We start from the raw sequence: 115,343 nt of genomic DNA, 5'->3' as shown, positions 1-115,343 counted from the left end.
GGGTGATGCTTTGGCAGTTGCTTTGATGAAATTGAGAGCGTTTACACAAAACGATTTTGCAAAATATCATCCAGGTGGAGCATTAGGAAAACGATTATTGTGGACAGTAGAAAATATTGTTGATCCAGAAAGAAAACCTTTTGTACATCCAGATTCTTCGATTACAGAAGTCATTAATTCATTAACATCAGGTCGTCATGGAATTACAGTTGTGATTGATCATGATAAAATTGTTGGTGTGATAACAGACGGAGATTTGCGCCGAATGTTATTAAATAATGAAACTTTTGCACATTTAACAGCGAAAGATATTGCTTCAATGAATCCGAAAACAATTCAAAAAACTGAAAAAGCAAGAGAAGCTTTAGCGATTCTTCGTCACAACAGTATTGGACAATTGGTGGTGGTTGATGAAGAAAATCATTATTATGGAATTTTGGATATTCACTCAATTTTAAACGAAGGAATCGAATAAGCGTATGGCAGATAATACAAAATCGAGTATGTCATTTTTGGCTCATATTGGTGAGTTGAGAGGACATTTGGTTCGTTCTATTTTATCAATTGTGATTACATCTATTGTAGTCGCTATTTATTGGGACGAATTGGTGGAACATGTAATTATGGCTCCATTAAAATCAACTTTTCCTACGTTTGATATTTTTAATCAATTTGGTGAATTAACAGGTTTCGGAAAAATTTATACCGAATCATTTGACATTTCGAAAGAATTGACCAACCTTAATCCATCAGGACAAATTACTTCACAGTTTTTTGCAGTAATTGTGTGTGGCGTAATTATCGCAATTCCTTATATTATTTTTGAAATTTGGCGATTTGTAAAACCAGCACTGAAAGAAGCTGAACGAAAATATGCAGGATTTACCATCTTTGCTGTTTCTTTTTTCTTTGTGACAGGAGTACTATTTAGTTACTACATGTTGCTGCCATTGTGTACGCAATTCTTATTTACTTACGATCCTTTTGGTGTAGGAAATACATGGACATTGCCAAGTTATATCGATTTATTTGTTCAATTATTATTATCGATGGGAGTCATGTTTTTGATGCCAGTTTTCGTTTACTTTTTAACGAGTATTGGAATCTTAACACCAAAATTCTTGAAAGAATACCGTAAACACGCATTTATCGTTGTATTAGTGATTGCAGCTGCGATTACACCAAACGATGTGTACAGTATGATTTTAGTTACAATTCCTCTTTGGTTATTGTACGAACTAAGTGTATTGGTTTCAAATTCAGTTTATAAAAAACAATTGAAAGCGAAAAGTAACGACTTAGTAAAGAATTAACAATGTTATGCTTGCATAATAAAATAAATTAGTTATTTTTACATAAAAGAAAAAGTAAACACAAAATTATGAAGATATTAGTTTGTATTAGTAGTGTACCAGATACTACAGCAAAAATCAACTTCACAGCTGACGGAAAATCATTTGACAAAAATGGCGTTCAGTTCGTTATTAACCCGCACGACGAATTTAGTTTAAACAAAGCAGTAGAGTTACAAGAAAAACAAGGCGCTACTGTTACAATTTTAACTGTTGGAGATGCAACTGTAGATCCAGTTATGCGTAAAGCTTTAGCAATTGGTGCGAATGATGGAATTCGTATTGATGCTGATGCTCGTGATGATTTCTTTGTTGCTACACAAATCGCAAAAGCTGCTAAAGATGGTGGTTTCGATTTAGTATTGACAGGAAAAGAATCAATTGATTACAACGGAGGTTCTGTACCAGGATTAGTTGCAGCAATTTTAGATTATGGTTTTGTAAACGGATGTATCGGTCTTGATGTAGAAGGTTCTTCTGCAAAAGCTGTTCGCGAAATTGACGGAGGAAAAGAAACTGTAGAAGTTGCTTTACCAGCTGTTATCGCAGGACAAAAAGGATTGGTTGACGAAGCTGCATTAAGAATTCCTAACATGCGTGGAATTATGCAAGCGCGTACAAAACAAATCGCAGTTGTAGCACCAGAAGCGACAGAAACTAAAGTTGAAGTTGTTGGTTATGTAAAACCTGCTGAAAGAGGTAATGTAACATTAATCGACAAAGACAATGTAGCAGAATTGGTAAGATTATTACACGAAGAAGCTAAAGTAATCTAATTATTCACCTAAAAAGAAATTAAAAAATGGCAATTTTTGTATACGCAGAGTCACACGACGGAAAATATAAAAAAGCAGGATTAGAAGCAGTTTCTTATGCAAAAGCTACAGCTGATGTTGCTGGAGATACTGTTACAGCAATCGTTTTTGGAAATGCTGCTGCTGACGAATTATATAAATATGGAGCATCTAAAGTAGTTAAAGTTGAGAATGCGGCTTTAGCAAAATTTGATGCAAATTCTTACGCAAAAGCTTTGGCTGAAGTTGCTCAAGGAGATGTTGTAGTTTTACCATCAACAAACGAAGGAGCGACTATAGCACCAGTTTTAGCATACAAAACAGGAGCATCTTTAGTAACAAATGTAGAAAAAGCTCCAACAGCAGTTTCTCCATTCACAGTTGCACGTAAAGCATTCTCAGGGAAAGGAGTAGAAACTGTTGCAGTTTCAGGAAAAGTTGTAGTTACAGTTTTACAAAACGCATTCGGAGCAAAAGAAAATGTAGTTTCAGGTTCAGAAGAATCAGCTTCAGTATCAGTTTCTGATGCAGATGCTAAAGTAAAAGTTGTTTCAACAGAAATGGCTTCTTCTGATAAAATCGATTTGAAAGAAGCGGATATTGTTGTTTCTGCAGGTCGTGGAATGAAAGGTCCAGAAAACTGGGGAATGATCGAAGATTTAGCAAAAGTTTTAGGAGCTGCTACAGCGTCATCTAAACCAGTTGCTGATATCGGTTGGAGACCTCATGCTGAGCACGTAGGACAAACAGGAAAAGCAATTGCGCCAAATTTGTATATCGCAGTTGGTATTTCAGGAGCTATTCAGCACTTAGCTGGAGTTAACGGATCTAAAACAATTGTTGTCATCAACAATGATCCAGAAGCGCCTTTCTTCAAAGCAGCAGATTACGGAATCGTAGGAGATGCTTTTGAGATTGTTCCTAAATTAACTGAAGAGTTAAAAAAATATAAAGGTCAAGCTTAATCATTTTAAGATTATAAATTCAATCCGAATCATTTAGGTGGTTCGGATTTTTTTTATTCATTAAAAAAAGATTAAATATTCATCAGTTTTTCATAGATTTACACCCAAATGGACAATTTAATTAGATTAAATATTAAAGGAATTTCTTACAGTCAAACTCAGACTGGCGCATATGCGTTGATTCTTGAGGAAAATGTAGGAGGAAGAAAGTTACCTATTATTATTGGGAGCTTCGAAGCGCAATCAATCGCATTAGCTTTAGAGAAAGATATTAATCCACCTCGTCCATTAACACACGATTTGTTTATTTCATTAGGAAAAGAATTTCAATTGAATGTTGATTCTATTTATATTTATAAATTAGAAGATGGCGTTTTCTATTCGAATATTGTTTTTGTGAATGACGATGGACAACGTGCCGAAATTGATTCGAGAACTTCTGATGCAATTGCGTTGGCTGTTCGTTTCAATGCACCTATCTATGCCTATGATAATGTTGTAGAAAAAGCTGGAATTCATTTGGACGTTATTGAAGAAGAAGAAAATATACGTCGCGCAGCAAATAACTTCGAAGATGATTTGGATATCTTGGCTGGTTTGGAAAATGATTTGTCTGATATCAACGAATATGAAGGTTGGACAAAATCTGAACTTGAAACTGAGATGGAAAAAGCTGTGAAGAATGAAGATTACGAATTGGCAGCTCGCCTTCGTGATCAAATCGATAACATGGGAAACTAATAACTATTTCAAATAATTATGTCTGTAAAGCTTAGACTTACAATCATGAGTTTCCTTGAGTTTGCGGTATGGGGAGCATACCTAACCTCTATGGGAAATTACTTAGGATCAGTTGGCTTAGGTCCAAAAATTGGTCTTTTTTACGCGATGCAAGGTATTGTGTCGATTTTTATGCCCGCAATAATGGGTATTGTAGCGGATAGATGGATTCCTGTACAACGTTTGTTGGGATTGAATCATTTATTAGCTGCGATTTTTATGTTTGCAGCAGGTTATTACGGAATGACAGCTGGAAACGATGTAGATTTCACAACAATCTTCGCACTTTATTCGGTTAGTGTGGCGTTCTTTATGCCAACAATCGCCCTTTCTAACTCAACAGCCTACACAATTTTAAAACAAAATAATTTAGACACAATCAAATCCTTTCCACCAATCAGAACGTTTGGTACAGTAGGTTTTATTGTTGCTATGTTATTTGTTAATTTCTCTGGATTTAAAGATGGTGTTTTTGGATTTAACTTTTCAAGTGATCCAACATTCGTAAGTTTTCAATCCAATTATTTTCAATTTTTTGTGTCAGGAGTTTTAGGAGTTGTATTATTTTTATACAGTTTCTTATTACCTAATTGTCCAGTTAACAAAAGTTCTGAAAAACAATCTATTTCTGATGCATTTGGTTTAAAAGCTTTTGCATTATTCAAAGATAGAAAAATGGCAATTTTCTTTATCTTTTCGATGCTTTTGGGTGTTTCGTTACAAATTACAAATGGTTATGCAAATCCATTTATCACAACGTTTAAAGATATTCCAGAATATGCCAATACGTGGGGAGCAAGTAATGCAAATGCCTTAATTTCGTTGTCTCAAGTTTCAGAAACATTGTGTATTTTATTAATTCCTTTTGTGTTAAAACGATTTGGAATCAAAATCGTGATGTTGATGGCAATGGTAGGTTGGGTCTTGCGTTTCGGATTATTTGGATTAGGAGATCCAGGATCTGGCGTTTGGATGTTTATCTTATCAATGATTGTTTATGGAATCGCTTTCGATTTCTTCAACGTATCAGGTTCATTGTATGTAGACAAAGAAACAAACGAAGAAATTCGTTCTTCTGCACAAGGAGTTTTTATGATGATGACAAATGGTTTCGGAGCAACTATCGGAATGTTAATTGCGCAATACATCGTGAATCATTTAGTGTATAGTCAAACTGATTTGACATTGCAATTAGAAGGATGGAGACATTCTTGGTTCATCTTTGCAGGTTACGCATTAGTCGTTACGGTATTGTTCGCAATTGTGTTCAAATACAAACATAATCCAGACGAAGTACAAGATGTTAAGCATTAAGTTGTTAAATTAATAAAATATAAAAGCAAGAATTTTAGTTCTTGCTTTTTTTGTATATCTTTATAAAATCTAAACAAAACGTTAAAATTTAAAAATTACATTTATGAATGACCAACCAAATGAAGGATTGAAACAATTTGAAAATGGAACTCCTCCAGATAATAATTTAGTTTGGGCGATATTATCTACAGTTTTATGTTGTTTACCATTAGGGATTGTATCTATTATTAAAGCAACAAGTGTAAATACATTATGGGCTCAAGGACAATATGATGCAGCGAGACAAGCTGCCGCAGATGCGAAGAAATTTGCGATTTGGGGTGCTGCTGCTAGTGCAATAGGAATAGTACTTTATATTTTATTTGTTGTTGTATTGGGAGTTGGTAGTGCGGCTTTAGGAAATAGTGGTTACTAAAAAAAATAGAATTATAATAAAATTATGCTCCATCTTATTTTTAGGTGGAGCATTTATTTATTACTTTTTTTTCAATAATCCTTCAGATAAAGGAACTGTATTTCTACGCTGTCCTTCTAACTTTATTTTTGGTATAAATTGTCCTGGATGTGGTTCTCAGCGAGCAATACATCATTTATTACATTTTGAGATTTTAGAAGCGTTAAGATTTAATGCTTTACTTACAATTATGTTTCCGTTTATTATTTATATAACACTAATTTGGTTGTATAATTTTATATTCGAAAAACAAATTAGAATCAAATTATTTTATAATAATAAGTTTGTTTGGACATTATTTTTTCTAGTAATTGTTTATGGAATTATTCGAAATATAAATGTTTATCCTTTTACATTAATTACTCCTCAGTAATTTTTTTATACGTCACAAACGAGTAAGCATATGGATGCTTTTCATCTTTTTTGAAATCTTCTCGCTCAACTTCTTCCCATTCGTCCGAGTCAATTTCTGGAAAATAAGTGTCTCCATCAAATTCGTGATGAACTTCTGTGATGTACAAAACATCTGTAAATTCCATCGCTTGTTTATAAATATTTCCACCACCGATAATGTAAATATCATCGTCAATTTTTTTCGCAGCTTCTATTGCTTTTGGTAAAGAAGAAGCAATTTCGATACCTTCTGCATTCCAATTCTGATCTCTTGTCACAACAATATTGGTACGATTTGGTAAAGGTCTACCCAATGATTCGAACGTTTTTCGTCCCATAATAATAGGATGTCCAGAAGTTATACTTTTGAAATGCTTCAAATCATTTGGTAAATGCCAAATCAAATCGTTTTTTGCACCAATTACGTTGTTGCTTGCTTTTGCTACTACAATGTTTATCATAAGTTATAAGGTAAAAAAAGCTATCCTCTTGCAAGGATAGCTTAACAAATATAATAATTTTAACGAATTATTTCATTTTATTTATTGCATCTTGTAATTGCTCCACTTGTTTTGCAATAGATGCAGATTTAATTGTTTTTGCAGCATTCGTTTTCACTTGCAACGCTTTTTCAGCCATCATTTTTATAGCTTGGCTTGCCTGCGGATTTTGCTCTTTCAAGTATGGATAATAGCGCGAATATGTTTTAGCAATTTCTGCCGTTGCATCTGGTGTGTCATTGTTCATAATCCAATTGAAAGCTTGTTCGGCAATTTTTCCTTTTTCTGGATCTTGGAATTTTACGAATTCATACATCGCAGCAGATTCAGAAATTAAAGAAGCTTTATCCAATTGATTATTTTTAATCCAAGTCGGAACTAATGCCATTGCTAAATCTGGCGAACCTTTAATTACTTCATTATCAAGATTAGTTGTTAAATCATTAATTTTTGAAGGATTATTTTTTAAGATTCCTGTTAATGAAGCTCCTTGAACACTAAACGACGGACTTTTTGAAGCTTTCTCGAAAATTGTTGCATCATAAATATTGGCATCATTCAAAGCACTTAAAGCAGCTGCTTGTACCAATGTTTTAGGATCGTTAGAAGCCAATTGTTTTAATTTTGATGAAGCTTTATCTACAATCGTTTTTGATTTTGTATCTAATTTATGAATCGCATAAATTCTTAATCCATCAAATGAATCATCTAACGCATTAATTAACGCATCAGCCGCTTTTGGATTAGTTGCTTGCGCATTTGCCATTGCTTCAATCGCTAATAAACGCGTTGTGTAATTTCCTTTTCCAGCTTTGTATTGCGCAATAAAATCTTCAACAGGTTTTTTATCGTCGATATCTGCTAATAAAACTTGATCCGCATTTGGAATAACGACATCAGGTTTTTGGTTTGAAGCAAATTCGAAAACAGTTTCGGCTTGTTTTGGAACCCAAACTTGTTGACGTGTTGTTTTTCCGTTTTCGACAATATCAATTGCAAAAGGGAATTCAAATAATTTTGAAGCATCTTGACGAACAACAACTTTTACTTTTTTATTAGCTGAAGAATAGTCTGAAACAATGGTTAATTTTGGATGACCATTTTCGTAATACCATTGATTGAAAAACCAGTTCAAATCACGACCAGAAACTTCTTCCAAAGCCAAGCGTAATTGTGCAGATTCAGCTTTTCCGTATTCGTTATCTTTCAAATATTTGTTCAAACCTTTGAAGAAAGCATCATCTCCTAAGAAATTTCTCAACATATGTAAGATTATTCCACCTTTATTGTAAGAAACGCCATCAAACATGTCTTCACGAGAATTGTAATGAACTCGAACCAAATTTTTCGTTGGTCCATCGCCTTGTTTGTAGCCAAACATTTCGTTGTAACGATGCTCGTCCGCCTTTTCTTTTCCGTATTTATATTCGAACCATAAATATTCAGAATAATTAGCAAAAGATTCATTCACCGTTAAATTTCCCCAACTTTCTGCCGTTACTAAATCTCCAAACCAGTGGTGAAATAATTCGTGGGCAATCACATATTCAGCCGTATTTTCATCAACTAATTGACCAGCTTTCTGCTGAACACCATCATGGAATAAAGAAGCTGTTGTGTTTTCCATTGCTCCAGAAACATATTCGCGAGCTGTCATTTGTGCATATTTGTCCCAAGGATAAGGATAGTTTAATTTATCAGAAAAGAACTGAATCATTTCTGGCGTGTTACCAAAAATTTGCTTCGCAACATCTTTATATTCTGGTTCTACGTAATAATCAACATTGATGTTTTTCCATTTATCATTGATGACTGCGTAATCTCCAATCCCGAAAAAGAATAAATATGGCGCATGTTTTTTATCGAATTTCCAATAATCCGTTTTTGTTCCATCCGAATTTTTCTTCGAAGATTTCATCGTTCCATTTGATAATGAAACATATTTATCAGGATATGTTAAAGTGATTTCTTGCGATGTTTTTTGATTTGTTTTATCAATTGTCGGGAACCAACAAGAAGAAGATTCTGTTTCGCCTTGTGTCCAAATTTGAGTTGGATAATTTGGTCGATCACCTTTTGAATTGATAAAATAAACACCTTTTGCATCGTTTATCGCCGCACTTCCTTCCTGTTTTACTTCGTTAGGACGCGCTGTATACTTGATATAAAGCGTATATTCTTGATCTTTTTTGTATTCTTTATCCAAATCGATGACCAATTGTAAATCATCGTATTTATAATTTAATTTCTTTTTTGTTGCACCATTTACCAAGGCAACTTCGCTAATCAACATTGCTTTTGCGTCTAACGTAACTTTGTTTGTTGCATAGAAATGTGGTTTCAACGTAATCCAAGCTTCACCCAAAACGTGCTCTTTTGCATAATCAAATTTAAGATCTAATTTGGTATGAACAAGATTGTTGATTCGTTCTGCCTCCGCACGATAAATATCTAATTTATTCGTTTGATTTTCGTTGTAACTCGGAGGTGGCGTCATTACTTGCGCATAAGTAAGACTTGATATAATAAAGGCTGATGAAAGCCAAAGAATGCGTTTTTTCATTGTAAAATTTTATTTCTATTGGTTGATAATTTTCTCGAAAAGTTACAAAAAAAGCCTCCAATTTGGAGACTTTAAGTATATTTTATGATTAAATCGCTACAATTCCTTTTATATGCGGGTGAGCTTGATAATTTTCTAATTCGAAATCTTCGTATGTAAAATCAAAAATGTCTTTTACATTCGGATTGATTTTCATTGTTGGTAATGGAAAAGGTTCGCGCGTTAATTGTAATTCAACTTGTTCGAAATGATTTTTGTAAATGTGCGCATCTCCAAACGTATGAACAAAATCGCCAACTTCTAACTCACAAACTTGCGCAACCATCATCTGTAATAATGCGTACGACGCAATATTGAATGGAACACCTAAGAAAATATCTGCACTACGTTGGTACAATTGCAACGATAATTTTCCATCATTCACATAAAACTGAAAAAATGCGTGACAAGGCGCTAAAGCCATTTGATCTAATTCACCAACATTCCAAGCAGAAACTATTATTCTACGCGAATCGGGATTATTTTTTATTTGATCAATCGCAACTTTAATTTGGTCAACAACTTCTCCATTTGGTTTTCCCCATGAACGCCATTGATGCCCATAAACAGGACCTAAATCACCATTTTCATCGGCCCATTCGTTCCAAATTCTAACGCCGTTATCTGTTAAATATTTGATGTTGGTATCACCTTTCAAAAACCACAACAATTCGTAGATAATCGATTTTAAATGTAATTTTTTAGTCGTCACCAAAGGGAAGCCTTCCGACAAATCGAAACGCATTTGGTAACCAAAAATACTTTTCGTTCCCGTTCCTGTTCTGTCTTCTTTAAAAGCGCCTTCTGCCAAAACCTTTTTACATAAATCGTGATATTGTTGCATTTTGAGTATATTTAACCTTTCAAATTTAGTGAATTTTTTTAGAATGAAAATTAGTTTAATTCTTACAATTTTAGTGCTTTTTATGTTTTTTGCTTCATATAGCAAATCAGATTTTGGACGAAAAATTGCGCAACATTTTTATTTTCAAACCTTATTTAATGTTGTTTTGGTGGTTGTTTTTGTGTCAAAAATCATTCATCTCAAACTAAATTTAATCTCAATGATTTCGCTAATTGTCATTGGTTGCATGTTGTATATGAGCTTTCCAAATTATTTACAACAATTGAGAAGAAGGATTGGTAAATAGTTACGTATAATTTTTTTATCTTTGCATTTATGAAAAACGAAGCAGGAATTTTTGGTTTAAGACCAGTAATAGAAGCGATTGAAGCAGGGAAAACAATCGACAAAATTTTTATTCAAAAAGGTTTACAAGGAGAAATTTTTTCAGAATTGAGAAAATTAATCACTGAATATGAAATTCCTGTAAGTTATGTGCCTTTAGAAAAACTAAATCGTTTTACTGGAAAAAATCACCAAGGTGTCTACGCATTCGTTTCTCCAATCGAATTTGATTCAATCGAAAATGTATTACCTCAAATTTGGGAACAAGGAAAAACGCCTTTTATTTTGATTTTAGATCGTGTTTCTGATGTTCGTAATTTTGGAGCAATCGCTCGTACAGCAGAATGTGTTGGTGTTGACGCGATTATTATTCCAGCAAAAGGTTCGGCTTCTGTAAATGCAGATGCGATCAAAACTTCGACAGGAGCATTGTATAATATTCCGGTTTGTAAAGAAGGAAATTTAGTGAATGTTATTAAATATTTACAATCGGCAGGAATCTCAATTTTTAGTGCTTCTGAAAAATCAGCAGAATTTATTTACGATGCGGATTTCTCTGTTCCTGCAGCTATTGTGATGGGAAGTGAGGAAGATGGAGTTTCGGATTCTATTATTAAAATTTCAGATAAAATTATTAAATTGCCTATGGCTGGACAAACTGCTTCATTGAATGTTTCGGTTGCGGCTGGAGCGATTTTGTACGAAGCTGTTCGCCAAAGAATGTTACAAGATTTATTTTAAAAACATATAACGATGACCTATTCTACTTTTATTGGATTTTTGTTGATTGCGATTAGTATTGCAATGTATTATTTTACGAATTTGGATATTTCGAGATTATTTTCGGATAAAGAATTTTTGGTAGGAATTACCGGAGGTGCTGGTATCGGATTTATTTTGGGAGGATTTTTAGGCTGGCTTTATAAATACAAAGCGGTGAATAAAGCAAATGCAGAAATAGCAAACGAAGAAAAACGTAAAGTTGCAGAACAAAAAGCACAAGAAGCTGCTGCGAAAGAGCAAGCAAAATTGGATACACAAAAAGAAAAAGATGAATCAGGTTTATTGTAAAAGATAAATTAGATAAAATAAAAAAACGGTCGAAAATTAATTTTCGACCGTTTTTTTATGTTGCATTTCTTGGTAATAAAAACAAGGAACTAAAATCAATAAAAACATGGGCTGAATGAGAAATCTTCTCACATAAAAGAAAACCATTTCGCCTGATGAAAATTGTGTCGAAATCAAATAATTATAGATTGGTAAAAGAATAATTAATCCGATAATCATTATAATGATAGAGAATTTAACGTAACTTTTTTTCCAAAAAATAAACCAAACAATCAATACAGTTAATAATGTGTTGATAAGATAACGAACCATCAAACTTGCGTTTAATTTCGCTAAATCAATTTCAGGAAATTTTGAATGTCCAATTCTATGAAAATATTGTAGAAAAGGATCATAAAATAAAACATCTTCAAATTTTCGAACTAATATCAATCCAAAAACAAGTAAAATAGCAATTGCGTAACGTAAATATTTATTTGGCATTTTGCTTATTGTATTTTGTTACAAAAAATTTGATCCAAACAATCCAAAGAATCACGATTGAACCATAAATAATTGCCGGAAACAAGTAATCATGTGCCATTTTCCCATATTCTGCGTGGTATCTAAAAATATAATTTAGCAACATAATTCTCGAAATATTCATCACAAAAAGAATCGCTAAACCAGACAAAATAAACAAAAAAGTTTGCTTGAAATTTGTGTAAAAAGCAACGATAAACGAAATGAAAATGATCAGAATAGAAATTGCATTACAACCTTCATTTACAATAGATGCAACTTGTCCATCTACAACCAAACGCATCCAAGGTTGATTTTCTGCAATATTAGAAAAAGTAAAAAAACCACATTTATTCAAGCCAAAAGCTGTTATATCTGATGTTAATTTTGTAAACGGATCAGGGTTATTGTGCGGTAAATATTGATCCAAATATAATTTATAAGCTAAACTTAAAATAATGTAAGTTCCTAAAAAACGTGCAAGGAATAACAATAATGGTTTAAATTCTTTCATTAGGTTAAAAAATCTTGAACAAATATAAATGAAAAACGTCAACTTTTGATTAAGTTATGATTAATCAATAAATTTGCTTTTTTAGAAGTAACAAAATGCAAGATTTACATAAACGCGTTGATGTCATAATTGATAGCGCAATTTCTACGGAAGACAGACTACAAAAGATTTGTCAATTGTTGAGTGATGAAGTTGAATACTACAATTGGGTGGGATTTTATTTCAAGAATGGAGATAAAAACGAGTTAAAACTTGGTCCTTATGTTGGAGCGGCAACCGATCATACAATAATTCCTTATGGTAAAGGAATTTGTGGACAAGTGGCAGAATCTAACGAAACTTTTGTTGTGCCAGACGTTTATGCACAAGATAATTATTTGGCTTGTTCAATCGAAACGAAAGCTGAAATTGTTGTTCCAATTTTCAAAAATGGAGAAAATATTGGTCAAATTGATATCGATTCTCACAAAATTAATCCGTTTACAGAAGACGATACAAAGTTGTTAGATTACGTTTGTCAGCGAGTTTCAGAAATTATTTAAGCAATGATTGATTTAATTTTAAAATATTTTCCTGACTTAACGGAAAAACAAATTGAGCAATTTTCGAAAGTTGGTGATTTGTACAAAGAATGGAACGATCAAATCAATGTTGTTTCTCGAAAAGATATCGACGAAATTTATACGAATCATATTTTACATTCGTTAGCGATTGCAAAAGTAATGGAGTTTGCAGATGGTTCTTCTGTTCTGGATGTAGGAACTGGCGGAGGTTTACCAGGAATTCCGTTGGCAATTTTGTTTCCGAATGTTCAGTTTCATTTGGTAGATTCTATCGGGAAAAAAATCAAGGTTGTAAAAGGTGTGGCTGATGGTTTAGGTTTGACGAATGTAAAAGCTGAACAGAAGCGTGCCGAAGAGTTGACAGATAAATATGATTTTGTTGTTTCTCGTGCGGTAACAGCAATGCCAAGATTTGCGGAATGGATTCGCGGGAAATTCAAAAAAGAAGCGATTAATCCTTTTCCAAATGGTTTGTTATACCTAAAAGGAGGCGATTTGACAGAAGAATTAGCAGGTTTTCCAAATGCAGTTTTATTTGATATTCAAAACTTTTTTGACGAAGATTTTTTCGAAACGAAAAAAGTCGTTTACCTAGAAAAGAAAGATATTTAATTTATAGAAATTATATACTTCAAAACCGAAATCAATTTGATTTCGGTTTTTTATTTTAACAATTATTGAATTAATCCAAAAAATGATGTTTAAAACGTTATTTTATCCAATACTTTAAGTTCTTTTTAAGAGGTTTTCTCGTCAAAATTCACTATATTTGTTTGTTTTAAAAAGTTAGAGACATATTATGAGTAATAACACATATACGGCGGATAATATCCAAGCGTTAGAAGGAATGGAGCACGTACGTCTTCGTCCATCGATGTACATTGGTGACGTCGGAGTTAGAGGATTACACCACTTAGTTTACGAGGTTGTTGATAACTCTATTGATGAAGCTTTAGCAGGATACTGTGATACAATCAAGGTAACAATTTTAGAAGGAAACTCGATTCGTGTAGAAGATAACGGACGTGGTATTCCTGTCGACTTACATAAAAAAGAAGGAAAATCTGCATTAGAAGTTGTAATGACGAAAATTGGTGCAGGAGGTAAGTTTGATAAAGATACGTACAAAGTTTCTGGAGGTTTGCACGGTGTTGGAGTTTCGTGTGTTAATGCACTTTCTAACCATTTATCGGCAGAAGTTTTCAAGAACGGAAAACAATATATTCAGGAATATTCGAAAGGGAAACCTTTGTATGATGTAAAAGAAGTTGGAACGACTGATAAAAGTGGTACAACAGTTACTTTTACGCCAGATGATACAATTTTTCAAGAAGTACAAACATATAACTATTCTACTTTAGCAAATCGTTTGCGCGAGTTAGCATTCTTGAACAAAGGAATCAATATTGTATTGGTTGATGAACGCGAAAAAGATGCTGAAGGAAATCCTGTAACAGAAACTTTTCATTCTGAAGAAGGTTTGAAAGAATTTGTTGAGTTTATCGACGGTAGCCGCGAATCTATCATGGACAAAGTAATCTTCATGGAAGGTGAACGTGATGGAATTCCAGTTGAGGTTGCAATGAGATACAACACATCGTACAACGAAAATGTACATTCGTATGTAAATAACATCAATACACACGAAGGTGGAACACATTTATCTGGTTTCCGTCGTGCATTGACACGTACATTGAAAAAATATGCTGAAGAAAACTTTAATCTTGCAAAAGAAAAAGTTGAAATTGTTGGAGATGACTTCCGCGAAGGATTAACAGCAGTTATTTCGGTAAAAGTAATGGAGCCTCAATTCGAAGGTCAAACAAAAACAAAATTAGGAAACTCTGAGGTTTCTCCTGCGGTTGATAAAATTGTGGCAGAAATGTTAACGAATTTCTTAGAAGAGAATCCAACAGAAGCAAAACAAATTGTTGATAAAGTAATTTTAGCAGCAAAAGCTCGTCAGGCAGCAAAGAAAGCTCGTGAAATGGTACAACGCAAAAACCCAATGGGAGGAAGCGGATTGCCAGGGAAATTAGCGGATTGTTCTTCTCGCAAACCGGAAGAATCTGAGTTATTCTTAGTCGAGGGAGATTCTGCCGGAGGAACGGCAAAACAAGGTCGTGATCGTCATTTTCAAGCAATTTTACCATTGCGTGGTAAGATTTTGAATGTAGAGAAAGCGATGGCGCACAAAGTTTTGGACAACGAAGAGATTAAAAATATTTATACAGCTTTAGGTGTAACAATCGGAACTGAAGAAGATTCTAAAGCACTTAATATTGCAAAATTACGTTATCACAAGGTTGTAATTATGACCGATGCCGATGTCGACGGTTCTCACATTGCGACATTAATTTTGACATTCTTCTTCCGTTACATGAAAGAATTGATTGAGCAAGGACATATTTATATTGCAACGCCACCTTTATATTTGATCAAAAAAGGAGCGAAAGCAGAATATGCTTGGGACGAAAAAGATCGTGAACGTTTAACTGCAGAATTCTCTACAGATGGTTCTGGTAAAGGAGTTACAATTCAACGATACAAAGGTCTTGGGGAAATGAACGCGGAGCAATTATGGGATACAACACTTAATCCAGAACACAGAACGTTGCGTAAAGTGACGATTGACAATGCGACAGAAGCAGATCGCGTGTTCTCTATGTTGATGGGTGATGATGTACCGCCTCGTCGTGAGTTTATCGAGAAAAATGCACACTATGCAAAAATTGATGTTTAATCGATTTTGAATGATATAAAACGAAAAATCCAGCCGAAAAGCTGGATTTTTTGTTTTATTTTATGAATCTTATAAAAAATGTTACTCAGAAATAATCAAAGTTGTCGGGACATTGGAAATCCAAATGCTTTTCGTTTCGATTAAGTTTTTCCAACTTTCCATACTAATCATCATCAAATCCATTTCATCCAAAAACTCTTTATCTAGTTGTTGTTTGTACGAAAGACTAATATGATTTGGAGCAATATTTTCGATACTACGAATAATTTCTTTTACTTCTGAATGACGTTTTGTGTAACCGCTCACGTCTACAATAATAATTTGAGATTCGCTATTCGAGATTAAACGTTGTGCATATTTCAGTAAATCAGCATCTTTATTTCCGAAAAGAGGAAGAAAAACTTTCTCAGCTTTTGTGAAATTTTTGTCCAAAACAATTCCAACAGGAACGGTTGATTTGTTCAATAATTGTTTCGTTCTTTCGTTGAAAATTGAATGATCAAACATGTTTTCTTTTCCAGTAACTTGACCTATTAAAATATCTGGATCGATGATTTTTGTCGTAAATCCTAAAATATTTCCTAACAACGAACCCGAATAAATAGAATTTCTTACACCCATCAACATCAAATCGTAATCACCTTTTTGCGCAACATCGATTGTCTCAAAAACCATATCTGTAGAGACTTTGAACATGGTTGTTACATCTTGGTGTAACTCTTCGGAAACCTCAATAATCGGTTCGAAAATTTCTGCTTCTCTATCCTCAAGATTGAAATGTTGCACTTCGCTACTTTTCATCACATGAATTGCAGAAACAAGTGAATTTTCGTCTTGTTTTTTGATAAAGCTATTAGCTATTCGTAATAATTCAGCACCTTTTTCGGGTGTTTGAAAATCAATTAATATTTTATATTTCTGACTTTGACTAATTTCAGAAAGTTCATTTTCTGTTTTTTGTTTGCGGAAAATCCAATTGATTAAATCCAAAGCTGGACCTGTCATAAAAGTTGTGACCAAAGCCATTATCACCATCATAGCGAAAACTTCTGGTGTTAAAACCCCTAAATCATATCCAATGTTTAGCACAACTAATTCCATCAAACCTCGTGTATTCATCAAGGCTCCAATGGTCAAACTATCTTTCCAATTTTGTCCTACAAATTTAGCGGCGACCGCACTTCCGACAAATTTTCCTGTTACAGCAACCAAAATAATCAATCCCGCTGTTTGCCATAAATGTGGACTATCTAATAATCCAATTTGTGTTCTTAAACCTGTAAAAACAAAGAACAGCGGAAGTAATAAAACTAATGAAACATCTTCTATTTTTTCGATGAATAAATTTCTGAATTTTACATTTTCAGGCATAATTGTTCCAGCTAAAAAAGCTCCAAATAATGCATGAATTCCAATGATTTCGCTTAAGTATGAAGAAATAATTAAGACCAAGAAAAAGATTCCTATGATAGGTTTTGTAAGCGTTGTTTTACTCGAATGTACGTCTGCAATGCGTTTTAGAAAAGGGCGAACGAAACGAACCATTGCGATAACGTAAACAATTGCTAGTAAAATAACATATAATGAACTGACGAATGATCCAGCTTTTACGATGGCGATAACAGCAGCTAATAAACACCAAGCCGTGATATCGTCGGCAGCAGCGCAAGTAATTACAATAGATCCTAAACGGGTTTTGCTAATTCCGCGTTCTTGTACAATACGAGCCAAAACGGGAAAGGCTGTAATACTCATCGAAATTCCGATAAAAAGGGCAAATGATAAAAAGTTAATTCCTTCTGGTGCGAATTCCATATAAATTAATCCAGCCAAAGCTAAACCAAGTGTAAATGGAATAATGATACTTGCATGGCTAATAACTATGGCGTCTTGTGCATTTTTCTTTAGCACTTTCAGGTCTAATTCCATCCCGATAACATACATGAATAGGATCAAACCTATCTGACTGATAAATTCTAAGTTTCCTAACGATTCTTTTGGGAAAAGACCTCCGAAAAATTCTGGGAAATGCATGCCAATAAAAGAAGGGCCAAGGAAAATACCCGCAATAATTTCTCCAATTACAGTTGGTTGTCCAATTTTATTAAAAATCCATCCAAAAACTCTTGCGGTAAATATAATGGTCACAATTTGTGCCAATAAAATAGCAAGCGGGTGTCCAATATTATGTGTTATACTGTTGATAAAGTCATTGAAGTAATTGCTTCCGTTTGCAGCGTGAACAACATGTTTCCCAGCTTCCATTTCTTCTGCTCTTATCACAATAAAATACATCATGATTGAACAAAGTAAAATGGTTACGATATAAAAAATTGAATTTCTTGTCGATTTTTTCATGGCGTTAATTTTCAACAAAAGTCAGAAATTAATTTACAGAAAAATATCAATATTTTTTAAACTTGAGTAAAATGTAATGAAATGGATTTTTTTTGTAATCAAATTGAAATTTGAGCAATAAAATTAGCTTTGTAAACTTCGCTTAATACCAAATTGATTTCTTTATTCTCTTTTGATAAAACATCTAAAGTGACGTTGTCTGAGTGGAAATATTTGATATGATGTAAGCTGATTATTTCTCGTTTATTGATACGAACAAAATCTTTTTCGGGTAACATTTCTGATAATGCATCGAGTGTGATATTTTTCAAAATCAAGAATGATAAATCTTGATAATAAACCACTTTATCACGGCTGTCAACGGTAGAAGTTGTAATGTATAAAATCTGATTAAACTGCAACAAAATTTTTCCTTTATCCGAATTTAATTGCACAAAATTACTTGGTGTCGAAAAACTATTTTGCAAACGTTTTTTTACTTTGTCAACAGCTTGTTGTAAACGCTCTTTTTTGATTGGTTTTTGAATATAATCTGTCGCATCTAAATCAAAAGCATCAACAGCATATTCCTTATAAGCAGTAGAAAAAATAAACGGTTTTTCTTTTAATAAATTAGCGATTTGTAAACCATTTATTTTAGGCATTTCGATGTCTAAAATACAAAAGTCAAAATCAAGATTTTCGATTTCGTTAATGAATAATTCAGGATCAACATAAGCTTTCACAACTTCGATGTCCTCCATTTGTTCACACAACATTTTTAGGTATTTTAACCCAAGAATTTCGTCGTCAATTAGTATGCATTTTAGTGTAAAACTCATGTAGATTTATTTTTAAGTTGGCTACAAAAATATCTTGTTCAATAGTTTTAGAAAGTGAAAAATCGTCGCCGTAAACCATTTTCAAGCGATGTTCTAATGATTGACTTCCATGTCCACCAGTTTCTTTTTTCAAACTATTTTTTGGAGAGATTTTATTCATTACCTGAATTTGAAATGATTTATTATTCAGTTCAAGCAAAATTTTTATGAATGAATTGGCTTGTTGAAAATCGGTATGTTTGAAAGCATTTTCAATAAAATCAATACTTAATAAAGGTAAAATAATTTTTTCTTGATAATAAGGTGAAGTTTCATCAATTTTTGTTTTAACTTGAAAATCAAATAAAGGCGAAACTTTTACTTTATTAATTTCAATAAAGTTTTTAGTGAAATCTATTTCATCTTTTATCGTCACAAAATTGTCTTTGCTTTCGTACAGAATATAATCCAATACATTTGCCAATTTATCAATCGTATAATAGGTTTGATAAGCATTTGACTGAATAGAATTAAGTATGTTTTTGAATAAATGAGGATTAAGTTTCGCTTCGTAAGATTCTAATTTTAACTCATCAACTTTTGTTGATAAATTGTCTAAACGTTGCGTTTGTTCATGACTTATTTTTTTCTCAGATTTTAATGAATGGATTAAATAAGTAATCATAATGATTAGAAAAATAATCAATGCAATAATGAGATAAAGTAATATTGTAGGAAGTTGAATCATGTGTTAAATTCTAATTCAAAGATAGAATATTTTGTGAATAAAAAATCCAGAAAGTAGAACCTTCTGGATTTTTAGAAATATTGTGAAAGAAATGATTAAGCGTAATATTTTGCTTTTAATTCTTTTACTTTTGGATCATCTAAGAATTCATCATACGTCATATAACGATCGATGATTCCGTTTGGCGTTAACTCGATAATACGGTTACAAGTTGTTTGAATCAATTCGTGGTCATGAGAACCCATTAAAATTGTTCCTTTGAAATTAACCAAAGAGTTATTTAATGCTGTAATCGATTCTAAGTCTAAGTGACCTGTTGGTTCATCTAACAATAATACGTTAGCGCGTAATAACATCATACGAGAGAACATACAACGCATTTTTTCACCTCCTGATAAAACAGAAGATTTTTTAAGCGCTTCGTCTCCTGAGAATAACATTTTTCCTAAGAAACCACGCATAAATTCTTCGTGACGTTCATCGTCTGATTCTGTATATTGACGTAACCAATCAACCAAGTTGATATCTTCTTTGAAGAAATCTGTATTATCTAAAGGTAAATATGCTTGTGTTGTTGTAATTCCCCAAGTGAAATCTCCAGAATCTGGTTGAGCTTTTCCTGAAAGAATCTCAAAAAATTGAGAAACCGCTTTCGAGTTGCGAGAGAAAATACCAATTTTATCACCTTTTTTCAAGTTGATGTTCGCATCTTTAAATAAAACTTCTCCATCTACAGAAGCAGATAAATTGTTTACTTCTAAGATTTGATCACCAGCCTCACGAGATTGTTCCCAGATAAGTGCTGGATATCGACGAGAAGAAGGTTTGATATCTTCGATATTTAATTTCTCGATCATTTTTTTACGAGAAGTCGTTTGTTTTGCTTTAGCAACGTTAGAAGAGAAACGAGCAATGAAATCTTGTAATTCCTTTTTCTTTTCCTCTGCTTTTTTATTCTGTTGAGCACGTTGTTTTGCAGCTAACTGAGAAGATTCGTACCAGAATGTGTAGTTACCAGAATATAGGTTTAATTTAGAGAAATCTAAATCACAAATATGAGTACAAACCGCGTCTAAGAAGTGACGGTCGTGCGATACAACGATTACAGTATTCTCGAAATTACCTAAGAAATCCTCTAACCATTGAATTGTATTAACGTCCAATTCGTTGGTAGGCTCATCTAAGATTAATACGTCAGGATTTCCAAATAAAGCTTGTGCAATCAAAATACGAACTTTCGCTTTATTATCTAAATCTCCCATTAATGTATAATGCATATCCGAATCGATTCCTACATTAGATAATAATGTAGCAGCATCAGATTCTGCATTCCATCCGTTCATTTCTTCATAAACGACACCTAATTCTCCTGCTTTGATGCCATCTTCTTCAGAAAAATCAGGTTTAGCATATAAAGCATCCATACGTTCTTTAATATCGTATAATACTTTATTTCCACGTAAAACAGTATCCAATACTGTATATTCGTCATATTTGAAGTGATTCTGTTCTAAAACAGACATACGTTTTCCTTTTTCAAGACTAACTTGTCCTGAAGTTGGATCGATTTCACCTGATAATATTTTTAAGAAAGTAGATTTTCCTGCTCCATTGGCACCAATTATCCCGTAACAGTTGCCATTTGTAAATTTTATATTAACTTCGTCGAAAAGTACACGCTTGCCGAATTGAAGCGATAAATTAGAAACATTTAACATAATTTTTGGTATGATGTTTGTTTGACCTTCCGGCAAAGTTACAAATTTTAATTGGAATAAAATAAAGTGCAGAAAGAAGTTACGATTAAGAATAAACGTGCAAGGTTTGAGTATGAATTATTAGATTCTTACGAAGCCGGCATCCAATTATTTGGGACTGAAATAAAATCTATCCGAATGGGAAAAGCTTCGATTACTGAAAGTTTTTGTCAAATGAAGGATGGAGAACTCTATATTGTCAATATGTTTATTGACGAATATGATTGGGGAACATACTTTAATCATAAAACAAGACGAGACAGAAAACTTTTATTACAAAAATCTGAGTTGCGAAAATTAGAACGCAAAACGAAAGAGACAGGATTGACGATTGTAGCAACCACGCTGTTTATAAACAATAAAGGGTTGGCAAAATTGAAGATATATTTGGCAAAAGGGAAGAAACTTTTTGACAAAAGAAACACAATAAAAGGAAAAGATTTGAAAAGAGATTTGGATAGAATGATAAAGAATTCTTAAATTTGTCTTATAATTGTATGAAAATTAAGTAAAATTTAATATATTTAAAACGCTAAATATTTGATAATGAAAAAGTTTAATCTATTATTATCTGCAGTAGTATTATTCCTAGCGGGTAATTCTTTTGTAGATGCTCAGAATTCTAAGAATCCTTGGGCAATTACAGTTGGTGCTCACGCAGTTGATCACAACTCGATCACTGGACCATTCAACCAGTTTTTCAAAACAGATAATTGGGATATCGTTCCTCCTTTATCTAAATTATCTATTATCCGTAACTTAAACAGATCTTTTGATGTTGATTTAACTGCTTCTGTAGGTGAAGTTGATAACAACAGATTACGTGTTAAAGATGAATTATTCATCAATGCTGGTTTAGGTTTACGTTATAAGTTAGCTAATGGTTACATCTTAAAAGAAGATTCTTGGTTTGATCCATATATCCGTGTAGGTGCTGGTTACCACAGATACGATTACACAGGATTACAATTCCCATTAACAGCTTACTATGGTAACGAGAATGGGGGTACTTACCAATTGACAGAAGTAGAAGATTTAGAGAAAAATCATTTTGTTGCTTCTTTAGGAGGTGGTATTAACTTTTGGGTTACTAAAAACTTCGGTTTAAACATTGCTTCTGATTACAACTGGTTACCAGCTTACGGAGGAAACAACTATTTCGATTTCTTCCAACACACAGTAGGTGTTACTTTCCGTTTCGGAAAACAAGATAGAGATAACGATGGTATTCCTGATGACGAAGATGCATGTCCAGATACTCCAGGTATTGCTACAGGAGATCCTGCTACAAACGGATGTCCAGATACTGACGGAGACGGAATCTTTGATAAAGATGATGCTTGTCCAAACGAACCAGGTTTAGCTGAATTCCAAGGTTGTCCAGATACAGATGGTGATGGTGTTCCAGATAAAGATGATGCTTGTCCTACAGTAGCAGGTCCAGTAGAAAATAATGGATGTCCTTGGCCAGATACAGATGGTGATGGAATCTTAGATAAAGATGATGCTTGTCCAAACGAATATGGTTTAGCTGAATTCCAAGGTTGTCCAGATACTGACGGAGATGGTATTCCAGATAAAGATGATGCTTGTCCAACAGTAAAAGGACCAAAAGAAAATAATGGATGTCCTTGGACAGAAGTTCACGTAGCAAAACGTTTATCTAATATTTTATTCGAATACAACTCTGATAAAATTGTTCCTTCTTCTTACGAAGATGTACGTGTAGCAGCTCAAATTTTAAATTCTGATGATTTAAAAGCGAAAAACTTCTACATTGACGGACATGCTGATCAAAGAGGTAAAGATGCTTACAACAAAACATTATCTTTAAAACGTGCTCAAGCATTAGTTAATATTTTAGCTGAAAGAGGTGGAGTTGATAAAGCTCGTTTAACTGCTCGTGGTTTAGGAAAAACTCAATTGTTATGTACTGAAAACACAGAAGAGTGTTACCAAAGAAACAGACGTGTTGAAGTATTACCTAGAACAGCGGTAGTTACTGAAACTAAAGTTGTAAAACCAGCTACAAAAAAGAAAAAATAATTCTTTGAATAGCTTACAATAGAAATAGCCACCTCATTGAGGTGGCTATTTTATTTTTATGAAATAAGGATTAATTATTTTTTTCTAAAAACCAATATAATGATACAACCAGCTGTAAAAATTGATAATAGATAGCCAATCCAAGAAAGTAACGGCATGTCCAAAATCATTGGACGAACAGTAGTGTTAGCAAGCATACTTGCTCCAATTCCAAAAGCTAAAGTAAGTATTGCTAAAACTAGTTTATTAATACTGTCTTTTATTAATTTCTGAATATTATCTATTTGATCAATCTTGAAGTTTAAAGCCAATTTATCATTGTTTACTTTTTCAATTAATTTCAAGGTGTCTTCTGGCAAATCGTTGATTAAATCCTGAATATCTTTGAAATTATCAATTGCTTTTTTACTCAAATATTTTGGATGAAATTTTTGTCGAGCTAATTTTACGGCATATGGACGCATTGAACGTTGCACATTAAGATCAGCGTGTAATTGTTGTCCAATCCCTTCTATAAGCGCAATTCCGCGTAGTAAAATATAAACATATTCGGGTAATAAAACATGATTTCGCTGTAGAATATTGTTGAATTTCTTGATGATAATTTGTACTTCTATCGTATCAACTGTATTGTATTCTAAATAATCAAAAATATCTGCAATATCACGTTCTAATTGTTTTTCGTTTTCGATATAATGTTTAATCGCCATTTTTTTGAGTGAACGAACAATTCGTTTCGGATTTTTTAATCCAAAATCAATTACAACATTTTCTAAAGCTTCTTTTTCGTTGATGGCTAGAATTCCCATCGAACCAAAATCTATAAAAGCTAAACGTCCATCTTTTAAAATAAAAATATTTCCGGGATGTGGATCAGCATGGAAAAATCCATCATCAAGTAATTGTTTCAAATAAATATCAAAACCTTTCTGTACGATTTTTTTTGGATCAAGTCCCAAAGCTTCTAATTGCTCAACATCGTTTACTTTAAAACCTTCGATAAATTCCATACAAAGAAAATTATTGTTGGAATAATCTTCATATGTTTTCGGAACATAAACATCTTTACTCTTCTCAAAGTTTTTTCTGAAACGTTCGATGTTCTGAAATTCATTGGTTAATGAAAGTTCTTTCAGAATTGAATTTTCAAATGATTTTTCAATTTCAGAAATGAATAATTTTTGAAGTTTCTCATATTTTTTTTCCAAAAAATGAACAATATCCCGAATCAGGGCTAAATCGGACTCAATTATTTTCTGAATATTAGATCGTTTTACTTTGAAAACAACTTTTTCTCCATTCAATAAAGTTGCGCGATAAACTTGCGAAATACTTGCTGCTGCAAAAGGTTGTTCTTCTATAAAAAGAAAATGCTCGTCAGGCTCAATTCCAAATTCGTCTCTAATTTTTTGTTTGATGTCAATTTCTTCTGGAGGAACATTGTCTTGTAATTTTTTTAATTCTTCTACCAAAGATTCAGGAACCAAATCTTTTCGATTACTCAATAATTGTCCAAATTTTATATAAGTAGGACCAAGTTCTTCCAAAGCCATTCGGAAACGTTGATTGAATGATTGGCTGAAAAATTCGTTGTTTTGGTCAGAATGAAACAAATCATTTCCGCGAGAAAGAATTTCTTCGAAACCATATTTAGAAACGACTTTTACGATTTTAGAAAATCGTTTTATTTTCTTTAGACTATCCATAAAGTTGAGATTCGATTACAAGTTACGAATAAACAAGAGTGTAATTCGTTTATAAAATCTTAAATTTCTTTGAGTTGAATCTAAAATTATTCCAAATATTAAAATATAATTGTTTATCTTTGCACTCGCTAAAATGGTTTAGGAATCAAGCGATTAATTATTAAGTTAAACATCTCTCGGTCATTTATTTGCATTTGAAGATTCCGAAATAAAATAGATTGAGATACAAATTTTTAGAATTATGTCTAAAGAAACAAAACAAGAGGAAGTACAAGAAGTTGTATTAAACACTCCAGTATTAGATGCGTCTGCAAATGCAAACGTAGCGCCAGAATCATTTGATTGGGAATCTTTCGAATCAGGATTAAACGAAGAAGATCGTAAAGAAAAAGCTGAATTAGAGCAAATGTACGATACAACTTTAGAAGACTTACATGAGAATGAAGTATTCAAAGGACAAGTTGTACGTATTACAGATAAAGAAGCTATCGTTGACATCAACTTCAAATCAGAAGGTGTTATTTCATTAAACGAATTCCGTTACAACTCAGACTTGAAAGTTGGGGATATCGTTGAAGTAATGGTTGATCAACGTGAAGATAAAAATGGACAATTAATTTTATCTCACAAAAAAGCTCGTACATTAAATGCATGGGATGCTGTTAACAAAGCACACGATTCTCAAGAAATCGTTAACGGTTACATCAAAGCTCGTACTAAAGGTGGTATGATCGTTGACGTATTCGGAATTGAAGCTTTCTTACCAGGTTCTCAAATCGATGTTAAACCAATTCGTGATTACGAACAATTCGTAGGAAAAACTATGGAGTTCAAAGTTGTTAAAATCAACCCAGAATTCAAAAACGTAGTAGTTTCTCACAAAGCGTTAATCGAGGCTGATATCGAAGTTCAGAAAAAAGAAATTGTTGCTCAATTAGAGAAAGGACAAGTATTAGAAGGTGAAGTTAAAAACATCACATCTTACGGTGTATTCGTAGACTTAGGAGGTGTTGACGGTTTAATCCACATCACTGACTTATCTTGGTCTCGTATCAACCACCCATCTGAAATCTTAGAAGATGGACAAAAAATCAACGTTGTAATCTTAGATTTCGACGAAGATAAATCTCGTATCCAATTAGGTATTAAACAATTAGAAGCTCACCCATGGGATGCTTTAGATGCTGATATCAAAGTTGGTGATAAAGTTAAAGGAAAAGTAGTTGTTTTAGCTGACTACGGTGCATTCGTTGAGGTTGCTCCAGGTGTAGAAGGTTTAATCCACGTTTCTGAAATGTCATGGTCTACTCACTTACGTTCTGCTCAAGATTTCGTAAAAGTAGGTGATGAGGTTGAAGCAGTAGTTTTAACTTTAGATAGAGAAGAAAGAAAAATGTCTTTAGGTATCAAACAATTAACTCCAGATCCTTGGACAGATATTACAACTAAATACCCAGTAGGTTCTACTCACAAAGGTAAAGTTCGTAACTTCACTAACTTCGGTGTATTCGTAGAATTAGAAGAAGGTGTTGACGGATTGATCTACATCTCTGACTTATCTTGGACTAAGAAAATCAAACACCCATCAGAATTCTGTGCAGTTGATGATATTTTAGACGTAGTAGTGTTAGAATTAGACGTAGAAGCTCGTCGTTTATCTTTAGGTCACAAACAATTAACTGAAAACCCATGGGATCAGTACGAAGCTAAATATGCTGTAGGTACTACTCACACAGGTGTTGCAGTTGACGTTTTTGATAAAGGTGCTACAGTACAATTCGAAGATGCTGACGTTGAAGCTTTTGCTCCAGCTCGTACATTAGAGAAAGAAGACGGATCTCGTATCAAAAAAGGTGAAGAAACATCTTTCAAAGTTATCGAGTTCAACAAAGAATTCCGTCGTGTAGTAGTTTCTCACACAGCAACTTTCCGTGAGGAAGAAGTTAAAGCTGAGAGATCATCTAACAACAATAACAACAATTCATCTAACACAATCGAAACTTCTACTTTAGGAGATATCGATTCATTAGCAGAATTGAAAAAGAAAATGGAAGAAGGAGGAAACTAATTCTCTAACCGAAATTTTTTAAAATAATAGAAAGGCTACTCATTTTTGAGTAGCCTTTTCTTTTGAATAATGATGTTGTTTTATAGAATTAAAATGAATTTAATTTACAGTTTAAAATAATATCAAGAATAAGATACAATTTTTGATATATTTTTTGAATATTATTCAAAATAGTCTTAATTTTGCAGTCGAAATGGAAAAGATAGAATTTAATTTAGATGCTACTGATTTGAAAATCATGCGATTAATGCAAGATAATGCACGTATTAACAATGCAGACATCGCAAGAGAATTGGGAATGGCACCTTCTGGAATATTAGAACGTGTGAAAAAGCTTGAAAATAAGCAAGTTATTTTGGCTTATCACGCAAAAATAAATCCAGTGGCAGTTGGACAAAAATTACTTTCGTATATGTTTATCAAAACCGTAGATATTATCGGTGATGAAACAGTAGGAAGACAACTTGCCGAAATTCCAGAAGTTTTAGAGGTTCATGATATTGCTGGAGAAGATGGTTATCTAATCAAAGTGAGAACTTCTGATAACGAAGGTTTGGTAGAATTGATGCGCAAACATTTGAGTAAAATTGGCGGAATAACTTCTACGCGTACAACTATAGTTTTACAAACAATAAAAGAAGAACAAAATATCGTTATACCAACGATTTAAAAAATAGAGATTGAATGAAAGGGAATCAACCAAGTAAGTGGCTGATTATTGCAGCGTATTTCGTGGTTTATGTAGTTTGGGGATCAACTTATTTTTTTATAGATAAGGCTTTGCATGGTTTTAGTCCGTTTATTTTGGGTTCGTTTCGCTTTATTGCGGCGAGCACAATGTTGATGGGATATTGTAAACTGAAAGGTTACACGCTGTGGGATAAACAAATTGTGAAACAATGTATGTTTACAGGGTTTATGTTGTTGTTTATTGATATGGCTGGGATTATTTGGTCTGAACAATTTTTACCAAGTGGAATTGTTGCAATTATGGCAGCATCGGCAGCAATTTGGTTTATTGTGTTAGATAAACCGAAATGGAAACAAAATTTTTCAAGTATTCCTACGATTTTAGGCGTTCTGTTAGGCTTTGTTGGCGTTTTGATGTTGTTTTATGAACAAACAACCACTGTGCATGCAGATGCAGATCAACAATTCTTAAATATGATTGGGTTGATTGTTCTTATCTTTTGTTCGATTGCTTGGACGTTAGGTTCTTTGTATTCAAAATATGTAACAGAAAAGCAGAAAAAAGAAGTTACGAAACCAAAAGAGGATTTGAACATTATGGTCAAAACGGCTTGGCAAATGATTACTGCTGGAGTTTTGTTTAATACAGTTGCAATTTTCAATGGAGAATATGCTAATTTCAATTTTGCGAATGTAGCGACAGAAGATTGGTTGGCAATGGCTTATTTAACAACTTTTGGCTCTATTCTTGCTTTCGGATCATATGTTTGGTTGTTGCAATATCGTCCAGCTGTGGAAGTTTCTACATATGCGTATGTAAACCCTATTGTAGCCGTTGCATTGAGTTATTTTTTTACAGATGATGTCGTAACTCATTTGCAAATTTACGGTTTGGCAGTAATTTTGTTCAGTGTTTTATTAATGAACTGGAATCTTTATAAAAACACAAAATTAGTTCAGAAAATTCTGCATTTTGTTTCTCGTAAACATTATGCGCATTAAATATTATGATGATTATTAATAAGAAAGCTTCTCGATCCCGAGAAGCTTTTTTTTGTTTTATTTAGTTTTAAAATTTACGATTAGTTCGTTATTATCTAATTTTAAAGCATATCCGTCTTCTGATTTGAAACCATTTGAAATTACAAATTCATATTCTTTAGTTGGAATTAATTCCAAACTTAAAACGAATGTAGTATTATTGTTATAGAAATTAGCTTTTGTAATCTTAGGACTATACTCTTTTCCTTTTTTTGAGAATTGTATTGAATATTCTTTTGGATTCATTGGTTTAGAAAATGTAATTCTAAATTCTTTGATAGATGAATCTACATTTGTTGAACCATTTTCGAAAGGTTCAATTTTTACGATATAAGGTTGTTTTTTTTCGTATTCTTTTAATAATCGATTTTTATCAAAACCTTCTTCATAAAAACCAGATTTTCGAAGAAAATTTTCAACTGCTTTTTCATCTTGATAATTCAGTTCTATAATATCTTTTATCGCTTGTTTTTTATTTTTAGCTTGATTATAATATGATTTACATATTTCATATCCAATAAAATATCCCAAATCAGCAGCTTTACCCTTTTGTCCTCCATTGTATAACCAATTTGAAAAATCATCTACAAACATCTCTTCTTTAAATTGTTTTTTCAATTCATCGAAATGTTGTTTTCCATAAAAAATATATTGTTTTTCGATTGGTTCTCCTAATACAAGTTCTGTAATAAAATCGCACGAACCTTCTTTTAATGTATGATGTAATAATGAGTTGTTTTCATTTGGTTTTTGTTGCGTGTGTACATATTCATGAATATTTAGTGAAATAATATTATCAAGTGATTGCTTCGCAAAAACATTTTTTAGCCAATTATTTTCAAATTCTGAAACATCTGTTTTTGGAGTTCCTGTTGCAATTTCAGCACCAACTAAAACCATATTTTCATATAAAGTTCCACCCGAGCGTAAACCTCCAATTGTAAAATACATTTCACCTTCTTTTAGTTCTGGATATAGTTTTTTGAGTTTTTTTACAGCTTTAGTTAACTCTTTTGTTTTATTCTTTATGGTAAGTGTATTTGGTCTTACTGAATTCCAAAATTTAGGATAACTATCAATAAGTTTAACGTAAATAGTGTCACTATAATCTCTTACTTTCATAAAAGTTTTTAAACCTTTTGTTCCTTTGTCGATGTATAAAGTGTTGATAAACTTTATTTTTTGAGAATAATCATTTGTTGATTGAATACTATCATAAGCGACCCAAAAATTATCAATATCTGATATGTAGATATTTTTTGAATTCGTTTTTTGCCCAAATCCAATACTTGAAATGATAAAGAGTACAAGAACTAACGTTTTATTTCGCATATAGTGTTTATTATAAGACTACAATATAACGAAAAGGTTACAGAACGATACAAAAAAAAAGCAGCTCTTTTCAGAACTGCTTTTGTATATATTGGATAAATTATCTTTTACAATTTAGTGCATTTTACAATTTCCAAACCATATTGTGTAGTATGCGGTTCTTCTAAAGTACGTGTAATCAAATTCATTTTTTGGATGCCTAAATCTTTGATGATTTGAGAACCAATTCCGTGATCTTTTTCATCGGCTGGTAAAACACCTGATTTTGATTTTCCTTCAGAAAAACTTTTGAAAATCTCTAATTTTTGTTCAATCAACTCAGAACTTTGAATGTTATTAATAAAAATCACAACACCTCTTTCTTCTTCGTTGATGATGTTCATCGTTTTTTCTAACAATGGTGTTTCACCGTTTTGTAAAGCGCTAAACAAATCATAATAGCTATTTGTTGATTTTACACGAACTGGAACTACATCATCTTTTGTCCATTTTCCTTTTTTCAAAGCGAAGTGAACTTGATTATTTGTTGTTTGTTGATAAGCGATTAATTCATATTCTCCGAATCTTGTTTTTGCTGGAAATTGCTCGATACGTTTTACTAATGATTCGTTTTCTAATCGGTAAGCAATCAAATCTTCAATCGAAACAATTTTAAGATCAAATTTCTTTGCAATCTCTAACAATTCTGGCAAACGAGCCATTTCTCCATCTTCTTTCAAAATTTCGACAATACATCCAGCAGGATAATGTCCCGCCATGCGCGCTAAATCAACAGCAGCTTCTGTATGTCCCATACGAACCAAAACTCCACCATCTTTTGCAATTAATGGGAAAATATGACCTGGTTTTCCTAAATCATCTGGATTTGTATTTTCGTCAATTAAAGCTTGAATAGTTTTAGAACGATCCGAAGCCGAAATTCCTGTCGTACATCCGTGACCTTGTAAATCTACAGAAACAGTAAAATTAGTTTCGTAAATAGCCGTATTGTGTCCAACCATAAGGTCCAAACCTAATGCTTTACATCTTTGTTGTGTAAGTGGCGTACAAACCAATCCGCGTCCATGCGTAACCATAAAGTTGATGACTTCTGGCGTTGCAAATTCGGCAATACATAGGAAATCTCCTTCATTTTCACGATCTTCATCGTCAACTACAATGATAACTTTTCCTTGTTTTAAATCTTCTAAAGCTTCTTCAATTGTGTTTAATTGAGATGATCTATTTTCCATTGTTTTATGTTATTGATAACGAGAATGCTCCTCGTTTTTGTTTGTTTTCTTAAACTTATTAAAGTATTTTACAATTGGATCAACGTAAATACTGATGTCAAATAATCCAGAATCTTGATTGGCTTTGTAACTAAACAAAATAGAGAAAGGAAGTGCGATAATATTCGCTGCCCAAGCAGCAAAAGTTGGATCTAATTTTCCGTTTTTCGCCATATTTTCTGCCGAGAAATTAAGGATAAAATAAATAACGAAAATGATAATTGATATGACAACTGGCATTCCGATTCCTCCTTTTTTTACGATTGCACCTAATGATGACCCAATCAAAAAGAAAATAATACACGTAACTGCATACGAGAAATTTCGTTGGTAATGAATATTTACTTTTGAATATAACTTTTCTCTGTTTACAATTTCTTGTTCAGAAAATGTCATATTTTCTTGATCACGATTTACCATCTGTACAGCTTGATTAAGCACTCGATCTTGTTCTTGACGATTGCGCTTTTTCAAGTCAAAAATCATATTTGTTTTAACAGAATCTATTTCTTTCATTTTGTAGAAATAGTAATAATTCTGATTAAACATATTCGTTTTCAGATCTTTGTAATACTTCTTGTAATCTGTGTTTAATGAATCGATAAGATGTCTTAAACCTTTTCCGTCCAAGTATTTGTAAGAGTTTCCTGGGTCTTCGTCTTTACCAGAATTTAGAATATCTGAAATGTCAATATAATAGTTTAATGTATCAAATTTTGTATATTGATTTTCTTGACGTTTGCGTTGATCAAAGTTTTTATTTTTGATGTTATCAGTATAAGCAATTCCATCAAAAAGTTCCATTTTTAGATAATGATTATCGTTTTTGTCTGGTGCAAGATTTCCTCTTTTAGAAATAATTGTCATCGTATTTTCACCAAAAGGTGCATTTTGATGCACAAAAACGTCTTCTAATTTTTCTGAATTTTCGCCCGAAACTTTATTAATTTTCATTTGAAATCCGGGAACAGTTTCGATAAAAACACCTTCTTTCATACTTACCGTTGGTTTGGTCTGTAAGATATTGTAGTACATTGTTCGCGCTTTTTGTTGGGAATAAGGCATTGCTTTGTCTCCGAAAAAATACAATCCGACAGACATTAAAGCGACTAACGTAAACAATGGAGCAAGGATTCTGGTAAGTGAAATTCCAGATGCTTTCATTGCAGCTAATTCGTATCGTTCTCCAAAACCTCCCATGGTCATAATAGAACCCAAAAGGATTGTAAGCGGTAATACAAGCTGAATAACGTTAATTCCTAACCAAAAAAGTAATTCGGTAATAGTGTACCATTCTAAACCTTTTCCAACAAATTTTTCCATTTGTTGCCATGCAAATTGCACGATAAAGATGAAAAATAGAACACTAAATATGAAAAAAAATGGACCTAAAAAGGTCTTGATTATATACCAGTCAAGTTTTTTTAACATTGATTATAATTGAGTAATCATATAGCCTTGCGACTTATATTTCTTTTGGTCAAAGTTAAAGTAACTTTTGTGAATAAGTAAATTTTGAACGTAATCTTTTACAACGATTGATGTTGTGTCGCCATTTTTACCATATTCCTTGTAATCGTAGATTTCATTATTCGCAGTATTCACTCCCAAAACCGAATATTTGATTGTAGAAGTTTTAGTTGGCGTTAATTTTATATACTGAATTGTTTTTCCTCCAACGGTTTTTTTATCTGTTAAAGTGTAGCTGAAATCAGTACGATAAGTGTTCAAAACTTTAGTTGGTGTTAAGAAATCATCTGTGTTAGATGCATCAGAAATAGTGACTTCTTTGTCATCTTTTGCAATTGTATATAATTTAGTTCCTGTAAAAATTTGGTTAATATCACCTACATTCAAGTTAAATTTTTGCTTCATTGCAAAAACTTCTCCTGAACGACTTGTTGATTTTCCATTTGCATTATGGCTAAAATCAAATTTGATGTAATACGAGTTTGCGTTGGTATATTTAGCGTAAACTTTGTCTAAGATTTGTTTTGCTGATTGAGCGTTTAATGTTCCAACCCCTACTAATAAGAGTATGAAAGAATAGATTATCTTTTTCATACAATTTAATTTCTATCTGTTTTTAATAAATTTTAGTTCAAATTATTCAACAACTGTTCCAAACTCATATCATCTTGTATCAACACTTGTCTTGCTTTACTACCTTCGAAAGGACCAACAATTCCAGCAGCTTCCAATTGGTCAATCAATCGTCCAGCGCGGTTATATCCTAATTTTAATTTTCGTTGTAATAAAGACGCGGAACCTTGTTGATTCATTACAATTAGTCTTGCAGCATCTTCAAAAAGTACATCACGATCAGATAAATCAATATCTAAATTAGAACCACCTTCTTCGCCAACATATTCTGGTAAATGCATTGCATCTGGATAACCACGTTGTTCTCCAATAAATTCGGTAATTTTATCCACTTCTGGTGTATCCACAAATGCACATTGTAAACGTACTAATTCGTTTCCAGTTGTGTACAACATATCACCTTTACCAATTAATTGATCGGCTCCTTGCGAATCTAAAATCGTTCTCGAATCGATTTTTGACGTTACACGGAAAGCGACACGACCAGGGAAATTGGCTTTAATTGTTCCTGTAATCACATTTACAGACGGACGTTGAGTTGCAACAATCAAGTGAATACCAACGGCACGAGCCAACTGAGCCAAACGAGCAATAGGTAATTCAACTTCTTTACCAGCTGTCATAATCAAATCTGCAAACTCATCCACGATTAATACAATATACGGTAAGAATCTATGACCTGCTTCTGGATTTAACTTACGTTGTTTAAATTTCGCGTTATATTCTTTGATATTTCGAACGAAAGCATTTTTCAATAATTCGTAACGATCATCCATTTCAATACAAAGTGAATTTAACGTGTTAATTACTTTTGTATTATCTGTGATAATTGCTTCTTCCGAATCTGGCAATTTTGCTAAATAATGACGCTCTATTTTAGAATATAAAGTAAGTTCAACTTTCTTCGGATCGACCATCACAAATTTTAATTCAGATGGATGTTTTTTATAGATTAACGAAGCGATAATTGCATTCAAACCAACAGATTTACCTTGTCCAGTTGCACCAGCCATCAACAAGTGAGGCATTTTTGCTAAATCGGCAACAAAGGTTTCGTTCGTAATTGTTTTCCCGAAAGCAATTGGCAATTCCATATCAGCATTTTGGAACTTTTGCGAAGCAATAACCGAATGCATAGAAACCATCGAAGGATTAGAATTTGGAACCTCGATACCAATCGTTCCTTTTCCAGGAATCGGCGCAATAATACGAATACCAAGTGCAGCCAAACTTAAAGCAATATCGTCCTCAAGATTTTTGATTTTAGAAATACGAACACCAGCTTTTGGTACAATTTCGTATAACGTAACTGTAGGACCAATTGTTGCTGAAATTTCATCGATTCCGATTCCGTAGTTTCCTAAGGTTTCGACAATTCTATTTTTATTTGTTTCTAATTCTTTTTGATCAATTAACGTATTTCCGTTGTCATATTTTTTTAACAATGAAATAGGAGGGAATTGATAATTTGGTAAATCTAAACGTTGATTGTATTCACCTTGCTCTTGCACCAATCGAGCAGAAGTCGTTTCAAATTCTTCTTCTTCATCAACTTGTTGAACTTTTAATTCTAATCCATTTTCAGAATAATTTTGAGTTGGTTGAGCAGGTTGAATTTCTGTTTCGAAATTTTGTTCATCATTAATTGATAAAAAATCTACTTGATTATTTTCTTCCTCATCATCAGCCAAATCTTCAACCACTAATTCTGTAATATTAAGAGGTGTTTCTTCGATTATTTCTTCTTCTTTTGGTTGATTAATTTTAAATTCTTGATGAAATGCTTCGTTTGGATTTACTTTATGAGATTGAATTGCTTCTTTCTCTTGTTGTTCTATTAATTCTAATTCTTGCGATAAACTATCTTCTTGTTGCTTTTCGGCATCTTGATTGAATTTATTTATCTTTTCTTGTTCTTCTTTTTCTTTGCGTTTTCTTAATTCAAGCTGTTCTCTCTTGATTTTTTCTTGCTCTTTTTCTATACGCTCAATTTCTTTTTGTTTCGCACGTTCTTCCATTTTTTCTTGGATAGATTGATACGTCATTCGGAAATGAATCACACAATAAATCAACAAACTAACGAAAAGCAATAAAATTACACCCCATTTACCAATAAAGCTATTTAGGAAATCATTAATTTCAAATCCCATTACGCCAGAAAGCATGTGTTGAGTTGGTAAAATGCAACCAAAAAATACTGGCAACCAAATCATGAAGAAAATGCTTTGATAAAGCGTTGTGAAAGGTTTAATTTTTTTCCAATTTGTAGCCACTTTAATTCCCAAAAGAATAAAGAAAACTGGGACAAAAAATGAAACGATTCCGATTCCTTGCAAAATGAATGTTTCGCCTAATAATGCGCCAAACTTCCCGAAAATATTTTCGGCGGTTTGATTTTTATCTAATAAATCAGAGATTTGGCTCTGATCCATAAAACCATTAAAAAAATAAGAGATAAACGAAGCTAATAGTAATAAACCGATTACTAAAAACAGTATACCTATAATTGTTTTGACGATTTGTTTTTTAGGAGTTTTTGGTGCTTCCTGCGTGTTTTTTATAGCCATTTTAAGGTTGAGTATAATTGAGGCAAAAATAATAAATCTTTGACAGACGAATCTAACGAAAAGTATTTAAATTTACTAAAATCGTAATCAATTTTAACTCAATTTGCTATCTATTATTGATTATTATTAGAAATGATTTATAAAAAATAAAAAACTGAGTTAGATATTGTATCTAACTCAGTTTTGAATATTTGATTATTTAGTCTGTTTTTTTTGCTTAATCATTTTTGAAATGATCCATTTGACGTTTGGCTTCTGCACGAATTAGATTTAATTCTATTTCAGATTCTTTCTTAATTTTTTCAAGACTTTCTTCCATCGATTGTTTCAAGGCATCAATATCTTTTTTGAGTTCTAATGATTTTCTCTTGTTAAAACGTTCTAGATAATAACCTGCAGCAGCGATGACAACCGAAACAATAATTCCCATCACAACCAATAAATAATTCAAAGTTCGATGAAATTCCTCCATTCCTTCTTTATGAAAATTGATAATATCAGCGACATTTTGCTTGCTTAATTCTAAATTATCTTCTTTCAAATCAAGTTCTCTTAGCTTAGAATCAATTTTATTTTCATACAATTCTATCTTAGCATCTATAACCTCACTTTTCGAAATAGTTTGTTGTCCGTAATTATTTATTGATAGTAGTAAAATAAAAACTATAAAAGTAAACTTCATCTTAATCGTGTTAATTTTAAACAATGTACTAATATAGTAAAATATAACGATAATTTCTTTCTGATTAATTTTTCCAAACTAAATTTCCTTTATGCGCTAAAGCTAAAACAGGCGACATTCTCGCAACCGCTTCGGCAGAACAACTTGCATCAATCAAAACGATATCAGCTTCATCACCAACCTTTGGCCATTGTTGATTTCCTTTGTTGTCTAATGGCGTAATGTTTTTTGTGGCAAAACCTAAATTTCTCGATAAATCATATTCAGTTTCTAACCCATATAATTCTGAAATCAAATTTGCTTTTTGCAACATATTCCCCGTTCCAAACGTGCTCCAATAATCTTGTACATTATCATTACCGATTAAAACTTCAACACCATTTTTTACCAAAGCAGGAATTGGCATGGCGACTTTATTGCGGAAAGGAACAGAAGAAACAATTCCAACTTTTGCTTCGGCTAATTTCTCTGCAATTTCTTGTTCCTCACTTTTTGATAAATGTGCTAAAGCAAAGGCATGACTTACATATGTTTTTCCTTTTAATTGAGGATTTTTTATCGTTAATTCAGCTAAATATTCAATTGTACGCATTCCTTCTTTTCCTGAGTCGTGCAAATGAATATCGATTCCTTTATTATTATCCAAAGCCAATTGAACCGTAAAATCGATTGCTTTTTCGATGTTTTTATCGATACTGAAAGGATCTAATCCACCAACAAAAGCAACGCTTTTTAATTGTGCAGCTTCCTTCATCAATGGAGCAGAATCGGTATAATACAAACCGTGTTGGGGAAAAGCAACCAACTCGGCACTGAATGTTTCCTTTTTATTTTCTAAGGCTTTTTCTAAATTTTCTAAAGATTTTAGCCCAGAAGTTGTATCGACATTGAAATGAGTACGCGCGAAAGTAGTTCCGTAATGTTGTAATAAATTGATTAATTGCTCGCCACGCTCAATTGAAGTATTTAACAATTCTGGAATAATTTCTTGTTCATAAGCAATCATATCTGCAACAGTTCTGCGTTTTGGCGAAAGCGCTTGCCAAGGTAAACCGTACAATGTTTTGTCCAGATGCACATGCATATCCTTGAAAGCTGGCAACATTAGCAATCCTTTTGCATCAATAGCATCTGTTAATTGTGGATTGTTTGTACTTACTTTTGTTATTTTACCATCTTTTATTTCAACCGAAAATAAATCGGTTTTTGTTCCAATAATTCCAGATTCATCTTCAATAAAACCTGTTTCTAATCGTACATTTTTTAAAGTATAATCTCCTTTAGCTTTTGCTATATAATTTGTTTGCATGATGATTTATGATTTAATAATGGCTACAATTTCTTTATAACCTCTTTGTTGCGCATGTTGCAAAGGTGTTACTCCATCAGAATCTGGAATATCCATTTTTGCACCTGCATCTTTTAATATCTGAACAATTTGTTGATATTTTTTGCTACCGTTACCCAAAACAATGGCTTCCATTAATCCTGTCCAACCCAAACGATTCACATGATCTACAGGATAATTTTTGGTATTGGCTAATAATCGTACCGTTTCTACATGTCCGCGCTCACAAGCAGGTATCAATGCAGAACCATTGTAGCGATTAAATACATCAAAACGAGCACCATGATCTAAAAATAATTGAACCAATTCTGTTTGTCCACTTGCGCCTGCATATAAAAAAGGACTATCTTGATTATCGGCTTGCTGATTAACATCTGCGTCATGTTTTAACAATAATTTTGCGATTTCGATATTCGAATTATTAGTTGCAATTAATAATAATGAACGTTTACTATTATCAGTCGAATTAACATCTGCGCCATTTGCCAATAAGTTTTTAACAGATTGTAAATCGTTGTTTTTAACTGCTTTTACAATATCTTTTTCATTCATAATTTCTATCTTCGAATCCTCTGTTGGAGTTGAATGACATGCTGTAACCGTTGTCATCATAAGCATTAAAATTAAAACTGATTTCATAATGATTTATAGTTTGAATGAGTTGAAATGGCGAAGTTTTGAATTTAATAGACAATATTTCCTTTTACGATTAATGAACGAACTGGCGACATTCTCGAAACCGCTTCTGCAGAACAACTCGCATCAATCAAGATAATATTCGCCTCATCACCAACTTTTGGCCATTGTTGTACGCCTTTATCATTTAAAGGTATTGGTCCTGCGGTTGCTAGTTTCAACATTCTTGATAATCCAAATTCAGAACTTTGTCCGTATAATTGTGCTGCAAGATTTGCTTTCTGTAAAACACTTCCTGTTCCAAATGTATTCCAATAATCCACAATGCTGTCGTTTCCAGTTAGTACTGTTACACCGTGTTTCAATAAAGTTGGAATTGGCATAACTAAACTACCAAAAGGAATAGTAGATACAATTCCAATTTTCGCTGCGCCTAACTGTTCAGCAATAGCTTCTTGTTTTGATTTATCTAAAGTCGCTAAAGCAAAAGCGTGACTTACATATGTTTTTCCTTTTAATTGTGGATTTTCGTTTACTTTTTTGATTAAATAATCTATTGTATCGTGACCAGATTTTCCTGATTCGTGCAAGTGAATATCGATTCCTTTGTTATGATCTAACGCTAATTGAATTGTTGCATCCATTGTTTTCTCGATTGCGCCATCAACATTTGTAGGATCTAAACCTCCAATAAAATCGATGTTCATTTTAGCTGTTTCTTTCATATATGACATCGAATCGGTGTAGAATAACCCGTGTTGAGGAAAAGCAACCAATTCAGCTCCAAATGAATCTTTTTTGTTCGCCAAAGCAATTTCTAAATTTTTCAATGAATCTAATTTAGAAGTTGGTTCGATGTTCACATGACTACGCGCAAAACCTGTTCCATACGATTGTAATAATTCAATCAGTTTTTCTGCTTTGTAGGTAGATTTTTTCAACATTTCAGGCAAAACTTTTTGCTCCAATTCAATCATTCCTTTGATTCCTCCAGAGCGACGAATCGCGCGCCATCTATCTGCATACAAGGTTTTGTCTAAGTGAATGTGCATATCTTTGAAAGATGGTAACATCAACAAGCCTTTTGCATCGATAGCTTTTGCATTCGATTGATTTGGGTTGATTTTTTTGATTTTTCCGTTTGAAATTTCAATTGTAAAAAGTTCTGTTTTTGTTCCAATGATTTCATCGTTTTCATATTCGAAACCTGTTTCTAAACGAACGTTTTTTAACATGAAATTTCCTGGTTTTGTAAGATTTGTCTTATCTAATTGAAAATCTGGTGCAGCTTGTAAAAATCCTGGTAAGAAAGAAAATCCTGCTAATCCTAAAGCTGAATTTTTAAGAAAATCTTTACGTGATATATTGTTATTCATTGTGTTCAAATTTATTGTAGCTAAATTACAATGAATCAAAACAAATGGTTAGTATAATAACTTCTAAAACTTGTAAGATTTATAAATGATTACAGATTTCGAAATTCTGATGGAGTAATATTGGTTTGAGCTTTGAAAAAGTTCGAAAAATAGGCGTGATCAGTAAAACCTAAGTCAAAAGAAATTTCTTTGATGGATAAATCTCCCGATTTTAAAAGTCGTTTCGCTTCGATAATAATTCGTTGTTGAATAAGTTGTGTTGCCGAAACTTTCAGATGTTTTTTGCATAAGATATTCAGATAATTAGCCGAAATATGTAGTTTCTCTGCGTAAAAAACAACCGATTTTTCTTCCTTGTAAAATTCATCAATCAACATATTAAATTTCGCTAATCTCGGATTGGATTGATAAACTTTAAATTCTGTAAAAATTTGTTCAGCTTCTTTACTCACAATTGCCGCAATAACTGCTGCACGAGCGTTAATCAAATGAACCAATGAGTTTTCAGATTTTAATTCTTCTTTTATGGCATTGAATTCATACATCAATTTCGAGAAAGCTTCGTCCGATAATTTTATAACTGGATGATTTTGATAATTAGTAAATGAAAAGCGAAAATAAGGCGCGAATTGTTCGAAAAATGAACGTTCTGTCATCAATTGATAACCAATTGTTCCATCATTTATTTGCCATTTATGCATCTGCCCAGGAAACAAAATATGAATTTCTTTGTCATCGATTGGATAATCTTTCGAATCAATATTATGCGTTCCAGAAGCTTTATCGAAAAGAATAATCACAAAAAAATCGTGCTTGTGAGGTTTATCTATATGTCGTTCGCCATGCAATTCATTAAACAACAATTCGTCGCGACCAGCTAATTGTCCTTTTCGAAAACTTTGTATACTGATAATAGGTACTGAATCTTGGTTTTCTGAATTTTGCATAAAATAAAAATGTGTTCAACAATCAAATGAATTGTTAGAGATATTACTTTTTTTGACTTGTGTAATTTATAAATAAAAATAGAATTAATTGATGAGGTTTGAAAGAATTTTTATTAGAAACTTAAAACTATTATATTTGCATTTGTATGGAAAATTTTGTTGTTTCAGCCAGAAAATATCGCCCGCTAAATTTTGAAGATGTAGTTGGACAAGCGTCTATTACGAATACTTTGGAGCAAGCGATAAAGTCAAATCAATTGCCACAAGCTCTTTTATTTTGTGGACCAAGAGGTGTTGGAAAAACAACATGTGCTCGAATTTTAGCGCGTAAAATCAACGAAGAAAATGGAGTAGAAGGCGATCAAGATTTTGCTTTCAATATTTTTGAGTTGGATGCAGCATCTAATAATTCGGTTGATGATATCAGAAATTTAATTGATCAAGTGCGTATAGTTCCTCAAATTGGGAAATATCGTGTCTACATTATTGATGAGGTTCATATGTTGTCAACAGCGGCTTTCAATGCGTTTTTGAAAACGTTAGAAGAGCCACCAGCGCATGCAATTTTTATTTTGGCAACTACAGAAAAACATAAAATTATTCCTACGATTCTTTCTCGTTGTCAGATTTATGATTTCAAACGAATTGGAGTTGAAGATATCAAAGGACATTTGAAAAATGTTGCTGAAAAAGAGCAAGTAACTTTTGAAGATGATGCATTGCATTTGATTGCTCAAAAAGCTGATGGTGCCTTACGCGATTCATTGTCAATCTTTGATAGAATGGCAACTTTTACGAATAAAAATTTGACTTATTCTTCTGTTGCAGAAAACTTGAATGTATTAGATTACGATTACTATTTCAAGATGACAGATGCGTGTTTGGAAAATGATATTCCGCAAGCGATGTTGCAACTGAATGATATTTTGAACAAAGGTTTTGATGCTCATTTATTTATTTGTGGTTTGGGCGCTCATTTCCGAGATTTATTGATGGCGAAAACAGCTAATACAGTAAGTTTGTTGGAAGTTGGTGAGCGTATAAAAGCAAAATATCTGGAACATGCGCAAAAATGTTCGGCAACGTTTTTATTTGGTGCAATCGAAATTTGTAATGAAGCAGATTTAAACTACAAATCGAGTAAGAATCCACGTTTAACAGTTGAAATTGCTTTGATGCAATTGGCTTCTTTAACGGCAGAAGAAAACGGGCTTAAAAAAAAAAGTATAGGATAGTTCCGCCAACGTTTTATTTTTCTGAACAACAAACTTCTAAAATTGAAGTTCCTCAAGTTCAGCAAAATAATTCTATTCCACAAAATGGACAAACTCCACAGCAGGTAAATACGCAACATGCTAAAACTTCGATTTCAGAAGAAGTCAAAGAATATACGCGTGCTTCAAAACCAATTAGAACAAATGGTAATTCGTCGTTTAGTCTTAAAATGGCTTTGCCTGGGGCAAAAGTTGAAGAACATCAGGAAGAGATTTTACGAAATGATTTACCTCGAGAAAAGTTTACATTGGATCAAGTAAAAGAAGGCTGGAAAAGATTTTTGGATCGATTAAAAATCGAACATAATATTCCGTCTTATAACGCTTTGATGACAACAGAACTTGGTTTGGAAGGTGATGAAATTATTTTCGAATTTACTTCGCATTCATCAGAACAAGAGTTTGAGGAATACCGCGATCGAATTAGAAATAGTTTGAGAGCATTCCTTAAGAATCACTATTTTAGTATTCAGATTAAGTTTTCTGAGAAGGAAGCAACGAATCATATCTTATCAAACAAAGAGAAATTTGAGAAATTATCAGATAAAAACCCGATTTTGTTAAAATTAAAAGAAGAATTTGGTTTAGATTTGTATGATTAATGAAAGTTTCTTATTAAACTTGCAATAAATTTTTATAAATAATGAAAAAAGTTCTTTTAGGGATTTTTGTTGTTGCGTCGTTAGTGTCTTGTAACAAAGGAAAATCTGTAGACAAATTAGAAAGCGAAGATCAAAAAGCTTCTTATGCTTTCGGAACTGGTCTTGGTGAGCAAATCAAAGGTCTTGGAGGACGTTTAGTTGAAACTGATAGTATCAACTACGATCAATTAGAAAAAGGGATCCGCGATTACTTAAAAGCAGGTAAAGAAGGTAGAGAATCTTACGCGATTGGTCAACAAGTTGGTCAGCAAATTGAGACGGTTATTAACCAACAACAATTAGATCAAATGGACAAGGATATCATTGTTCAAGGGATTATGGATGTTGTACGTCACAAAAAATTGTTGATTACACAAGAAGCGGGAATGGGAATTTTAGATACGTATGCAAAAAATCACCAACAAAACTTGGTTAAGAAAAATGCAGACGAGTCTAAAAAATTGGTAGACGAGAAGAAAAAAGCTTCTGGTGCTAAAACAACTGCTTCTGGATTAGTTTATGTTGTAGAAAAAGAAGGAACAGGTGCTAAACCAAACATTAATAGTATTGTTAAAGTAAAATATACTGGTAAAATTTTAGCTACTGGTAAAACTTTTGATAGTACAGATAAAAACCCTGAAGCTAAAGGAGGTGTAGAATTTCCTTTAAATCAAGTTATTCCAGGATGGTCAGAAGGTTTACAATTAATGTCTAAAGGATCAAAATACAAATTCTATATTCCTGCTAACTTAGGTTACGGTGAAATGGGAGCTCCTGGAGGACAAATTGGACCAAACCAAGCATTAGAGTTCGAAGTAGAATTAGTAGACTTTAAAGAAGGTCAACCAGCTCCACAAGGACAACCAGGTGCACAAGGAGGACAAGGTTTATCTGAAGAGCAAATCAAAGAATTACAAAAACAATTCGAAGCTCAAGCACAACAAGGTAAATAATCATTGATTAGATATAACAAAAAATTCCACTCAATTGAGTGGAATTTTTTTATGGATTAATTTTTAAATTATTTCAAATATTTAAAAATTTGATTTGCTTCTACAGAACCTTTTTTGATGGTAACAAGATTTTGATCCTTGTCGAATAAATAAAATGTAGGAATAGAAGTTGGTTGAAATGTTGGACCAAATTCGTAATTAGAATCATATAATAATTCTACATTTTTATTATTTACAAAATTAGGTGCATGCTCTTTTAAGAAAGGGATAGCATCTTTCGCTTCGTATTCAGAAACTAAAATAATTTGAGTATTTTTTAAATGTTCTTCGTAATTATTGCTGTAATGATTCAAGGCTAATTGACAGTGAATACATGTTGGCGAATACAAAACGATCAACGTTTGTTTTCCTTTTTTGATGTCTTTTGAACTGAAAATTCCTTCGGATTGCATTTTAACGAAAGAAAATTCTGGAATAGATTTTAGCGTATTTTCTGTTTGTGCAAATGTAAAAATCGAACAAAAGAATATAAATAAAGCAGTAATTTTTGTTTTCATGTTTTTAAGAAAAATTTTGACGGAAGTTAGTCAATTCTATCCAAAATAAAAACGACAGTTTATAAAACTGTCGTTTTCCTATTAAATAAATGCTAAAAATATGTTTAACTCTGAGAAAATTAGAATTTAAATACTACTTGTCCAGCCATGTTAAATGGATCGATTTGGTTGATGTAACCTCCTCTGTAGTATGAGTTGTATCCAATTTCGTCTGTAATATTATTGAAGAATAAACGGAAGTCAAATTTACGAGTAGAATATCCAATTTGCGCATTAAGCGTTGTATATTCAGGCATCATAAATGGTTTTACACCAGGAGTAGTGTTATGAATAATTGTTTTCTTCGTGTATTCATTTACAGGTCTTTCTCCGACATAGTATGCTCCCACAGATAATGATATTCCGTCAACAAATGTATTTGTATTTTGGAATTTGTATTGAACCCATGCGTTTGCAGTATGTTTTGGAGCATTCATTGGAGCAGAACCATCCATGTAAGCAGGTGAGTGCTCATATTGTGCGTCTAAATATGCGTAACCTAATAAAACTTGAACATTTGGTAATGGACGACCAGAAATATCTAACTCAACTCCTTGACGTTTTAAATTACCTGCTAAACCATATAAGTTTTCTCCTGTAATAGGATCAACTGCATTAGTTTCATCTGCATTATATATTGTGTAAGAAAGATTTTTATTATTCATGTTAAAATACGTGATGTTAGCGCGTAATCTATCATTGAACCAAGATGTTTTAACACCTGTTTCGAACTGATTAGTTTTAGAAGAACCTACACGTCCACCATTTTCTAATAAGTTCATTGCAGATCGTAAACTTGTACTAGTAGTCCATGAAGCAAAAAGATTTACACTTTTTGTTGGGGAAACCATTAATCCAATCATTGGATCAACTGCATTATCATGGTTACTGATTGAATACGAATAACGTAAAGATCCGATTACTTTAATGAAATCTTTATAAGATAAATGTTGTTGAGTCATGAACCCATAATAATAGTTATATGTTGGGGTTCCAAAAGATCCTAATTCTAAATTTTTAAGTAAATCCGAAGATAGACTTACATTATTTTGAATATCTTCAAAGATATTTGCTTGAGGTAAATAATAGACTTTTTTATCTTTTCCATCTTGATCTTTTATAGTATAAAAAGTGATACCTGCAGCACTTCTTGATGTACTTCTATCATAAGAATAATCATATCCAACTTGCCATGACCATTTGAAGTCACTAAAGTTAAAATCTTTTCCCATTAAATCAGCTTGAATAGCTGTACTTCTATCATCATTATATGATCTACCTAATGTACGATCTAATAAATTTAAATTCTTTTTATCACTTTTTACTAGAGCAGTTGCTGTGTTGTCATTTGTAAAATAAGAACCAAAATAAGCTACACGAAAGTTAATTTTATCAGTAATTTGACGATTAACCCAAGCAGAATATGTTAAATTTTCCATTTTGGTTTTATCGTACTGAGTACCTAGAAATTTATGTCCCATATCAAATAGAGCTTCTGTATCATCTGCTGCTAAATTAACAGTACCACGATCAGGAACACCATTTAAATTTAAATAATCCATTTGTACCACAACTTCTGTTTTATCATCTGGTCGCCATGCAAAAGAAGGATTTATATAATGTCTTTTTGTTTCAATTACATCTCTATAGCTTTCACCATATTGATATGCTCCATTCAAACGAAAAGCAAATTTCTTATTATTATCTAATACTTGTTGCATATCAAAAGTTGCTCTAACATTGTTCCAACTTCCATAACGTAAACCTACTTCTTTTTCGTTATTGAATCGAGGAGTTTTTGTGACAATATTGATCACACCACCAGCAGAACCTAATCCTGTAGCAATACCTTGTGTAATAGAGGCTGCACCTTTTATAACTTGAATAGATTCCACTCCTTGCATATCACTTATTGCAGAAGCTGTACGGAAATCAGAGTCCATACGAACACCATTTTTTAAGACTGGAGTTCCTCTATATCCACGAATAGACATAGATTCTTTATAACCACCATAGTTTCCAAATAATGTAACACCTGGGACATTACGAGCAGCATCCGTAATAGTAAGAGCCCCTTGTTCTTCAATTAATTTTTCTGAAATTGTAGAAATTGATTGAACTTGATCTTGAGGATTCCCTGGAAAACGTGTAATCATTTCTAATCCACGTTGTTTTTTTGCTCTATCTCCAAAGATTTCTACTTCTTGTAGATTACTTACTGTATCTTTTTTTTCTTTTTCTTGTGCGAAGGCAGCAGAAAAACTTAGTATAGTAAGTGTAGCTAGTAAAAGTTTATTCCTTTTCATATGTTATATATATTTATTCTAAATAAAATTAATAGCGCAAATTTAATTAGACTTAGTATAAATAAAAAAAAGAAATCGACTGATAGATATCATCTATCAGTCGATTTTGTTAAATATTTTAAGAAAATGTATGTTTACTCGAAAAAAGAGAAGTGTACGTTTCCGTATTTTTTGTGTTGAACAAAGTTTGGATGCTCTTCAAAAGAAATGCTTGAAGGATGTTCTAAAACAAAATTTCCACCTTCTTCTAACCATTGATTGTCGATAACCAAATTTGGGATTTTTTTGTAAGTTTCTACATCCAAATCGTAAGGAGGATCAGCAAAAACAATATCAAATTTCTTGATAGGTTGTTTGTTCAAATATTTAATGACATCACTTTTTACAGTCGAGATAATATCATCTAATTTTAATTGTTTCGCTGTTTCGTCCAAAAATTTTACACAACCATAGAAATTATCAACCGAAGTTACTTTTTTTGCTCCACGCGAAGCAAACTCTAATGAAATACTTCCTATTCCAGAGAATAAATCTAAAACGGTAATTTCGTCGAAATACCATTCGTTGTTTAAGATATTAAATAAAGCTTCTTTCGCGAAGTCTGTTGTTGGGCGCACCGGCAAGTTAGTTGGTGCTGTGATTCTTTTTCCTTTTAATGTTCCTGAAATGATTCGCATTCGAATAATTTATATAATGTAAAATATTGCCCAAGTTGTTTGTCTGCTTCGTTAAACGAAATATGACGTACATATTTTTGTAAAGTTTCGTAATAATATGGCGAATTCATGATGTCACCAAAAGCATACAACGAAACGGTATTTGGGCTAATATTTAATTGATTTAATGTATACAAAATGTAAAACAAAAAGTCTTCTTTGGTTTTTGTTTCAAATAGATTATAAAAAATAAATTCTCCATTGCTTAACACACAAACTTCTAATTTTTGATGCATTAAATTGATATAAATTTCATCGTTTTTAGAATTAATCATTCCATAATCTACCAAGAATTTGCCCGAATGATACAAACGCGCATTTTGCAAATTCGGTAACGAAAGCAAAATATCTTTTAGCGGATAATGAATATTGTAGATAATTGAAGCATCTACATTTTCCAAAGGACAATCGATTGCTAATTTTACAGGACTATAGTTAGAAAGTGATAACAATTCCTCGAAAGGTTTGTGTGTAAACTGATTTGGAACAACATTTACAGTTGTCGACAAAAAACAAATATGCACATAATCATATTCTTGCAATAAAGTCAAATTAGAACGCAATTCATGTTCAATCTCAATTTCCGTTTTGTTAAGATTTGTAAAATCTACCGAATAGTCATATACATCCGAGTACGAAGTCGTTTCTCCGTCGGTTGTTTTGGTAATATAACTAAGCATATCGTGAGATAGTAAAATCGCTAACGAACGTTGAGTTGTTTTTGACATAAATTTTTCTTTATCCTTGAATTTTTAACTCGCTGATTAAGATGTATATTAATCCTAATGAAATCAAAAATAACAAAATTTTGAAAGCAATCTTCATACAGAAAATTTATTTTAGCAAAGATACTATAATTATTTTGTTGATTAAAGAAGCATTTCAGCCGAATCTATTTTAAATTTACAGAAATTTGAAATTAAAAATTGTGAAAAAAATAGCCGTAATTCCAGCTCGTTATGCAGCAACACGTTTTCCAGGTAAATTGATGCAACAATTGGGCAATAAAACTGTGATAAGAATGACTTACGAAAATGTTGTTGCAACTGATTTGTTTGACGATGTTTTTGTGGTGACAGATTCTGATTTAATTTTTGATGAAATTGTTTCGCACAATGGAAAAGCAATTATGAGTATCAAAGATCACGAAACAGGAAGTGATAGAATTGCAGAAGCTATACAAGATATAGAATGTGATATTATCTTGAATGTGCAAGGCGATGAACCATTTGTGAACGAAAAAGCTTTGGCAGATATTTTATCCTCTTTTGATGGTGAATTTGGAAAAACTGTAGATGTGGCGACTTTAAAAGAATCCATTACAAAAGAAAAAGATATTAACAATCCTAATTTTGTGAAAGTGGTCACTGATATCAATGATTTTGCGCTTTATTTTTCGCGTTCATCAATTCCATTTGCACGTGAAACTAATTTTACACCAAATTATTTTCGTCATTTAGGGATTTATGCATTTAGAAAAGAAGCCTTGTTGAAGTTTTCAACACTTGAAATGCGTCAAAATGAGCGTTCAGAAAAATTAGAACAATTACGTTATTTGGAATACGGAATGAAGATTAAAGTAATTGAAACCGAATCGATAGGAGTTGGAATTGATACACCAGAAGATTTAGAACGTGCAAAAAAGTACTTATCCACTATTGTTAAAAAATAATCTTTAAACTTTTTATGATTTATATTTGCCCTAAAATCAGCTATACTTGACGTGGAAATGAAATAATTAAGTTAATTAATACTTAAAAAATTATTTCGGTATGAATGTTGTTGTAAAATGGAGTAAATAAGTAAAATAGTGATTATGAGTGATTCATGGAAAGAATACGAAGCAGAAGGATTAATTGAAAAAAGATCCTTTTTAGTTTCAAAAGATGGTCTTGTAAAAAAATTATACACAGGACAAGATAAATACAAAATCTTAGAAGGAGCGATTAACAACGGTTATCGTGCTATTTGGGTAACAAAAGCAGACGGAAAACGTACAGCTAAATATGTACATAAAATGGTTGCCGAAACTTTTTTACCAAATAAAGACAATAAAGAATATGTAGTGCATTTGGATCATAACAAATTAAACAACGCAATGGATAATTTGAAATGGGCAACATTGGACGAATGGAAAGAGCACAACAAGGATTTATTTAGAATGATGAAAGGACGTTCTCGTTTAGACAGTATTCCAAATAGCAAGTTGACAGAAGCACAAGTTATTCGTCTAAAAAAGAAATTAATTGATCCAAATAGAAAAACAAAAATTTCTACACTAGCAAAACAATTTAATATTTCTCAAGGTCAGGTTTACCGTATCTTAAGAGGTGAAAATTGGGCTCATATAGAAGTTAAAAAAGACTAAAAGACAATATTTCTTTACAGAACTTTAAATTAGTTTTTATATCTTGTTCGACAGATTGTTAAAAATTAAAAAAGTTCTTATGTCGAAATTGACGTTTAGCGCGCTTATGATTTCATTATTTTCTGTGACTACATTTGCACAAAATGCAGAGAAAATAATTGAAACTCATATTCAAAAAACAGGAGGTGAAGCAGCTTGGAATAATTTGAACAGTATTATCCTAAAAGGAGAAGCCATTATAAATGTTGGAGATTCTTATCCAATGATTGTTTATCATCAACGCCCTTACAACAAAAAAGTAGTGTTTGTGATGAATGGAAAAGAAATCTTGAACGAAGGATATGATGGTAGAATGGGATGGACATACAGCGAAGTTGCGAAGAAAAATGTAGCTGTAAAAGATTATAAACCAGACTCTTTTGACTCTGATGTATTGAAATATAAACAAAAAGGATTTAAGGTAAAATACTTAGGTATAGATAAATACGATCAAAATAATAGTTGTTATAAAATCGAATTAACAAAAAATGCGAATTCAACAGTTTATTGTTTTGACAAAAATTCTTACGAAATTGTAATGGAGAAAAATAAAGATGAAACACTTTATTACTCTAATTTCAAAAATTACAATGGATTATCTTTCGCTACCAAAGTTGTGGGAAAACCTACAGAGGGAGGAGAATATGTCATCAAATTTAATGACATAAAAATCAACCCAGCAATAGATAAGAAAAATTTTAAATTCTAAATATATAAAAAGTGGTTCATCAAGGATCACTTTTTTATTTCTGTTGATTTATACTGCTTAGGTAGTATAAGTTTTTTACTTTTGTACTCTGAATGAAGAAATTAAAATATGGCTTTAGACTCTATATTTGATCAAAATAAAAAATACGAGAAGAGCTTTTTTCTAAGATTATTAGAGAAAGCAAGAAAAGATTATCCAGATTCAATTTCTTTTATAGATGATCTAATTTCTAAACTTCAAAATAACCCTACATATCGATTAATTTTTCGCGAAGAACTTCAAAATACATTCGGGAAAATCAATTTCGTTAGCTATTTAGTAGATAGTGGAATTCATCTGGAAGATAATTTATTATCCATTTTTCGAAAGAAAATAATGGATTCTCTTTTACCAGATATTGAAGATAATAATGAATTAACTTCTGTGGTAAATGAGATTTTTTATAATTCGAAAAACTTATCAGCAATCCGAATTATTCCAAGAGATCGTTGGCGAAAATTTTTCGAAGTATTGTATCAAGATATCGAACCAGATAATTTTAAAGGAAACGTTAATAATATTCAGAATCAGCTTTTACAAGCAATTTCTATTTTGACGGTTCGTATTACTGGTGGGTTTTCGGACAAAGAAATGATGCGTTACAGTAACGAGGTTAATTATCTTGATAATCCATTCTCTAAACTTTCGATGCAGATTAGTAACATTATCGAAAATCCGCAAGCTGGATTTGATATGTTAGAGATTAAAGAAAGTATTTCTAAATGTAAACATTTGTTAAATGATATTTTAACGCAAAAAGATTACAAAGGAATTTCATTGAAAGTTGCATCAAAAATCAATCGTTTGCAACAACAATTGGTTCGTCTACAAACAATTTTAAATAGTTATAATGAACTAAGATTACACGGAATAATTTCTTTCTATAGTCTTGCAACAAAGAAATGGGTTGAATTTTATGCACCAAAGAATTTTATGAGTAATCAGTTAGGTTCTACGGTTTATTTAATCACTTTCTTAGTGACTTATCATAATGGTAAAACGGGAGAAAAGTATATTACGCAGACAGCTAAAGAGTATAATAAGATGTTTTGGACAGCTTGTGGAGGTGGTTTTATCGTTTCATTTTTGTGTTTTATTAAAACGGGAATTGGAAATATACATGATACATCGCCACTGTTTAAAGCGTTTTTCTTTAGTATTAATTACGCTGTTGGTTTCTGTACGATTTATTTGACACATATGACACTTGCTACAAAACAGCCTTCTATGACAGCGGCTCGTTTAGCTCGTTCGCTTGTGCCAACTTCTGGATCTGAACTGAATGTGAAAGATTTTACAACTTTATTTGCGCAATTAGTAAGAAGCCAAATGATTGCTTTTTTAGGAAATGTTGTTGCTGGTTTTGTTGTTTCATTAGGAATATTTTATTTACTGAACGAAATCTTAGGATTAGAAGTTTTAAAATATTCTAAAGCTTATCATTATTGGGAAGAAGTGGTGACAATGGATTGGCATATTTTTTACTTCGGAGCAATTGCTGGAGTCTTCTTATTCCTTTCAGGATTAATTTCGGGAATTACAATTAATAATCAACGTTTTCATAATATTCCAGAACGTATTTATAATCACCCAATTTTGAAGAAATCATTTTCAGAACGTAGAAGAAGAAGAATTTCGAATTGGTTTGAGAAAAATATGGGAGGGGTTGTCGGTAATGTTGCATTCGGTTTTATGATGGGATGTGCTTTTTTGATTGGTGATTTTACTGGTCAACCTTTCGATATTCGACACATTACTTTCGTTTCAGGAAACTTCGCGATTGGTATTGGAGGAATGGGCTATCATTTTGATATTGGACCAATGATTATTGGTTTTATTGCAATTTTTATGGTAGGTTGGAGCAACTTCTTAGTTAGTTTTATCTTATCATTATTAATGGCAATGCGATCTAATAATATTCCTTTTTATAAGATTTTTACGATGATTTCACATACATTAAAAGCATTTTTCCGAAATCCATTACCATTTTTTATTCCGCCTTTATGGACAAAAAATAAAGAAGAAGCTTAGTTAGAAATGGAAACAAACTTAGAAAAACAATTACGTTACGATAAAGCTTATCTTAAAATGGCTTTTGAATGGGCGAATCTATCCTATTGCGAACGCAAAAAAGTTGGTGCAATTATTGTTAAAAATCGAATGATTATTTCTGATGGTTACAATGGTACGCCAAGTGGTTTTGAGAACAAATGCGAGGATGAAGAGGGGAATACAAAATGGCATGTTTTGCACGCTGAAGCAAATGCAATTCTAAAATGTGCAACTTCTACACAATCTGCAGAAGGAGCGACATTGTATATCACTCTTTCGCCTTGTACAGATTGTAGTAAACTTATTTTGCAAGCAGGTATAAAGCGCATCGTTTACATTCAACAATACAAAGACCTTTCTGGGTTAGAGTTTTTAGAAAAATCAGGAATTACAATTCGACAAATTACAGAAGAAGAATTATACAGTTAACATTTCAATGAGAAGTTTTTTCAAGGTTATTAATATCGTATTAGTTGTGATGATTATTTTCTTAATCGGTTTTATGGTTGGGAAAAAATACGACTTTGCGTTCGATGAAAACAAGGATATTGTAGGTTTGCAATATTCGGATAACGAACAAAAAATTCGTCGATTAGTTTCTTTGATTGACAATGAATATGTGAACGATGTTAATTCGGATAGTTTGGTTGATGATGCGATTCATTATATGGTTGCCAAGCTAGATCCACATAGTACATATATCGACAAAGCTTCTGTACAAAAGGCAGAAGAACAATTGAAAGGTGAATTTGTTGGAATTGGAATTCAATTTCGCACAATGAACGACACCATTGTTGTTGAACGTACTTTACCTGGAACGAAAAATTATGGCAAACTAGAATTTGGAGATCAATTAGTTGCTGCAGACAATCAATCTTTGGTTGCAAAAGATAATAAAACAATAGAAGGTTTATTGAAAGGGAAGAAAGGATCGGAAGTTAAACTATCTGTTATTCGCGATCAAAAACCAATTTCTGTTACGCTAAATCGTACTATTGTACCAATTCCTACGGTTACTGGAAAACATATGTTAACGAAAGATATTGGTTATCTTAAATTGACTCGTTTTTCAGAAAATTCTGCAAATGAAGTTCACGAAGGTTTGCAAAATTTATTGGATCAAGGAATGAAAACTTTGGTGTTCGATTTACGTGGAAATCCAGGTGGAATCATGCATATTGCAGAAGAAATAGCTGATGAATTCTTAACAAAAAACGAATTGATTGTTTACACACAAGACAAACAAAAACGTAAAAAATATATTTACGCTACAAATAGAGGTCTTTTCGAGCAAGGAAAAATTTACGTCTTAATGGATGAAAATTCTGCTTCCTCGAGTGAGATTGTTGCGGGTGCTTTACAAGATTATGGACGTGGAATTATTGTTGGTCGTCGTTCGTTTGGTAAAGGTTTGGTGCAACGCGAAATTAGTTTAGGAGATGGTACTAAGGTACGTTTGACTGTTGCAAATTATTACACGCCTTCTGGTCGATCTATTCAAAAACCTTTCGATAAAAAAACGGCAAAATACAGTGACGATTTATACAAACGATTAAAATCGGGTGAATTATATAGTAAAGATTCAATTAAAATTAATAAAGACTTAGAGTTTACAGCGCCTTCAGGTAAAAAAGTCTACGGTGGTGGTGGAATTATTCCTGATGAGTTTGTTGCATTAGATACAAATTCGGTTTCGAATTGGTTGTATTATAATCAAGATGCAAATTATTTTAATGATTTTTTATTCAAGAAAATTTATTCAATTCACGATTTTTTCATGTTTCATAACGAAGCAATTTATCTGAAATATTTCAGTGCTGGAATGTATAGAAATGAGTTTTTAGGTGTTTTAGGAATTCCTTCAAATGAGTTTAACCCTGTTTTTTCAACAACTGTTGATAACTACATGAAAGCCACAATTGCTGGAACTTTATATGGTTCGCGTGCATTTTATCAAGTTTGGATGCCCGAAGATGAAATGATAAAGCGTATTTTTGAACTTGAAAAAATAACGAAGTAAATGCTGTGGAAAGATGCTTTGTATGACTATCAAATGTATCTGAAATTAGAAAAAAGAGTTTCTGCTAATACAATTGAAGGTTATCTACGCGATATTCAAAAATTAATTAATTATTCTGATAAACAACCTTTAGATTATTCGCAAGATGATTTGAGGGATTTTGTACACGATTTTGCGTCGAGCGAATATAGCGTGCGTTCGCAAGCTCGTGTTATTTCTGGCTTGAAAAGCTTTTTTGGATACTTACAACTCGAAGATTTTAGAGAAGATAATCCAACTTCTTTGCTCGAAACACCAAAAATTGGAATGAAACTTCCTGATGTACTTTCTGAAAAAGAAATTGATAAAATGATTGAAGTAATTGATTTATCAAAACCAGAAGGACAGCGCAATCGTGCGATTATAGAAGTGCTTTATGGCTGTGGTTTGCGTGTTTCGGAATTGATAAATCTCAAAATTTCTGATCTTTTTTTTGATGATGGTTTTATTCGTGTCATTGGAAAAGGAAACAAACAAAGACTGGTTCCGATTAGCGATTATACGATAAAATATATTAACTTGTACAAAGAAAGTATTCGTATTCATCTTCCTATACAAGCTGGTTTCGAAGATTTTTTGTTCTTAAATAGACGAGGTAAAAATCTTACACGTGTGATGATTTTTACAATCGTAAAAGAATTATCGATAATTGCTGGAGTAAAAAAAACAATTAGTCCACATACGTTTCGCCATTCTTTTGCGACTCATTTATTGAAAAATGGAGCAGATCTTCGTGCTATTCAGTTGATGTTGGGACACGAAAGTATTACGACGACTGAAATTTATACGCATGTTGATCAAGAATTTATTCGAGATGCGATTATCAAATTTCATCCAAGAAATAAATAGAAAATTGTCATTCCGAATGAAGCGATTGTGAAATTGAAGAATCTTTTTTAGTTATAGATTTCTCGATGAAAATAGTCATTCTGAACTCGTTTCAGAATCACACTTGTTTGATGAGATGCTGAAATAAATTCAGCATGACATGACGGATACTCAAAATAAATAATAATCATTAACCTAAAAAGATGATAAAATCGTTTAAATTTTGTCCAAATTGTGGACATTCTATCGATCATTTTGATTTTAGAAAAATGTCGTGTAAAAATTGTGATTTGGTTTATTATCAAAATGTGGCAGCTGCTGTTGCGGTTATTCTAAAAAAAGAAGATAAAATTCTTTTTACAGTTCGAAATAGAGAACCAAAGAAAGGAATGTTGGATTTGGCTGGAGGTTTTACAGATCCAAATGAATCGGCAGAAAGAACGTGTCAACGAGAGATTGAGGAAGAATTAGGAATTAAAATTCCATTAGAGAATTTCAACTATTTTTTATCTCAACCCAATACATATGAGTACAAAGAAGTTCCATATAAAACGTGTGATTTAGCATTTATTGCAGATTTTCCTGATGAAGAAATTACTCTTGAAAAAGATGAAATTGAAGAAGTAAAGTGGGTTTCTATCAACGAAATTAATTTAGATGAAATAGGTTTTGATTCGTTGAGAAAAGTGGTGGAAATTTATATTAAAAATCAATAAAAATGAATTCTGATTCTTTTCCAATATTGAATTCTGAACGATTGCTTTTTCGACAAATTGTTCAAGAAGATATTCATGATATTTTTAAAGGCTTATCGCATCCAGAAGTGATAAAATATTATGGAGTAAGTTATAAAACTTTAGAAGAAACTCAGGAACAAATTGATTGGTACAAAGGATTAGAAGAAAACGAAACAGGAATTTATTGGGCGATCTGTTCTGTTGATAACTCTACTTTTTACGGAGTTGGAGGTTTGAATAATTTAGATAAAAAGAACAAAAAAGCTGAAATTGGATTCTGGTTATTGCCTGATTTTTGGAACAAAGGATTTATGAAAGAAGCATTTCCTCTTATTTGTGATTTTGCTTATAATTCGTTGAATTTGCATAGAATAGAAGGTTATGTTGATTCGAGAAATATAACTTGTAAAAAAGCAATCGAAAAAATGGGCTTCATTTTTGAAGGTTCTATGAGGGATTGTGAAATAAAAGATAATCAATTTCTTAGTGTAGATATCTATTCGAAATTGAAAACTGATTAATAAAATTTATTATGAAAAAAATACTTTTACTAAGTGCGTTATTTTTAACAATTGTTTCATGTAGCACGCAAAATATAGCTGTAGATTATGAACGAGATTTTGATTTTGAAACAAATAGAACATATTCTTTTACGCAAACAGGAAATTTAGGTTTGAATGATTTAGATTCTGCCAGATTATATTCGTCGATTGAAAAAGGAATGTTGTACAGAGGTTTTCAGAAATCGAATGATGGAATTTTAACAGTAGATGTGAAGCCGGAAGAGTTTGTTTCAAAACAACAGAATTCTAATGTTGGAATTGGAATGGGAACGGGCGGTTATGGTTTTGGAGGTGGAGTTTCGGTTGGAATTCCGATTATGTCTCAAAAATTAAATCAAAATTATACGATTTCGATGAAGGATGAGGGAAGATTAGTTTGGGAAGGAACCTTGAAAATTCAAATGCCCTTGAAAGCTTCTCCGGAAGTTCGTGCAGCGAATATTCAGAAAGGTGTAACGAAATTGTTGCAAAAATTTCCACCTAAAAAGAAATAATAGAAAAGCCTTGATAAAATAACTTAGCAAGGCTTTTTTTATTTTTTATAATTTGAAAATTAATTCGTTTTCTTCTGATTGTTGAAGTTTAGATTTTTGTAAAAGTTTCAATGTTTCAGGTTGATTTGCATTTGCTTTAGCAGCAATTTTATCTAATTTCAATTCATTTTTTGCATAATCTACAATGGCGTTTAGAACTTCTGTTCCGTAACCTTTGTTCTGAAATTTGCGTTTCAAACGAATGTTAATAACTGCGCCGTATTTCGTTTGACGCAAACCTCCCCAACCAACAAATCGTCCGCTTTTTTTCTCGTGAACACCCCAAAGACCAAAACCATGTTCTTGGTAATGTTTCTCCATATTTTCGATAAAAAACTTCGCTTCGTCTTCAGATTTATACGGTTTTTCGTTGACGATTTTCATCAATTCTTTGTCAGAATTTAATTGAAATAATTCGAATGCATCAATCTCAAAAAACTCTCGTAAGACCAAACTTTTTGTTTCGCAAATAACTTTCATTAAAACTTTTTAGTTGTTGCAAAGTTACTTCGATTTGGAGAATAAAAAAAGTCTTACATTTTGGAGAAAGACTTTTTATTGCTTATTTTTTTGTTCCAGTTTTTGCTGGAGTTGTTGTTTTAGGAGGCGTAGCTGTTGCTTCCGAAACCTTTTGATTAATCTCTTGTGTTAAGATTTGTCTTTTTAGATTGAAGATTTCTGTATCTTTTTGATCAATCTTAGCGTCCAAGTCTTTTACTTTTTGAGTCAAATCGGTAACTTGTTTTTCTTTTTCATTCAATTGAGTATAGAAAAGTTTCGATTTTTCTCCAGAACTATTCAAAGCAGAATATAATTCTTGCAAATTAGTATCGTGCTCTTTTTGAGCCATTCTAATCATAGATTGTGCATTCGACAAAGCTGTATCTTTGATGTATAATTCGCTTTTTGTTTTTGCTAAATCTTTTTCAAGATTCTCTATTTTCAAATTTGCTAATGTCAATTCTTTAGATGTATTCGATTGATCGTCTAAAGCTTTGTAATAGTTAGCTTCCAATTCTTGGTGTTGTTTCTGAGGAACGCAACTTGCAATAGCAAAAAGAGCGAAACAACAAAGTACAATTTTTTTCATTTATATAATCTTAAACGTCTAATTCTAATAAAACAGGACAATGATCTGAGTGCTTCGCATCTGGTAAAATTGTCGCACGTGTCATATTTTTTTCTAATGTATTACTCACCATATTGTAATCGATTCTCCAACCTTTGTTGTTATTGCGCGCATTTGCACGGTAAGACCACCACGAATAATGATGAGGTTCTTTTACAAAATAACGAAAAGAATCAATCATATTACATTCATCAAGAAAAGCAGTCATCCATTCTCTTTCGACAGGTAAAAAACCAGAAACTTTTGCATTACGAACAGGATCGTGAATATCAATTGCTTCGTGACAAATGTTATAATCGCCACAAATTACAATGTTTGGATGAGAGATTTTAAGTTCTTTGATATAATCTTTAAAATCTTCGCAAAATTGTAATTTAAAATCTAATCGATCAATATTTGTTCCACTTGGCAAATACAAACTAATTACAGAAACATTGTCAAAATCAAGTCTCAAAACGCGACCTTCTCTGTCAATATAATCTATTCCAGTTCCTATTTGTACATGATTTGGTTTTATTTTCGAGAAGATAGCCACTCCGCTGTATCCTTTTTTTTCTGCTGCATGCCAATAAATGTGATAACCCAATTCCTCAAAAGGCTTTGTGTCCACTTGTTCTTGCATAGCTTTTGTTTCTTGAATACATAAAACATCTGGTTGCGCAGCTTCTAACCATTCAACCAAACCTTTTGTCATCGCAGCGCGAATTCCATTTACATTGTAACTGATGATTTTCATAGTTAGCGAAATTACTAAATATTTATGACGGATTGATTTAGAATGATAAATAAAGTGAATATTTTTTGTAACTTTTTAGAAGTTAATGCGTCTATATAATAAAAGACATCTATATGAAATACATTTTTCTTCCAATTTTAATATTCAGTTCGTTAGGATTTGCGAGTTGTTCGGTTGATTTAAATTCTAAATCACCAGCTTCTAATTATTTAGATCGAGTAGAAGCGAGTAGTAATACAGTTACGGAAACACGTAAAGTTGCTTCTTTTGAAGGAATTGACGTAAGTAGCGCAATAAGTGTTACAGTTGAGGATGGTAATTATAATGGTCAAATTTCTGTTGAAGCGCCAGATAATATTATGAATAGAATCACGACTGAAGTGAAGAATGGTGTTTTGGTGATGAAAATTAATGGAACAGTAAATTTGAAAAATTCTTCTATTAAAATTAAATTCTCACATCAAAAATTACGTTCATTTAATCTTTCTGGAGCAACGAATGTAACGGTTTTACCAACGCAAAAAGTAGAAAAAATGGCGGTTGATTTATCAGGAGCAAGTAATTTGAAATTAGACGTTGTTTCTAACTCTATTTCGGTTGATAATTCTGGTGCATCAAGTATGAAAATTTCTGGAAATGTACAGGATTTAAATATTTCGGTTTCGGGAGCTTCTTCATTTGTTGGAAAAGAATTGAAAGCTGCAAATGTAGTTGTTGATTGTTCAGGAGCAAGTTCTACAACAGTTTGGGCTGTGAACAGTTTGACTGCTGATAGTTCTGGAGCGAGTTCTGTTCGTTATGTAGACGAAAATGGTTTGAAAACTAAAGTGAGCACTTCTGGAATGTCTTCTATTAAAAGAATAAACTAATAGTTTTTGTTTAAAACTATATTACGTTAATATTTAGTACTACAAAAAAAATCGGATGAAATTCATCCGATTTTTTTAATATCTATTTTTTTTTATTTATTAGAATTGCCAACCTAATGTCAATAAGAATAAATTGTTGTCTAATTTAACTTTTGGAGCATAAGTATTAGGTAAAGAAACAAATTCATTATTAGTATTAATATAATATGATCCTCCAATCAACTGTTGATATTTTTGCGTTTGATATTGATAAGCTGCATCTATATAGAATCCACCAAAATCATATCCTAAACCAAAACTTGCACGATTAATATCTCCTTGAAATGCTTTCGATAAAACAGCTGCATTTGTCACAACATTGTTTTCGTTCGCAATATCCATCGTAAAATCTTTGTAAGGAGAAGTTATATAATTATAACCCGCTCTTACTTTGAAACGATCTACACGGTATTCCGCACCAACTCTAACTTCACTTGAATTTTTTACAACATCATTGATGAAATTATTATCTCCATTAAAATATTGTGTAGGCTTTAGTTTCGTGTCATTGTTCATGTGGTACGTATAATCAGCACCAAGTGATAAATTTTTACCAACAACAAAACCTAAACTTCCTACAAGGCGACCGCCACGAGTCATATCGTAATCAGAAGAATACATATAATAAGAATCTACGGCAGTTTTATCGCTGTTAAAATTAGCTGAGTAAAAATCTTTAGAAATATTGTACCAAACTGGAGAATGATAAGCCGCACCTAAACGTACATTGTGATTCACTTTATAAATAGCACCTAAAGAGAAAGAAAATCCTTGCCCAATTTCATTATATGGAGCTCCATCTGCATTGTATACGTAAGTTTTTCCATTGTTGTCATCACGTTCTGCGTATTGTTCGTAACCTGAATAGTTTGTTTCGTGGAAGTTTAATCCAAATCCTAAATAAACTTTGTCGTCATAGCTTGTTCCTAAATTAACAGAAAATTTAGATTTGTATCCATCTATATCTTTGATGTAGCCATTGAAAGTTCCGTCTGGATCAGCAAATTTAATTCCTTCATTTGTTCCAATTGATGAATAATTGTCTAAACGCTGATTAAGATAAGCGACACCAACTGTGAAACGATTCCATTTTGAAGCTTCATTTGCAAAAACAAAAGTTCCTCCAAATTGTTGGAAATCAAAATTACTTTCAGATTCTTTGATATTAGTTCCGAAATTAGTTTTGTTACTAAAAGTAGAAACACCAGCTGTTACTTGTACGTCAGAGTTAATTGCTACTCCTAATCCAGCAGGATTTTGCTCGACAGAAGTAATATCACTTCCTAATGCACCAACAGCTCCACCAACACCAATATATTTAGCATTTCCGCTGTTAATATCTTGCGAATATAAATTTATAGCATTTGTAGAATACTGAGTTTCGTACCCTTTGTTCTGTTGTGCAAAAGCCAATGTACCAGCTAAGGTACAAAGGCTTAATAATATTTTTTTCATTTATATATGATCTAAATCTAGTTATCTTCTTCCTCCACCACGAGAACCTCCGCCTCCTGTGCTACTTCCGCGAGAACCACCTCCCATGCTTCCGCTACTCATACTGCTACCTCTACTTGGAGAAGGTGTTGAATATGATGAGCGAGAATTGTTCATGCTATTTGTTCTGTCATAGCTTCTTGTTGGTTGTTGATATTGTTGCGCTTCGCGAGTCGGTCTTGTGTTGTAAGTAGGCTGTTGTGTTTGTGCTGGTCTTACTTCACGAGTTGGACGTGTGTTATTCATTTGTCCTTGATCAACAGAAGGTCTTACTTCTCTTGTAGGACGAGTTCCGTTAATTTGACTTTGGTCTACACTTGGTCTTACTTCACGAGTTGGACGTGTATTATTCATTTGTCCTTGATCAACAGTAGGTCTAACTTCTCTTGTAGGACGAGTTCCGTTAATTTGACTTTGATCTGTACCTGGTCTTACTTCGCGAGTTGGACGTGTTGTATTGTTAATTGTATTATCACGAGTTGGTCTTAAACCTGTAGAGATTTGGTTGTTTCTACCATTTAAGCTTCCAACAGGACGAGTAGAATTAATCGTGTTATTTAAACGACCACCGTTTCTGTAACCTGGTTGAGAATAAATTCCTCTTGGACGATTGTATCCATAGCCATAATAACCAGGATATCCGTAACCCCAACCGTTATTCCATCCGTAGTAACCTCCATAATATCCACCATAGTAAGGTCTATTCCAACCCCAACCATAATATCCATTATACCATGGATCGTTCCATCCCCATCCGAATGAAATACCAAATCCATTTCCGTACCATCCACCATACCAAGGATTGTAATATCCCCAACGATATGGATTATAGAAACCTCCCCATCCGTAGTTATACCAAGGATAGTTGTTCCAGATATTAATTTCTACACCATCATTACGTCCCCAATCGTATGTGTTACCACTTGAATAAGAAAGTGTAAAATCATTATTGTTAAAATAGTTCCAACTATTCCAACCATTATAATTTACTTTAACTTTGGTTGCTGATTTAGATTGAGTATTATCATTTGTACTATCAACATCATCTTGGTAATAAAATTGTTCTGCTCCATTTCCTTCTGCATCAAAGTATGGACTACCAATTTTTATTTCCCCTTGATTTTCTTGTTCTCCTTGCTCGTTACCATATTGTGGTTGAGCTTGTTGATAGGTTTTATCTGTTTTCGGATTATAGTAAACTCCGTCGCTTTCGTAACCACTTGGTTGATAAGTCGAACAAGATGAAATTCCTAATGCAGCCACAAGAATTAATGTAGTTGCAGAAATTTTATTAGAAATTTTATAAACTTTGTTCATAATTATAAATTTACATCGTTTGTAATAATTAAATTTGCATAAATTTAAAGGCAATTTTTATGCCAAGTAAAGATACAAAACTTATCAACAAATATAAAAGATTATGGCAAAATTAACAACTCGTGCTGAGGATTATTCTAAGTGGTACAATGAGCTTGTTGTAAAAGCAAATTTAGCTGAGAATTCGAAGGTTAGAGGGTGTATGGTGATCAAACCATATGGCTATGCTATTTGGGAAAAACTACAAGCAGAATTAGACAAAAGATTTAAAGAAACAGGTCATCAAAATGCTTATTTCCCCTTATTTGTTCCTAAAAGTTTATTCGAAGCCGAAGAAAAAAACGCAGAAGGTTTTGCAAAAGAATGTGCAGTTGTAACGCATTATCGATTGAAAAATGATCCTGATAATAAAGGAAAATTAATTGTAGATCCAGAAGCAAAATTAGAAGAAGAATTAATTGTTCGTCCAACTTCAGAAGCAATTATTTGGAGTACATACAAAGGTTGGATTCAGTCGTATCGCGATTTACCAATTTTGATTAATCAATGGGCAAATGTTGTGCGTTGGGAAATGCGTACGCGTTTGTTTTTGAGAACTGCCGAGTTTTTATGGCAAGAAGGACATACGGCTCACGAAACAAAAGATGAAGCAATTGCGGAAGCGCAACAAATGCAAGAAGTATATGCAGATGTTGTAGAGAATTTTATGGCAATTCCAGTTGTAAAAGGAAGAAAGTCAGATTCTGAGCGTTTTGCGGGTGCAGATGATACCTATACAATTGAAGCGTTGATGCAAGATGGAAAAGCCTTACAAGCGGGAACTTCTCACTTTTTAGGGCAAAACTTCGCAAAAGCTTTTGATGTTAAATTCGCTAGCAAAGAAGGAAAACAAGAATATGTTTGGGCAACTTCTTGGGGAGTTTCTACACGTTTGATGGGTGCATTAATTATGACGCATTCTGATGATTTAGGATTAGTTTTACCTCCAAAATTAGCACCAATTCAGGTTGTAGTTGTTCCAATTTATAAAACAGAAGAACAATTAGAAGAAATTCGTCAAGTGGTGGATAAATTTTCGTCTGAATTGAAATCGAAAGGAATTTCGATCAAATTTGATGATGATGATAAAACGAAACCAGGTTGGAAATTTGCTGAATACGAATTGAAAGGTGTTCCTGTACGAATAGCAATTGGACCAAAAGATTTAGAAAAAGGTCATGTTGAGGTTGCTCGTCGTGATACATTAGAAAAACAATTTATTGCGTTGGATAATGTGTCAACTGAAGTAGAGAAATTGTTAGAAGATATTCAAACTAATTTATTCCAAAAAGCGTCAGATTTTAGAGATACTCATACAACAGAAGCTACAACTTTTGAAGAGTTCAAAGATATTATCGAAAATAAAGGTGGTTTTGTTTCAGCTTTATGGGACGGAACAGAAGAAACAGAAGAAGCGGTAAAAAATGCGACGAAAGCAACAATTCGTTGTATTCCTCAAGCTTTTGAAACGCCTACAGAAGGAGTAGATGTTTTTTCTGGAAAACCTGCAAAATACAGAGTTTTATATGCAAAAGCATATTAAGAAATAAAGTACGTCAAATAAAAAAGGAGCTATTAATTAGCTCCTTTTTTATTTTGATGTTTTTTGGCGTGCAATTCTTTCAATGTCGCTTTTTGTTCTGGTGTAAAAACAGCATTGATTTCATTATTTTTTTAAAAACACTATAAATAATATTGTATTTACCAATAATCTTCTAGAAAATGAAAATATGGAGGAAAATATAGTTCAAAAGAAAAAGAGTAAAATAAAGGTAATTAGTAAATAAGTTGTGTTTTTATTTTATTTATATTAACATTTTATTTAGATTTGTATAATCTAATACTTTGCTATTCAATATGATTAAAAATATACTGTTTTTAGTTGTTGTGTTATTTTTAACATATACAACTTCTGCGCAAAATTACAATCCTGTAGTCAATTATAATATTAATGGAACTCCAATAAATGGTTTAAAGATCAAAACAAACCTTCCTTTTACAAATAGTTCTCAAATGCCAACCATTATAATTGAAGGCTATGCGTATGGTCAAGCTTCAACTATAGGAGTTATTCTTAATTACTATATTTTTAATGGGGAATTTATTAATTACTCTATTTCTTCATTTGGTGGATATTTGCCAAATATTTCTTTAGCTCAAGAAAATGGAAAAGTCATTATTTATATTAATGAAAAAACATATTTTTCACGCTTTTCAATAAGAGCTTTTGCTCAAGGAATGTCTGGTGATATTGCTAATAATTATGTAAATTGGAATATTGTAGATGAGCCTTTAATAGGTTCTAATATTGTTAATTTAAACTATAAAAACTCATTCCGCCAAGTAGATTTTAGTAATGGAATTATTACTAAAGAAGGAAAAATAGGTATTGGCACTAAAAACCCAGACGAATTATTATCTGTAAAAGGTAAAATTCATGCAAATGAAGTAAAAGTTGATTTAGCTGTCCCTGCAGATTATGTTTTTCAAAAATACTATACTGGAAATTCTTCATTAAATGCATCTTACCAATTTAAATCTTTGGAAGAAATTAAATCATTTACAGAACAACATCATCATTTACCCGATTTACCTTCTGCAAATGAGATTCAGCAAACAGGCTTGTCTTTAGGGGAAATGAATAACCTTTTACTTCAGAAAATAGAAGAATTAACACTACATTTAATTGAACAAAACGAAGAAATAAAAAAACTGAAGCAATCAATAAAAAATAATAAATAGTTTATGAAACAAATCTACTTTTTCATATACTTATTGCTAAGTATATTCGCTTTTGGTCAATATGCACCAAGTGAATTTATAACTTCTGTTACATTTCCTTCAAATTATCAAAAAGGAGATTATATTGAGTTTGTCTCAGTTGATCCAATTAATGCTTCTTCTTCTGGATATTTTGAAATTTCAATCTCATATACAAGAGGAAATATTGCGGCAGCAGCTACATTTTTAACATCGACATCTCATGCTAATTATGATAAATGGAGAGAAGCAAGTATTATAAATGCAAATGATTATACGGGGTATAATAATAGAAATTTTACTATTGACATTAATGGAGGTAAAAATATTATTAGGATAAGAGCTATAAATACTTTAGGAATTGATACACCATTAAAAATTGATATTAAAATTCGATCAATTAATATAAATGCAGATTGGCAAGTTTTAAATAATACTGGAAAAGATTCTTCTATTATTCCTCTACAACCTACAACAGATGAATGGACATTGTATGTAGGTAATTTAAGATCAGATGATAATGCTTCAATTGCTATTAAAGCAATTTCTAACGGTAATGTTGGGATAGGAACGTCTAATCCTAAAAACAAATTAGATGTCAATGGAACTGTACATGCTAAAGAAGTAAAAATAGATATGGACGGTTGGGCAGATTATGTTTTCAAGAAAGAGTATGATTTACCAACACTACAAGAAGTTGAAATGCATATCCAAGAAAAAGGTCATTTACCAAATATTCCTTCTGAAAAAGAAGTTCTTGAAAATGGTATTTCTGTTGGTGAAACTCAAAAGCTACTTCTTCAGAAAATAGAAGAGCTGACGCTTTATATCATTGAGCAAAATAAAAAACTAAAAAAGCAACAAGAAGAAATTAATCTTCTTAAACAAAAGTAATATGCGAAAATTCTACTTTTTAATTTTAATATGTACATCAATATTATCTAATGCTCAATCTTATAAACAAAAAGAGTTTAGAGTAAATTTTCCTAATGGAGTACCTAATCAAGCTGTTGATGTATTATTAGGTAACAGCTATTTGAATGGATGGATAGAGGTAAATATCTCTGGAACATATTCTAATGAAAATAGTGTAGGTATAATTAGAAAGAACTTTCAAGTAGGTATGAATCCCTCTAATGGTGTATGGAATTCTACTACTTCAAGAATTATTGAAGCTGAAGGTCTTTTAGTAAATAATATATATGTTGGTGATATTGTTTGGGACAATACAATAAATCAATATAAGCTAACTATTTTTCATACTAAATCTTCAGGAAATCCATATAGCATACATGTTACACAACATAGTTATACTGATGCTATTATAGATCAAGCAAACTTAAGCGCTGTGTATACAAATTATTTTCAAGGAATTCAAAAACATTCTGTTTATTATAATAATGCAATAGGTATAGGAGTCAAAGATCCTAAAAATATGTTAGACGTCAATGGAACAGTACATGCCAAAGAAGTAAAAGTTGATATGGATGGTTGGGCTGATTATGTATTCAAGGAAAAGTATGACTTACTAACACTGCAAGAAGTTGAAAAACATATCCAAGAAAAAGGTCATCTTCCGAATATTCCTTCTGAAAAAGAAGTTCTTGAAAATGGTATTTCTGTTGGAGAGACTCAAAAGCTTCTTCTTCAAAAAATTGAAGAACTGACGCTTTATATTATTGAACAGGATAAACGAATTAAAGAACTTGAAACAAAAAAATAATATGAAAAAAATTATAATCTCTTTACTATTCTTTCCTTTTGGAATTTTATATGCTCAACAGTTATTTAATCAAAATGTTGGAATAAAAGTCTCTACAGCTAAATCAACTTTGGATGTTCAAAATAGAATACTTATAGATTACAATGCTCCTATTTATGGAACTAAAATTTTATCAACACCTGAAAATGGTGGAGGTTGGGCTAGAGGATATTATTTTGGAGCTGATAACGATCTGAATGTGAATTTTGGAGGGTTAGGTGCATTTGGAGGCCCAAATACTTTAAACTATCTTTTTATTGGTAATGCTTATAATACGCCAACAATTAAAATTTTTCCTGAAACAAAATTAACAACTTTTCAAGGTAATGTAGGAATTGGCACAACTAATCCAGATGCAAAATTAGCTGTAAAAGGGAATATTCATGCTAACGAAGTAAAAGTAGATTTAGCTGTTCCTGCAGACTATGTTTTTCAAAAATATTATTCTGGGAGTTCTACTTTAAATCCATCTTATCAATTCAGATCTCTAAATGAGATTAAATCTTTCACTGAACAACATCATCATTTACCAGATTTACCTTCTGCTAAAGAAATTCAAGAAAATGGATTGAAGTTAGGTGAAATGAATAATCTTTTACTTCAAAAAATAGAAGAATTAACGCTTCATTTGATTGAACAGAATGAAAAAATATCTAAACAAGACGAAAAAATAGACCAATTAACTAAAGAAATAAATCAATTAAAACAGCAAATAAGATGAAAAAATTAATACTTCCTCTATTATTTTTTCCGATAGGATTAATTTATGCACAAAACTCTACGAAACTAATAATAAGAGACACAAGATCCATTAATGATTTACCAAACGCAAAATATTCGGGAATTGAAGCAGAATTTAAGTATCGAAATATTATTGGTGTACCTGGTTTAGGTAATTATTCTGCTAATCTTACAATTTCTCCTTGGAATGATAAAGATAATTCAGGAGGAGAAAATCATCAACTAAATTTTAATCAAGGTGGTATTTTCTACCGAAAAGCTTTACCGTTAGCAACAGAATGGGGAGCGTGGCAGCAATTAATTTTAGCTAATAATAATGGTAATGTTGGTATTGGAACTAATAACCCTGATGCTAAATTAGCTGTAAAAGGGAATATTCATGCTAACGAAGTAAAAGTAGATTTAGCTGTTCCTGCAGACTATGTTTTTCAGAAATATTATACAGGTAAATCTAGTTTAAATTCTACTTATCACTTCAGAACTCTAAATGAGATTAAATCTTTCACTGAACAACATCATCATTTACCAGATTTACCTTCTGCTAAAGAAATACAAGAAAATGGATTGAAGTTAGGTGAAATGAATAATCTTTTACTTCAAAAAATTGAAGAATTAACGCTTCATTTAATTGAACAAAATTCTAAAATCGACCAATTAACTCAAGAAATTAACCAATTAAAACAGAACTAATATGAGAAAAACTCTATTTTTTATTCTAACCATAATTTCATTTAGTTCAGTTTTGGCTCAAAAAACAATTACTGGTAATCAAAATCCTAGTCTAATTGTATATGATGAACAGTCCATTACTTTCACAAATGGAACACATATAAAAGCAACTAGTCAATCTAAATTTCATGCTTATATTGATAAAGTGTATACAAAAGATCCTTTAAATTTTAATTATGATATTTCTGGAAATCAAATAAAACGATATCTTAATATTACTATTACTTCTATTCCAAAAACAAGTTCGCCTAATATGACTTCTTTTGATAAAATAGAAATAGTACAAGAATCTATCAAAGAAATCGAAACAATTTTTCAGGTATATCCAAATCCAACACAAGGTCCTTTGAATATTAAATGGAATACAACTGAAGGTGTTCAAGATATTCAACTCTACAACTTAGCTGGTCAAGAAGTTAAAAATTATCAGGTAAATAAATTATCTAATAATATTGAAATGAATATTTCAAATGTCCCTTCTGGTATTTATGTATTACGATTTATAACAACAAAAGGAGAAGTTATATCTAGAAAAATTATTAAAAAATAACTCTATTAATCTTATAATTTATGAGTAAAAAAATATACTTTTTATTAAGTCTTATATTTGGTTGTTTTAATGTTATTCACGCTCAAACAATTAACTTTCAAGACACAAAAGGAGAATTAACTGTAGATGGTTCTGGAGCTGCTAATTATAAAGTTCCTATAGCTCTTCCTCCCGGAATTAAAGATGTTGCACCACAAATAGCCTTGACTTATTCTAGCTCTGGTAGTAATGGGATTGCGGGTTATGGATGGAATATTGTTGGAATATCTGCTATCAATAGGGTTGGTACTAGAATTGATTTAGATGGAGGAATTGACCCTGTTGATTTTGATGAAAATGATCAGTTTTCTTTAGAAGGTCAAAGACTAATCAAATTAGGAAATAATCAATTTGGAACTGAAAATTTTTCAAATATGAAAATTAGTGCCATAGATAATGAAAACAATCCTACTTCTTTTCGAATTGATTTTCCTGATGGCTCTATTGCATATTACGGCAATACTAGTGATTCAAAAAGTTTTTCAGAATATTTAATCAAAAAGTGGATTGATATTAACGGAAACTATGTGAAATATGAATATATAAAAGATAACAATGTTACATATATCTCGAAAATTATTTGGGGTGAGAATGAAAGAAAAGCAACAAACTATCAAAATACAATAGAATTTAACTACAAAGAAAAGTTACGTCGTGATATAGGTTTTATAAATGGTAACAAATTAATCAATAGTAAGATCTTAGATTATATTAATGTTACAACTGGAGGTTCTTTATTTAAAAAGTATCAGTTGTATCATACTCAAAATGAATTAAATTATCAATTTGTAGAAAAAATTCAAGAATTTAATCAAGTTGGGGAAGGGGCAAATCCTATTGTTTTTAATTATGAAAAATCTGAAAACGGGTATATTGCTTTTGGTCAACCATATTTAGCTACGACATCAAATAAACTTTCTAAGGTAAAGGTTAGTGGTGATTTCGATGGAAACGGAGAGGTTGATTTTATTTCAAATAACGAATTATATCTAAACCCGATAAATAATAATAACTGGGAAGCTAAAGCATTAGGTTACGATTATAATACACTTCTTGAGGATCCTATTGTAACTCTAGATGGAGACAAGAAACTTCAACAAAATTCTATAGCTCGTTTATTAAAAGATAAAAACTCTTTAACGATTGAAAGTCTTAGTTACAAAAATTCATTAGCTAAAATTACTACTGACTTTTCTAAACGAATGGAGTTAAAAACAACTGATGATCCTTCTCTTTTTGAGCCAAACTCATATCAACGTGGAAATTATGTAAGTTGTGATTTTGCAGGTGAAGAGCCTGTAATTAATCCTAAATATAAAGAGAGTGCTCAAACATTAATCGGAGATTTTAATGGTGATGGTTTATCTGAAGTAATAATCACTCATTTCGAAAAAGAATATCATGCTGAAGAAACGACAGTTTGTGAAGATTATGGAGCATATCCTCATTTTTTTAAAGATAATGTTTCTTTTTATGGTGATAAGAAAACTTATATGTTAAGTTTAAATCCAAAGGAATCAAGTAATTTTAATACAAACGGTTTTATTGAGATTGATAATAATATCAATCTATCTGATGCTTACGTTTTTGATTTTGATGGAGATGGAAAAGATGATATAATTTCGATCACGTATAATGGATCATATAGTGTAAAAACGTTTAATTATAAAACAGTTAATAATAAAGTATCAATTGAAACAATAACCTTGGCTACTGGGATTTTTCCAGAAGTTTCTGTTGCTAATAAAACTAAATCTGGGATTGTTTGGGGAGATTTTAATGGTGATGGAAGAGCTGATCTGATGATTCCTTATAGTGATGGAAATTCTAACTGGAGCATGTATCTTTCTAAAGGCAATTCTTTTGAAAAATATACGTATGAAAACTTTGAATTATTTCAACCAACTTGGAGTGGGCCTCCTACTATAAATAGAGTAAAACTAAGACAATATAGATCCATTGATATTAATAAAGATGGGAAAAGTGATTTCTTGATGAATGAATATGAAACTCTTCAAGTTTCTCCAGGAAATAGAAATGGAAGAGGGCATTTATATTTAAAACAAAATTTAGGTGTAGACTCAACTGGTAAAGTAATATTTGGATCAAACGAGCATACTCAAGTTAATTCTGACTACGGTTATCACACTCAAGATCATGAGCATATGCATTTTTTAATTGGAGAATTTGGTAGTAATCAAAATTCATATGGATATGCTTTTATCCAAGGAAACCAAATATGGAAAGGAGGGTATAAAAAAGATCAAAGTAAAGATGCTAGAATTGTAAAAGTTAATGAATCTAATGGAACAATTACGACAGATATTGTTTATGAACCTCTTAAACCTAATGCTTCAAATGGAGATTTAGGTAATGCTAATGGAACTTATTACTCTTCCTTCACGGAAAAGTTTCCTTATGTAGAAATTAAACAATTCCCTTCTTTGTATGTTGTTAAGGAGTTGAAATTAAATGCGTTAGGTAAAAGTAAAAAAAGATTATACAAATATTTTGGTTTAACAAGTCACTCTCAAGGGTTAGGTATACTAGGTTTTAAAAAAGTAGCTCAATCAAGCTGGATTGTAGATGGTATTAATAATACTACACCTGTTTGGACTGTTTCTCAAATGGATCCAAGTAAACGTGGGGCTACCTCTGTTTCATGGGCGTTTTCTGGTACGAATATAAATTTAATAGATTCTTACTCTGATAATAATTTATTGAGTAAAACAACTAATAATTACATCTATTCTAGTTTATCTGACAAACGATTTATCTTACTTCCTCAATCTACTATTGAAAATGATTTTATTTCTGGTGTAACTTCTAAAACAGAAAATACATACGATAACTATTATAATGTAGCGACTACCACTGAAACAAAAACCGCGAATGGTCAAACATTTAAATCAACAACAACTAATACAGTAGAGAATTTACCTAATTTATCGTCTTATATTATTGGTCGTTTAATTAAAGAAGTTAATAAAGTTGATGCTTATGGTGATTCTTATACATCTCAAAAGGAATATACATATGATAATAATAATAATATTTCTAAAACAAAAGTTACTGTACAAAACGAGGGTATACAGATTGTTGATTATACGTATGACACATATGGTAATGTTTTAACAATTACAGATAATGGAAAACAATTGTCTGGATTAGCAGAACGTATAGCTGTTAGAAAAATCGAAAATATATATGATCCGAATGGGCGTTTTGTCATTAAGAAAAAAGATATTGAAGGATATGAAACTAATTTAGAATATAATTTACTAGGACAGGTTACAAAAGAAACAGATAAATTTGGAGCTGTAACTTCTACTGAATATGATAATTGGGGAAAACTTTTGAAAGTTACATTAAGTGGTTCAAGTACAACACCTCTTATTACTCAATATCAATATAATCGTGATAATAATGGATGGAATATCGTCTCTTTTAATGATCAAACAAAAGCTTATAAAGCACAATATTTTGATGCTGTAGGGAATAATGTTAAAAATACAATCAAAGGATTCTCTGATGGACAATATATTTCTACATCTACTGAATATGATTTTTTAGGAAGAAAATTAAGAGAAAGTCAACCTTATTTTAGCTCTCCTTCTCAATGGAGAACATATGAATATGATCATCTATTACGCCCAATTAGAATTGTAAGTCATACAGGGTTAATTCTTACAAATAGTTACAATGGTCTTAGTGCAACAACAGTTGAAGGAGTTCGTTCTAAAAAAATAACGAAAGATGCTGTAGGTAACACTGCCCAGTTAGTTGATAATGGAACAGAAACGATTAATTATACTTATAACCCTAATGGTACTGTAAAAACAACAACGTATGGTTCTCATGTTATCACAACAGGGTATGATGTATGGGGAAGACGTACTTCCTTATTAGATCCATCTGTTAGCTCAACACCTTATACGTATTCTTTTACTGCATTTGATGAAACAAAAGAAGAAAAAATGCCTGAAGGGACTACAACATATAAGTATAATGCTGTAGGAAAAATAACAGAAAAAACGACAACTGGTAAATCGAATATTTCGATTAAATATACCTATGATGACGCTAAAAAAGGTGTATTAAGTAAAGAATACGGAACAAATGAAGGAAATAGTTTCTCGAATGATATTACCTATGATAATTTTTATAGAATTGCTGGTAAAAATGAAGTAACTCCTAGATTTGTTTTTGGAAAACAATTTGTTTATGATGAGTTTGGACGTATCATGAATTCTGAATCATGGACAATGACAAATAATAAGCGTGTTCAAACAGTTATTCTAAATCATCAATACAACCAATACAATGGTGAATTAAATCTTCTATTGGATATTTCTAAAGGAGTTGGAAAGGTTGTTTGGAAAGCTAACGCTAAAAATGAAAGAGGTCAAACGCTTAATGCAACATTAGGAGGATTAATTACTGTTGAAAATACCTATGATGCTTATGGTAATATTACCAATATTAATAATAAAAAAGGTAATGATTGGTTATATAATGTAAATTATGAATATCAAGTTGATCGTGGTTTACTAACCAAACGTACAGATTCTCATTTTGCTTGGGAAGAAAATTTCACTTATGATACTTTCGATCGTTTAACATCATGGTCTTCTCCTAATGGGACTAATTATAATACCTATTTAACAGATGGTCGTATTGATGTAAATAATCAAGTTGGAAAGTATGCCTATAATTCCACAGCGAAATATAAAAAACAATCTATTCAGTTAAATGCTCCAGGTAACGATTATTACTCTCGAAGAAAACAACAAGAAATTACCTATGATGCTTTTAAACGTCCTTTATCTATTTCTGAACAAGGAAGAGGAAATGTAGACTTTCAATATGGTATAAATGGAGGAAGATATTATGCCCTAAAACAAGATTTGTTAGCCAGTAAAACAACAGAGAAATACTATTCTCAAGATGGCACAATGGATATTTCTGTCGATCAAAATGGCAATACAAAAATTATAAATTATATATCTTCTCCATACGACACTCCATTTATTTATGTTACAGAACTAAATTCTGCTTTAATCACAACCAAGGAAGGATATCATTACTTAGCACGTGATTTCCAAGGTTCGGTTATGGCTATTTACGATGCAAATGCAAATGTTGTAGAACGTCGTTTATTTGATCCTTGGGGAAATATTGTAAAAGTACAAGACGCAAATGGAAATATCACAGAAGGTGAAAATGCTAAACTTATTTTCTTAGATCGTGGGTATACAGGTCACGAGCATTTTTCTGAAGTAGGTATTATTCACATGAATGGACGTATTTACGATCCCGTTCTGAAACAATTTTTAAGTCCAGATAATTTTATACAAGATTCTGAAAATTCTCAAAGTTATAACCGCTATGGGTATGCATGGAATAATCCTCTAAAATATTGTGACCCATCTGGTGAAGTATTCATTATTGCTGGTTCTGTTGCCTTAGGATCTATGGTTATTGGAGCTATTATTGGAGGAGTTATTTATACAGGCCTTTCATTATATTATGGTGATTTTAGTTGGGGTGGACTTTTTAAAAATATAGTTATAGGAGCTGTAAGTGGTTACATATCAGGGGGAATAAGTTCTACTCTTCAAGGAATTTCAACTTCAGCAACTCAAGCAGGAACTTCCGCAGCTAAAATTAGCTTAGGTCTAAAAGCTTTGAAATTAGGTTTAACTTCTTTTACTCAAGCTACTATACAAGGTATATCTGGAGGTAATCCTAGTCAAAGTTTATTTAATAATATGATTGGGAGTGTTGTTGGAGGTTTTGTAAATTTTGGTTCTTCTAACATTGGTATGATATTATCTGGTGCAATTTCTGGTGGGATAACTTCAGAATTAACAGGTGGCAACTTTTGGGAAGGTGCAGCAATAGGTCTTACTATTAGTAGTCTTAATTATGCATTTAACGATATAAAAAGTCCAAAAAAAACTTCTAATAATTCAGTAGAAAAAGAATCTTCTACTTCTGGAACAGAAATTATAAATCCTAATGCTAGTCAAACAATAGGTGCAAAAGCTGTTAGAATATTAGGAGCTATGATTGCTTATGATTCTAGTAAGACAGTATTAGGAAAATCCCTACAAATTTTGAGTCATTTTACTTGGGAACTACCGCAACAAATTTTCGGACTATTGACAGCGCAGTTTACAAACCTTATTGGAGGTATTGAAAATGTTCATAGATTTAGTAATGGATCTGTTTTATTAGAAAGTAAATATTTAATGTTTGACGTTGGTTTTACAATGGGGAATTTAATGACTGTAGGTATAAATTCGTCTTCAGAAGTCATTAAACATGAATATGGTCACTATATACAGAGTAGAAGATTTGGACCATTATGGACACTTGGTTTTGGAATTCCTAGTATTTTAAATGCATGGATTAATGGAGGAGAGGATACATTAGAATTATATGAACAAAAATTTTACACAGAAGGTAATGCAGGTGCATTAGGAAGAAAATATTGGTAAATATGAAAAAACATATTGTTTTACTTAGTTTTTTATTATCTATTATAAGCTGTTATCCTGGATATAACGTTTATATTATAAATAACACTAATTCTAAAATTGAATTACAAACCTATCCATCAATAGAAAAAAGGATAGGAATAAAACAAGGCATTTCCTATAATAAAATTAATTCTAAAAAAATAAATGGAATAGATAATTTTGAGGAAGGAATCTACAACTTAAATCCAAATGATAGTATTTTTTTATTTGGAAATAGAGGTTCACTAGGGAATTATTTGCCCTTTAATTCTGTTAAAATAAAAAAATATGATACTTTAGAAATAAAAAATTCTAATCTTTTAGATAATATTAATTATAAAAAAGGGCATAAATATTATATTGTAATAAGGTAATGTTTTAGAAGTGTTGTTATTTCATAATACATTAATTACAAGTAAATAAATTCTTAATACCATAAAAGGCAAACAAATGTTTGCCTTTTATTATTTTATAAAATTCTCTCAAATTATATCATTTAACGTAAAAAATATTACACCTAAATAAAGCTGTGTTTTAACCTATCTTCTTCGATAATCCTTCGACCGTTGTTCGACTGTTGTTCGACAAAACAATCTTTTTCTCGAACCATTGTCGAAGGACACTCGAACAAACCCCGAAGAAATAGGCTATTTTACTATTATAAAATATAGACGACAAAATAAGAGGTATACCTTGTTGTGTAAAGTGTTTTTGGAATGTGCAATAATGTAAGTTAGTATTCTATAGATAGTAAGATTTGCTTCTACTTTATAGCATTATTATTTCTCATACGTTAATAATGGAATGTAAAAAGAGTTTTATCTACTAAAATAAAATTAAAAACTGCAAGACAATTGGCAGAAGTTAAATAAATAAAGGCTCTTATTGGAGCCTTTATGATTTTGTATAATTATTAAATGATTTGTCATCGAAAAATGAACTTAAACTTATATTAAGTATACGGCATAAATTTTTAATAGTATATATAGTTAATCCATCCTCATTGTTCAAATTTGTCCATTTATTAATAGCTTGGCGATCTTTATCAGATAAATTAGCTAAATCTGATTTTGATATTTTCTTTTTTTCTAAAATAGTTAAAAACCTTCTTTTTATAGTATCTCTTAACTCTTTATCTTCATTACTTAACTTAGGCATGAGACAATTTTAAGAGTTTATTAAAAAATTATTGTAAACTATTTGGTTTACATTTTTTTTGTTTATACATTTGAATAAATAAAAGAATATCAATTATTTAAAAATAAAAGTAATTATTACTTTTTCTCTTGTATTAGAAAACTGGCACTTTTCACTAAAAGGAACAAGAAAAATAAGTAGTTTTGCTCACGACCTAGGCGTGAGCTCACTTATTGTTCCTTTGGGTATGCCAGTACCTCTAATACATTAAGATGAGTTCCACGCCTTTTTTGTTTTTGGTCGTTTCTTCCATAACAATAGCATTGGACTTCATACAATATACTTGGTTTAATTCCTCTACAAATCAAGTAAAATACTCTCTCTAAAAATATGTGTTTCGGATAAAGAAATGCACAGACGGTTATTAGATTCTACTAGAATTGTAAGATGTTTTTAAGTATTAAGTAAAATGTAAAAAGTATTATGTATTCAGATTAAGGATGAGGTTTTGAGATAAGTTCAGAATGACAACGAGATGAGGTTCTGAACATAATTACGATAATAAGAAAATGATTAGTAGTTCATTATTTTATTACATTCATTTTTTATTCATGAGTTATTATTATTTCAAATGAATTCATATGCCCTACGGGGAACCTTGATGAAAAAACATTTGAGATTAAGAATTTGAAATTAAAAGGAGAAGCTCCAGTGGAGCTTAGGTAAAAATTGTTACAAGTTGATTAATAATTATATGTTCATTTTTATTCATGAGTTATTATTGTTTTCATATGAATTCATATGCCCTTCGGGGAAGTCTTGACACAAAAACGAACCAAAAAAGTCAAGTCTGTGCTTACAAGTCGGTCAATAATGGCTACTCGCTAAATGCTTTAGAACATTCGCATGTGAAATGCGAAGAGTAAATCATTTTTGACGCTCACTACGCCGAATTGACGCTCGACTTTTGAGTAATGACGGTTTCTAAATTCGTTGTTATAAATGGATTTGAGTATTGAAAAAGAATTAAGAAAATGTCATATGATTTGGAGGCGAGTGTCAAAAAGTTGAAAGTCATGGTTAAAATGTTTTACTGTTTGCGTAGCAAATGATTTAAAACATTGAATGGCTGAAACTTAATTTGACCGTCGAAAATCAAAGACAAGTCTTTTTTCGTTAGTTTTTTTGACTAAAAAAAGTGACAAAATATTCTTTGATACCTCGAGATGACATATTAGATGCAACTCTGCACTTCGAGAGTTTCAGTGACCATATTAAGTAGGACAGAAAAGATTTCTCACCACATAGGTACATAGAACTGGATGTTGAAAATAAAGAGCAATAGAGAAGATAAATCTTTATAACAGAGTAAGGAGATAGCTATGTTTCAGTTTACTGAACTATGGAATCTCTAAAATAAAAAAAGGGAGAATGCCTATGTTTCTATTGTGGTTAGAAAAGTTTAGGATGCGATTCTGATACAAGCTCAGAATGACGAAATCCTTTGTTAAAAGTGAATTTGATTATTAATAAGAATAAAGACGTAAAGCGTTGGACGTTGAGTGTATAACGTAAAAAAATACCCTCCCTTTCCCAAAAACAAAGTTGGCGCGATGTACTGGAAAAGGAGTGGCTTTTAAAACTAATGTTGAATTAAAAAAATATGAAAAACTATATTCATTCATTTTTGTCTTGACACAAAAACGAACCAAAAAAGTCAAGACTGCGATTTTCGACGTTCAATAACCATTTCACACACTAAAAAGATTAAATGATTCGCATACGCTCACTAATCTTTTTTACGCTTGTTTCAATGGATTGAAACTCGTCTGCAAATCGTATGTCAGCTTTAAAATTCGTTGTTAAAGTGAATTTGAATGTTAATAAGATTAAAAACGTTAAGCGTAAAAAAACAAAAACCCTTTTCCTAAAAACAAAGTTGGCGCGATGTACTGGAAAAGGAGTGGCTTTTAAAACTAATGTTGATTTTTAAAAACGATGTTAAAACGTAGAACGTCATACGTATCACGTAAAACATAAATAAACCACCCTTATTATGCTAGAAAAAGAATTTGAATTATTAAAAAAAGGTGATTCTACTGCTTTCGAACATATTTATATCAGATATCATAAACGTATCTTTTGGTTTGGTAAACAAATAATTACGGATGAATTTGTTGTGGAATGTTTGTTACAAGATGTGTTTCTGAAACTTTGGGAATATCGTGAGAAAATAGAATCTCCTGATCATATCTTTTTCTTTTTGAGATATGTTATGAAATACAGTTGCTATTCGCATTATGCTAAACCGAAGAATAAGTTTTTTGCAATGGTAAACTCGCTAGAGAGTTATGAGAATTATCAAAGTTATTTAGCTAGATATGATCCTGCTGATAATATTGAAAACCTGAACGAACAAGAAACACAACAGCACTATTTTGATGAAATTATAAAAGTATTACCCCTATTAAGTACTGAAAGAAAACATTTGATAGAACTCTGTTTAAAACATGGATTTCAGTATAAAGTGATTGCTAAAGCAATGGGAAGAGGAATCACTGAAACGAGTAATGAAATAAAACATGCTATAGCGGATCTTAAGAAGATTTTAAGTCTTCAAGATAAGTTGGTAAGTAAAACCAAAACAGTCTCGACTATAGAGAAGCAAGATCAAATATCTGAAACACAATCATTGATTTTAAAACTTCGATGTGAGCATAAACAATCTTTTGCCAATATCGCTGAAGAATTACAATTGTCTCAGAAAGAAGTGCACAACGAATTTATAGTCGCTTATAAATTTACCCAACAAAATAAAGTTCAATCCCTAAACTATTGACGATGGAAAAATCTACTTTAATACTCACTCGAAAAATACGGTTAATCGTTGATTTACCAACTCAAGAAGAACGTAAAGAGGCATTAGACAAGCTTTATAGATGGCGAAACAGATGTTATAGAGCCGCTAATTTGATCGTTTCTCATTTGTATATACAAGGGATGGTGAAAGAGTTTTTGTATCTCTCAGAAGGGGTTGTACATAAGTTAGTTGATGAAAAGAAAGATGAAACTGGAATCTTACAACGTTCGCGAATAAATACCACTTATCACGTGATATCAAATCGTTTTAAAGGTGAAATTCCGATGAATATATTAACTTGTTTAAATAGTAGACTCCACAGTTTATACAACAAAGATTCTCAAAGATATTGGAAAGGAGAAGCTTCGTTAAAAAACTTCAAACGGGATATGGCATTTCCTTTTGGAGCAGAAAGTATTAGTAAATTATCTTATCATCCCGAGAAAAAAAGTTTTTGTTTTCGGTTGTTTCAACTTCCATTCAAAACCTACTTAGGAAAAGATTTTACAGGTAATAAAAAACTACTGGAACAAGTAGTAAATGGTGAAATTAAACTTTGTACGTCGCAAATAAAAATAGAAAAAGGTAAAATATTTTGGTTAGCTGTTGTAGAAATTGAAAAAGAAAAAAATCAATTACAACCAGATATTATTGCAGAAGTTTCCTTGTCATTAGAATATCCGTTGGTTGTAAAAATAGGTAGATCTCAGCTAACCATTGGTAGCAAAGAAGAATTTTTGTACAGAAGATTAGCGATACAAGCTTCTCGTAAAAGAATACTAGAAGGAGTGCCTTATTGCAAAGGAGGGAAAGGAAAAGCAAGAAAATTAAAAATAGCAAAAAAATTAAAAAATACAGAGAGTAAATATGTTCATCATCGGCTACATGTTTACAGTAGAATGTTAATTGATTTTTGCGTTGAAAAAAAAGCAGGAACGATAGTTATTCTAGATCAAGAAGAAAAAATAGAAATAGCAAAAGAAAAAAGATTTGTCCTAAGAAACTGGAGTTATTATGAACTCATTAATAAAATAAAATACAAAGCTGATAAAGCAGGTATTGAGCTTATAACAGCTTAAACCATAATTTTAGAGGGTGATTTGTACACCCATAGGGTGAGGTAATTGTTAAAACTCACTAAATGTTAATAATATATACAAACGGGGGAATTTTTTAAATTTTATTGAAACTTGCTAGATACTCCCAATATAAAGGCAAGATAAAGGCAACATAGTGGCAGTAGAATGTATGCAATTATTTTTCTAACTTAGAATTGTGATGGTAATATAGTTGCTTTATACAAAAGCATAAACGTATTAAGTTACAATAATTATTAAAATAAAAAAAGGAGCTATTAATTAGCTCCTTTTCTATTTTGATGTTTTTTGGCGTGCAATTCTTTCAATGTTGCTTTTTGTTCTGGTGTAAAAACAGCATTAATTTCATTAAACTCTTTTTGACGAACTTCTTTCATTTTCTTTTTCAATTCAATTTTTTCGTCTTTGTAGCTGTCCTCAATTTGTTTGATTTTGATGACTTGAGCATCTGTCAAGTTCAAATCTTTTTTTAATTGTTGTAATTTCTGCTCTCTTGATCCTTCATTTCTGTCTTGCGCTGAAGCAGTTGTTAAAGTGAAAGCAATTAATCCTAATCCTACATATTTATAAAATGCTGTTCTCATAATTATCAACTTTTTTGTTTTATTTACTCTTAAGACTTCAAAAAAATAAAAAGGTTTAAAACGATAAATGTTAAAGTTTTTCGGTTATGATGAAATCTTTTAAAAGATGTAACATTTGAGACGAATTATCGACCAATATTTTTTGAAATTATTTTTGAAATCGATTAAACCTTTTCCAAAAAGGATTGTCAAACAAGTTGTAAAATTATAAAACTACAAAACGAAAAATTAAACAAATGAGGTTAAGAAGTTTATTTGCTTTGATTTTTATTTGTGTTTGTGCAGGATTGAATGCGCAAGAGCTTTTAAAAATTAAAGGGAAAGTCTTATCAAGTGAAAACAAGCCTGTAGAATACACTACAATATCGCTTGAAAGCTCGGAAGATGGAGTTGTGGCAGAAGCGGCAACAGATGCAAAAGGAGAATTTACAGTAGAAGCAAAGGCTGGGCAATATGTTATTGTGATTGAGCCATTGGGATACGATGTAATAGAAAAACAGATTAATTTAGAATCAGCTTTAGATTTAGGAACTTTTACTGTAAAAACGACGCAAACAGTTTCGTTAGGAGCAGCAGTTGTTACAGCGGAAAAGCCTATTTATAAAGTAGAATTGGACAAGAAAGTATATGATATGGCGAATGATCCAATGTCGCAAGGTCAAACATTGTCTGATGCTTTAGCAAATGTACCATCGGTTTCTGTTGATGCGGAAGGAAATGTTTCGTTGAGAGGAAATGATAATGTAAAGTTCTTGATTGATGGAAAACCTTCGGGAATGTTAGGAGTTTCTGATGTAGCAGAAGCGTTAAAAAATATTCCGGCCGAAAATGTAGAGCGTATCGAATTGGTGACAAACCCTTCTGCACGTTACGAGGCTTCTGGTTCTGCAGGGATTATCAATATTGTTTTAAAGAAAGGTTCTAATACAGGTTTTAATGGTTCTGTAACGTTAAATGGAGGAATTCCTAAAATGGTTGGAGGAAACGTCAACTTAAATTACAAAACAAAAAAATATAACATTTTTACAACTTTAGGTTCTCGTTTTATGGACAGAGAAGGTGAAGGTTCTGCTTTTATGACAAGTTATAATGAAGGAACGGATGTTGTAAAACAATATAGATCAACTAATCGTGATAATAATAGAATTCGTAGAAATTATAACATTCGTTTGGGTGGAGAATATTATTTAGATGATAAAAATACAATAGGTTTATCTGCAGGTTATCGTTATAACAATGGAAATAACAATGCTTTAGTTGATTATAATTATTTTGATAATGCAATGACTTTCTTGAAGAATGAATATAATCTTCAGAAAGAGAAAGAAATCGAAAATAACTTTGATTTAGATTTTAATTACAAACACGAGTTTGATAAAAAAGGTCATGAATTTGTATTCACAGGACGTTTTTCATCTCAAAAAGAAGACGAAGATGGTTTTGTTAATGGTTTGACAAAAGTATTAGACAAAACAACTGGTAACTATAAAGATGAAATTACAAATCGTATTACTGATAATTTAGAAGATCAGAAAAATGTTGTGTTAACAGCAGATTATGTTCGTCCAATTGGTGAAAAAGGAAAATTTGAATTAGGTGCTCGTGCAGATTTTAGTGATACGAAAACTAATAACAAAACATTCTTTTTAACTGACGCTGGAGATTATGAAGAAGATAGTAGATTCTTTGCGAATGTAGATAATCAACAAAATGTATTTGCAGCTTATACACAATATGGAAATGCAATTGGAGAAAAATTTCAGTACTTCGCAGGTTTACGTTTGGAGAGTTCTGATATGAAAATTAAAAACTACACAAGTGGAGAAAATATTTCAAAAAAATATACAGATTTATTTCCAACATTAACGTTGAATTATAAGTTTACTGAGAAAAACGAATTACAATTAAGTTATTCTCGTCGTGTTCGTCGTCCAATGGGATTCATGTTAATGCCTTTCTTTTCTGCAACAGATGATAGAAATGTAAGAAATGGTAATCCAGATCTTAATCCTACTTATACAAATTCATACGAGTTAGCTTATATCACAACTGTAGGAAAGTTGATGGTGACGCCAAGTTTATTTTACCAAAGAACAACTGATATGATTAATCAGTTTCAACGTAAAAATTATAACGATAACGGAGATGATGTATTTATTACAAAACCAATCAATGTTGGTGATGAAGATCGTTATGGTTTAGATTTAACAGCGACTTACAAACCAGCTAAATGGTGGAGTTTGATGTTCAATGTAAACTTATTTGGATACAATAGAACAGGTTTCTACGAAGAAACAAACGTTGTAAAAGATCCTGTAACAGGAGTAGAAAGTACAAAAGTAGATACGCAAGATTTTTCTGGAGATGGATTTAGTTCTCGTGGACGTTTGTCATCTAACTTTACATTACCTGCAGATTTCAAAATTCAGGTTGCTGGAAATTATATGGGAAGTATAAAAACAGCTCAACAAAAAACAGAAGATAACTTGTCAATGGATTTCTCTTTATCAAAAGATTTGTTCAAGAAACAAGCTACATTATCTTTAAATATTCGTGACGTGTTCAATTCAAGAAAAAGAGAATCTACGACTTATGGAGCAGATTACACAAATTACGAAAGTATGCGTTGGATGAAACGTTCATTAAATTTATCATTTACATATCGTTTTAAGAAAACAAACGAAAGAGAAAAGAATAAACAACAACGCCCTGACGGTGAAGAAATGGGAGGTGGAGAAGAAATGCAAATGCAAACTCAAACGCCTTCTTAATGAATTAGTTTGAAAATAATCGATAAAAAAAGGTTCGCAATTTGCGAACCTTTTTTGTTTTATTAATTGTTTGAAAAATGATTATTTGTTTTTTAACAAATCACGAATTTCAGCCAATAATTCTTCTTGCGTTGGACCAACTGGAGCTGGTTCTTCAGCAGGAGCTTCTTTTTTCAATTTGTTAATTCCTTTAATCATTACGAATAAAGCAAATGCAACAACTATAAAAGAAATAGCAGCAGCTAAAAAGCTACCATATTTAATTGCAGTCCCCGGTATTACTAATGCAGCTAAATTTTCAGCGTTAATAGCTTTTAAGGCTGGATTTAAAATGGCTGGCGTAATGATATCTTCAACTAAAGAAGTAACAATTTTACCAAAGGCACCACCGATAACTACACCGACAGCTAAATCTACTACGTTACCTTTTACTGCAAACTCTTTAAATTCTTTAAAAAATCCCATAAGTTTAAAATTTATTTCTAAGTTTATAATAATTCTAAGGTTGATTGGTATCTAATCTATTTTTAGAAGAGATAAATAAGTATAAACCGATTAACATAAAAGGAATACTTAAGATTTGACCGTTGTTTAATCCTATATTCAACATTTGAGCAACTGCTTCTTCACCTTGATTTTCTTTATAGAACTCAACAACAAATCGTATTAAAAATAATAAAAATAAGAATACGCCTAACAAGGCTCCTAAATATTTTCTCTTGTCTGTTTTGTTATACATATAAAGCATGATAATTCCTAAGATAACATACCCTATCGCTTCATAAATTTGAGCTGGATGGCGAGGAATTACTTCTCCGTAACCCAAACTTTGTTGATGAAATTTTACAGCCCAAGGCAATTCTGATGCCTTTCCTACAATTTCTGAGTTGTAAAAGTTTCCAATTCGAACCGCAGCTCCACCAAAAGGAACAACAACAGCCATACGGTCTAATAGCCACAATACATTGCGATGCAAATATTTTCTACTAAATAAATAGGAAGTTAAAATGACACCCAATGCCGCCCCGTGACTTGCAAGTCCACTAAATCCTACAAATTCGTAATCTTGTAATAGACCAAAGAAAGCACTTTGTCCTGGTGAATGTTGTACAGGTAAGAAAACTTCGATTGGTCGTTCGATAAACGCTGCAGGATCATAAAAAATATATTCTCCAAGTCTTGCACCTACAATTGCTCCAATAAATGTGTAAAGGAATAAAGGATCAAGTAATTCTTTTTTCTGATTTTCTTTCTTGAAAATGTTCGACATCAAATACCAACCTACGACAAAGGCAACTATCCAACATAAACTGTAAATATGTACTTTGAATCCTGCTATTTCAAATAAATAAGGTTTTGGATCCCAATCGATAAACGAAATTAAGTTAATCATTAATTTTTCTTTTTAGGTACAGGGTCGTATCCATGTCCTCCCCAAGGATGACAGCGACCAATTCTTTTTGTTCCGAGCCACAAACCTTTCAGCAAACCATGTTCTTTTAACGCCTCTATCATATACGAAGAGCAAGTTGGTTGAAATCTACAATTGCTTCCCATCCAAGGAGAAATTGCTAATTGATAAAATCTTACCAACAGAATAAATGGTGTAACCAAAATTTTGTTCATCTCGCAAAGTTAATCAATAACCGAAATAAAAAAGAATCAATCTAAAAAGTTTATGCTTTTGCAGATTGATTCTCTATACGATACGTGCTTAACGCAGATTATTTTTTAGTATAACTCGCTGGATCTAATGCTTTGTAAGACCAGTTTTGTAAAAATTCTAACACAACTTTCGGATCGTGTCCTTTCACTTCTTTGCTTTCAAGATAAGCCGAATTTTGTGTGTGAATTAAATTTCCTTTCTCATCTAAAATTACAAAAACAGGAAACCCAAAACGCTCTGGATGTTTCAATGCAGCTAACGTTTCTTCGTTTTTATTTTTTGGAGAATAATTTACATGAACTACTTCATAATTATTCGCGATATAGTCTTTTACTTCTTGGTTTTCTTTCGTCAATTTATCAAACATCACACACCAAGCGCACCAATTACCACCAATTTGCAATAAAACGTGTTTCTTTTCAGCAGAAGCTTTTTGCACCGCATTCGCAATATCTACTTTCGGATTTGCTTCTTCGCTATAAATTTTTGGTTTTTCTGTTTGTTGACCAAATGCAAAACTTAATGATAAAATCATTAAGCTAAAAAACATAGTTAATTTTTTCATTTCAAATTCTAAATATTAAGTCGAATTTACAATAAAAAATTATGCCGAAAACGTTTTTCTACGAATTAATAATCGTGTAGTATAAATTTAGTTTTTCTTGAACCGAATTTATTTCATTATTTTTTTCGTTTTGATTAAATTGATTAATCATATTGATAGAGAATTTTGATTCAAATTCTAAACGATCCAATTCAATTTCATAAAAATTAATTTGATGATGAATTTGCGTGAAATAATAATTCACCAATTCAACATACATCAATCTAAGTTCTTGATTAACTCTGATAAATTCGACAAATTCTTGCAATTCGACCAAAAACTCAATCATTTGTTTATTGATTTCTGATTGTTTATCTTTTAGTTCAATCTTTTTCAAATAATCAGTTGATAAAGCAATTTTATCACCCAAAAGTTGGTGCTTTCTTGTTAAAATTAAAGCACATTCTAACGCTTTCTTCATCATTTTAATTTTTATTCTAACACAAAGAAAATAAATCTAAATGCCAAAATATGTCGTCCAAAAAATCATTCATTTTGACAAAACATTCCCTAACTTTGAAATCTAAACAAGATTTTATGAATGCGCCTTTAGCTGAAAGAATGCGTCCAAAAACGCTTGAAGAATACATTAATCAAAAGCATTTGGTGGGCGAAAACGGACCAATAAAAATGATGTTGCAACATGATATGATTGCTTCGATGATTTTTTGGGGACCGCCAGGAACAGGAAAAACGACATTAGCTCAATTAATTTCTGAATTGACTGATCGACCTTTTTATACGTTGAGCGCTATAAATTCTGGTGTGAAAGAAGTGCGTGAAGTAATTGAAAAAGCAAAGAATCAAAATTTGTTTTCGGGAACAAAAAATCCGATTTTATTTATAGATGAAATTCATCGTTTCAATAAATCACAGCAAGACAGTTTGTTGGGAGCAGTAGAAACTGGTTTGGTGACTTTGATTGGAGCAACAACCGAAAATCCAAGTTTCGAAGTTGTGCCAGCTTTGCTTTCGCGTGCGCAAGTTTATGTATTGAAACATCTCGAAAAAGAAGATTTAGTTGATTTAATAGAACGAGCTATAGAAAAAGATACAGTTTTATCTAAATTAAATATTGAATTAGTTGAAACAAATGCATTATTAAGATATTCGGGTGGTGATGCAAGAAAACTGTTGAATGGTTTGGAGTTGGTGATTAATAGTTTTTCTCCAACAGATAAAATCATCATCAACGATGAAATTGTACATGAACGTATTCAGCAAAATTTAGCGCGTTATGATAAAACGGGTGAACAGCATTACGATATTATTTCGGCTTTTATCAAATCGATTCGTGGTTCAGATCCGAATGGAGCGGTTTATTGGTTGGCTCGAATGATTGAAGGTGGTGAAGATTTGAAATTTATTGCGCGACGAATGTTGATTTCGGCTTCTGAAGATGTGGGAAATGCAAATCCAACTGCAATGATTTTGGCGAATAATACATTTCAAGCTGTTTCGGTGATTGGTTATCCAGAATCTCGTATTTTATTGAGCCAATGTGCGGTTTATTTGGCGAATTCTCCAAAAAGTAATGCGACTTATTTAGCGATTGGTAAAGCGCAACAAATCGTTAAACAAACGGGCGATTTACCTGTTCCGTTGCATTTACGAAACGCACCAACTAAGTTGATGAAAGATTTGGATTATGGAAAAGAATATAAATATTCGCACGATTTTCCAGGAAATTTTGCTGAGCAAGAATTTTTACCAAATGAAATTTCGGGGACGACTTTTTATGAGCCAGGAAATAATAAGCGAGAGCAAGTGGATAAACAATCGCTCAATCAAAAGTGGAAGGGAAAGTATGGGTACTAAAATTAAAAATCCCAGTTAATCATTTGTTAACTGAGATTTTAAGGTTTGGTTGATTTTTTTGGTTTAGATTGGTTTATATGATAATAGGTTGGTAATTGTATATATACAAGGTTTGTGCCAAAACTTAATAAAAAGTAAAAAATTGATTAAAAAAAAGAAAAAATTAAACTTTTTCGATCTAAAAAAGAGATTTATATTTATAAAATAAAGAAAATGAAACAAATACAAATTATAAACGGACCTAATTTAAATTTACTTGGCGTTCGCGAACCAGAAATTTATGGAACACAAACTTTCGAAGATTTTTTTGAACATGAATTGAGAAAGCAATTTCCAGAAGTTTCGTTGCATTATTTTCAATCAAATCACGAAGGAGATATTATTGATAAATTGCACGAAATAGGTTTTAAATATGACGGAATTATCTTGAATGCTGGTGCGTATACGCATTATTCGTATGCGATTGCAGATGCGATAAAAGCGATTACGACGAAAGTAATAGAAGTTCATATTTCGGATATTTATGCGCGCGAAGATTTCAGAAAAAATAGTGTAACAGGTGAAAGTTGTCTAAAAATTATTTCAGGAAAAGGTTTACCAGGTTATGTTGAAGCTGTGAATGATTTTGTGAAATAATTAATAATCATTATCTTAACAAGATTAAAATCTATTACCTATGAAGAAAATTATTTTAGGATTAATCTTTGGATTAACCATTGTTAGCTGTAATTCGAAAGCTGATAAACACAATGCAGAGCAAAAAGCTCAGGCAATGACGGCTTGTGAACAAGCGGCAATAACACCAGGGATATCTGCGGCTAAAAAAGAACTGATTACAAAATATTGTGACTGTTCGACAGATAAAATGATGGATGAATTTACGTATACAGAAATGATGCAAATGAATAATCCAACACCTGAATTACAAGAACGATTAATGAAATTAATAGAACCTTGTATCAATGATTTGAAAACAAAATCTGCTGAATTAGGAGAGTAATAAACAAAAAAGTCGGAACTATGTTCCGACTTTATTAATATTCTTTTTTGTATTGTTCTTTCTTAAACTCGTCTACAAGATGTTCGTTCAAACTATCAATGTAGCCTAAGATTTCTAATTTACCAATTTTACTCGAAGCCGAACTTGTAAATATTTTTGGTAATTCTTCCCAAGTTTTTAATAACTCGTTTTTGTAGTGATTCAAGTTTTTTTGCATTTGTGTACTCGTTAGTTTATCTAATTTTGTAAACACAATCGCAAACGGAATTTGTTTGTTTCCTAACCATTCCATAAACTGTAAATCTATTTTTTGAGGCGTGTGTCGAGAATCAATCAATAAAAAAACATTTACTAAGTTTTTACGAAACTCAATGTAATCATAAATCATTTTATTGAAACCACCACGGACACCTTTTGGTGCTTTAGCAAAACCATAACCTGGTAAATCGGCTAAATACCAAGTATCATCCATTTCGAATGTATTAATCAATTGAGTTTTACCTGGTGTTGCAGAAGTTTTAGCTAATGCTTTTTTATCTGCTAACATATTGATTAATGACGATTTTCCAACATTAGAACGCCCAATAAATGCGTATTCTGGTTTGAAAGGATCTGGACAATCTGTATATTTTTGCGAACTTTTTACGAATTCAGCTTTTTTAATCATAATTATGCTTTAGTGGCTGGATCTAATTGTTTTTCGATTAGCCATTTGTATAAAATTTCGTTGAATAATTCAGGGTGTTCCATCATTGGAGCGTGCCCGCATTTATCAATCCAAAATAAAGAAGCGTCTGGTAATTCTTCTTCAAATTCTATTGCAACTTCTGGTGGAGTTACATTATCTTGTTTTCCCCAAATCAAACAAACAGGCATTTTGATGTCTTTTAAATCATCTTTCATGTTAGATTTGATTGCATCTCTTGCGATATATAAAGTTTTGATAGCTTTATTTCTGTCATTTACAGTGTCAAAAACATCATCTACAATTTCTTTTGTCGCGATAGCAGGATCGTAAAAAACTTCACGCGTTTTACGTTCTACATATTCGTAATTACCACGTTTTGGGTAAGTTTCTCCAAAAGATTTTTCGTACAAACCAGAACTTCCTGTTAAACAAAGTGCTTTTACATATTCTGGATGTCTGTGACAAACCATCAAACCAATATGTCCTCCTAAAGAATTTCCAACTAAAATAGCTGGTTCTTTAACGACTTCTTCAATAAAATTTGCAACATGTTTTGCAATATTTTTGATATTAGTATTGATGACAGATAAAGAATATAATGGCAATTCTGGTGCGAAAACCTTATATCCTCTTTGTGCATAATAATTTGTAAGTGAGCTGAAATTGCTAAGTTCACCCATTAATCCATGAAGCAAAACAATTGGTTGTCCCTCTCCTTCTTCTATGTAAGAGAACTTATCTTTTTTCTTTAAGCTAAAAAACATTTACTCGATATTAAGTCGACAAATTTAATTAATTATATTTTTTATTTCGTGGTTTATATGAAAAACTTTAACAATCCATATTAATCACTTATCAAAACAAGGTCTATATAAACATTATTTCTCATTTTATACATGGGGTTTGCGTTAGAAAAAACATAACTATCTGATACTAAATTTTAAATTGTTGATAACTATTTCAATAAAAGTGGTAAAAAATGGTAATTTGTGGTAATATTTTCTTTATTTTTGGAAAAATTCTATCATGAATTCATTAATTGGAACATATGAGTGTAAGGTAGATACAAAGGGTAGGCTCCCAATACCAGCGGGTTTGAAGAAACAACTTGCTGAATGTTTGGAAGATGGCTTTGTGTTGAAAAGATCTGTGTTTCAAAATTGTTTAGAACTGCATCCAATGAAAGAATGGGAAAAAGTGATGAATGATTTGAATAAATTGAATCGATTTGTGAAGAAAAACAATGATTTTATTAGAATTTTTACGGCTGGATTAAAAATTGTCGAAGTTGATGCAAATGGAAGGCTACAGATTTCAAAAGATTTAGTGAAATTTGCAGAAATTAATAAAGAAGTCGTTCTAAATTCTTCTGTAAACATGATCGAGATTTGGGATAAAGACAAATATGAAGAGTCGATTAATGTAGATGATTTAGATTTTGCTTCTTTGGCAGAAGATGTAATGGGAAATTTAGGAGAAGATGAGTGAATATCATAATCCAGTATTATTAAAAGATAGTGTTGATGCGTTAATTATTAACGAATCAGGTATATATGTAGATTGTACGTTCGGGGGTGGAGGACACTCACGTGAAATATTAAGCCGTTTGGATCAAAATGGAAAATTATTTTCATTTGATCAAGATGTAGATGCAGTTCGTAATAAAATTGATGATGATCGATTTGAGTTAGTTGAGCAAAATTTTAGATTCTTGAAAAATAATTTAAGATTTCGTGGAATAAAGCAAGTTGACGGTGTTTTGGGTGATCTGGGAGTTTCTTCTCATCAGTTTGATACACCAGAACGTGGTTTTTCGACTCGCTTTGATGGAGAATTGGATATGCGAATGAATCAGAATGCAAAATTATCTGCCAAAACAATTATTAACGAATACGAAGAAGAAGATCTTGCGCGTGTTTTTTATGATTTTGGGGAATTGCAAGGTTCGTATCGTTTAGCGAGAGAAGTTGTAAAAGCAAGAGCGGATAAACAAATCAATACAATTGATGAGTTGAAGCAAATTTTTTCATTCATTCCAAAAATGAAAGAAAATAAATTTTTCGCTCAAATGTTTCAAGCGTTACGCATCGAGGCAAATGATGAAATGGCAGCATTGAAAGAGATGTTGACGCAATGTGGAGAAGTTATAAAACCAGGAGGTCGCTTGGTGATTATTTCTTATCATTCGTTAGAAGATCGCTTAACAAAACGCTACATGAAAAACGGAATGTTTGAGGGAGAACCAGAACGTGATGTTTTTGGAAATTGGTCGGCGCCTTTCAAACCTTTACAATCAAAGGTGATTGTGCCAACGCAAGAAGAAATTAATGAAAATCCAAGAGCGCGTAGTGCGAAAATGCGTATTGCGGTTCGTAATGAGGATTAATAAATAGGAATGGCAAAAAAGAAAAAAATATTACCAGAGAAAAAAACTTTTACAGGTTTGTTGAGAGGTGAGTTTTTAATCAAAACTGGCTCAGAACAAAACTGGAAGTTTATGTTGTATCTGGTGGGTTTGGCTTTTTTGAGTATTTCGAGTTCGCATTTAGTTGATCGAAAAGTGGTTCGAATCGCTGAATTGCAAGATAAAGTAGAAGATTTAAAATCTCAATATACAGATAAGCATCGCGATTTGATGCGTATGCAATTAGAAACGGAAATTTTGGAGCGTACGGCAGTGTATGGTTTGAAAATTCCAGATAAACAACCTTATTATATAGTAGACAAAGTTTATGACGAAGTCAGCGAAAAATAAAAACAATATTGTCATCAAAGGATGGGTATTTGCCGGCGCGCTTGCGATTTGGGCCATCTTTATTATTGTTTTTATGTTTCGAATTAATATTGTAGAAGGGGTTGAATTAGAGCGTTTTGCTGAAAAGAATAATTTTAGATTAGATACTGTTACGGCGGAGCGTGGTAATTTATATGCTTCTAATGGCGCATTAATGGCTACAACTGTTACAAAACACAATGTTTATGTGGATTTGACGGTGATCAAAGATGAATTATTCAAAACAGAAATGCATAATCTTGCCGATTCTTTAGGTAAGATGTTTACAAAATCTCCCTCTTATTTTTACGACAAATTTTCTACAGAACGTAAAAAGAAGAACCGTTACATGATGTTGGTGAAAGATTTGGATTATGAGCAATATCAACGTATCAGAAAATTTCCAATCTTTAACAAAGGTCAAAACAAAGGTGGATTTATTCATGAAACTGAGTCAAAACGAGAATTAATTGTTCAAGATATTGGTGTTCGTACAATTGGTTACGATGATCAACGCGGGAAAGTTGGATTAGAAGGAGCTTATTCTGACTTATTAAGCGGTATTGAAGGTCGTCGTTGGGAGCAATTTATGGGACGTGGTAAATGGAAGCCAATGAAAAGTTGGGAGCAAGAACCTCAAGCGGGTTCATCTGTTTACACAACAATAGATGCTGATTTGCAAATGGTTGCTTATGATGCTTTGTATAAACAACTTTCTGAATTTGAAGCGCAACACGGAAGTGTAGTTGTGATGGAAGTTCAGACAGGGAAAGTTCGCGCAATTGTAAATTTATCTCGCAAAAAAGACGGAACATATATCGACGATTATAACTATGCGGTTGGTGAAGCTGCAGAACCAGGATCTACTTTCAAAACAGTTTCATTGCTTGCGGCAATGGATGATGGTTTTATCAATAAAAATTCGACAGTAGAAACGGGAGGTGGAAGTTATAAATTCTATGGTCGTACGATTACAGATACACACGGTTATGGAACATTGACTGTAGATGGCGTGATGAAAAAATCGTCTAACATTGGTACAGCTAAAATTATAAATAAATATTACGGAGAAAACCCGAAAGCTTTCTTCAAAAAAATGGATAAATGGCATATGACTTCGCCTCTTGGAGTAGATATTCTTGGAGAAGGAAGTCCAATTATGCACCGTCCAGATAGTAAATCTTGGAGTAATATTACGTTACCTGTAATGGGTTATGGCTATGGTTTACAGTTAACTCCAATTCAAATTGTGACTTTTTACAACGCAGTGGCAAATAATGGTAAAATGTTGAAACCATTATTTATGGATAAAATCACGCGTAAAGGTGAACCTGATAAAGTTTTCGAACCTGTTGTTTTAGTAGATCAACTAACTTCTTTGGAAAATGTAAAACAGATGCAAGAAATGCTACGTGGAGCAGTAGAACAAGGAACGGGACGGATTATTAGTAATAGTAATTACGATATTGCTGGTAAAACTGGTACTGCTCGTGTTGATTATTGGAAACGAGATGGTAAAGGAATGCAATATCGTGCTTCATTTGCAGGATATTTTCCAGCAGAAAAACCAAAGTATTCTTGTATCGTAGTTGTGCACAAACCAAATACGGCCAAAGGGTTTTATGGTGGTAGTGTAACTGCTCCGGTTTTTAAGAAAATTGCTGATTGGGTATATTCAAAAACTCCCATACCTTTGCCACGCGATTTAGTAAAAAAGAACGCGGTGAAAGAGTTTAAAAAAGGAGATGATATTAATGTTAGTAATTCTAAAAATATAGTGCCAAATGTTACTGGTCATACAGGGTCTAAAGCAATTCCGGTATTAGAAAATTTAGGATTAGATGTACAATATTCAGGGTTTGGAAAAGTAACAAATCAATCCATTCCTGCGGGAACAAGATTTAAGAAGGGTGAGACAATTTATTTAATGTTGAAAGGATGAGAAATTTAGTTGATTTATTATATAAAGTTTCCATCTCAGAAACGATTGGTTCAACAAAAGTTGAAATCAATAATATTCAATTTGATTCAAGAAAAGTATCAAACGAAGATGTTTTTGTCGCTGTAAATGGAGTTACAGTTGACGGTCATCAGTATATAGAAAAAGCGATTGGTTTAGGTGCTAAAGCAATTGTTTGTGAAGTTTTGCCAGAAAATTTAGTTGAAGGAGTAACGTATGTGAAAGTTGAAAATTCAACGATTGCATTAGGAATTTTAGCTTCTAATTTTTATGGAAATCCAACAAAAGATTTAAAACTTGTTGGAGTTACAGGTACGAATGGAAAAACAACAACGACAACTTTGTTGTACGAATTGTTTACAAAATTAGGTTATGCTTGTGCATTAATTTCGACGATTAAAATTGTGATTGATGGTGAAGTGATTCCGTCTACGCATACAACGCCAGATATTTTGACATTGAACAAAATGTTTCGCGAAGCGGTAGATAGAGGATGCGAATTTGCTTTTATGGAAGTTTCTTCGCACGGAATTCACCAAAATAGAATTGCTGGTTTGCATTTCGAAGTGGCTGGATTTACGAATATCACACACGATCATTTAGATTATCACAAAACGTTTGCAAATTATCTTGCAGCAAAAAAGAAATTCTTTGACGATTTGCCAAAAACGTCTACGGCAATTTCGAATGCAGATGATAAAAATGGAAAAGTAATGCTTCAGAATACAGTTGCAACGAAAAAATTGTATGCGCTAAAAACTGATGCAGATTTTAAAGGAAAAATTATTGAACATCAATTTGATGGAATGCAATTAGAATTCAATGGAAAAGAATTCTGGACATCATTAATTGGTCAATTCAATGCATATAATTTATTATTAGTTTTTGGTGTGGCGTCAATTTTAGGACAAGATGAATTAGAAGTTCTAAAAGCATTGAGCACACTTGGAAATGTTGATGGTCGTTTTCAAACATTTAAAACAGAATCAGGAATTATCGTAATCGTAGATTATGCACATACACCTGATGCATTAGAAAATGTTTTGGATACAATAGAAGGAATTCGTACCAAAAACGAAAAACTAATAACAGTTGTAGGTTGTGGTGGAGATCGCGATAAAACCAAACGTCCAGAAATGGCGGATATAGCGAGCGAAAAATCTAATCTTGCCATTTTTACATCAGATAATCCAAGAACCGAAGATGCAGAAGAAATTCTTCGCGAAATGGAAGTTGGTATAAAAGCGCAATTTTATAATCGCACCTTGAAGATTACTGATCGAAAAGAAGCTATAAAAACAGCACTTAAAATGGCCGAACCAAAAGATATTATTTTGATTGCGGGAAAAGGTCACGAGACGTATCAAGAAATTAACGGAGTAAGAACACATTTTTCTGATGTAGAAGTTGCATCAGAATTGAGTAAAATATTGAACAAATAAAGAATGTTATACTATTTATTTGATTATTTAGAAGGTATCCATTTTCCAGGAGCGCGTATGTTTCAATACACGTCTTTCCGCGCGGGAATGGCAATTTTATTGGCAATGTTCATCAGTTTGTTTTACGGAAAACGAATCATCAGTTATTTACGTAAAGAACAAATGGGCGAAATTGTTCGTGATTTAGGTTTAAAAGGACAAATCGAAAAAGCAGGAACGCCAACAATGGGTGGTTTAATCATCATTTTGGCAACATTAATTCCTACTTTACTTTTTGCGAGATTAGATAATATTTACATTATCATTTTGTTGGTTTCAACAATTTGGTTGGGTGTGATTGGTTTTTTAGACGATTACATCAAAGTTTTTAGAAAAAACAAAGAAGGTTTACAAGGTAAATTTAAAATTTTAGGACAAGTAGGTCTTGGAGTTGTTGTTGGATTAATGCTTTATTTCAGTCCAACAGTTACCGTAAAACATCAAGAAAATAGAGTGAAAACGCCTGTAGGAACAGAACAAACAGAATACAGTCGACAAATAAAATTTGGTCCAGAAGAAAAAACGTTGGAAACAACAATGCCTTTCGTGAAAGGAAATGAATTCAACTATTCTGATATTTTATTTTGGATGGATGCGCAAGATCGACCAACATGGGCGGTTGCAGCGATTTTTATTTTTGCAGTAATTTTTATCATTACAGCAGTTTCGAATGGAGCAAATTTAACAGATGGAATCGACGGTTTAGCAGCAGGTAGTTCGGCTGTGATTATGGCGGCAATCTCGATGTTTGTTTTCGTTTCCGGAAATTTAATGTTCGCCGATTACCTGAACATTATGTTTATTCCGCGTTCAGAAGAAGTCTTGATTTTCTGTGGAGCTTTCCTTGGAGGTTTGATAGGGTTTATTTGGTACAATACCTATCCAGCTCAAGTGTTCATGGGTGATACAGGAAGTTTAACAATCGGAGGAATTATTGCTGTTTTAGCAATTATCGTTCGTAAAGAATTGTTACTACCAATTTTGTGCGGAATATTTTTCGCAGAAAGTTTATCAGTAATGTTACAAGTGTCTTATTTCAAGTACACGAAAAAGAAATTTGGTGAAGGTCGCAGAATCTTTTTGATGTCTCCTCTACATCACCATTTTCAGAAGTTAGGTTATCACGAAAGTAAAATCGTGGTGCGTGCAATTATCATCGGAATCATTTTAGCGGTAATTAGTATTATTACCTTAAAGATTAGATAAAAAATGAAAAGATTAGTCGTTTTAGGAGGAGGAGAAAGTGGCGTAGGAACAGCTATTCTTGCGAAGAAAGAAAACTTTGATGTTTTTCTTTCGGACATGGGACAAATAAAAGACAAGTATAAACAACTTTTGGAGGAGCACGGAATTGCTTATGAAGAAGGTCAGCACACAGAAGAATTAATTCTGAATGCCGATGAAGTAATGAAAAGTCCAGGTATTCCAAAAAAAGCAGCGCTAATTCAGAAATTAGAAGAAAAAGGAATTTCAATTATTTCTGAAATTGAATTTGCGTCTCGTTATACAGATGCAAAAATTATTGCGATTACAGGATCTAATGGAAAAACAACAACAACAAGTTTGATGTTCCATATCCTAAAGCAAGCTGGATTAAATGTAGGATTAGGTGGTAACATCGGAAAAAGTTTTGCTAAATCTGTAGCAGAAGACAACTTCGATTATTATGTATTAGAAGTAAGTAGTTTTCAGTTAGATGATATCAAAACAGATTTCAAACCGTATGTTGCAATTTTGTTGAACATTACACCAGATCATTTAGACCAATACAATTATCAGTTTGATTTGTATGCAAAGGCTAAATTCAGAATTACTGAAAACCAAGATGAAAACGATTATTTTATCTACAATTTGGATGATCCAAAAACAATGGAGATGATTGATCAGATTGATATTCGCTCTCATCGCAAACCGTTCACAATGATGGATGCAACAAATGAAGCATACGCAAACAATGAATTGTTCCGTGTGAACGATTCGAATGGTGATTTTACAATGTTAGTGAATGATTTAGGATTAATTGGAAAACACAATGTTTCTAACTCATTGGCTGCGGCTGTAGCTGCAAAAATTATTGATATTAATAATGAGGAGCTTAAAAAGAGTTTATCAGATTTCAAATCTGTTGAACATCGTTTAGAGCCTGTTTTGACAATTGGAGGAATTGATTTTATCAACGATTCTAAAGCAACAAATGTGAATGCAACATATTTTGCTTTGGAAAGTATGACAAAGCCAGTTGTTTGGATTGTTGGAGGAACTGATAAAGGAAACGATTACAACGAAGTTTTACCTTTCGTGAAAAAGAAAGTGAAAGCAATTGTTTGTTTGGGTGTTGATAACGCAAAAATTGTTGATTTTTTCAGTCCATATATCGATACAATTGTTGAGACAAATACAATGAAAGATTGTGTAGAGCAATCATATAAATTAGCAACAAAAGGAGAAACGGTTCTTTTGTCACCAGCTTGTGCAAGTTTCGATTTGTTCAATGGATACGAAGATCGTGGAGATCAATTTAAAGAAAACGTACGCAAATTATAATAATACAACCAACCAATGTCTAACATCGTACAAAAATATTTTAAAGGCGATAAACCGCTTTGGGCTTTCATTTTATTGTTAGCACTATTTTCGTTTTTACCTGTTTATTCAGCAAGTTCTAACTTGGTGTATACGGTAGGATCGGGTACTATTTTTGGGCATTTAGGTAAACACGCTGTGATTTTATTAATTGGTTTATTTATCATTTATGGATTACAACGTATTGATTATCGTTGGTTTGGTTTGTTTGCTTTAACAGCTGTTGTTATACTTTCTGGAGTTTTGGCAATAACACTTGTACAAGGACAGACCATTGGAGGTGCGAATGCTGCACGTTGGTTAACGATTCCGGGAACTGGAATTGGTATTCAGCCTTCGATGATTGCTTCGCAAGCGTTGTTGATTTATATAGCTCGTTATTTAACAAAAAATAGAGACAAAGAATATACGTGGAAAAATACAGCAGTTCCATTATTCTTACCAATTATTGTAATTGTAGGATTAATCTTTCCTTCTAATGGTTCAACAGCGTTGATGTTAGCTGGAATGTGCGGAATATTGTTGATTATTGGAGGATTTCCATTCAAATATTTATTTACAATTGCCGGGGTAGGTTTAATACTTGGTGGCGGATTTGTGTGGATGGCTTTATCTCGACCAGATTTAGTAACAAATTCTCGTGTGCACACATGGATGTCACGTATCGAGAAATTTAATGATGATTCTGGATTAGAAAGTTATCAAGTTTTACACGCAAAAGCTGCAATTGCAAGAGGATTGAATGAAATGGCTGGACCAGGAAAAAGTGTTTTCAAACAAACTTTACCTCAGTCATCATCCGATTTTATCTTCGCGATTATTGTAGAAGAATATGGTGCAATTGGTGCGATCTTATTAATCGGAATTTTCCTTCTGATTTTAATACGGATTTGTATCATCGCATCGAAAATTCATACTGTTTTTGGTACGCTACTTGTATTTGCAGTGGGCTTACCAATTATTATACAAGCAATGGTAAACATGGCTGTAGCGGTTAATTTAATTCCAGTAACAGGGCAACCATTGCCAATGATTAGTTACGGAGGAACATCCATTTGGATGACATGTATTTCGTTCGGAATAATTTTGAGTGTAAGTACTCAGATTAAATCGCAAGAAGAATTAGAACAAGATAGAAAAGTATTAAGTGAAGAATACATCGAAGACATCGCCTAAAGTTTTAATAAGCGGCGGAGGAACAGGTGGACATATTTATCCAGCCATTGCAATTGCAGACGAAATTAAAAGACGTTTGCCAGATGCACAAATTTTGTTCGTTGGAGCAGAAGGAAGAATGGAAATGGAAAAAGTGCCAAAAGTTGGGTATGACATAAAAGGTTTACCAATTTCTGGATTTGATAGAAGTAGCATGAAAGCGAATTTAAAGTTCCCTTTCAAATTGATAAAAAGCTTAAGTCTTGCAAAAAAAATCTACAAAGATTTTCAGCCAGATTTAGCTGTTGGTACAGGAGGTTATGCAAGTGGACCAATGTTGTGGGTCGCAGGAAGCAAAAATGTTCCGATTTTATTACAAGAACAAAATTCGTTTCCAGGAGTTACTAACAAAATTTTGAAAAATAAAGCGGCTGCAATTTGTACAGCTTACGAAGGAATTTCACAGTTTCCACAAGAAAAAGTGCATTACACAGGAAACCCTATTCGTGCTGAGATTTTTCAAAATTTACCGTCAAAGGCAGAAGCAATTTCAGCTTTTGGATTAGATCCTGAAAAACCAACTATTTTATCGGTTGGTGGTTCTCAAGGATCAAGAGCAATGAACAATGCTTGGTTAGAAAACCTTGACGAATTTGTTGCAAGTGGCGTTCAATTGATTTGGCAAACAGGAAAGTTAGATTATCAAAAAATCAAAAATTTGGTTGGCGATAAATATCCAACGATTCATGTAACCGAATTTATTTACAACATGAAAGATGCGTATGCAGCTTCGGATATGATTGTTTCTCGTGCAGGAGCAATGGCAATTTCGGAATTGTGTATTGTTGGAAAAGCAACTATTTTGCTTCCATTGCCAACAGCGGCAGAAGATCATCAAACCAAAAATGCGCAAGCATTGGTTGAGAAAGATGCAGCGATTATGGTGAAAGATGCAGATGCAAAACAAAATTTAGTCAAAGAAGTAATTACTTTGGCGAACAATGAAGAATTAAAAAATAAATTATCTCAAAACATTAAGCAATTAGGGAAACCGAACGCGACGAAAGAGATTGTAGATATATTATTGAATTTATTATAATGAATATTTTAGATAAAACATATTATTATTTCATAGGTGCTGGAGGAATCGGAATGAGTGCTTTGGAACGTTTCTTCAAGTCAATCGGAAAAGAAGTTGCTGGTTATGACAAAACGCAAACCGAGTTAACAACTGAATTGATTGCTGAAGGAATTGATATTCATTTCGAAGATAACATCGAGTTAATTCCAGCAGGAATTAATGCAGAAAATACGTTGGTAATTTATACGCCAGCGATACCAAAAGATCATTCAGAACTAAATTATTTTTTAGTGAATGATTTTAAGGTCATGAAGCGTTCAGAAGTGTTAGGTGAAATTACCAAACATACATACAATATTGGTGTTGCGGGAACTCACGGAAAAACAACGACTTCGTCTATTTTAGGACATATCCTAAAAGTTGCGAATGTAGAATGTACAGCTTTTTTAGGTGGTATTGCAGAGAATTACGATTCGAATATTATCCTAAATGGATCTAAATATACAGTTGCAGAAGCCGATGAGTTTGACCGTTCTTTCTTACGTCTTTCTCCAAAATTAGCGATTATCACAAGTGATGATGCTGATCATTTGGATATTTATGGAGAGCGTGATGAAGTGAAAAAATCATTTCAAGAGTTTGCAGCAATTGTCGAAGAAAAATTATTTGTTCACAAAGGTTTGCCTTTCGAAGGAGCTTTTACATATGGAGTGGATTTGGACGCAGATTACGATGCACACAATGTAAGAATTATTGACGGACATTATGTGTTTGATGTAAAAACGCCAAATGGATCTTTGACAGATGTCGGAATTTTATTACCTGGGCATCACAATATGGAAAATGCGGTTGCGGCTTTGGCTGTTGCTGATTATATGGGTGTTCCACATGATAAAATTAAAGAAGCTTTATCAACTTTTGTTGGAGTTAAAAGACGTTTTAATCGTTTCGAAGCAAATGGAAAAATTTACATCGACGATTATGCACATCACCCAACAGAATTGAATGCAGCAATTCGTTCAGTTGGTGAACTTTATCCAGGTAAAAAAGTGTTGGGAGTATTTCAGCCTCACTTATTTACGCGTACAAGAGATTTCGCAGAAGAATTTGGACAAAGTTTATCGCAGTTAGATAGTTTGATTTTATTAGACATTTATCCTGCCAGAGAGTTACCAATCGAAGGAATTACTTCAAATTGGTTGCTAGAAAAGGTGAATTTAAATGAAAAAATAGTATCTTCATTAGAAGATAGTTTAGCAAACATCAAAAAACAAGATTTTGATGTATTATTGACTGTGGGAGCAGGAAATATTGATACAATTGTTAAACCAATAAAAGAGTGGTTAAGTGAAGCGTAAATTGAAAATCATAAAAGTGATTTTTGGAGTTGCCTTGCTAATCGGTTTGATTAGTTTTACGGTAATTAAGAATGCTTCGCGTACAGTGAATAAAATTGACGTGGCGTTTGTTCAGCCAGTTGATAATTATTTTATTAATGATGAATCGATAAGAGAAATTATCAACAAAGATGGAAAAGACATTCTAAAACAATCTCTAAGAGAAGTGAATGTAAAAGAAATCGAACAAAAAGTAAGTGAGAGTCCTTTTGTGGATTCTGTACAAGTAAGTAAAGATATCAACGGACATTTACGACTTGACATTAAAGCAAACTCAGCAGTAGCAAGAATAAAGACGCTGAAAAATGAATTTTATTTGACAACAAAAGGCGAAAAAATGCCTTTATCTAAATTAAATTCAGCAGATGTAATCTTAGTTTCTGGTGATGTAAAACCGAATGAATATGAGGATTTGAGTAAATTTGTTCAAGCTTTGAAAGCAGACGATTTATTAAAAAATCATATCATAGCAATTCAAAAAGTGGGACAACGTTCTTTTAATTTAATTGTAAACACAGGAAACTATTATATAGAATTAGGAACTTTAAACAACTTTGAACAGAAGTTACATAATCTAAAATTATTCTATAATCAATACATTGATTTTATAGGAACTGAAGATTATGAAAAATTGAGCTTGAAATTTGTAAACCAAGTTGTAGCAACCAAACGAATAAAAAATGGAGAACAATAGTAAGATTGCAGTTGGCTTAGACATAGGGACTACAAAGATTGTAGCGCTTGTCGGACGAAAAAATGAGAACGGAAAAATCGAAATTCTTGGACACGGACAAGCAAAAAGCTTAGGTGTACACAGAGGTGTTGTAAATAATATTACACAAACCATTAACTCGATAAAAGAGGCAATTGATAAGGCTGAAAGATCATCTGGTGTCAAAATTACTGATGTTACTGTTGGTATTGCTGGACAACATATTCGTAGTTTACAACATAGCGATTACATTACTCGTACCAATTCAGAAGACGTGATTGATGACAATGATTTAAAGTTATTAACAAATCAAGTTTATAAGTTGGTGATGTTACCTGGAGAAGAAATTATCCATGTTCTTCCTCAAGAATTTAAGGTTGATAACGAAGGTGAAATCCGCGAACCAATTGGAATGTACGGAAGCCGTTTAGAGGCTAATTTCCATGTGGTTGTAGGACAAGTTTCATCTATCCGAAATATTGCACGTTGTGTAAAAGCTGCTGGTTTACGTTTGGCAAGTATTACTTTAGAACCAATTGCATCGTCTAGTGCTGCGCTTAGCGAAGAAGAAAAAGAAGCTGGTGTTGCATTGATTGATATAGGTGGTGGAACAACAGATATTGCAATTTTTAAGGATAATATTATTCGTCACACATCGGTTATTCCGTTTGGAGGAAATGTGATTACAGAAGACATCAAAGTTGGATGTTCTATCATTGGTAAGCAAGCCGAAGCTTTAAAAGAAAAATTTGGTTCTGCTTGGCCAGGAGAAAATAAAGAAACTGAAATTGTATCGATTCCTGGTTTAAAAGGACGTGAAGCAAAAGAAATATCATTAAAAAGATTGTCTCAAATTATCCACGCACGTGTGCAGGAAATTTTGGAACAAGTATATTTGGAATTGAAAAACTACGGTTGCGAAGATCAAAACAAAAAGTTGATTGCAGGAATCGTTTTAACAGGTGGTGGATCTAAATTGAAACACATTCGTCAACTTACAGAATATGTAACTGGAATGGATGTAAGAATTGGATACTCTAACGAACATATTGTTGGTGCAAAAGCTGAAGAAATTAGCGGACCTGAATATGCAACATCTGTTGGATTATTGATGAAAGGTTTAGAAGAATTAGCCGCGAATTATCAGCACGAAATTTATGAAAAACCAGTTATTAATAATTTGAATAACCAAGAAGAATTAGAGATTGGAATTCAACCAACGCAACAAAAAAAGACTGTAAAAGCTGAAATTGTTGTTGAGGAAGAAATTATCCAAAAACCAAAAAGAGAAGAAGTAGTGGACGAATTCTTGGATCAAGAAATTGGAGAAAAGAAAGAAGCTAAATCTAAGCCAGAAAAGAAAAATTTCTTTTCGAAATGGACGGATAAATTTATCCAAATGATCAACGAAACTGAATAATAAGAATAAACTAGAATAAATTACGAACCAATTTAATAAGAAGAATATGAGTGATATGTTAACAGGAGATATTGTGTTCAACTTACCAAAGAGCCGATCTCAAGCTATCAAAGTAATCGGAGTAGGTGGTGGAGGTAGTAATGCCGTAAACTACATGTTTGAACAAGGAATTGCAGGTGTAGAATTTGTAATTTGTAATACGGACTCTCAAGCATTAGCAAATAGTCCAGTACCAACAAGAATTCAATTAGGACAAGCAATAACAGAAGGTTTAGGAGCTGGAGCAAATCCTGAGGTAGGAGAGCAATCTGCTATCGAAAGTATGGATGATGTAAAAGCTGTTTTAGACGAAGGAACTAAAATGGTCTTTATTACTGCCGGAATGGGTGGTGGTACAGGAACCGGAGCAGCGCCAGTAATTGCTGGTATTGCAAAAGAAATGGATATTTTAACAGTAGGGATTGTTACAGCGCCATTCTTTTTCGAAGGAAGAATGAGGTTGGAACAAGCCGAAAAAGGTATCGAAAAATTAAGACAAAACGTAGATTCATTAATTGTGATCAACAATGATAAATTACGTGAATTATACGGAAACTTAGGTTTCAAAAATGGTTTCTCAAAAGCTGATGAGGTTTTAACAACAGCAGCTAAAGGAATTGCAGAAGTTATTACACAACACTATGCAATGAACATCGATTTACGTGATGCGCGTACAGTACTTAAAAATTCTGGTACAGCAATCATGGGATCTGCGCAAGGTTCTGGTGAAAACAAAGCGAAAGATGCAATTTCTTCTGCTTTAGATTCTCCATTGTTAAACAACAACAAAATTACAGGTGCGCGTAATGTATTGTTATTGATTTTGTCTGGTAATAACGAAATTACAATGGATGAAATTGGTATCATCAATGATTACATTCAACAAGAAGCTGGTAATAGTGCAAATATTATCATGGGTATTGGTGAAGACTTAGATTTAGGAGATTCTATCTCTGTAACTGTTGTGGCAACAGGTTTTCCTACAGAAGATCAGGCGTATACAGGAAAAGAGGAACAAAAAATTGTACACACATTAGAGGAAGAGCAACCAATAAATAAAACATTATCAGTTGAGCAACCTTTTGTAAATCGTGTAAAACCAATGACGTTAGACTTTGGTCGTTCTAATGCTTCTCAACAAGCACCACAAACGCCTCAACAAAATCAAACGCCAGAGGCTCCTCAAAATAATTATCGTCAAGCAGATATTAACCAAAGTTTTCAACAACAAACTTATCACAATACGCCAGAAGAATCTTTCGAAGAAAATAATTCTCCAAAGCGTTATGTTTTAGATGATATTGAAGATGAGCCAGTTCAAGAAAGACGTTCTTACGATGATTTCGAACCACGTTTGAAATCTGATTTTAATCGTCCGCAAGAACCAACGAATAATGTAAATAATAATCAAACATATAATTCATATTCTAATCCTGTAGCTTCAGAACAGTCAAATTATCCTCAAAATAATTATACTGGATACCAAGCTCCAAAGAACGAAGGATATGGAAATGTAGAACCAATTCAATCTAATGTAGCTCAATCAGCTGCTCCACAAGCAGAAGAAGTACAAGTTGCTATAGATCCATTTAGTCAGCCAATTGAGCAATCAAATGATCCTGAATTGAATAGTATGATTGAAGAGAGAAGAAATCGTTTGAAACAATTTAATTTTAAATTCAACAATACGATGACGAATTCTCAAGTAGACGAATACGAAGCAATTCCTGCTTACAAACGTCAAGGATTGAATTTATCTGATCGTAATGATAATCAATCTTCTGATTTTTCTGTCGGAACTAATCGTAACAACGAAACACAAATTCGTCCAAACAATTTTCTACACGATAACGTAGATTAATAAACGATCACTCGTAAAAAATATTCTTATTATAGAAAAGGTTCATTGCTTTTGCGATGAGCCTTTTTTTGTCTTAAATTTGTAGTCTAAAAGCAAAACAAATGAATTTAGAAACTCAAATAATGGCACAGTTAAAAGAAGCGATGAAAGCTAAAAATACTGTTGCTTTAGAAGCTTTAAGAGCTGTAAAATCTGAATTATTATTAGCAAAAACATCTGGTGCTAACGGTGAATTATCAGAAGATCAAGAAATTGCTTTATTACAAAAATTAGTAAAACAACGTAAAGAAGCTGCTGAACAGTTCGAAGCAAACGAACGTAAAGAATTAGCTGAAAAAGAATTGGCGCAAGCAGAAGTTATTCAACAATTTTTACCTGCTCAATTATCAGATGAAGAATTAACAGCTGCAATTACAGAAATTGTTGCAGAGGTTGGCGCTACTTCTCCAAAAGATATGGGAAAAGTAATGGGAGCTGCTTCATCTAAATTGGCTGGTAAAGCGGAAGGAAAATTAATTTCGGCTAAAGTAAAAGACATTTTAGCTAGTTTATAATTGATTTTTAAATCTTTAAAAATTAAGAAAAGGTAAAGTTTTATAAACTTTACCTTTTTTATTTCTTTATTTGATAAATTTCTTCAAATTATACAAAATGATTATTTATTGATAATCAATAACATATCCGATTTAAGTAAATAATTGCCAAAAAAATTAGGATTATAAGTTTATTTTAACATTAAATTAACAAATCGCTGTAGGCATCTAAATTCGCAAAGCACAAGAGATTTTAGAATTAAAAATCAATCGATTAGAATAATTCTAAATAAGAAGCTGTTTATACCCTTAAATTTGCAAAGTAAATCAGAAATATCTAAAGGATGACGAAAAGCATTACAGCGTTTATAGCAATGTTAATGATTTTTCCAATAGCAAATGCTGATGGTAAAATTTTTAAGGATTCTGGTAATAATGACACAATTATTATGCCAGCTTCTGAGAAAAGATTTAGTAAAGATATTGATAATGATACCATCAAAAAAGATACATTATCAGTTGAAGATGAAAAGTTGGTTGGAGAACTTATCGAGAATAGCGCTCGAAAAATCTCGACAGGAGTTGTTTCTTGGTATGGAGACAAATTCCACGGACGCAAGACAGCTAGTGGTGAAACGTACGACAAACACGAACTAACGGCTGCCCATAAGTCTTTACCATTTGGTACGAAAGTAAAAGTTACGAATATCAGAAATGGTAAATCTGTGGTTGTAGAAATCAACGACAGAGGTCCATACGCTAAATCTAGAGTTTTAGACTTAAGTCAAGCTGCATTCAGCGAAATTGGTCACACCAACACAGGAGTGATGCAAGTTGAATACGAAATTATCAAAAGCGAAGACTAGAAAGACTAAGATGTTCAGAAAAAATTAAAAGGTTTGAGAATTTATTCTCAAACCTTTTTTTAATGCTCTTAAGTTTTGTGCAAAAATAAAATCCTGATAAATGAATATCAGGATTTATAATTATATGATGTAAGAAAAATCTTAATCTAAAATTTTAAGCACTTTAGTTGTACGTGCTCTTGATGCTTCAACTAATTCAGCTTGTGCTAAATCTTCACCGTAAGAAGGAATCATTTCTTTGATCGCTTCGTTCCAGTTGTTTTTCATCAAGTCTGGGAAACATTGTTTCATCAAGTTCAACATTGCGCTAACAGATGTAGATGCTCCTGGAGATGCTCCTAATAAGGCAGACATTGTTCCATCTTGAGATGTAACGATTTCTGTACCAAATTTCAAAACTCCTTTTCCGTCTTGTTTTTCGATTACTTGAACACGTTGTCCAGCAGTTTGTTCGAACCAATCTTCTAATTTCGCTTCTGGGAAATATTCTTGTAATTCTTCTACTTTTTTTGCTTTAGACAACATCACTTGTTCTACCAAGTATTTAGTTAAATCGATATTGTTTAAACCACAATTCATCAAAAATCCTACGTTTCCTAAGTTTACAGATTTGAATAAATCACAATTAGATCCGTATTTTAAGAATTTTGTTGAGAATGTTGCAAATGGTCCAAATAATAAAGATTGTTTTCCATCAATAACACGTGTATCTAAGTGAGGAACAGACATTGGTGGTGCACCAATTTTCGCTTTTCCGTATACTTTTGCATGATGTTTTTTGATTACTTCTTCGTTTTGACAAATTAACCATTGTCCACCAACTGGGAAACCTCCAAATTTTTTCGATTCTGGAATTCCAGATTTTTGCAACAATAAAATTGCTCCACCACCTGCACCAATAAATACGAAATCAGCATTAAGCGCTTTGTTATTTCCAGATTTTAAATCTTTTACTTTAACTGCCCATTTTCCGTTGCTAAGACGAGTTAAGTCTTTTACTTCGTGTTCAGTTTCTAACGTAATTTCTTTTTTGTCTTGTAAACCTTTGAAAATTTGACGCGTTAATTCACCAAAATTCACATCAGTTCCCAAGTTCATATGCGTTGCCGCAACTTTTTCATTACCTTTTCTACCATCAACAATTAATGGAGCCCATTCTTTGATTTTAGAAACATCATCAGAATATTCCATATCCTTGAATAAAGGATGTTGAGATAATTTTTCGTAACGTTTTTTCAAGAAATTTACATCGTCATCGCCCCAAACAAAAGACATATGTGGAGTAGGACGTAAGAATTTTTCTGGAGAAGAAACGTAATTATTTTCGACTAAGTAAGACCAAAACTCTTTCGAAGTTTCAAATTGTTTTGCAATATTAATTGCTTTATCAATATTAACCACTCCATTTTTGTCCATTGGCGTATAATTCAATTCACAAAAAGCAGAGTGACCAGTACCTGCATTATTGAAAGCATCAGAACTTTCAAATCCAATCTTATCTAATTTTTCGAAAACAGAAATCTTAATAGCCGGATTTATTTTTTTAAGAAGTATGCTTAAAGTAGCACTCATGATACCAGCACCAACTAACACTACCTCTTGAGGTTGTTTTTCCATTTCTCAAAAATATATTTACGTTGCAAAGGTATTAATAAATAGCCTTTTTTGCGAAATAATACGCAGAAAAAACAATGATTTTTTACATAAATTATTGTTTTGAGATAATTTGAATAGATTTTATTTTATAGAAAATTATTGAACTCTAGATTTATTAATTGTCTTTACTTGATAAATAGAGAGAAATTATTAATTTGAATTCATGAAATTTAAATTTTTTCTTCCATCCAACGTCTAAGATTGATGTAATTGGTATTTCTTCGCAACAAATTTTGATTGTCCGAATCTTTCAAGAAATCATCTAATTCTCGAAAAGCTTTCACTTTTTCATGAGGATACAAATCATTCAACTCAATAAAAAATAAACTAATTTTTCGTGTAATAATGTTACTATTTTTCATCTTTTTGCAGAATTGATGCGTTTTGTACGAATACATATCCAATTCTTGATCGTTGCCAGAATCATACAAATTCATCATAATCAAAACTAAGGTGTAAAAATGTAAATCTTCTTGAATTGTAGATTCACTATTGATAATTTTTTGACAATAATCAAAGGAATTATCCCAATCTTTATTCAGAAAATAATACGCAGCAATCTTTAGATAAAGCACCAAAATATGATGATTATCGATTTTATGTTGATGCAATTTTATTTCGCGCAAAATATCTTTAATCAAAAATGGACTAATATTTTCTTTCGGATTAATGAAAAAATAATTCAGTTTACTATTAAATTTATTGATAAACCAAAGGGCTTCCACATTATCATTTTGAGGCAAAATCTCGTAAACAGATTCCAATTTATCAAACCAAAATTTGAATTCTTCTGAATTTTTTTTCAGATATAAAATTTTCAATAAATATGAATTTCCTTTGATAAACCAAACAGGATGACTAAGAATTCGCTCTTTTTTCTCGTAAAATAACTCAACCCATTTTTTAGAAAATTCATAGGCAGAATGAAGGTTTTGCGTTAACATCGACAACCAAACATTTGCTTTATAAAACCATAATTTCTCTTTGAATTTTAATTTCTTAAAATCGATATTTTTTGTTTCCGAATCAAAGAAATTCTGAATTTTTTGAATTTCTTCATCATCTTTTGAATACCCATTTTCGAGCAAAATACTATATAATTTCAGCGATAAATTAGATAATTTACTCGCTTGTAAATTCTGTAAACTTAACTCTTCTGATTGCTCAATCAATTGATCTGCACGACCAGAAATACTTCGCGTAATAAATTGCGATTCGATAATTTTTTCGAGCTCTAAAATATCATAAGCAATAGCTTTTTCGTCAAAATCTAAGGCTTGAGTTTTGGCTTTGTCCAACATTTTTAGACTTTGCTTGTGCAAGCCTTTTTGGTATAAAATTGTAGCAAAATCAAATTGTTCACGTATTTGCATACGCGAATTCTGTTGCGAAGGATTCATCCTCAAGCTAAACAAAATTTGTTTGTACAAATGCGCTTTTAGATTTGATAATTGTTGTTTCGTGGTAATTTTTTTCTTTAAAATTAACGTTTCATCATATTCTTCCAACTTATCCAACGCTTCAAATAATAACAAAAATTTTGCATCTGCATTAATTTGCAAACGATTTACATAAAGCTTGAATTGACGTTTTTCGGAACGATTAAGCGACTTTATTAAACTAAATAGTGCGTCTTTGTTATGATTTGACATTGTAATTAAATTGTATGTAATTGATTGAAAATAAAATAATTGAGTAAAATATTTCGGCTTTAAGAATTGTAAAACCTATTTCAATTTGAAAATTTAAAGTTAGTACAATTTTAATTTTACATCACAATAACAAACAAAACTAATTGCAATGAGTGCTGAGAAGATTCAAATTTTTGATACGACACTGAGAGATGGAGAGCAAGTGCCGGGGTGTAAGTTAAACAAAAAACAGAAGTTAGAAATTGCGGCTCGATTGGACGAATTAGGCGTTGATATTATCGAGGCTGGTTTTCCAATTTCAAGTCCTGGAGATTTCGAAGCCGTAAATGCAATTTCAAAATTAGTGAAAAATGCCACAGTTTGTGGTTTAACTCGCGCAAACAAAAAAGATATAGAATCTGCAGCTAAAGCTTTACAATATGCGGTAAAACCAAGAATCCATACCGGAATTGGAACTTCGGATTCTCATATTATTCACAAATTTAATTCGAATCGTGAAGCTATTATCGAACGTGCAGTTGAAGCGGTTGCTTATGCAAAAACATTTGTAGATGATGTTGAGTTTTATGCTGAAGATGCAGGAAGAACGGATAATGCTTTTCTTGCTCAAGTTTGTGAAGAAGTAATCAAAGCTGGTGCGACGGTTCTTAATATTCCAGATACAACGGGTTATTGTTTACCTTTTGAATACGGAAATAAAATTAAATATTTGAAAGATCATGTTCAAGGGATTGATAATGTTATTATTTCTTGTCATAATCATAATGATTTAGGTTTAGCGACAGCGAATGCAGTTGCAGGAGCAATAAATGGAGCACGCCAAATAGAATGTACGATTAATGGAATTGGTGAGCGCGCTGGTAATACCGCTTTAGAAGAAATTGTGATGATTTTTAGACAACACAAAGAGTTGAATTTCTATACAGATATCAATGCTCAAATGTTAACAGAATTAAGTCAATTAACTTCTGAAACAATGGGAATGATGGTACAACCAAACAAAGCAATTGTAGGATCGAATGCGTTTGCGCACAGTTCTGGAATTCATCAAGATGGTGTGATTAAAAATCGTGAAACATACGAAATTATCAATCCAGCAGATGTTGGTGTTAATGAGTCATCAATTATTTTGACAGCTCGTAGTGGACGTTCAGCGTTAGCTTATCGTCTGAAAGATATCGGTTTTGATACATCTAAAAATGAATTAGATATTTTATATGAACAATTTTTAGAAATCGCAGATTCGAAGAAAGAAGTTGTTCGCGAAGATTTACTTGGACTAATGCATCAGTTTAACCAATCAACACAAAGAAAATTCGCATGAGAACATTATTCGATAAAGTGTGGGATGCTCATGTTGTCAGCCAAGTAGAAAATGGACCACAAGTGATTTATATTGATAAACATTTAATTCACGAAGTGACAAGTCCGCAAGCTTTTGCAGAATTAGAAGGGAGAAATATTCCAATTTTTCGTCCAGATCAAATTGTAGCAACTGCGGATCATAATGTACCAACGATTAATCAAGATCAGCCGGTTCGAGATCCATTATCAAAACAACAATTAGAGCAATTAGCAATTAATTGCGAAAAAAATAATATTACTTTTTATGGCTTAGGTCATCCGTATCAAGGAATTGTTCACATTATTGCGCCAGAATTGGGTGTTACGCAACCGGGAATGAGTATGGTTTGCGGTGATAGTCACACGTCTACGCATGGTGCTTTTGGAGCAATTGCTTTCGGAATTGGAACAAGTCAAGTCGCGCAGGTTTTTGCAAGTCAATGTTTGTTGATGAATAAACCGAAGTCGATGCGAATCAAAGTCAATGGAAAACTGAATCCAAATGTTCAACCAAAAGATGTGATTTTATATATCATTTCTAAAGTTGGAACAAATGCAGGAACAGGTTATTTCTGTGAATATGCTGGAGATGTTTTCGAGAATATGTCGATGGAAGGTCGAATGACAGTTTGTAATATGTCGATTGAAATGGGCGCTCGTGGCGGAATGATTGCACCAGACGAAACGACTTTTGCTTATTTAAAAGATAAACCATTTGCCCCGAAAGGAGAAGAGTGGGAGCAAAAAGTAGCGTATTGGAAAACGTTACCAAGTGATGCTGATGCCATTTTTGATGAGGAAATAGAATTTGATGCGGCGGACATTTATCCAATGATTACGTTTGGGACGAATCCGGGAATGGGAATTTCTGTAAAAGATATCATTCCTTCTAAAGATTCGTTAAGTGATAATGAAAAAGAATCGTTTGAAAAAGCGTTGAAATATATGGGATTCCAAGATAATCAATCAATCATCAATCATCCAATTGATTATGTGTTTATTGGAAGTTGTACCAATGCAAGAATCGAAGATTTGCGTGAAGTAGCAAATTATGTGAAAGGAAAACAGCGCAATGAAAATGTAACTGCGTGGATTGTTCCAGGATCGAAACAAGTAGAAAAGCAAGCGATAGAAGAAGGTTTGGATAAAATTTTTGAAGCTTCTGGATTCAAATTGCGCGAACCAGGTTGTTCGGCTTGTTTGGCGATGAATGACGATAAAGTTCCAGAAGGAAAATATTGTGTTTCGACTTCGAATAGAAATTTTGAAGGCCGTCAAGGTCCAAATTCAAGAACATTATTAGCAAGTCCTTTGATTGCTGCTGCTGCTGCAATTCACGGAAAAATTGTTGATATCAATTAAAATTTACTCAAAATGGATTCAATCAATCAATTAAAATCATCGGCTGTTCCGATTAAAATAGAAAATATAGATACGGATCAAATTATTCCAGCTCGTTTTTTGAAAGCGATTAGTAGAGAAGGTTTTGGAGATAATTTATTCAGAGATTGGCGATTTAATCAAGATAATCAATCAATTGAAAATTTCCCGCTGAATGATTCAAAATATGCTGGAAAAATATTAGTTGCTGGTAAAAATTTTGGTTGTGGAAGTAGCCGAGAACACGCTGCTTGGGCAATCAAAGATTACGGATTTGATGTGGTAATTAGTAGTTATTTTGCAGATATTTTTAAAGGAAATGCATTGAATAACGGAATTTTACCAATCGTTGTTTCAGATGAAATTTTAAATCAAATCTTTGAAATCATCGATCAAAATCCTTCAACAGAATTTGAAGTTAATTTAGAAAATCAAACCTTAAAAATTCAAGATCAAACCATCAACTTTGATGTTGATTCTTATAAAAAAATCTGTTTATTAAATGGATATGATGACATTGATTTTTTAATCAGTCAAAAAGATAAAATAGAAACTTACGAACAAAACCATAAATCTTTACAACATGAAAACGCATAAAATTGCAGTACTTTCTGGCGATGGAATAGGACCAGAAGTCGTTTCGGAAACAATAAAAGTTCTGAAAGTCGTTGAACAAATTTTTAAATATAATTTCGAATTTGAGGAAGCTTTGATTGGTGCAATTGCGATTGACGAAACGGGAAATCCTTTGCCTGATGCGACGTTGCAATTATGTAAAGATGCAGATGCGGTTTTGTTTGGTTCTATTGGAGATCCAAAATATGATAATAATCCGAACGCAAAAGTTCGTCCCGAACAAGGTTTGTTAAAGCT

The 115,343-nt window shown here is 32.2% G+C and carries 107 protein-coding genes (2 of these 107 only partly in view); 67 read left to right on the top strand and 40 right to left on the bottom strand.

What is annotated here, in order from left to right:
* From B4A23_RS09525 to B4A23_RS16555, 8 genes are all read left to right on the top strand, one after another.
* On the top strand, positions 1–475 hold the 3' end of the coding sequence (locus B4A23_RS09525; protein WP_291119331.1) for a KpsF/GutQ family sugar-phosphate isomerase. It extends 491 nt beyond the left edge of the window; 475 of the gene's 966 nt are visible here — the last part of the coding sequence; the start codon falls outside the window, past its left edge; it ends in the stop codon at positions 473–475.
* A 4-nt stretch (positions 476–479) separates the two neighbouring features.
* Complete coding sequence (gene tatC / locus B4A23_RS09520) at positions 480–1,313, top strand: twin-arginine translocase subunit TatC (RefSeq protein ID WP_286500091.1); 834 nt, start codon at positions 480–482, stop codon at positions 1,311–1,313.
* Between the two features lie 68 nt (positions 1,314–1,381).
* Complete coding sequence (locus tag B4A23_RS09515) at positions 1,382–2,128, top strand: electron transfer flavoprotein subunit beta/FixA family protein (RefSeq protein WP_286500093.1); 747 nt, start codon at positions 1,382–1,384, stop codon at positions 2,126–2,128.
* Positions 2,129–2,154: 26 nt separating this feature from the next.
* Entirely contained in the window at positions 2,155–3,111 is a 957-nt protein-coding gene (locus tag B4A23_RS09510) for an electron transfer flavoprotein subunit alpha/FixB family protein (protein WP_286500094.1), read from the top strand.
* A 108-nt stretch (positions 3,112–3,219) separates the two neighbouring features.
* A complete protein-coding gene (locus tag B4A23_RS09505) occupies positions 3,220–3,852 on the top strand; it encodes a bifunctional nuclease family protein (protein WP_038332620.1) in 633 nt (210 codons plus the stop codon).
* Positions 3,853–3,870: 18 nt separating this feature from the next.
* Positions 3,871–5,205 (top strand): MFS transporter, encoded by a 1,335-nt coding sequence (locus B4A23_RS09500; protein WP_291119324.1) that lies wholly within the window; start codon positions 3,871–3,873, stop codon positions 5,203–5,205.
* A gap of 103 nt (positions 5,206–5,308) precedes the next feature.
* Positions 5,309–5,620, top strand: a complete 312-nt coding sequence (locus tag B4A23_RS09495; RefSeq protein ID WP_291119321.1) for a CD225/dispanin family protein — start codon at positions 5,309–5,311, stop codon at positions 5,618–5,620.
* Positions 5,610–6,032, top strand: coding sequence for a DUF2752 domain-containing protein (locus B4A23_RS16555; protein WP_414647073.1), 423 nt, complete (start codon positions 5,610–5,612; stop codon positions 6,030–6,032). The genes B4A23_RS09495 and B4A23_RS16555 overlap by 11 nt, the downstream gene beginning before the upstream one ends.
* Here B4A23_RS16555 and B4A23_RS09490 read toward each other — a convergent pair.
* The 3 genes from B4A23_RS09490 to B4A23_RS09480 form a co-directional block, all read right to left on the bottom strand.
* Positions 6,019–6,513: a dihydrofolate reductase gene (locus tag B4A23_RS09490; protein WP_291119318.1), complete on the bottom strand. Its 495-nt coding sequence runs from the start codon at positions 6,511–6,513 to the stop codon at positions 6,019–6,021. The two genes, B4A23_RS16555 and B4A23_RS09490, sit on opposite strands and share 14 nt — an antisense overlap.
* A gap of 67 nt (positions 6,514–6,580) precedes the next feature.
* On the bottom strand, positions 6,581–9,115 hold the full coding sequence (locus B4A23_RS09485; protein WP_291119315.1) for a M1 family metallopeptidase: 2,535 nt from the start codon (positions 9,113–9,115) through the stop codon (positions 6,581–6,583).
* Between the two features lie 88 nt (positions 9,116–9,203).
* Positions 9,204–9,998: a thymidylate synthase gene (locus B4A23_RS09480; RefSeq protein WP_291119312.1), complete on the bottom strand. Its 795-nt coding sequence runs from the start codon at positions 9,996–9,998 to the stop codon at positions 9,204–9,206.
* Between the two features lie 43 nt (positions 9,999–10,041).
* Here B4A23_RS09480 and B4A23_RS09475 point away from each other — a divergent pair, with 43 nt between their 5' ends.
* Genes B4A23_RS09475 through B4A23_RS09465 form a run of 3 tightly spaced genes read left to right on the top strand, consistent with a single transcriptional unit; the run spans position 10,042 to position 11,414 of the window.
* A complete protein-coding gene (locus B4A23_RS09475; RefSeq protein WP_038332632.1) occupies positions 10,042–10,305 on the top strand; it encodes a hypothetical protein in 264 nt (87 codons plus the stop codon).
* A 29-nt stretch (positions 10,306–10,334) separates the two neighbouring features.
* The gene (rlmB, locus tag B4A23_RS09470; RefSeq protein ID WP_038332636.1) at positions 10,335–11,084 is read left to right on the top strand and encodes a 23S rRNA (guanosine(2251)-2'-O)-methyltransferase RlmB; all 750 of its coding nucleotides are present in this window, start codon (positions 10,335–10,337) and stop codon (positions 11,082–11,084) included.
* 12 nt (positions 11,085–11,096) lie between these two features.
* Positions 11,097–11,414: a hypothetical protein gene (locus tag B4A23_RS09465; RefSeq protein WP_291119308.1), complete on the top strand. Its 318-nt coding sequence runs from the start codon at positions 11,097–11,099 to the stop codon at positions 11,412–11,414.
* 36 nt (positions 11,415–11,450) lie between these two features.
* On the opposite strand, the gene B4A23_RS09460 is transcribed toward B4A23_RS09465, so the two are convergent.
* Positions 11,451–11,897 (bottom strand): exosortase F system-associated membrane protein, encoded by a 447-nt coding sequence (locus B4A23_RS09460; protein WP_291119305.1) that lies wholly within the window; start codon positions 11,895–11,897, stop codon positions 11,451–11,453.
* Positions 11,887–12,429, bottom strand: a complete 543-nt coding sequence (xrtF, locus tag B4A23_RS09455) for an exosortase family protein XrtF (protein WP_291119302.1) — start codon at positions 12,427–12,429, stop codon at positions 11,887–11,889. The genes B4A23_RS09460 and xrtF overlap by 11 nt, the downstream gene beginning before the upstream one ends.
* 95 nt (positions 12,430–12,524) lie before the next feature.
* Between xrtF and B4A23_RS09450 the strand changes: the two genes are divergently transcribed.
* From B4A23_RS09450 to gyrB, 3 genes are all read left to right on the top strand, one after another.
* On the top strand, positions 12,525–12,971 hold the full coding sequence (locus tag B4A23_RS09450) for a GAF domain-containing protein (protein WP_038332644.1): 447 nt from the start codon (positions 12,525–12,527) through the stop codon (positions 12,969–12,971).
* Positions 12,972–12,977: 6 nt separating this feature from the next.
* On the top strand, positions 12,978–13,604 hold the full coding sequence (gene rsmG, locus B4A23_RS09445; RefSeq protein ID WP_125349806.1) for a 16S rRNA (guanine(527)-N(7))-methyltransferase RsmG: 627 nt from the start codon (positions 12,978–12,980) through the stop codon (positions 13,602–13,604).
* Between the two features lie 187 nt (positions 13,605–13,791).
* On the top strand, positions 13,792–15,735 hold the full coding sequence (gyrB, locus tag B4A23_RS09440; protein WP_280051289.1) for a DNA topoisomerase (ATP-hydrolyzing) subunit B: 1,944 nt from the start codon (positions 13,792–13,794) through the stop codon (positions 15,733–15,735).
* A gap of 81 nt (positions 15,736–15,816) precedes the next feature.
* Here gyrB and B4A23_RS09435 read toward each other — a convergent pair whose 3' ends face one another.
* From B4A23_RS09435 to B4A23_RS09420, 4 genes are all read right to left on the bottom strand, one after another.
* Positions 15,817–18,093 carry a cation:proton antiporter gene (locus tag B4A23_RS09435; protein ID WP_286484983.1) on the bottom strand — a complete coding sequence of 759 codons (2,277 nt, stop codon included), beginning with the start codon at positions 18,091–18,093 and terminating at the stop codon, positions 15,817–15,819.
* Positions 18,094–18,191: 98 nt separating this feature from the next.
* Positions 18,192–18,851, bottom strand: a complete 660-nt coding sequence (locus B4A23_RS09430) for a LytR/AlgR family response regulator transcription factor (RefSeq protein ID WP_291119297.1) — start codon at positions 18,849–18,851, stop codon at positions 18,192–18,194.
* Positions 18,852–18,882: 31 nt separating this feature from the next.
* The gene (locus B4A23_RS09425) at positions 18,883–19,641 is read right to left on the bottom strand and encodes a sensor histidine kinase (protein WP_286484981.1); all 759 of its coding nucleotides are present in this window, start codon (positions 19,639–19,641) and stop codon (positions 18,883–18,885) included.
* A 95-nt stretch (positions 19,642–19,736) separates the two neighbouring features.
* Positions 19,737–21,359 carry an ABC-F family ATP-binding cassette domain-containing protein gene (locus B4A23_RS09420; RefSeq protein WP_038332655.1) on the bottom strand — a complete coding sequence of 541 codons (1,623 nt, stop codon included), beginning with the start codon at positions 21,357–21,359 and terminating at the stop codon, positions 19,737–19,739.
* A 66-nt stretch (positions 21,360–21,425) separates the two neighbouring features.
* Here B4A23_RS09420 and smpB point away from each other — a divergent pair, with 66 nt between their 5' ends.
* Positions 21,426–21,878 carry an SsrA-binding protein SmpB gene (gene smpB, locus B4A23_RS09415; protein ID WP_038332657.1) on the top strand — a complete coding sequence of 151 codons (453 nt, stop codon included), beginning with the start codon at positions 21,426–21,428 and terminating at the stop codon, positions 21,876–21,878.
* Between the two features lie 66 nt (positions 21,879–21,944).
* On the top strand, positions 21,945–23,444 hold the full coding sequence (locus B4A23_RS09410; protein ID WP_291119292.1) for an OmpA family protein: 1,500 nt from the start codon (positions 21,945–21,947) through the stop codon (positions 23,442–23,444).
* A 74-nt stretch (positions 23,445–23,518) separates the two neighbouring features.
* Here B4A23_RS09410 and B4A23_RS09405 read toward each other — a convergent pair whose 3' ends face one another.
* Positions 23,519–25,150 carry an ABC1 kinase family protein gene (locus B4A23_RS09405; protein ID WP_291119289.1) on the bottom strand — a complete coding sequence of 544 codons (1,632 nt, stop codon included), beginning with the start codon at positions 25,148–25,150 and terminating at the stop codon, positions 23,519–23,521.
* 241 nt (positions 25,151–25,391) lie between these two features.
* Here B4A23_RS09405 and rpsA point away from each other — a divergent pair, with 241 nt between their 5' ends.
* From rpsA to B4A23_RS09390, 3 genes are all read left to right on the top strand, one after another.
* The gene (rpsA, locus tag B4A23_RS09400; RefSeq protein ID WP_280062090.1) at positions 25,392–27,218 is read left to right on the top strand and encodes a 30S ribosomal protein S1; all 1,827 of its coding nucleotides are present in this window, start codon (positions 25,392–25,394) and stop codon (positions 27,216–27,218) included.
* A gap of 193 nt (positions 27,219–27,411) precedes the next feature.
* A complete protein-coding gene (locus tag B4A23_RS09395) occupies positions 27,412–27,888 on the top strand; it encodes an Lrp/AsnC family transcriptional regulator (RefSeq protein WP_038332665.1) in 477 nt (158 codons plus the stop codon).
* Positions 27,889–27,902: 14 nt separating this feature from the next.
* Positions 27,903–28,910, top strand: a complete 1,008-nt coding sequence (locus B4A23_RS09390; protein ID WP_291119285.1) for an EamA family transporter — start codon at positions 27,903–27,905, stop codon at positions 28,908–28,910.
* Between the two features lie 57 nt (positions 28,911–28,967).
* Here the strand turns inward: B4A23_RS09390 and B4A23_RS09385 are convergent, their stop codons facing one another.
* From B4A23_RS09385 to B4A23_RS09340, 10 genes are all read right to left on the bottom strand, one after another.
* On the bottom strand, positions 28,968–30,281 hold the full coding sequence (locus tag B4A23_RS09385; RefSeq protein ID WP_291119283.1) for an Ig-like domain-containing protein: 1,314 nt from the start codon (positions 30,279–30,281) through the stop codon (positions 28,968–28,970).
* 107 nt (positions 30,282–30,388) lie between these two features.
* On the bottom strand, positions 30,389–31,513 hold the full coding sequence (gene ribB / locus B4A23_RS09380; protein ID WP_280035473.1) for a 3,4-dihydroxy-2-butanone-4-phosphate synthase: 1,125 nt from the start codon (positions 31,511–31,513) through the stop codon (positions 30,389–30,391).
* A gap of 9 nt (positions 31,514–31,522) precedes the next feature.
* The gene (locus B4A23_RS09375; RefSeq protein WP_291119278.1) at positions 31,523–32,983 is read right to left on the bottom strand and encodes an LptF/LptG family permease; all 1,461 of its coding nucleotides are present in this window, start codon (positions 32,981–32,983) and stop codon (positions 31,523–31,525) included.
* 3 nt (positions 32,984–32,986) lie between these two features.
* The gene (locus B4A23_RS09370) at positions 32,987–33,616 is read right to left on the bottom strand and encodes a LolA family protein (RefSeq protein WP_291119275.1); all 630 of its coding nucleotides are present in this window, start codon (positions 33,614–33,616) and stop codon (positions 32,987–32,989) included.
* 32 nt (positions 33,617–33,648) lie between these two features.
* Positions 33,649–36,222, bottom strand: a complete 2,574-nt coding sequence (locus B4A23_RS09365) for an FtsK/SpoIIIE family DNA translocase (protein ID WP_291119271.1) — start codon at positions 36,220–36,222, stop codon at positions 33,649–33,651.
* Between the two features lie 217 nt (positions 36,223–36,439).
* Positions 36,440–36,904, bottom strand: a complete 465-nt coding sequence (locus tag B4A23_RS09360; RefSeq protein WP_286484972.1) for a hypothetical protein — start codon at positions 36,902–36,904, stop codon at positions 36,440–36,442.
* Positions 36,905–36,968: 64 nt separating this feature from the next.
* Positions 36,969–38,213 carry an amidohydrolase gene (locus B4A23_RS09355; RefSeq protein ID WP_291119267.1) on the bottom strand — a complete coding sequence of 415 codons (1,245 nt, stop codon included), beginning with the start codon at positions 38,211–38,213 and terminating at the stop codon, positions 36,969–36,971.
* Positions 38,214–38,219: 6 nt separating this feature from the next.
* Positions 38,220–38,891 carry an ankyrin repeat domain-containing protein gene (locus B4A23_RS09350; protein ID WP_291119264.1) on the bottom strand — a complete coding sequence of 224 codons (672 nt, stop codon included), beginning with the start codon at positions 38,889–38,891 and terminating at the stop codon, positions 38,220–38,222.
* A gap of 44 nt (positions 38,892–38,935) precedes the next feature.
* Positions 38,936–40,264: an amidohydrolase gene (locus B4A23_RS09345; protein WP_291119261.1), complete on the bottom strand. Its 1,329-nt coding sequence runs from the start codon at positions 40,262–40,264 to the stop codon at positions 38,936–38,938.
* An 89-nt stretch (positions 40,265–40,353) separates the two neighbouring features.
* Complete coding sequence (locus B4A23_RS09340) at positions 40,354–41,211, bottom strand: helix-turn-helix domain-containing protein (protein WP_291119258.1); 858 nt, start codon at positions 41,209–41,211, stop codon at positions 40,354–40,356.
* Between the two features lie 146 nt (positions 41,212–41,357).
* Here B4A23_RS09340 and dnaX point away from each other — a divergent pair, with 146 nt between their 5' ends.
* The 3 genes from dnaX (at position 41,358) to B4A23_RS09325 (ending at position 44,079) form a co-directional block, all read left to right on the top strand.
* Positions 41,358–42,446, top strand: a complete 1,089-nt coding sequence (gene dnaX, locus B4A23_RS09335; RefSeq protein ID WP_282630296.1) for a DNA polymerase III subunit gamma/tau — start codon at positions 41,358–41,360, stop codon at positions 42,444–42,446.
* A gap of 209 nt (positions 42,447–42,655) precedes the next feature.
* A complete protein-coding gene (locus tag B4A23_RS09330) occupies positions 42,656–43,087 on the top strand; it encodes a hypothetical protein (RefSeq protein ID WP_115001825.1) in 432 nt (143 codons plus the stop codon).
* A 41-nt stretch (positions 43,088–43,128) separates the two neighbouring features.
* Positions 43,129–44,079: an FKBP-type peptidyl-prolyl cis-trans isomerase gene (locus B4A23_RS09325; protein ID WP_038332691.1), complete on the top strand. Its 951-nt coding sequence runs from the start codon at positions 43,129–43,131 to the stop codon at positions 44,077–44,079.
* A gap of 68 nt (positions 44,080–44,147) precedes the next feature.
* Here the strand turns inward: B4A23_RS09325 and B4A23_RS09320 are convergent, their stop codons facing one another.
* The 4 genes from B4A23_RS09320 to B4A23_RS09305 form a co-directional block, all read right to left on the bottom strand.
* Positions 44,148–44,636: a TlpA family protein disulfide reductase gene (locus B4A23_RS09320; RefSeq protein ID WP_291119255.1), complete on the bottom strand. Its 489-nt coding sequence runs from the start codon at positions 44,634–44,636 to the stop codon at positions 44,148–44,150.
* 119 nt (positions 44,637–44,755) lie between these two features.
* Positions 44,756–46,981 (bottom strand): TonB-dependent siderophore receptor, encoded by a 2,226-nt coding sequence (locus B4A23_RS09315; RefSeq protein ID WP_291119253.1) that lies wholly within the window; start codon positions 46,979–46,981, stop codon positions 44,756–44,758.
* 134 nt (positions 46,982–47,115) lie between these two features.
* On the bottom strand, positions 47,116–47,658 hold the full coding sequence (locus B4A23_RS09310) for an RsmD family RNA methyltransferase (RefSeq protein ID WP_291119251.1): 543 nt from the start codon (positions 47,656–47,658) through the stop codon (positions 47,116–47,118).
* Positions 47,634–48,425 (bottom strand): DUF3822 family protein, encoded by a 792-nt coding sequence (locus B4A23_RS09305; protein WP_291119249.1) that lies wholly within the window; start codon positions 48,423–48,425, stop codon positions 47,634–47,636. Before B4A23_RS09305 ends, B4A23_RS09310 begins: the two co-directional genes overlap by 25 nt.
* 200 nt (positions 48,426–48,625) lie before the next feature.
* Here B4A23_RS09305 and kdsB point away from each other — a divergent pair, with 200 nt between their 5' ends.
* The 10 genes from kdsB to B4A23_RS09255 all read left to right on the top strand — a co-directional run bounded on the left by kdsB (position 48,626) and on the right by B4A23_RS09255 (position 57,585).
* Positions 48,626–49,369, top strand: a complete 744-nt coding sequence (gene kdsB, locus B4A23_RS09300; protein ID WP_291119247.1) for a 3-deoxy-manno-octulosonate cytidylyltransferase — start codon at positions 48,626–48,628, stop codon at positions 49,367–49,369.
* 144 nt (positions 49,370–49,513) lie between these two features.
* Positions 49,514–50,065, top strand: coding sequence for an HNH endonuclease (locus B4A23_RS09295; RefSeq protein ID WP_038332702.1), 552 nt, complete (start codon positions 49,514–49,516; stop codon positions 50,063–50,065).
* 79 nt (positions 50,066–50,144) lie between these two features.
* Entirely contained in the window at positions 50,145–50,813 is a 669-nt protein-coding gene (locus B4A23_RS09290; RefSeq protein WP_260392500.1) for a LolA family protein, read from the top strand.
* Between the two features lie 108 nt (positions 50,814–50,921).
* Positions 50,922–52,883: a site-specific recombinase Gcr gene (locus B4A23_RS09285; protein ID WP_280035452.1), complete on the top strand. Its 1,962-nt coding sequence runs from the start codon at positions 50,922–50,924 to the stop codon at positions 52,881–52,883.
* Positions 52,884–52,889: 6 nt separating this feature from the next.
* The gene (locus tag B4A23_RS09280; protein ID WP_125349767.1) at positions 52,890–53,333 is read left to right on the top strand and encodes a deoxycytidylate deaminase; all 444 of its coding nucleotides are present in this window, start codon (positions 52,890–52,892) and stop codon (positions 53,331–53,333) included.
* A 7-nt stretch (positions 53,334–53,340) separates the two neighbouring features.
* Positions 53,341–54,924 carry a S41 family peptidase gene (locus B4A23_RS09275; protein ID WP_180905187.1) on the top strand — a complete coding sequence of 528 codons (1,584 nt, stop codon included), beginning with the start codon at positions 53,341–53,343 and terminating at the stop codon, positions 54,922–54,924.
* A complete protein-coding gene (xerD, locus tag B4A23_RS09270) occupies positions 54,925–55,812 on the top strand; it encodes a site-specific tyrosine recombinase XerD (RefSeq protein WP_180905186.1) in 888 nt (295 codons plus the stop codon).
* Positions 55,813–55,994: 182 nt separating this feature from the next.
* On the top strand, positions 55,995–56,507 hold the full coding sequence (locus B4A23_RS09265; protein WP_291119244.1) for an NUDIX hydrolase: 513 nt from the start codon (positions 55,995–55,997) through the stop codon (positions 56,505–56,507).
* A gap of 2 nt (positions 56,508–56,509) precedes the next feature.
* Positions 56,510–57,049 carry a GNAT family N-acetyltransferase gene (locus B4A23_RS09260; RefSeq protein WP_180905184.1) on the top strand — a complete coding sequence of 180 codons (540 nt, stop codon included), beginning with the start codon at positions 56,510–56,512 and terminating at the stop codon, positions 57,047–57,049.
* Between the two features lie 11 nt (positions 57,050–57,060).
* Positions 57,061–57,585 carry a DUF4136 domain-containing protein gene (locus B4A23_RS09255; RefSeq protein WP_291119241.1) on the top strand — a complete coding sequence of 175 codons (525 nt, stop codon included), beginning with the start codon at positions 57,061–57,063 and terminating at the stop codon, positions 57,583–57,585.
* Between the two features lie 45 nt (positions 57,586–57,630).
* Here the strand turns inward: B4A23_RS09255 and B4A23_RS09250 are convergent, their stop codons facing one another.
* From B4A23_RS09250 to B4A23_RS09240, 3 genes are all read right to left on the bottom strand, one after another.
* Complete coding sequence (locus B4A23_RS09250; RefSeq protein WP_280062073.1) at positions 57,631–58,104, bottom strand: GNAT family N-acetyltransferase; 474 nt, start codon at positions 58,102–58,104, stop codon at positions 57,631–57,633.
* Between the two features lie 82 nt (positions 58,105–58,186).
* Positions 58,187–58,714, bottom strand: coding sequence for a hypothetical protein (locus B4A23_RS09245; RefSeq protein WP_291119238.1), 528 nt, complete (start codon positions 58,712–58,714; stop codon positions 58,187–58,189).
* 10 nt (positions 58,715–58,724) lie between these two features.
* Positions 58,725–59,489, bottom strand: coding sequence for an exodeoxyribonuclease III (locus B4A23_RS09240; RefSeq protein ID WP_115001807.1), 765 nt, complete (start codon positions 59,487–59,489; stop codon positions 58,725–58,727).
* Between the two features lie 113 nt (positions 59,490–59,602).
* Between B4A23_RS09240 and B4A23_RS09235 the strand changes: the two genes are divergently transcribed.
* Positions 59,603–60,358, top strand: coding sequence for a head GIN domain-containing protein (locus B4A23_RS09235; RefSeq protein ID WP_280062072.1), 756 nt, complete (start codon positions 59,603–59,605; stop codon positions 60,356–60,358).
* Between the two features lie 99 nt (positions 60,359–60,457).
* Here B4A23_RS09235 and B4A23_RS09230 read toward each other — a convergent pair whose 3' ends face one another.
* Together B4A23_RS09230 and B4A23_RS09225 are read right to left on the bottom strand one after the other, a co-directional pair.
* Positions 60,458–61,852, bottom strand: coding sequence for an OmpP1/FadL family transporter (locus tag B4A23_RS09230; RefSeq protein ID WP_291119235.1), 1,395 nt, complete (start codon positions 61,850–61,852; stop codon positions 60,458–60,460).
* Positions 61,853–61,873: 21 nt separating this feature from the next.
* Complete coding sequence (locus tag B4A23_RS09225; protein ID WP_291119233.1) at positions 61,874–63,208, bottom strand: hypothetical protein; 1,335 nt, start codon at positions 63,206–63,208, stop codon at positions 61,874–61,876.
* Between the two features lie 103 nt (positions 63,209–63,311).
* On the opposite strand from B4A23_RS09225, the gene proS reads away from it, so the two are divergent.
* The 9 genes from proS to B4A23_RS09180 all read left to right on the top strand — a co-directional run bounded on the left by proS (position 63,312) and on the right by B4A23_RS09180 (position 76,726).
* A complete protein-coding gene (proS, locus tag B4A23_RS09220; RefSeq protein WP_291119230.1) occupies positions 63,312–64,790 on the top strand; it encodes a proline--tRNA ligase in 1,479 nt (492 codons plus the stop codon).
* Positions 64,791–65,104: 314 nt separating this feature from the next.
* The gene (locus B4A23_RS09215; RefSeq protein WP_291119228.1) at positions 65,105–65,989 is read left to right on the top strand and encodes a hypothetical protein; all 885 of its coding nucleotides are present in this window, start codon (positions 65,105–65,107) and stop codon (positions 65,987–65,989) included.
* Positions 65,990–65,992: 3 nt separating this feature from the next.
* Complete coding sequence (locus B4A23_RS09210; protein WP_291119225.1) at positions 65,993–66,901, top strand: hypothetical protein; 909 nt, start codon at positions 65,993–65,995, stop codon at positions 66,899–66,901.
* 1 nt (position 66,902) lies between these two features.
* Positions 66,903–67,730 carry a hypothetical protein gene (locus B4A23_RS09205; protein WP_291119223.1) on the top strand — a complete coding sequence of 276 codons (828 nt, stop codon included), beginning with the start codon at positions 66,903–66,905 and terminating at the stop codon, positions 67,728–67,730.
* A gap of 1 nt (position 67,731) precedes the next feature.
* Positions 67,732–68,490, top strand: a complete 759-nt coding sequence (locus B4A23_RS09200; protein ID WP_291119220.1) for a hypothetical protein — start codon at positions 67,732–67,734, stop codon at positions 68,488–68,490.
* The gene (locus tag B4A23_RS09195) at positions 68,487–69,200 is read left to right on the top strand and encodes a hypothetical protein (RefSeq protein WP_291119218.1); all 714 of its coding nucleotides are present in this window, start codon (positions 68,487–68,489) and stop codon (positions 69,198–69,200) included. Before B4A23_RS09200 ends, B4A23_RS09195 begins: the two co-directional genes overlap by 4 nt.
* Position 69,201: 1 nt before the next feature.
* Positions 69,202–69,789, top strand: a complete 588-nt coding sequence (locus B4A23_RS09190; protein ID WP_291119215.1) for a T9SS type A sorting domain-containing protein — start codon at positions 69,202–69,204, stop codon at positions 69,787–69,789.
* A 20-nt stretch (positions 69,790–69,809) separates the two neighbouring features.
* Positions 69,810–76,331 (top strand): RHS repeat-associated core domain-containing protein, encoded by a 6,522-nt coding sequence (locus B4A23_RS09185; protein WP_291119212.1) that lies wholly within the window; start codon positions 69,810–69,812, stop codon positions 76,329–76,331.
* A gap of 2 nt (positions 76,332–76,333) precedes the next feature.
* The gene (locus B4A23_RS09180; protein WP_291119209.1) at positions 76,334–76,726 is read left to right on the top strand and encodes a hypothetical protein; all 393 of its coding nucleotides are present in this window, start codon (positions 76,334–76,336) and stop codon (positions 76,724–76,726) included.
* Between the two features lie 520 nt (positions 76,727–77,246).
* Here B4A23_RS09180 and B4A23_RS09175 read toward each other — a convergent pair.
* Positions 77,247–77,510 carry a helix-turn-helix transcriptional regulator gene (locus tag B4A23_RS09175; protein WP_291119206.1) on the bottom strand — a complete coding sequence of 88 codons (264 nt, stop codon included), beginning with the start codon at positions 77,508–77,510 and terminating at the stop codon, positions 77,247–77,249.
* A gap of 2,035 nt (positions 77,511–79,545) precedes the next feature.
* On the opposite strand from B4A23_RS09175, the gene B4A23_RS09170 reads away from it, so the two are divergent.
* Positions 79,546–80,328: an RNA polymerase sigma factor gene (locus B4A23_RS09170; protein ID WP_291119203.1), complete on the top strand. Its 783-nt coding sequence runs from the start codon at positions 79,546–79,548 to the stop codon at positions 80,326–80,328.
* Between the two features lie 2 nt (positions 80,329–80,330).
* A complete protein-coding gene (locus B4A23_RS09165; protein ID WP_291119200.1) occupies positions 80,331–81,428 on the top strand; it encodes a hypothetical protein in 1,098 nt (365 codons plus the stop codon).
* Positions 81,429–81,703: 275 nt separating this feature from the next.
* On the opposite strand, the gene B4A23_RS09160 is transcribed toward B4A23_RS09165, so the two are convergent.
* On the bottom strand, positions 81,704–82,030 hold the full coding sequence (locus tag B4A23_RS09160) for a Spy/CpxP family protein refolding chaperone (RefSeq protein WP_286484951.1): 327 nt from the start codon (positions 82,028–82,030) through the stop codon (positions 81,704–81,706).
* Between the two features lie 236 nt (positions 82,031–82,266).
* Between B4A23_RS09160 and B4A23_RS09155 the strand changes: the two genes are divergently transcribed.
* Positions 82,267–84,801 carry an outer membrane beta-barrel family protein gene (locus B4A23_RS09155; protein WP_291119196.1) on the top strand — a complete coding sequence of 845 codons (2,535 nt, stop codon included), beginning with the start codon at positions 82,267–82,269 and terminating at the stop codon, positions 84,799–84,801.
* A gap of 81 nt (positions 84,802–84,882) precedes the next feature.
* Here the strand turns inward: B4A23_RS09155 and mscL are convergent, their stop codons facing one another.
* From mscL to B4A23_RS09130, 5 genes are all read right to left on the bottom strand, one after another.
* A complete protein-coding gene (mscL, locus tag B4A23_RS09150) occupies positions 84,883–85,266 on the bottom strand; it encodes a large conductance mechanosensitive channel protein MscL (protein WP_291119194.1) in 384 nt (127 codons plus the stop codon).
* A gap of 34 nt (positions 85,267–85,300) precedes the next feature.
* Positions 85,301–86,194, bottom strand: a complete 894-nt coding sequence (gene lgt / locus B4A23_RS09145; protein WP_286475788.1) for a prolipoprotein diacylglyceryl transferase — start codon at positions 86,192–86,194, stop codon at positions 85,301–85,303.
* A complete protein-coding gene (gene yidD / locus B4A23_RS09140) occupies positions 86,194–86,427 on the bottom strand; it encodes a membrane protein insertion efficiency factor YidD (protein WP_038332792.1) in 234 nt (77 codons plus the stop codon). The genes lgt and yidD overlap by 1 nt, the downstream gene beginning before the upstream one ends.
* Before the next feature lie 98 nt (positions 86,428–86,525).
* Entirely contained in the window at positions 86,526–87,032 is a 507-nt protein-coding gene (locus B4A23_RS09135; protein ID WP_125349652.1) for a thioredoxin family protein, read from the bottom strand.
* Positions 87,033–87,090: 58 nt separating this feature from the next.
* Positions 87,091–87,495, bottom strand: a complete 405-nt coding sequence (locus B4A23_RS09130) for a hypothetical protein (RefSeq protein WP_115001760.1) — start codon at positions 87,493–87,495, stop codon at positions 87,091–87,093.
* Positions 87,496–87,608: 113 nt separating this feature from the next.
* Here B4A23_RS09130 and B4A23_RS09125 point away from each other — a divergent pair, with 113 nt between their 5' ends.
* From B4A23_RS09125 to B4A23_RS09115, 3 genes are all read left to right on the top strand, one after another.
* Entirely contained in the window at positions 87,609–88,889 is a 1,281-nt protein-coding gene (locus B4A23_RS09125) for a replication-associated recombination protein A (RefSeq protein WP_291119494.1), read from the top strand.
* 213 nt (positions 88,890–89,102) lie between these two features.
* Positions 89,103–89,525: a type II 3-dehydroquinate dehydratase gene (locus tag B4A23_RS09120; RefSeq protein WP_125349650.1), complete on the top strand. Its 423-nt coding sequence runs from the start codon at positions 89,103–89,105 to the stop codon at positions 89,523–89,525.
* A 40-nt stretch (positions 89,526–89,565) separates the two neighbouring features.
* Positions 89,566–89,889: a hypothetical protein gene (locus tag B4A23_RS09115; protein ID WP_286511310.1), complete on the top strand. Its 324-nt coding sequence runs from the start codon at positions 89,566–89,568 to the stop codon at positions 89,887–89,889.
* A 34-nt stretch (positions 89,890–89,923) separates the two neighbouring features.
* On the opposite strand, the gene yihA is transcribed toward B4A23_RS09115, so the two are convergent.
* Complete coding sequence (gene yihA, locus B4A23_RS09110) at positions 89,924–90,556, bottom strand: ribosome biogenesis GTP-binding protein YihA/YsxC (RefSeq protein ID WP_084106860.1); 633 nt, start codon at positions 90,554–90,556, stop codon at positions 89,924–89,926.
* A 2-nt stretch (positions 90,557–90,558) separates the two neighbouring features.
* Positions 90,559–91,341: an alpha/beta fold hydrolase gene (locus B4A23_RS09105; protein ID WP_038332809.1), complete on the bottom strand. Its 783-nt coding sequence runs from the start codon at positions 91,339–91,341 to the stop codon at positions 90,559–90,561.
* A gap of 262 nt (positions 91,342–91,603) precedes the next feature.
* Here B4A23_RS09105 and mraZ point away from each other — a divergent pair, with 262 nt between their 5' ends.
* The 15 genes from mraZ (at position 91,604) to B4A23_RS09030 (ending at position 108,438) form a co-directional block, all read left to right on the top strand.
* On the top strand, positions 91,604–92,065 hold the full coding sequence (gene mraZ / locus B4A23_RS09100; protein WP_038332815.1) for a division/cell wall cluster transcriptional repressor MraZ: 462 nt from the start codon (positions 91,604–91,606) through the stop codon (positions 92,063–92,065).
* Positions 92,058–92,963, top strand: a complete 906-nt coding sequence (gene rsmH / locus B4A23_RS09095) for a 16S rRNA (cytosine(1402)-N(4))-methyltransferase RsmH (RefSeq protein ID WP_280045228.1) — start codon at positions 92,058–92,060, stop codon at positions 92,961–92,963. Before mraZ ends, rsmH begins: the two co-directional genes overlap by 8 nt.
* A 9-nt stretch (positions 92,964–92,972) precedes the next feature.
* Positions 92,973–93,332 (top strand): FtsL-like putative cell division protein, encoded by a 360-nt coding sequence (locus B4A23_RS09090; protein ID WP_052217625.1) that lies wholly within the window; start codon positions 92,973–92,975, stop codon positions 93,330–93,332.
* On the top strand, positions 93,310–95,292 hold the full coding sequence (locus tag B4A23_RS09085) for a penicillin-binding protein (RefSeq protein ID WP_291119187.1): 1,983 nt from the start codon (positions 93,310–93,312) through the stop codon (positions 95,290–95,292). The genes B4A23_RS09090 and B4A23_RS09085 overlap by 23 nt, the downstream gene beginning before the upstream one ends.
* Positions 95,289–96,752 (top strand): UDP-N-acetylmuramoyl-L-alanyl-D-glutamate--2,6-diaminopimelate ligase, encoded by a 1,464-nt coding sequence (locus B4A23_RS09080; RefSeq protein ID WP_291119185.1) that lies wholly within the window; start codon positions 95,289–95,291, stop codon positions 96,750–96,752. Before B4A23_RS09085 ends, B4A23_RS09080 begins: the two co-directional genes overlap by 4 nt.
* Positions 96,753–96,755: 3 nt before the next feature.
* A complete protein-coding gene (gene mraY / locus B4A23_RS09075) occupies positions 96,756–97,997 on the top strand; it encodes a phospho-N-acetylmuramoyl-pentapeptide-transferase (protein WP_125349644.1) in 1,242 nt (413 codons plus the stop codon).
* A gap of 3 nt (positions 97,998–98,000) precedes the next feature.
* Complete coding sequence (gene murD, locus B4A23_RS09070; protein WP_291119183.1) at positions 98,001–99,335, top strand: UDP-N-acetylmuramoyl-L-alanine--D-glutamate ligase; 1,335 nt, start codon at positions 98,001–98,003, stop codon at positions 99,333–99,335.
* Between the two features lie 15 nt (positions 99,336–99,350).
* On the top strand, positions 99,351–100,550 hold the full coding sequence (locus B4A23_RS09065; protein ID WP_180905153.1) for an FtsW/RodA/SpoVE family cell cycle protein: 1,200 nt from the start codon (positions 99,351–99,353) through the stop codon (positions 100,548–100,550).
* Positions 100,522–101,628 carry an undecaprenyldiphospho-muramoylpentapeptide beta-N-acetylglucosaminyltransferase gene (murG, locus tag B4A23_RS09060; RefSeq protein ID WP_291119180.1) on the top strand — a complete coding sequence of 369 codons (1,107 nt, stop codon included), beginning with the start codon at positions 100,522–100,524 and terminating at the stop codon, positions 101,626–101,628. The genes B4A23_RS09065 and murG overlap by 29 nt, the downstream gene beginning before the upstream one ends.
* Positions 101,628–102,968: a UDP-N-acetylmuramate--L-alanine ligase gene (gene murC / locus B4A23_RS09055; protein ID WP_291119178.1), complete on the top strand. Its 1,341-nt coding sequence runs from the start codon at positions 101,628–101,630 to the stop codon at positions 102,966–102,968. Before murG ends, murC begins: the two co-directional genes overlap by 1 nt.
* A 1-nt stretch (position 102,969) precedes the next feature.
* A complete protein-coding gene (locus B4A23_RS09050) occupies positions 102,970–103,701 on the top strand; it encodes a cell division protein FtsQ/DivIB (protein WP_291119176.1) in 732 nt (243 codons plus the stop codon).
* A complete protein-coding gene (ftsA, locus tag B4A23_RS09045) occupies positions 103,688–105,139 on the top strand; it encodes a cell division protein FtsA (RefSeq protein WP_180905149.1) in 1,452 nt (483 codons plus the stop codon). The genes B4A23_RS09050 and ftsA overlap by 14 nt, the downstream gene beginning before the upstream one ends.
* Before the next feature lie 55 nt (positions 105,140–105,194).
* Entirely contained in the window at positions 105,195–107,039 is a 1,845-nt protein-coding gene (ftsZ, locus tag B4A23_RS09040) for a cell division protein FtsZ (RefSeq protein ID WP_286485062.1), read from the top strand.
* Positions 107,040–107,140: 101 nt separating this feature from the next.
* Positions 107,141–107,593, top strand: coding sequence for a GatB/YqeY domain-containing protein (locus B4A23_RS09035; protein ID WP_286500138.1), 453 nt, complete (start codon positions 107,141–107,143; stop codon positions 107,591–107,593).
* A gap of 323 nt (positions 107,594–107,916) precedes the next feature.
* Positions 107,917–108,438: a septal ring lytic transglycosylase RlpA family protein gene (locus B4A23_RS09030; protein ID WP_180905147.1), complete on the top strand. Its 522-nt coding sequence runs from the start codon at positions 107,917–107,919 to the stop codon at positions 108,436–108,438.
* A 141-nt stretch (positions 108,439–108,579) separates the two neighbouring features.
* Here B4A23_RS09030 and mqo read toward each other — a convergent pair whose 3' ends face one another.
* Together mqo and B4A23_RS09020 are read right to left on the bottom strand one after the other, a co-directional pair.
* On the bottom strand, positions 108,580–110,055 hold the full coding sequence (mqo, locus tag B4A23_RS09025) for a malate dehydrogenase (quinone) (RefSeq protein ID WP_286484939.1): 1,476 nt from the start codon (positions 110,053–110,055) through the stop codon (positions 108,580–108,582).
* Between the two features lie 209 nt (positions 110,056–110,264).
* Positions 110,265–111,746 carry a hypothetical protein gene (locus B4A23_RS09020; protein ID WP_291119172.1) on the bottom strand — a complete coding sequence of 494 codons (1,482 nt, stop codon included), beginning with the start codon at positions 111,744–111,746 and terminating at the stop codon, positions 110,265–110,267.
* Between the two features lie 148 nt (positions 111,747–111,894).
* On the opposite strand from B4A23_RS09020, the gene B4A23_RS09015 reads away from it, so the two are divergent.
* The 4 genes in view from B4A23_RS09015 to leuB are tightly spaced (at most 12 nt apart) and all read left to right on the top strand, a layout consistent with a single transcriptional unit that may run on beyond the window.
* Positions 111,895–113,070, top strand: coding sequence for a 2-isopropylmalate synthase (locus B4A23_RS09015; RefSeq protein ID WP_286477560.1), 1,176 nt, complete (start codon positions 111,895–111,897; stop codon positions 113,068–113,070).
* A complete protein-coding gene (leuC, locus tag B4A23_RS09010) occupies positions 113,067–114,452 on the top strand; it encodes a 3-isopropylmalate dehydratase large subunit (protein WP_291119168.1) in 1,386 nt (461 codons plus the stop codon). The genes B4A23_RS09015 and leuC overlap by 4 nt, the downstream gene beginning before the upstream one ends.
* A 12-nt stretch (positions 114,453–114,464) precedes the next feature.
* The gene (leuD, locus tag B4A23_RS09005) at positions 114,465–115,067 is read left to right on the top strand and encodes a 3-isopropylmalate dehydratase small subunit (protein ID WP_180905142.1); all 603 of its coding nucleotides are present in this window, start codon (positions 114,465–114,467) and stop codon (positions 115,065–115,067) included.
* Positions 115,054–115,343: the start of a 3-isopropylmalate dehydrogenase gene (leuB, locus tag B4A23_RS09000; RefSeq protein WP_291119165.1), read on the top strand. Its footprint extends 835 nt past the window's final position; the window shows 290 of its 1,125 coding nt (coding positions 1–290); it begins with the start codon at positions 115,054–115,056; its stop codon lies beyond the right edge, outside the window. Before leuD ends, leuB begins: the two co-directional genes overlap by 14 nt.

Origin of the sequence: Empedobacter sp. UBA7248, assembly GCF_002472945.1 — a bacterium.
GTDB lineage: Bacteria > Bacteroidota > Bacteroidia > Flavobacteriales > Weeksellaceae > Empedobacter > Empedobacter falsenii_C.
The sequence above is the reverse complement of the archived record's forward strand: the minus strand, read 5'-3'. Positions and strand labels throughout refer to the sequence as shown.

Coding starts and splice junctions, on each gene's coding strand:
- tatC (WP_286500091.1), top strand. CDS start 480: ATGGCAGATAATACAAAATCGAGTATGTCATTTTTGGCTCATATTGGT.
- B4A23_RS09515 (WP_286500093.1), top strand. CDS start 1,382: ATGAAGATATTAGTTTGTATTAGTAGTGTACCAGATACTACAGCAAAA.
- B4A23_RS09510 (WP_286500094.1), top strand. CDS start 2,155: ATGGCAATTTTTGTATACGCAGAGTCACACGACGGAAAATATAAAAAA.
- B4A23_RS09505 (WP_038332620.1), top strand. CDS start 3,220: ATGGACAATTTAATTAGATTAAATATTAAAGGAATTTCTTACAGTCAA.
- B4A23_RS09500 (WP_291119324.1), top strand. CDS start 3,871: ATGTCTGTAAAGCTTAGACTTACAATCATGAGTTTCCTTGAGTTTGCG.
- B4A23_RS09495 (WP_291119321.1), top strand. CDS start 5,309: ATGAATGACCAACCAAATGAAGGATTGAAACAATTTGAAAATGGAACT.
- B4A23_RS09490 (WP_291119318.1), bottom strand. CDS start 6,513: ATGATAAACATTGTAGTAGCAAAAGCAAGCAACAACGTAATTGGTGCA.
- B4A23_RS09485 (WP_291119315.1), bottom strand. CDS start 9,115: ATGAAAAAACGCATTCTTTGGCTTTCATCAGCCTTTATTATATCAAGT.
- B4A23_RS09480 (WP_291119312.1), bottom strand. CDS start 9,998: ATGCAACAATATCACGATTTATGTAAAAAGGTTTTGGCAGAAGGCGCT.
- B4A23_RS09475 (WP_038332632.1), top strand. CDS start 10,042: ATGAAAATTAGTTTAATTCTTACAATTTTAGTGCTTTTTATGTTTTTT.
- rlmB (WP_038332636.1), top strand. CDS start 10,335: ATGAAAAACGAAGCAGGAATTTTTGGTTTAAGACCAGTAATAGAAGCG.
- B4A23_RS09465 (WP_291119308.1), top strand. CDS start 11,097: ATGACCTATTCTACTTTTATTGGATTTTTGTTGATTGCGATTAGTATT.
- B4A23_RS09460 (WP_291119305.1), bottom strand. CDS start 11,897: ATGCCAAATAAATATTTACGTTACGCAATTGCTATTTTACTTGTTTTT.
- xrtF (WP_291119302.1), bottom strand. CDS start 12,429: ATGAAAGAATTTAAACCATTATTGTTATTCCTTGCACGTTTTTTAGGA.
- B4A23_RS09450 (WP_038332644.1), top strand. CDS start 12,525: ATGCAAGATTTACATAAACGCGTTGATGTCATAATTGATAGCGCAATT.
- gyrB (WP_280051289.1), top strand. CDS start 13,792: ATGAGTAATAACACATATACGGCGGATAATATCCAAGCGTTAGAAGGA.
- B4A23_RS09435 (WP_286484983.1), bottom strand. CDS start 18,093: ATGAAAAAATCGACAAGAAATTCAATTTTTTATATCGTAACCATTTTA.
- B4A23_RS09430 (WP_291119297.1), bottom strand. CDS start 18,851: ATGTTGTGTGAACAAATGGAGGACATCGAAGTTGTGAAAGCTTATGTT.
- B4A23_RS09425 (WP_286484981.1), bottom strand. CDS start 19,641: ATGATTCAACTTCCTACAATATTACTTTATCTCATTATTGCATTGATT.
- B4A23_RS09420 (WP_038332655.1), bottom strand. CDS start 21,359: ATGTTAAATGTTTCTAATTTATCGCTTCAATTCGGCAAGCGTGTACTT.
- B4A23_RS09410 (WP_291119292.1), top strand. CDS start 21,945: ATGAAAAAGTTTAATCTATTATTATCTGCAGTAGTATTATTCCTAGCG.
- B4A23_RS09405 (WP_291119289.1), bottom strand. CDS start 25,150: ATGGATAGTCTAAAGAAAATAAAACGATTTTCTAAAATCGTAAAAGTC.
- rpsA (WP_280062090.1), top strand. CDS start 25,392: ATGTCTAAAGAAACAAAACAAGAGGAAGTACAAGAAGTTGTATTAAAC.
- B4A23_RS09395 (WP_038332665.1), top strand. CDS start 27,412: ATGGAAAAGATAGAATTTAATTTAGATGCTACTGATTTGAAAATCATG.
- B4A23_RS09390 (WP_291119285.1), top strand. CDS start 27,903: ATGAAAGGGAATCAACCAAGTAAGTGGCTGATTATTGCAGCGTATTTC.
- B4A23_RS09385 (WP_291119283.1), bottom strand. CDS start 30,281: ATGCGAAATAAAACGTTAGTTCTTGTACTCTTTATCATTTCAAGTATT.
- ribB (WP_280035473.1), bottom strand. CDS start 31,513: ATGGAAAATAGATCATCTCAATTAAACACAATTGAAGAAGCTTTAGAA.
- B4A23_RS09375 (WP_291119278.1), bottom strand. CDS start 32,983: ATGTTAAAAAAACTTGACTGGTATATAATCAAGACCTTTTTAGGTCCA.
- B4A23_RS09370 (WP_291119275.1), bottom strand. CDS start 33,616: ATGAAAAAGATAATCTATTCTTTCATACTCTTATTAGTAGGGGTTGGA.
- B4A23_RS09365 (WP_291119271.1), bottom strand. CDS start 36,222: ATGGCTATAAAAAACACGCAGGAAGCACCAAAAACTCCTAAAAAACAA.
- B4A23_RS09360 (WP_286484972.1), bottom strand. CDS start 36,904: ATGAAGTTTACTTTTATAGTTTTTATTTTACTACTATCAATAAATAAT.
- B4A23_RS09355 (WP_291119267.1), bottom strand. CDS start 38,213: ATGCAAACAAATTATATAGCAAAAGCTAAAGGAGATTATACTTTAAAA.
- B4A23_RS09350 (WP_291119264.1), bottom strand. CDS start 38,891: ATGAAATCAGTTTTAATTTTAATGCTTATGATGACAACGGTTACAGCA.
- B4A23_RS09345 (WP_291119261.1), bottom strand. CDS start 40,264: ATGAATAACAATATATCACGTAAAGATTTTCTTAAAAATTCAGCTTTA.
- B4A23_RS09340 (WP_291119258.1), bottom strand. CDS start 41,211: ATGCAAAATTCAGAAAACCAAGATTCAGTACCTATTATCAGTATACAA.
- dnaX (WP_282630296.1), top strand. CDS start 41,358: ATGGAAAATTTTGTTGTTTCAGCCAGAAAATATCGCCCGCTAAATTTT.
- B4A23_RS09330 (WP_115001825.1), top strand. CDS start 42,656: ATGGCTTTGCCTGGGGCAAAAGTTGAAGAACATCAGGAAGAGATTTTA.
- B4A23_RS09325 (WP_038332691.1), top strand. CDS start 43,129: ATGAAAAAAGTTCTTTTAGGGATTTTTGTTGTTGCGTCGTTAGTGTCT.
- B4A23_RS09320 (WP_291119255.1), bottom strand. CDS start 44,636: ATGAAAACAAAAATTACTGCTTTATTTATATTCTTTTGTTCGATTTTT.
- B4A23_RS09315 (WP_291119253.1), bottom strand. CDS start 46,981: ATGAAAAGGAATAAACTTTTACTAGCTACACTTACTATACTAAGTTTT.
- B4A23_RS09310 (WP_291119251.1), bottom strand. CDS start 47,658: ATGCGAATCATTTCAGGAACATTAAAAGGAAAAAGAATCACAGCACCA.
- B4A23_RS09305 (WP_291119249.1), bottom strand. CDS start 48,425: ATGTCAAAAACAACTCAACGTTCGTTAGCGATTTTACTATCTCACGAT.
- B4A23_RS09295 (WP_038332702.1), top strand. CDS start 49,514: ATGAGTGATTCATGGAAAGAATACGAAGCAGAAGGATTAATTGAAAAA.
- B4A23_RS09290 (WP_260392500.1), top strand. CDS start 50,145: ATGTCGAAATTGACGTTTAGCGCGCTTATGATTTCATTATTTTCTGTG.
- B4A23_RS09285 (WP_280035452.1), top strand. CDS start 50,922: ATGGCTTTAGACTCTATATTTGATCAAAATAAAAAATACGAGAAGAGC.
- B4A23_RS09280 (WP_125349767.1), top strand. CDS start 52,890: ATGGAAACAAACTTAGAAAAACAATTACGTTACGATAAAGCTTATCTT.
- B4A23_RS09275 (WP_180905187.1), top strand. CDS start 53,341: ATGAGAAGTTTTTTCAAGGTTATTAATATCGTATTAGTTGTGATGATT.
- xerD (WP_180905186.1), top strand. CDS start 54,925: ATGCTGTGGAAAGATGCTTTGTATGACTATCAAATGTATCTGAAATTA.
- B4A23_RS09265 (WP_291119244.1), top strand. CDS start 55,995: ATGATAAAATCGTTTAAATTTTGTCCAAATTGTGGACATTCTATCGAT.
- B4A23_RS09260 (WP_180905184.1), top strand. CDS start 56,510: ATGAATTCTGATTCTTTTCCAATATTGAATTCTGAACGATTGCTTTTT.
- B4A23_RS09255 (WP_291119241.1), top strand. CDS start 57,061: ATGAAAAAAATACTTTTACTAAGTGCGTTATTTTTAACAATTGTTTCA.
- B4A23_RS09250 (WP_280062073.1), bottom strand. CDS start 58,104: ATGAAAGTTATTTGCGAAACAAAAAGTTTGGTCTTACGAGAGTTTTTT.
- B4A23_RS09245 (WP_291119238.1), bottom strand. CDS start 58,714: ATGAAAAAAATTGTACTTTGTTGTTTCGCTCTTTTTGCTATTGCAAGT.
- B4A23_RS09240 (WP_115001807.1), bottom strand. CDS start 59,489: ATGAAAATCATCAGTTACAATGTAAATGGAATTCGCGCTGCGATGACA.
- B4A23_RS09235 (WP_280062072.1), top strand. CDS start 59,603: ATGAAATACATTTTTCTTCCAATTTTAATATTCAGTTCGTTAGGATTT.
- B4A23_RS09230 (WP_291119235.1), bottom strand. CDS start 61,852: ATGAAAAAAATATTATTAAGCCTTTGTACCTTAGCTGGTACATTGGCT.
- B4A23_RS09225 (WP_291119233.1), bottom strand. CDS start 63,208: ATGAACAAAGTTTATAAAATTTCTAATAAAATTTCTGCAACTACATTA.
- proS (WP_291119230.1), top strand. CDS start 63,312: ATGGCAAAATTAACAACTCGTGCTGAGGATTATTCTAAGTGGTACAAT.
- B4A23_RS09215 (WP_291119228.1), top strand. CDS start 65,105: ATGATTAAAAATATACTGTTTTTAGTTGTTGTGTTATTTTTAACATAT.
- B4A23_RS09210 (WP_291119225.1), top strand. CDS start 65,993: ATGAAACAAATCTACTTTTTCATATACTTATTGCTAAGTATATTCGCT.
- B4A23_RS09205 (WP_291119223.1), top strand. CDS start 66,903: ATGCGAAAATTCTACTTTTTAATTTTAATATGTACATCAATATTATCT.
- B4A23_RS09200 (WP_291119220.1), top strand. CDS start 67,732: ATGAAAAAAATTATAATCTCTTTACTATTCTTTCCTTTTGGAATTTTA.
- B4A23_RS09195 (WP_291119218.1), top strand. CDS start 68,487: ATGAAAAAATTAATACTTCCTCTATTATTTTTTCCGATAGGATTAATT.
- B4A23_RS09190 (WP_291119215.1), top strand. CDS start 69,202: ATGAGAAAAACTCTATTTTTTATTCTAACCATAATTTCATTTAGTTCA.
- B4A23_RS09185 (WP_291119212.1), top strand. CDS start 69,810: ATGAGTAAAAAAATATACTTTTTATTAAGTCTTATATTTGGTTGTTTT.
- B4A23_RS09180 (WP_291119209.1), top strand. CDS start 76,334: ATGAAAAAACATATTGTTTTACTTAGTTTTTTATTATCTATTATAAGC.
- B4A23_RS09175 (WP_291119206.1), bottom strand. CDS start 77,510: ATGCCTAAGTTAAGTAATGAAGATAAAGAGTTAAGAGATACTATAAAA.
- B4A23_RS09170 (WP_291119203.1), top strand. CDS start 79,546: ATGCTAGAAAAAGAATTTGAATTATTAAAAAAAGGTGATTCTACTGCT.
- B4A23_RS09165 (WP_291119200.1), top strand. CDS start 80,331: ATGGAAAAATCTACTTTAATACTCACTCGAAAAATACGGTTAATCGTT.
- B4A23_RS09160 (WP_286484951.1), bottom strand. CDS start 82,030: ATGAGAACAGCATTTTATAAATATGTAGGATTAGGATTAATTGCTTTC.
- B4A23_RS09155 (WP_291119196.1), top strand. CDS start 82,267: ATGAGGTTAAGAAGTTTATTTGCTTTGATTTTTATTTGTGTTTGTGCA.
- mscL (WP_291119194.1), bottom strand. CDS start 85,266: ATGGGATTTTTTAAAGAATTTAAAGAGTTTGCAGTAAAAGGTAACGTA.
- lgt (WP_286475788.1), bottom strand. CDS start 86,194: ATGATTAACTTAATTTCGTTTATCGATTGGGATCCAAAACCTTATTTA.
- yidD (WP_038332792.1), bottom strand. CDS start 86,427: ATGAACAAAATTTTGGTTACACCATTTATTCTGTTGGTAAGATTTTAT.
- B4A23_RS09135 (WP_125349652.1), bottom strand. CDS start 87,032: ATGAAAAAATTAACTATGTTTTTTAGCTTAATGATTTTATCATTAAGT.
- B4A23_RS09130 (WP_115001760.1), bottom strand. CDS start 87,495: ATGATGAAGAAAGCGTTAGAATGTGCTTTAATTTTAACAAGAAAGCAC.
- B4A23_RS09125 (WP_291119494.1), top strand. CDS start 87,609: ATGAATGCGCCTTTAGCTGAAAGAATGCGTCCAAAAACGCTTGAAGAA.
- B4A23_RS09120 (WP_125349650.1), top strand. CDS start 89,103: ATGAAACAAATACAAATTATAAACGGACCTAATTTAAATTTACTTGGC.
- B4A23_RS09115 (WP_286511310.1), top strand. CDS start 89,566: ATGAAGAAAATTATTTTAGGATTAATCTTTGGATTAACCATTGTTAGC.
- yihA (WP_084106860.1), bottom strand. CDS start 90,556: ATGATTAAAAAAGCTGAATTCGTAAAAAGTTCGCAAAAATATACAGAT.
- B4A23_RS09105 (WP_038332809.1), bottom strand. CDS start 91,341: ATGTTTTTTAGCTTAAAGAAAAAAGATAAGTTCTCTTACATAGAAGAA.
- mraZ (WP_038332815.1), top strand. CDS start 91,604: ATGAATTCATTAATTGGAACATATGAGTGTAAGGTAGATACAAAGGGT.
- rsmH (WP_280045228.1), top strand. CDS start 92,058: ATGAGTGAATATCATAATCCAGTATTATTAAAAGATAGTGTTGATGCG.
- B4A23_RS09090 (WP_052217625.1), top strand. CDS start 92,973: ATGGCAAAAAAGAAAAAAATATTACCAGAGAAAAAAACTTTTACAGGT.
- B4A23_RS09085 (WP_291119187.1), top strand. CDS start 93,310: ATGACGAAGTCAGCGAAAAATAAAAACAATATTGTCATCAAAGGATGG.
- B4A23_RS09080 (WP_291119185.1), top strand. CDS start 95,289: ATGAGAAATTTAGTTGATTTATTATATAAAGTTTCCATCTCAGAAACG.
- mraY (WP_125349644.1), top strand. CDS start 96,756: ATGTTATACTATTTATTTGATTATTTAGAAGGTATCCATTTTCCAGGA.
- murD (WP_291119183.1), top strand. CDS start 98,001: ATGAAAAGATTAGTCGTTTTAGGAGGAGGAGAAAGTGGCGTAGGAACA.
- B4A23_RS09065 (WP_180905153.1), top strand. CDS start 99,351: ATGTCTAACATCGTACAAAAATATTTTAAAGGCGATAAACCGCTTTGG.
- murC (WP_291119178.1), top strand. CDS start 101,628: ATGAATATTTTAGATAAAACATATTATTATTTCATAGGTGCTGGAGGA.
- ftsA (WP_180905149.1), top strand. CDS start 103,688: ATGGAGAACAATAGTAAGATTGCAGTTGGCTTAGACATAGGGACTACA.
- ftsZ (WP_286485062.1), top strand. CDS start 105,195: ATGTTAACAGGAGATATTGTGTTCAACTTACCAAAGAGCCGATCTCAA.
- B4A23_RS09035 (WP_286500138.1), top strand. CDS start 107,141: ATGAATTTAGAAACTCAAATAATGGCACAGTTAAAAGAAGCGATGAAA.
- B4A23_RS09030 (WP_180905147.1), top strand. CDS start 107,917: ATGACGAAAAGCATTACAGCGTTTATAGCAATGTTAATGATTTTTCCA.
- mqo (WP_286484939.1), bottom strand. CDS start 110,055: ATGGAAAAACAACCTCAAGAGGTAGTGTTAGTTGGTGCTGGTATCATG.
- B4A23_RS09020 (WP_291119172.1), bottom strand. CDS start 111,746: ATGTCAAATCATAACAAAGACGCACTATTTAGTTTAATAAAGTCGCTT.
- B4A23_RS09015 (WP_286477560.1), top strand. CDS start 111,895: ATGAGTGCTGAGAAGATTCAAATTTTTGATACGACACTGAGAGATGGA.
- leuC (WP_291119168.1), top strand. CDS start 113,067: ATGAGAACATTATTCGATAAAGTGTGGGATGCTCATGTTGTCAGCCAA.
- leuD (WP_180905142.1), top strand. CDS start 114,465: ATGGATTCAATCAATCAATTAAAATCATCGGCTGTTCCGATTAAAATA.